This window comes from Pseudomonas chaetocerotis (assembly GCF_015712105.2).
Taxonomy (GTDB): domain Bacteria; phylum Pseudomonadota; class Gammaproteobacteria; order Pseudomonadales; family Pseudomonadaceae; genus Aquipseudomonas; species Aquipseudomonas chaetocerotis.
Map to the genome: position 1 here is coordinate 57,672 of NZ_JACFYX020000013.1, position 93,537 is coordinate 151,208.

Sequence of the window (93,537 nt, forward strand, 5' to 3'; positions counted from 1 at the left end):
GCTTCGCTGCGCTGCTGCCACTCGGCGAAACGCTCGCCGTAGGTACCCTCGATCACCGCGCGTTTGATTTTCAGGGTCGGCGTCAGGAAACCGTTCTCCACTGCCCAGACCTCCTTGACCAACACCAGGCCTTGCAACCGCTCATGATGATCAAGACGGCCATTGACCTCGACGAGCAAAGCCTTGAGGCTGTTCTCCAGTTCATCACGGCTGTCGTTGGCCGCCTCCTGTCGCCCCACATCGGATAGCACGCACAGCGCAATGGGTTGCGGCAGGCCGTCGCCGACCACGCACACCTGCTCGATACGCGAGTGCTCACCGATGCGGTTTTCGATTGGCGCCGGCGCCACGTACTTGCCTTTGCTGGTCTTGAAGATTTCCTTGATGCGGCCGGTGAGACGCAGGTTGCCTTCGGCGTCCTGCTCGCCCTTGTCGCCGGTACGCAGGAAACCATCGTCAGTCAGCGTCTCGGCGGTCTTGATCGGGTCCTTGTAGTAACCCTGCATGGTCGCGCCACTGCGTACCAGGACTTCGCCATCCTCGCCGATGCGTACCTCGACGCCCGGGTTGTTCTGGCCGATCCAGCCCTGCTTGAACTTGCCCGGCAGACAGACGTGGGAATAACCACAGTTCTCGGTCATGCCATAGACCTCCTGGATCTCCATACCCAGGCGGCGATACCAGTTAAGCAGTGTTTCAGGCACCGGCGCGGCACCGGACAGCGCATAGCGAATGGCGTCCAGGCCGAGGCCTGCGAGTACCTTGCGACCGACGAAGCGACCGATGATCGGCAGCCGCAGCAGACGGTCGAGCTTCTGCGCCGGCATCTTGCTGTACACGCCCATCTGGAACTTGGTCCAGATGCGCGGCACACCGAACATCACCGTAGGTCGCGCGCGCTTGAGGTCTTCGAGGAAGGTATCCAGGCTTTCGGCAAAGAAGATCGTCTGCCCGGCATAGAGCGAAGCCAGTTCGACGAACATGCGCTCGGCCACATGGCAAAGCGGCAGGTAGGAGATCAGTCGATCGTCCTCGCCCACTCCGAACAGCTTGATGGCGTTACTGGCGGCGAAACCGAAATTGGAGAAGTTGTGCATCACGCCCTTGGGCGTGCCCGTGGTGCCGGAGGTGTAGATGATGGTGGCCAACTGGTTGGCTGCGGGCTTGGGGTCGTCTTGAATCGGCGCACTGCGTTGCAGGTCATCCCAGCTGTAATCGAAGCTGCCCTGCGGATGCAGCGGCAGGCTCACGGTCGGCAGACCCTGCGGCAGGCCCGGGGCCATCGAAGCCCAGTCATCGAGCTTGCCGACGAAGGCCAGGGCTGCTTCGGAATGCTCCAGCACCTGGTGCATGGAGTCGGCGGTGAGGTTGGGATACAGCGGTACCGATACGTGGCCCGCCATCCAGATCGCCAGATCGGCAACGATCCAGTGCGCGCAGTTCTTGGAGATGATGGCGATGCGACTGCCCTGTGGCAGCTCGCGGCTACGCAACCAACTGGCTGCACGACGCGCCTGTTCGCCCACATCGGCCCAGCTCAACTCCAGCAGCTGGCCGCCTCCCAAAGGTTGCACCATGTAGCGTTTGTTCGGGTGCCTTGCTTCACGTTCGTAAAACAGCTCGAGCGGCAAACGGATTGCATCAGCCACAGGGCTTCCTCCTTTGTTGTTTTTGTAGGAATCAACCAAGCACTTGCTTGGTTGAATATTCCATGCAGACAAAAGAGGCGCAAGTTAAGAAATGTTTCTCACCTGGACACACATGCACGTGCCAGCGCTACATCGGGCGGGACGCCTGTGACGCAACCAGCGCGCCACGGCGTGATGAATCAGCGAGGGTGGATCAGCGCCAGCAGCTCCATCAGCCCGGCAGCCGGGATATCGCCTTCCAGTTCAGCCAGGCTGGCGGTACGCATGGGCAGCGGTTCCTGCCGATGACCGTGCACCAGCAGACCACCCAGGGCGCCAATCAACGGTTGATGGCTGACCAGCAGCACCTCGGCACGCTCACGCTCATCGAGATACTTCAGGGCATCACGCGGATCGCTGTCCGGCGTCAGCCAGGCCACGGTGTTTATCTTGCCGGTGAACCCCAGCTCGCTGCGGACCAGCTCGGCCGTCTGCTGGGCACGCACGTAGGGGCTGGCGACGATGGCGGTCAAAGGCCGACCGGCGAGCTGAGCAGCGGCCTGCTGCACTTCCATGCGACCATGCGCGGTCAGCTCGCGGGCAGCATCACTGGCTGCCTGCGGCTCGGCCTCACCATGGCGCAGCAGCCATAGCCTCACAGCTTGGGCTCCTCGTCGCGCACAGGGTGCGGCGCCGGCGGGATGCTGTGCGCGGTTTCGCCCTCAGGCGCCCGCGGCGTCGGCCAGTCGGCAAACGGCCAGGGTTTCTCATCGGTATTGAAGGTGCCGAATCGACCAATCTGCGCCAGATATTGGCTGAGGCTATCGCCAAAGCCCAGCAGGCTGGCGTTCGGCGCGCCGTAGAACAGGCGGTAACCCAGTTGCAGCAGCACCACGGCGCCGAGCAGCAGCTCGGCCAGTTGCCAGACGATGACGAAGATCACCATCCACAGAATGCGCAGCAGAATCGACTCGCGCTCCAACTCCTGCTTTTCATCGCTCATGACTCACTCTCCTTGATTGGCTGCAGGGCTCAGAAACCCGCAGTGGGGATGAAATCGACGTCGGTCTTGGGTTCACCGAGCATCAGCAACTCGATGACCTGAGCCAGCGTACGCCCCTCGAAGAGGATGGCATGCAGGCCAGCGACCAGCGGCATGTACACGTCCAGTTCTTCGGCACGGGCCTTGAGTACCTTGAGCGTATTGACCCCTTCGGCGACTTCGCCAAGGCGCTGCACCGCATCCTCCAGGCTGAGGCCTTCGCCCAGGGCGAAGCCGACCTGATAGTTGCGGCTCTTGGGTGATGAACAGGTGACGATCAGGTCACCGACACCAGCGAGACCGAGGAAGGTCATCGGGTTGGCGCCGAGCTTTACCGCAAAACGGGTCATTTCCGCCAGAGCGCGGGTAATCAGCATGCTTTTGGTGTTCTCGCCCATGTCCAGCGCCGCCGCCATACCGGACATGATGGCGTAGACGTTCTTCAACGCGCCGCCGAGCTCGACGCCGAAACGGTCGGCACTGGCGTAGACGCGGAAGGTTCTGCCATGCAGAGCCTGCTGTACGCGCAGGCACAGCTCCTCGTCTTCACTGGCGATCACCGTGGCGGTCAGCGCGTGATCCGCCACTTCCTTGGCCAGATTCGGTCCGGACAGCACGCCGATACGCGCGTCGGGGGCGATCTCCTCGAGAATCTGGCTCATCAGCTTGAAGGTCTTGGCCTCGATGCCCTTGGTCGTGCTGATCAGCATCTTGCCGGCCAATTGCGCCGCAACCGGTTGCAAAGCATCGCGCAGGGCGCTTGAAGGCAATGCGACCAGCACCAGCTCGGCCTGCTGCAGCACGCCGCTCAGGTCGCTGGTTGGCTCGATACCGCCGTGCAGCTTCACGCCTTTCAGATAGCGCGGATTCTCGCCGCTCTGACGCATCTGCTCGGCCTGCTCGGGGTCACGCATCCACTGCAGGACGCGCTGGCCGTTCTCCGCCAGCAGATTGGCCAGGGCGGTACCGAAGCTGCCGCCGCCGAGTACGGCAATGGGTTGGAGCTGTGTCATAGGTCTTCCGAATGAGGCCATGCATGATGGCGGTCTGTAGGCATTATACGGAGCCGAGAGTACCCGGCCAGGGCAAAAGTTCAGTGCAGGCCATCCACAGAGAGGGGGCAAACGAGAATTACCGCAGAGTGCAGACGCCTGACGCTGGCAAAGCGCGTCGGGTCAGTTAACATGCCGGATTGACCATAATTGCCAAGGACGATTCGTGCCCACAGGCAGCCCCTTGCCCCCGCCCTGCGCCTCTCATCAGGCAGCAGCGCCGCTTTCCAGGGACGGTAGAGCCATGAACAAGCGTCGCGGCTGGAACATTCACACCCGCACCCAGTTGATCAGCGTCGGTCCTGCCCTGCTGCTGACCCTGTTGCTGACCGGCTTTCTCACCTTCACCCGCCTGCAGGATCTGCGCCTGGAGCAAGGTCATATCGGCCAGTTGATTGCCAATCAACTGGCGCCAGCCACCGAATATGGCGTGCTCAACGACAACCTCAGTACCCTGGAAAGCCTGCTGCGTGCCACCCTCAGCACCCCGGACGTGCGTTTCGCCGAAGTACGCGACCGCGACGACAACATTCTGGTGTATGTCGAACGACCCAAGGAACAAGGCCACAGCACGCCACAGGTCGAAGTATTCCAGGCACCGATTCGCCTGCAGGGCCAACCTGCACGCACGCAAGTGCTGCCACCGTTGGGCAAGGCACTCGGCGACGGCTACCTGGGCCGGGTGGTGGTGGGCATGTCCAACGACACCTTCAATACGCGCCAGCAAGAGATACTGTTCAAGGCTGGTATTCTGTCACTGGTGGCGCTACTGCTGACCTTCCTCCTCGCCAGACGCCTGGCCAGGCGTCTGGCGCAGCCGATGAGCGCCATGGGCCAAGCCCTGGAGCGTATTCAGAGCGGCGACTATCGCCCCTCGCTGATCGAGCGCGGCAATGACGAGCTGACCGACCTCGCCCGGCATATCAATAACCTCGCCTGCGCCCTCGCACAGAGCGGTCGCGAGCAGCAACAGGCGATTGCCGAATTGATCCAGGCGCGCGAGGAATCCGAGCAGGCCAACCGGGCCAAGTCTGACTTCCTGGCCATGATGAGCCACGAACTGCGCACGCCCATGAATGGCGTGCTGGGCATGCTGCAACTGCTTGAAACCACCAGCCTGAACGACGAGCAGAATGAATACGCCGCATTGGCCACCGAGTCTACCGAGCACCTGCTCAAGGTGATCAACGACATCCTCGATTTCTCGCGGATAGAACGTGGCGCCCTGGAGCTCGAAGCCATCCCCTTCAGCCTGCTGGAGCTGTTGCAAGGCTCGGTGCAGGTATTCCAGCACAGCGCTCAGCAACGTGGCCTGCAACTGCTACTGGAAACCCAGCCAGGCCTGGATCAGATGGAGATGCGCGGCGACCCCACGCGCATCCGGCAGATTCTGGTCAATCTGATCGGCAACGCACTGAAGTTCACCGAAGAAGGCCAGATTCGCGTGGAAACCCGATGGCAGAAGCTGGATGACCAGGTGCTGTGGTTCACCTGCGCCGTACGCGACAGTGGTATCGGCATCGACGACGAGCGCCTGGAACATATGTTCAATGCCTTCCAGCAAGCGGACACCTCGATTTCCCGACGCTACGGTGGCACCGGCCTCGGTCTGCCGATCGCCCGCACCCTGGCCGAACGCATGGGCGGCACCCTGCGCGCGGAAAGCCAGCTGGGCGCGGGTTCGGTGTTCACCCTGGAAATACCGCTGCCCTTTCTGGCCCGCAACGAAACCGCACAACACAGTGACAACCAGAACCTGGGCAGCGGCGACGGTCAGGCGGTATTGCTGGTGGAGGACAATCCGGTCAACCAGACGGTCATCGAGGCCATGTTGCGCAGCCTGGGCTATCAGATCAGTCTGGTCGGCGATGGTCAGCAGGCCGTACAGAACTGCTGCCGACACGATTACGCCGCTATCCTGATGGACTGCAGGCTGCCCTTGATGGACGGCTACGAGGCAACGCGGCAGATCCGCCAGTTCCAGCAATACCAACAGGTGCCGATCATCGCCCTGACCGCCAACGCCCTGCAGGGTGACCGCGAAGCCTGTCTGGAGGCGGGAATGAACGATTACCTGGCAAAACCGTTCAAACGAGCAGATTTGCAACGCATTCTGCTGCGCTGGCTGCCAGCCCGACCATAGGCGAGTGGCGCCCGTGACAAGCTGGCGTTACAAGGGGAAACTGCTGTGCCTGTGACATTCCGATGCCAGCAGAGTACAACTGTACTCAGTGCGCTGTGACTTTCACCACAACGCAACAGTCTATGACTAGGCTGCCGGCAGACGCCTATCCAGACGTCGTCGGCCAGGACGATTCGCCCAGCCTTAGAAGCGTGGGGACAATTGAGGAGCTCGCATGACAAGACAAAACGCCTACACCCGGGAAGACCTGCTCGCCTGCAGCCGCGGCGAACTGTTCGGCCCGGGGAACGCGCAACTGCCCGCCCCAAACATGCTGATGATCGATCGCATCGCTCACATCAGCGAAACCGGCGGCAAGTACGGCAAGGGCGAAATCGTCGCTGAGCTCGATATCAATCCGGACCTGTGGTTCTTCGGCTGCCACTTCGAGGGCGACCCGGTAATGCCGGGCTGCCTCGGTCTCGACGCCATGTGGCAGCTGGTCGGCTTCTACCTCGGCTGGCAAGGCAACCCGGGCCGCGGTCGTGCCCTGGGTAGTGGCGAGGTGAAGTTCTTCGGTCAGGTACTGCCGACCGCCAAGAAGGTCACCTACAACATTCACATCAAGCGCACCATCAGCCGCTCGCTGATCCTCGGCATCGCCGATGGCACCGTAGCCGTCGACGGTCGCGAAATTTATAGCGCCGAAGGCCTGCGCGTCGGCCTGTTCACCTCCACCGACAGTTTCTGAAGGACTTGCACATGCGTCGTGTAGTGATCACCGGTCTGGGCATCGTTTCCTGCCTGGGCAATGACAAAGAAGCCGTTGCCGGCAGCCTTCGCGCAGGCAAATCAGGCATCCGTTTCAACCCCTCCTACGCCGAAATGGGCCTGCGTAGTCATGTCTCCGGTTCGGTCAACCTGAACCTGGAAGAGCTGATCGACCGCAAACTGTTCCGCTTCATGGGCGACGCTGCGGCCTATGCCTATCTGTCGATGGAACAGGCGATCAAGGATTCCGGCCTCAGCGAAGAGCAGATTTCCAATCCGCGCACCGGCCTGATCGCCGGTTCCGGTGGCGCTTCCACCGTCAACCAGATGGAAGCCATCGATACCCTGCGCGAAAAAGGCGTCAAACGCATCGGCCCATACCGCGTGACCCGCACCATGGGCAGCACCGTATCGGCGTGCCTGGCGACTCCGTTCAAGATCAAGGGCGTCAACTTCTCCATCTCCTCGGCCTGCGCCACCAGCGCGCATTGCATCGGCCAGGCCATGGAGCAGATCCAGCTGGGCAAACAGGACGTGGTCTTCGCCGGTGGCGGCGAAGAAGAGCACTGGAGCCAGAGCTGCCTGTTCGACGCCATGGGCGCCCTCTCCACCCAGTACAACGAAACCCCGGAAAAGGCCTCGCGCGCCTACGACGCCAAACGTGACGGTTTCGTCATCGCCGGCGGTGGTGGCATGGTCGTGGTCGAGGAGCTGGAACACGCTCTGGCCCGCGGCGCCAAGATCTACGCGGAAATCGTCGGCTACGGCGCGACCTCCGATGGCTACGACATGGTCGCCCCGAGCGGCGAAGGCGCCATTCGCTGCATGCAGCAAGCGCTGGCCACCGTTGACACCCCGATCGACTACCTCAACACCCACGGCACCTCGACGCCGGTTGGCGACGTTGCGGAGATCAAAGGCGTGCGCGCCGTGTTCGGCGACAAGGCCCCAGCCATCAGCTCGACCAAGAGCCTGTCCGGCCATAGCCTCGGCGCTGCCGGCGTGCAGGAAGCGATCTACTGCATGCTGATGATGGAAGGCAACTTCATCGCCGCGTCGGCCAACATCGACGAACTCGACCCGGAAGTGGCCGACATGCCGATCCAGCTCAGCACCGTCGAGAACGCCAAGCTCGATACCGTGATGAGCAACAGCTTCGGTTTTGGTGGCACCAACGCCACCCTGGTGCTCAAGCGCTGGGCCGGCAAGTAACAGCTGCCGCGGTAAAGAAAACGGCGCCTTCGGGCGCCGTTTTCGTTCGTGCTGCTTTCTCCCTTCTCCCGCTGGCGGGAGGGGGAATGGGCCTCCTCAGACCTTGAAGCGCGCGACCAGGTTGTTAAGATCGATCGCCAGGCGCGACAGCTCCTGACTGGCCGCGCTGGTCTGGTTGGCACCCGCCGAACTCTGCAGCGAAAGATCGCGAATGTTGACCAGATTGCGGTCCACTTCCCTGGCTACCTGGGCCTGCTCTTCCGAAGCGCTGGCAATCACCAGGTTGCGTTCGTTGATCGAGGAAATCGCCTGGGTGATCAGCTCCAGTGCCGTACCCGCAGCCTGGGCTACTTCAAGGGTGGAACGGGCGCGACTGTTGCTGCTCTGCATCGAACCAACCGCCTGATCGGTACCACTTTGAATGGCGCCGATCATCTGTTCGATCTCCTGGGTGGATTGCTGAGTGCGATGCGCCAGCGCGCGCACCTCGTCAGCCACGACAGCGAAGCCGCGCCCCGCATCACCTGCACGCGCTGCCTCGATGGCAGCGTTGAGTGCCAGCAGGTTAGTCTGCTCGGCGATGGAGCGGATCACGTCAAGCACCTTGCTGATCTCACGAACCCGCTCGGCCAACTTCTCGACCTCACCCGCAGTGCCGTTTACATCATCGGCCAGCTGACTGATCGAGCTCACGGTCTGGCGTACCTGCTCGCGCCCCTGCAGCGCCGTAGCATTGGATTCACGTGACGCCTCGGAGGTGCTGACGGCATTGCGAGCGACCTCTTCGACTGCAGCAGTCATTTCGTTGACTGCCGTAGCGGCCTGCTCGATCTCGGTGTTCTGCTGATGCAGGCCGCGAGTCGAATCTTCGGTCACTGCATGCAGTTCTTCGGATGCCGACGCCAGCTGATTGGACGAATCAGCGATGCTCTGGATGGTGCCGCGCAGGCTCTGCTGCATGCTTTTCAGGGCGCTGAGCAAACGCGCGGGCTCATCGCTACCTTCAGCATGAATCGTCTGGGTCAGGTCACCCGATGCCACCACCTCGGCCACCCGCACAGCTTCGGTCAGCGGCGCGACGATACTGCGCGTCAACAGCATCGCCAGCACGACGGTAGCCAGAGTCGCCAGAACCATCATGGCGATGACCCAGATACGTGCCGACTCCGCCACCTGCCTGGAAGATTCGCCTGCCGCCACAGCGCTCACACGGTTCATCTCGATCAGTTTGCCGAGGCCCTGCATCATGGCATCGGCGTGTTGATTGAGCACGCCGCCAGCCACCTCGATGGCAGTATCGAAATCACCCTGGCGTAGGGACTCCACGATTCGAGTCTGCTCCTGCAAGTAAGCCGCCTCGGAGCGCTTGAACTCGTCGTAGATGCCGCGCTCCTCGGTGCTGGAAATCAGTTGTTCATAGGCCTCCTGGCTCTTGGCAAGGGATGCGCGCACGTCCTCAACCAGTCGAAGATTGGCCTGCACCTGGGCCGAATCGCGATTAAGCATCGAACGCAAGGTAATGGCACGCAACCGCAAGATATTCTTGGACACATCGCCAATGGCCAAGACGCTTGGCAGCCAATTCTCGTTGATTTCGTCGGACTGCTCGCGCATTTCACCCATCTGCATCAATGAAAAGATTCCAAGCAACACGACCAGCAAAGCGACAACCCCAAACCCCAGCGCCGCCCGTGGGGCGATAGAAAGATTACGCAGCGACATGTTTGCAACTCCTGTTACGCGCAAAAATCGGAGAACCCCCAGCCATACCTGGCAGAGAATCGAGTGAGATGGCGCTAATCCCTGATCGCATATCGGCCATGTGCTCGTGCACTTTATGAGAAAAAAGAAAATAGGCTACCGGTGCATTGCCGTGACGAATGCCAGCACGGCATGCCGGCACCATTGCCCATCGCGCCACTGCGCCTGCCAGCTGGTAGTACGCTACACGTCCTGACACCGCCTAAACCCTCCCTCAAAACGAGGACTACAGAGTGGCTCAAGCGTGTAACGTGCTACATCCTTATCGCGGTGGTCTGGTGGCCTGGCTGTCGAGCGTCCGCGACTGCAACCGCCCAGAAGTCGTCGACTAAGTCCTGAATGCCCCCTTGGTAGTAGGTGATGTCGCGACACTGCGCCGCGGGGGATCGCTGCCATCCACCCGCCACTCACGGCCCAGGCGCCAGGCATCATCGTGGCGCCTCTTGCCCTGGTGCGGGCTGAGAATCGCCAGGTTCTGCCCGTCAAACAGCGCCAGGCGTTGGTAGTTTCCGAACGGCGCACGGCCAGTATCGACGAACTGGATGCGGAGGTGCTCGACATGCCGATGCCGCCCACTACTGTCCAGAGCGCCAAGCTCGATACCGTGATGAGCATCAACTTCGGTCCTGGTGGCACCAATGCCCCTGGCCCTCAAGCGTTGGCCCCGGGCAGGTGATCTGATCCGCCAGGCTTTATGCATGCTGACGGCGCCTGTAGGCATCATTGCCGTTGATGCAGGAAAGAAAGCGACTTCGCTGCTACACTGCGTGTCCTGTCATTGGGGAGTAGCTATTCCCGGCACTGCGCCGGGGGGTTCACGTCAACAAACTTGAGGCGCATGCCTCATGGCGTGTACAGCCTCTGCATCCGTGTAGAGCGCCAGGCGAGACCTTTGGCCACACTGCGCTTGCCTGCCGGGCGAGCCGCGGTGTTGTGCCAAATGGTTCATTCGCTCGCCCGGCCGGATTCTGTTCAATGCTCCTCACACTTTTCATATTTTTCTTCTCGGCCGCGACCATCTACGTGGCATGCGAGTACTTCGTCAATGGCATCGAATGGGTTGGTAGGCGCCTGAATCTCGGTGCGACAGCCGTAGGCTCGGTACTGGCCGCATTCGGCACAGCCCTGCCGGAAAGCGCGGTCACCTTGATGGCCGTGGTTTTTGGCACTACGGCAGAACAAAAGGACATCGGTGTAGGCGCCGCCATGGGTGGCCCGCTGGTTCTTGCAACGCTCGGATACGCCGTTGTCGGCCTGGCGTTGCTGTTCAATCACCGTCGTCTGGCTCGGGACACCTACGCCGTACACGTCGATTACGCACGCTTGAGCCGCGACCAGATGGCGTTTCTCGCGGTATTCGCGCTGAAGGTCGCACTGGGGCTTGTGGCCTTCGTGATCAAGCCCTGGCTGGGTGTCGTCTTTCTCGTGGTCTATGCGCTCTACGTCTGGCGTGAGATTCACCAGAGTGATACGGCCTTCGAAGAGGAAACCATCGAGGCCCTGCGAATTCGCCCCAATCTTGCCGAGCCTTCCCTGTTCTGGGCCTTGCTGCAAGTCATGCTGGCAATGGCTGTGATCGGCGTTGCCTCACATACCTTCGTGAGTCAACTTGAAGTGCTCGGCAGCGCGCTGAACTGGCCTCCTCACCTCGTAGCGCTGCTACTGAGTCCGGTGGCAACCGAGCTGCCGGAGGTGATGAACGCGCTGATCTGGGTACGCCAGGGCAAGGAGCGTCTCGCGCTGGCGAACATTTCCGGTGCCATGATGATTCAAGCCACGCTGCCCAGTGCGCTGGGCATTTTCTTTACCCCTTGGTTGTTCGACAGCACCTTGCTGGCTTCCGGCATCATCACGATGCTGGCCATTGCCTGGCTATGCCTGCTGTTTCGACGTGGCGCCGTGGATAGCCGTACCCTTGCCGCAACCGGCGCCCTGTATGGCCTGTTCGTGCTTCTGATTGCCTGCTGGTTGATCTGACCAACGGCAGCGGTGCCTCTGAGCTGTATGCGATTTGGATGCATCGCTGAGGCATTCGCTCAGCGCCTGCGACTTGCTCCAACCCCGTTCGCTCACGTGATACAACGCGGTGGTTGCTCACGGTGCGCACCCCCAACTGCTGCAAGTGCGACACGAGCAGCGCGCGGGCGCCAGTCACGCAAGACCAAGAATAGCGTCAGCCAGGAGAGTACCGCCGACGCCGGCAACGCCCGGGACGATCCGTTGCCGGCACGTACCCAACAGCGGCGTGAGCGGTGAAGAACACCACCAGCACGCTGACTGCAACGACGCCGACCAGCATGCGCGGGTAACCGCGACCGCGCCACAGCCAAACCGGGCACAGCAACAGTTACAGCTTCATGGGATGGCGGCGTAGACCCGGCATCTCAGGTCATAGACCATGCCGACGCCGCACTGGCCGAACAGGGTCACATTGACGTCCTCCAGCTGACGGAGCAGGAGCACGCACATGTCAGTTGGAAGATCGCCAGCCGGGCCAACAGAATAACCGAAGGTAATGAAGTTGCGCGTAACCGAGCCGAGGCATCGTATGATCCTTGTAGGATGAACGAGCCGAAGTCTGCGCCGTGGGCCGTTCGTCAAAGCCGTTTGAAGACTTCGTCAACCCCGGGACTATTCGCCGATGCGCATTCTGGTCATCGAAGACAACCGAGACATCCTCGCCAACGTGCTCGACTACCTGCAGCTCAAGGGCTTCAGCGTCGACTGCGCGCAGGACGGCCTGAGTGGACTACACCTGGCCAGCAGCGGCCATTACGACCTGATCGTGCTGGACATCATGCTGCCCGGCATCGATGGCTACCAGGTGTGCAAGCGCCTGCGCGAGGACGGCCGCAACGAGGTGCCGATCCTCATGCTTACCGCCCGAGATGCGCTGGACGACCGCCTGCAGGGCCTCAACGCCGGCGCCGACGACTACCTGATCAAACCGTTCGCGCTGTCCGAGTTGGTGGCGCGGATCGAGGCGATCCTGCGCCGCAGCCGTGGCAGCCGCAAACGCCAACTGCAGGTCGCCGACCTCAGCTACGACCTCGACACCTTGCACGTCAGCCGCGCCGGTCAGCCGCTCAAGCTCAACCCTCTGGGCCTAAAGCTGCTGGCGATCCTCATGCAGCGCAGCCCGGCCGTGGTGCGGCGCGAGGCGTTGGAGGAATCCCTGTGGGGTGACGACTGCCCGGACAGCGACAGCCTGCGCAGCCACATCCACCAACTGCGCCAGGTGCTCGACAAGCCTTTCCCCACTGCCCTGCTGCACACCATTCATGGTGTAGGTTATCGCCTGGCGGAGAGAGCCGATGCTGTCTAAGCAGCCGTTCGAGCGACGTATTCTGATCGCCTTCTTGCTGATGACCACGGTGGTCAGCGGTCTGTTTTCGCTGAGCATCGTTGGAGTCGTGCATTTCATTGAAGAGCACTTGGTTTCAATGCAAATGGAGCGCGAGTTAAGCGGTGTCCTCTTACAAGATATGAAAACGGGTTCTGCTCCCAGGCTCGATAGTAGTACGCGATTCTTTTCTTCTCAGTTCCCGGAGTACGCAATACCAGATGAGTATCAACACCTTCCTGAGGGCTTCAATGAAATCGTGAGCGGGGATGACGCTTTCTATGTATTTGTAGAAGAGAGCAACGGCCATACTCATGTGCTGGTGCAAGAGCAGGATGAATTCGAAGCCCGCGAGAACGCGCTGTTCAACGTGGTGCTGGCAGGTTTTCTACTCACCGTGATCGCCGCCTGGGGCCTGGGCTTGATGATGGCACGCAAGGTCATGGCGCCGATCAGCCGCCTGGCCCAGCAGGTGCGTCATCGTGACCAGCTGCACCCACTGGCGCCCCCCATGGCGCCGGATTACCTCGACGATGAGATCGGCCAGCTGGCCTCAGCCTTCGATAGCACACTGGGCCAGGTGCGTCAGTCCCTGGAGCGCGAGCGGCTGTTCACCAGCGATGTCAGCCACGAGCTGCGCACACCTCTGATGGTCATCGCCACCTCCTGCGAGCTGCTCGCCGAAGCGCCCCTGGAACCACGCGAGAAGGAGCAGGTGGCGCGCATCGCCCGCGCCAGTGAGGAAATGCGCGAGCTGGTGCAGACCTTCCTGCAGTTGGCGCGGGACAAAAGCAACGAGGCGGCCTTCAGCGGCGACCGCACGCTCGCCAGCATCGCCCACGAGCAAGCAAACCGCTGGGGCGCCTTGATGAGGGCAAAGGGGCTGGACTTTCAATTGACCGAGGAAGGCCAGGACGACGGCCGTTACAACGCCACCTTTCTCGGCACGGTGATGGCCAACCTGTTGCGCAATGCCCTGCATTACACCGAACGCGGCAGTGTGCGCCTGATCCTCGAACAGGGCGCCTTCCGTATCGAGGACAGCGGCGCCGGCATTCCCGCCGAGCAGCACGAGCGCATCTTCCAACCCTTCGTGCGCGGCTTGCAGGCCCGCGGTGAAGGGCTTGGTCTGGGGCTGTCACTGGTCAAACGCATCTGCGCCAAACAGGGCTGGCAGGTCAGCCTGCAGAGCGAACCTGGGTATACACGTTTCCAAGTGACACTTAACCATGACGCTTGACGAAATTTTCACATCCCTTTGACGTGAACTTGATGCCTGGCTCTTTAGGGTGACGAACGTATCCACCAAGGGACATTCGTCATGCCCAAGCCCAGCCCCATCGAACTGGATTTTTCCCTCAAATACGATTTCGAGCACGCCCAGCAATACCTGAACAAGCATCAGGACGGCCTTTCCCGGCGCCTGTCGCACTGGCGCGACGTGCAGATAGCGCGCCGTGCGCTGCAGATGGCCAATGAGCCGAACCTGGTACTCGACCTGCCCTGCGGTGCCGGACGCTTCTGGCCGATGCTCTGCGAACAGCCGAATCGGGTGATCTTCGCCGCCGACAACTCGACCGACATGATCGCCATCGCGCGCGCTGCACAGGCCCCCGAGGTAGTGGCGCGGGTCAACAGCTTCCGCACCTCCGCTTTCGATATCGACCTGGGCGCCAACACGGTGGACTGCATCTTCTGTATCCGCCTGCTGCATCACATCGAGTCGGCCGAGCACCGCCTGGCCATCCTGCGCGAGTTCCATCGCGTCAGCCGCGACACGGTGATCGTTTCACTGTGGGTCGATGGCAACTACAAAGCCTGGAAACGTCGGCGCCTGGAGGCTCGTCGAGCCGCCGAAGGGCGTTCTGCACAAAACCAGAATCGCTTCATCGTCGCCCGGAGCACGGTGGAAGCGGAATTTCGCCAGGCCGGTTTCAGCATCGTCGGCCACCTGGATTTCCTGCCTGGCTACGCCATGTGGCGCACCTACGCGCTGCGCAAGGTGGCCTGACATGGGAATCCTCAACGAGCAAGCGCTGGCCGCCCTGCCCTCGACCGAGTTCGATCGCTGGTGGCACAGCCCCGGCGAATGGGTAGAACCGGCCAACCAGCGGCGCGGTGGCGAGAGCGGCGTTCGGCTATTGCAACACTGGGACAGCAGTAGCCCGTTGCTGTACTGCAAACGCCAGAGCGGACATCTCTATCGATCACTGCGCCACCCATTCGGTCGCCCAACCATCCTGCGCGAACTGCACGCCTACCGCGCCCTGGCCCACCTGGGCATTCGCACGCCGAACATCGTTTACTGCGCAGCCCGTAAACAGGCCGGGCAATGGCAGGCACTGCTGGTCACCGAAGCGTTGCCGGGCTTCGTCAGCCTGGAGCAGTGGTACAACGAACAACGTACGCCGCAACTCAACCAGATCGTGCTGCAACGCCTGGCCATGACTCTGGCGCGCCTGCACCTGGGCGGATGGCAGCACGGCTGCTGCTATGCCAAGCACCTATTCGTCAAAGTCCGTAGCGATGGTGACGTGGATATCGCCCTGCTCGATCTGGAAAAAAGCCGGCGACGTTGGCGTGTTGCCAGCGCCTCGCGACGCGATATGGGTCAGTTGGCGCGGCATCGCGGCGCCATGCCCGACACCGACCTGAGTGACCTGCACCAGGCCTACCAGCAGGCGTTGAACGATCCCTGGGACGGGTTACAACCATGAACGACGGTTCCGAGTTGGACGCGCTGTCCTTCAAGGGGCGGCGCGGCCTGGTGCGCATTCTCGATGCCACCGGCTACTCGCTGGCCGGGCTGCGCGCGGCCTATCAGGGCGAGGCGGCCTTCCGTCAGCTGGTGTGGCTGAACCTGGTGCTGCTGCCATTGGCATGCGTGCTCGATGTCAGTCGCGCGGAACGGATGCTGCTGGTGCTGGTACCCCTGCTGGCGCTGGTGGTGGAGTTGCTCAATTCCGCCATCGAGGCAGTGGTCGACCGCATCTCGCTGAACCTGCACCCGCTGTCCAAGCAGGCCAAGGACATGGGCAGCGCGGCACAGATGGTCGCACTACTGATGATCGCCCTGAGCTGGGCGATCATCCTGCTCTGATCAGCGCACCATGAAGCGCTGCTCGGCCAGTTTGCGGTCGCCCTGATAGACGATGAAATGCCACTCACCGGGCACCACTTCGTGGTGTTCGGTGAATTCGAAAGCCATCACGTCCTGAGGGGCACCGACTACCAGCTTCTGCTGTACTTCGAACTTGTCATGACGCTGACCATCCGGGGTAACCACACCCGGGGTGAGATACAGCAGCGTCAGCGGCGTATCACCCTCGCGCTTGCCGGCCAGGCTGTAGCGCATGCCGAACTTGGTACCGAGCTTGGCGGGAATCTGCTCGGTGCGCTCGATTTCCTGGTTGCTGCGAGTCAATACCCGCTCGCCTGGCTGATAGTCCTGATACTGGCTGCTGAAGATGCCGTATTCCACTGGTCCATCGACACGGACGTCAGCCTGGCTCAGACCTGCCCAGGCGAATAGACCGGCCATCATGGCCACTCGGGTGTAATGCATGGTGCGCTCCTCGTTTAGATGAGCGCGAGCCTATGACGCCCGAATGACAACCTGATGACAGCCTCGCTAAGGGACATGCCTCCCTCATCCGGCGCTACGCGCCACCTTCTCCCAGAAGGAGAAGGGCATGGGAGATCGTCACTGCGCGACGTCCACTCTAAGGATCCAGCTCGGCCTGCACCTTGCGCGGCAACACGGAGAGGAAGTTGTCACGCGCCACCTTGTGCGCCACGTCCTCTGGCAAGGCATCGAGGAAAGGGTCGAACCCCTTCATGTACTCGCCCAGGCTGCCGAAACGGCCGACCACATCCGAGCCCAGCATGAAGCGCTCCGGGTAACTGCTGATCAGATGCACCCACTGCGGATCAGGCGTGCCATTTTCGTCCAGCAGATAGGGCCGCAGCATGGTCCAGGACAGATCGATATACAGGTTCGGGTATTGGCCGAGCATGCGCTCCAAGGTCTCCAAGAGGAAGTCGAGCTTCTCCTGATGACGATGAATCTCGGCACTGGTGCCAGCATGCGCCCAGATGAAACGCACATGCGGATGATTGCGTAGCGGCGCCTCGATCTCTTCCAGATAAAGCGGATTGCGCTCGCGCTTGGAGGTGATGTTCGAATGCAGCATCACCGGCAGGTCATATTCGGCAGCCAGATGGAAAACCCGCGCAAGCGCCTCGTTGTTGGCGCGCGGTGCGCTGCCATGAATCAACGCGGTGAGATCGTCGTGACGGGTGAAGACCTCACCGATGCCCTGCCAAAGGCCGGGATCGAGCTCCAGCATGCGGCGGATATGCGCATCGGCGTTCTTGTCGTTGGGATTGAAGCCGGAAAGAAACGGATGGAAGCGTTTGCGCTGCTCGGCGGGCAGACGCTTGTAGGCGGCGGCGATGAACACGTCGGTAGCGCTGTACCAATAGGCATTGGCGTCATCACCGGCGTAATAACGCGGACGCCTGGGCTCGTCCTCATCCCATTTCTTGGCCACCGGAATGCCGGAGAACATCACATGATCGACGTTGTTTTCCGCCATCTTCTCCAGCAGTTCGTCCATGCCGGCGCTTTCCTGGAAGAAGTCTACGTAATGCAGGTGGGCGTCGCTGTACCGGTATTCGCGGGCCTGGGCGCTGCAGGCGATAGCGGCGCTGAGCGCGAGTATCCATGGCATCGTTCGAGATGTGGGCAAGGCGAGTCCTCCTGACGGTACGAGCAGCATAGACCGCCGAGCGGCCCGGCAAGTTCGGAGATCACCCCACGCCATTCGCATCAGCGCCCCCAAAAGAAGCAGGCAATCAGGGGCTGCACCAAGCGGGAACATTAATAGCTGGCTAACGGCCTGAAACAGGCATGGGTACGTCAGCCGATGATGGCACCTGGCTTGCAGTGACTCAGGCAGACCAGACAGGGGAATCATCATGTTGCAGTTGCTGCGCAAGCCAGCCCGCAAGGCCCAGGACGAGGCCGCATTGGACGCTCTGTTCCAACAGCACGACCTCACCATTCGCCTCCCGGAACATTATCAATGGATGACACGCCTGAACGACTTCAACGCAGGTCTCCAGCAACGCATTCGCGCCAGCCTCGGCGCCGCCGTCGGCATCGCCGCGCATGCGCCACAACTGGCGCGCATCGCCGCTGCCAACCAACAAAGCGGGCAGACGCTGGCACAGTCATCGGAGTTGATCGCCAGCGCCAGCGAGCAGGTCACCACCACACTGGACGCCGAACTGGTGCCCGGTGCCGGCGAAGTCGCGCGCCTGTCCGCCGAGGTTTCCGCCACCCTCAACCAATGCCAGCAAAGCGGCCAGGCAGTGTTGCGCCAGGTCGAAGTGATCGACTCCAGCGAGGCGCAACTGGCTCAGGTGATCCAGCAACTGGCCGGACAGCTCGATGAAGTGAGCAAGGTCATCGGCGTGATTGCCAGCATCTCCCAGCAGACCAACCTGCTCGCCCTGAACGCCGCAATCGAGGCCGCTCGCGCGGGTGAACATGGTCGCGGCTTCGCCGTGGTCGCCGAGGAAGTGCGGCGTCTGGCAGGCCATACCACCGATGCCACCGGCCAGGTCAGTGGCATCATCGAGCGCTTTCGCGAAGGCATGCAGCAGCTCGGCGATGCCGGCCAGCACATGAACCAGGCCGTGGCCGATGGCCGCACCGGTATTCTCGCCGTCAGCGGCGGGCTGGACAGTACTCGCCAGGCTATGGATCGCCTGGACGCTCAGGTCGGCCAGATCGCCGCAGGCACGGAGCAGATCGGCCAGGCCGTGCGCTCGATCAATGGCGATGTACAGAACATCGCCCAGGTCGCCAGTGAACTGCTCGGCAAGGCCGGCCAGGTGCTGCATCACAGCAAGGCCGTGCGCGAAGACGGTGATCGCCTGCTCGCAGGGCTCGGCGACTTTCGCCTGGAAATTCACGCAGCCGTGCGCGCCAGCGTCGAACAACTCGCCAAACGTGCCGAACTGGTCAGCGACATGACGGCGGCCGAACGACTGCTTGCCGATACGCTGGCGCGCGACAGCCGTTTCGAGCTGTTCTACCTGGTAGATAGCCGCGGCGTACAGATGTCCGAGAACATCTTCGCCGCCGATGTGGCCCACGGTGAGGATGCCAGCTGTCGCGGCCACGACTGGAGCCAGCGCCCCTGGTTCCGCGCCGTGGCCGAGCGAATGGAGAGCCATATCACCCAGGTCTACCGCTCCTCGGCGACGGACGATTTCTGCTTTACCGTTTCAGTCCCCATTGTCGATGAGCGCGGCCAACTGCTGCGTGTGCTGGGAGCAGACGTGAGGCTCTCGGCGCTGGTGTGATCGGTGCCGACTGGGCTAGGCTGGCCGCTGTCGATTCGTCACACCTCAAGGGAAGCGCCATGATCCGCATTCACAACAACAAGGGCCTGCAGCAGCAGATCGAAATCGGCTCGCACCTGCTCACCGGTGACGTCTCGCCCGAGCAGGGCGGGGATGGCGCCGGACCGGAACCGCACGATCTGTTCGACGCAGCCCTCGGTACCTGCAAGGCCATGACCCTGCTGCTCTATGCGCGCCAACGCGGCCTGCCGCTGGAAGGCATCGACGTGCATGTCGAGCGTGACGACAGCGAGGAGCGCCAGGGCAACTACCGCCTGATCGTCGATCTGGCGCTCAAGGGGCCATTGGACGAGACACAGCGCCAGCAGCTGCTGCGCGTGGCGGACAAATGCCCGATCCACAAGCTGATGACCACCACCGACATCCAGGTCGAAACTCGCCTGGCGGGAGCTCCGGCATGAGCGAGTTGCAGCTGATCCGCCCGCGCGCCGAGGACATTTCCGGCCAACCGATTCTGCGTCCCCTGCCCTCGGCACGTTTTCGCAGCATCGGCCCCTTCGTGTTCTTCGATCACATGCTGGAGCATGACTACCCGGCCGGCAAAGGCATGAACATTGCCCAGCATCCGCATATCGGCCTATCCACCCTCACCTACCTGTTCGAAGGCCAGCTGCAGCACAAGGACAGCCTGGGATCTGACCAGTTGGTGGGCCCCCGCGATGTCAGCTGGATGACTGCAGGGCGCGCCGTCGCCCATGTCGAGCGCACGCCGCCCGAGCAGCTCGGGCAGAACAAGCGAGCACACGGCCTGCAGGTCTGGCTGGCCTTGCCGGAAGCCGAGGAACAGTGCGAACCGGCTTACAGCCATCACCCAGCCGCTTCGCTACCCCGCAGCGAGACCATGGGCGTGCAGATCACCCTGATCGCCGGCAGTGGCTTCTGCCTCGAATCGCCGGTGCCGGTTCGCTCACCGACCCTTTATGCCGAGCTGCGCCTGGCCGCCGGTGCCAACCTGTTGATACCCGCCGAACACAGCGAACGAGCCCTGTACCTCATCGATGGCGAAGCGGAGCTGGATGGCGAGCCCCTGCCCCGGCATACCATGGCGGTCATCCCCGCAGGCGAAACGCCCGTTCTCAGCGCCTGCGGCGAATGCCACCTGGCCCTGATCGGCGGCGAACCCATCGGCCCACGACGGATCAACTGGAACTTCGTCGCCACTACGCCGGAGCTTATCGACCAGGCGCGCCAACGCTGGGCTGCAGGCGATTGGCCGCAGGTGCCAGGTGAAATCACTCGCATCGAATTGCCGCGCTGAGACTGCTGTTCAAACACAGGCGCTGAAAGGCGCCTGCCGTTCGCAAAGGATTGCCATCTTGCCCCTGTATCGCCCCCTCGCTGGCCTGCTGCTGTTGCCCACGTTGGCCCTGGCCGACCTACCCAGTTTCGAGCCTGAGCCCGGGCAGCATGCCCAGGTACAACAGCACGGCGAACGCTATTTTCTCCAGCAACCCGACGGCAGCCGCCTGGAACTGAGCATCCCTGAAGGCAACGACGCAGAAGCGCCGAGCTTCGCCGTCGAGGACTACGACTTCGACGGCCACCCGGATCTGGCGATCAGCGTGCCGGCCGGGATGGTCAACTCCGCCTACCACGTTTACCTCTACCGCCCGCTCCTACAACGCTTCGAGTGGTTAGAGATGGCGTCGACGCTGATGGAACGCGTCAATTGCTCATGGCTGTCGGAGCTGCAGCCCAACAATGAGGAGCGGGCGCTCTACAGTCACTGCCGCAGCGGGCCACGCTGGTACTACGACGCTTACCGCTTCGATGAGTCCGGTGCTCCCTGGCTGTACAAGACGCTGCAGGTGCGCCACGACTACGATCCGGATGCACCTGTATTTTTCCCTGTGTTCGAGAAGACACTCGACCCTCAAGGCCGGATCATCGCCAGCCGCGCGCTCGACGACGATGATCAGCCACTCACCTGGACGGTGCCCGCTCCGCGCCTTTACCTCCACGAACGACCGGAAGAAAACAGCCGGAGCAAGGCTTACCTGATCGCAGGGGACGTCTGCGAAGTCCTGGATCAACAGGGGCGCTGGCTACAGATTCGCTACGTCTCGCGCAAGGGTCCATTGGAGCGCTGGGTTTCACTCGATGATGCCTATGCCCAGGCTCAACCCTGAACCCTCACCCTGTGAATACACGGCAACACCTTCGCAGTTTTTTGTTACCTGTGCGTGATCCAGAAGCTCAGTAGCCGGGTATAAGCTGCATGCGGATTTTTCAGGCCAACGGATGACCCATGGCAGATCGCGAGTTCGATTACGAAAGTACCCTGGAAGCCTGCGCACGCGGTGACGAACGTGCCTTCCAGACGCTCTACCGGCAAGAGGCCGGGCAATTGCTCGGCCTGGCCATCAGCATGCTGGGCCGGCGGGACATTGCCGAGGACTGCCTGCACGACGCTTTCGTGCGCATCTGGCAGCACGCCGCGCGCTATCGGCGCGAACTGGGCAGCGGCCGCGCCTGGGTGCACAGCATCTTGCGCTACCGCGTGCTGAACGCCTTGCGCAGTGGCAAACGGCATGCCGAGGTGGACGATGACTTCATCGAGCGTGTACTCGACGACAGCCCGCAGGCCGAAGCACAGGCGCTGGAGCATTCCGAGCAGCGCCTGCTACGTCGCTGCTTGCAGCGTCTGGAGAAACCGCGCCGCCATCCTATTCTGCTGGCGTTCTACCGGGGTCTGACCCACGAGCAGATCGCCAGCCGCCTGAGCACACCGCTCGGCACCATCAAAGGCCGTATCCGCGCCGGCCTGCGCGCGCTGCAGGAGTGTCTGCAAGCATGATTACCCACGATCCCAAAGAGCGCCGTGCCCTGATTGGCGAGTACCTGCTCGGCTTGCTCGACGAACATGAAGCAGCCGAGGTGCGCCAATTGCTCGAAGAGGATGAAAGTGCCGCCCGCATGGCCCTGGAATGGGAACGGCACTTTCTCGAACTGAGCGACCGGCTACCGGCACATGCACCCTCCCCGGCACTCTGGGCACGTATTCGGCAGAGCCTGGGTCTACTCGACGAGCCTCGTTCGAGCCCGCTGACCGAGTGGTGGAACAGCCTGCTGACCTGGCGTATGACTGCAGCCGCGCTGGCCGTTGCCCTTTTGCTTGCCGTGCTGATGCCGCTGTTGCGCGCCCCGGATATCGCGGGTGAACGCTATACCGTGGTGCTGCAGCAGCCGGGCGAAGCGGCCAAGCCGGGTTGGGTGATCCAGGTCGGCAGCGATGGCACGCTCTCGCTCGATCCGCTGGTCGCCGATCAGGTCCCAGAAGGCCGCGCCTTGCAATTCTGGACGCTGATTGACCCAGCCGACGGCCCACGTTCGCTGGGTCTGGTCGAAGCCGGCCAGCCACTGCGTCTGCCTGCCGAGCAGATCGGCGCCGTACAGGCCGGCCAGTTGTTCGAGCTGACTCTCGAACCTGAAGGCGGCTCGCCATACAACCGACCCAGTGGTCCGGTGCTTTACATCGGTCGCGCCGTGCTGGCCAGCGCCAACTGAGTGGGTTGCCGGCCGCAAGGCCGGCAACCTTTACAGCAGCCGATTACCCTGTGAAAAATATTTTCATCCGCCGACATCCAACGCCATTCCTCGCGGGTATAGCTCACAGGTGTTTCGTCGAGGCACCTGCGAAGCCGGCCAGCCGGCTTCGTCTCGATGCTGAAACCTTTATGAGGAACAACCATGAAACGCATCACTACCCTCTGCACCGCCAGCCTGCTGACTCTGAGCGCAGGTGCCGCCAGCGCCACCGAACTGCTCGCACTGGGCGCCGATGGCAAACTGTTCAAGGTCGATGTCGCCAGCCTCAAGGTCACCGCCAGCATGGCTGTCAGCGGAGCAAGCGACCTGCGTGGTCTGGATGTGCGCCCGGCCAGCGGCCAGGTCTACCTCCTCAGCGGTACCGATCAGCTTTACACCCTGGACGCAGTCAGCGGTAAAGCCACTGCAGGCAGCAAGCTGCAAACCGCATTGCCGGGCAGCGGCCAGGCCGTGGTCGACTTCAACCCGGTGGCCGACCGCCTGCGCCTGATGAGCCCGGACGGCACCAACCTGCGGGTCAATGTCGATACCGGCGAAGCGGCTGTGGACGGCAAGCTTGCCTATGCTACCGACAGTCCCTACGCCGGCAAGCAGGCAAAAGTCGTTGCAGGCGCCTACACCAACTCCTATGCCGGCACGAAGAGCACTGCGCTGTACAACATCGACCTGGCCAGCAGCAGTCTGATGCTGCAGAACCCACCAAACGATGGCGTGCAGCAACTGGTCGGCAAGGTTGCCGATGGCCTCAAGGCGGCCGCCATGGACATCGCCAGCGATGGCATGGGTGGCAACATGGCCTATGTGCTGACCGGCAAGACCCTGCACCAACTGGATCTGGCCAGTGGCAAGCCCACCACCCTGGGCGACATCGCCGACCTGCCGGACGGCATCATCGATATCGCCGTACTGCCCGCGAAGTAAGATGAAAAAAGGCTGCGTCCATTGGGCGCAGCCTTTCATTCAACGCGTGCGCGATGCAGGCGTCACTGCTCGGCGAATACCTCATCGAACAGATCGTTCATCGCCTTGAATGCCCGCGCGGCGACCACCGGATGGTATTCGTTGCGACCCGGCACGTTGGCCTTGGGATTGGTAAACGAGTGCACGGCGCCGCCGTAGCTCACCAATTGCCAGTCAGTCTTGGCCGCCTTCATCTCGGCGACGAAGCCATCGACCTGCGCCTGCGGTACGGCGGGGTCATCGGCCCCATGCAGCACCAGTACCGGCGCCTTGATGTTCTTGGCATCCGCCGGGTTGGGCGTATCCAGATTACCGTGGAAGGATACGAAGCCTTTCAGCGGCGCCCCAGAACGGGCGAGTTCCAGCACCGTGCCGCCACCGAAGCAGAAGCCGATGGCACCCAGCTTGCTCAGATCCAGTGCCACCTCGCCGTTCTGCGCCTTGAGTACCTCGACTGCAGCATGAGCCCGCTTGCGCATCAGCGGGCGATCTGCGCGCACGGCAGTGGCCGCAGCACCCGCCTCTTCGGCATTGCCGGGACGTATGGACTTGCCGTACATGTCGGCGAGAAACACCACGTACTTGTCGCCCGCTGCACGTGCGGCCTTGGCCACTGTGTCTTCATTCACGCCCATCCAGTTGGGAACGGCAAGCAGCCCGGGGCGCGGCGTGGTGACAGAATCGTCATAGACCAGCACGCCTTCGAAGGCTTCGCCATCGATTTCGTACGCAATCGTCTTGGTCACGACCGCCGCATCGGCAAGACCGGCAAATGCGGCGCACAACAGGGGAACCAGTGTCTTCTTCTGCATGGTGAGGCCTGCTCTTGGCAATGGTAGGCGCTAACAATAGCCTCACCGTCGGCAATGACCAAATCGATAGGGGGCGTGTTTCAGACAAGAGGTTTCAAGCGGCAGGTTGTTCGGCCCAGCGTTCCTTGATCTGCAGAATCTCGGGCAGGCAAGCGATGAACAGCTCGACCAGGCGTGGATCGAAGTGGCGCCCACTCTGATCACGCAGGAAAACGACCGCATCCTCCACGGACCAGGCCTGCTTGTAGGGGCGCACGCTGGTCAGCGCATCGAACACGTCAGCGATAGCGACGATGCGGCCCTCCAGGGGAATTTCCTCACCACTCAGACCGTTCGGATAACCGCTGCCATCCCACTTCTCATGGTGCGACAGGGCAATGCGTTGCGCCGTGCGCAACAGTCCCGAGCTGTGCTCGCCGATGATCCGCGCACCGATCTCCACGTGCTGGCGCATCACCTGCCATTCCTCCTCGTCCAGCTTGCCCGGTTTGCGCAGCACCGCATCGGGAATACCGATCTTGCCGACATCGTGCATCGGCGCCGCGTTGAGCAGTTCCTCGGCCGCGCTCTCGCTGAAGCCGGCGGCCAGCGCCAGCACCTTGGAGAAATGGCTCATGCGAATGACGTGCAAGCCGGTCTCGTTGTCCTTGTACTCGGCAGCCATGCCCAACCGCTGGACGATCTGCAAGCGGGTCTGCCTGAGTTCATCGACACGCACCAGCGACAGATGAGTGCGCACCCGGGCACGTACGATGGGCGGGCTGACGGGCTTGGTGATGTAGTCCACCGCGCCAACCTCGAAACCACGCGCCTCGTCCTCGACATCGCCCAGAGCGGTCACGAAAATCACCGGAATCGTCTTCAGCTGAGGACTGCCCTTGAGCTGCTCGCATACCTGGTAGCCAGTCATGCCCGGCATCATGACATCGAGCAGGATCAGGTCGGGCCGTTCACGTTCGGCCATTTCCAGCGCGCGCCCCCCCTCCTTGGCGAACAGCAGGCGATAGTCCTCCTGCAGGATATGGCGCAGCACCTGCAGGTTGGTGGGTTCGTCATCGACCAGCAGCAACAGCGGACGCGTATCGGCAACCAGGGTCATGATGGGGTCGTTTCCTCGTCTTGCAGTTGCAGCAAAAGTTGATCGAGCACCAGCAGGGCCTGATCGAAATCGAAGTCATCCAGCGCCTGACGCATTTCGTTCAGAGCGGTGCCATAGGCTGTACCCCTGGCGGCCTGCTCCATGACGGCAAGGGTTTCATCATCCAGGCCGCCCCGCTGCAGCGCCTGTCGCAGCTGACTGGCCTGTTCACGCAGCGAGCGCAAGTCGACAGCCGAGCTTTCAACCGAAGAGACGGCCTCAGGCACCTGCGGCACCACCTCCTTGACGGTCAGAAGAGCCTGCTCAAGTTCCGCGATCAGTGCAGGTAAAGCCTGCTCGTCCTGAGCCTGAAACGCCCGCTCGACCAACTGCCCCAGGCTGGCTAGTCCGCTCATCGCCAAGTTACCGGCGGCGCCGTGCAGACGATGCGCCTGAGCCTCACCCTCGCGCCAGTCGCGCGCCTTCAGCAGTTGGGTGAGACGCGCCGCCAAATCATGCTGTTCGGCAATGAAGGTATTGATCGCCTGCGCCATGCGTAACGGCCCGCCCCACAGGCTGCTGCCACGGACCCAGTCGAACAGGCCATCGTCGGCAACCCGGGTGGCACTGACCACTGCGCTGGGTACATCGGTCAGCCCGAGCAGTCGGGCGATTTCCCAGAGCAGCGCGTTGACATCCAGTGGCTTCGAAGCAAAGCCATTCATACCCGAGTCCAGCGCTGCCTGACGATCCTGGTCGAGCACGCTGGCGGTCAGGGCAATGATCGGAATCGGCTCTCGTGCCTCGGCCGCTTCCAGCTGACGAATCCGCCGCGAGGCTTCAAGGCCGTCTACACCGGGCATTTGCACATCCATCAGGATCAGATCGAAGCGATGCTGGGTAAATGCCTGCAGTGCGCCTTCACCATCGGCGACGCCATGTACGCGATGGCCGAAATGCTCCAGGGTCAGTTGCAGCAGTTCGAGGTTCTGCGGCACGTCATCGGCCGCAAGAATGTTCAACTGCCCCAGCTCAGGCAGCACGGCACGTTGCTGCGAGGCCAGACGCTTGCCGGCACGCAGCGGCAACTCGACGCTGAAGCAACTGCCCTGCCCCTCGGTGCTTTCGACCCGCAAGCGTCCTCCCATCAACTCGACCAGTTGCCGGGAGATGGTGGTGCCGAGACCGGTACCGCCAAAGCGCCGGCTCATCGAGGCGTCAGCCTGAGCGAAAGGCTCGAAGATTTTCTCCAGGCGGTCGGCCGCGATGCCGATGCCGGTGTCCTTCACCGCCAGGCGCATGGCGCCCGGCTCACCCGTCACTTTCAGGCGAACCTCGCCGTGCAGGGTGAACTTGACCGCATTACCGAGCAGGTTGGTCAGGACCTGTTGCAAACGCAGTGGGTCACCACAGAAGAACTCGTGGGTCGTTGCCGGGTAATCCAGATGCAGCTGCAGGCCTTTGCCCTCGGCCGTCAGCCGCTGCGTCGCAAGCACCTGCTCGCACAGCTCGCGCAGAGAGAAATCCAGTTGTTCCAGTTCGATGGCACCACGGTCGAGCTTGGCCGTGTCGAGGATGTCATTGAGCAAGCCCAGCAACGAACGCGACGAATGCTGTACGGTGCTCAGATGGCGACGTTGCTCGCTGGAAAGCGGCGTTTCCAGCAGCAGATCGGTAAAACCGATGATGGCATTCATCGGCGTACGAATTTCATGGCTCATGTTGGCAAGGAAGCTGCTGCGCGCAGCAGCGGCGGCCTCGGCGCGATCACGGGCAGCCCGCAGATCCTGTTCCATGACCCGGCGCGGGGTCAGGTCGGTCGCCAACTTGACGACCTTGAACGGCTTGCCGTCGGTATCGAGGATAGGGTTGTAGCTGGCCTGAATCCAGACTTCCCGTCCTCCCTTGCCAAAGCGGTGGTATTCACCTGCACGAAAATGACCTGCACGCAGATCCATCCAGCCCTGGCGATAAGCATCGCTCGCCACCAGTTCAGGATCGCAGAACATGCCGTGGTGGCGCCCTGCCACCTCCTCCTTGGCATAACCAAACAACGCCAGTGCATTGTCATTGATGTCGAGGATCTTGCCCTCGAGGTCGAACTCGATCAAAGCCATCGCCTTGCTGATCGCAGTGACCTTGCCTTCATATTCGGCATTGCGCCGCTTGGTTTCGGTCTGGTCGAGCAATACGCCATCGATCCAGCGCGGCAAACCGTTTTCGTCGCAAACTGCGCTACCACTCTCCCAGATCCAGTGTTCCGCGCCATCGCGGTCGAACAAGCGGTATTCGACGACGTAGTTGCGGCCTTGCTCGATGGCCTGCATCACCTCGTCTGCGACTCGCTGATAGTCGTCCGGGTGATACATATCGGCAATCGAACAGCGGCGACTGATGAAATCCTCCGCACTCCAACCGGTGAGGGGCTGCACCGCATCGCTGATAAATATCATGGTCCAGTCTTGATCCAGCGTGCAGCGGAACGACACACCAGGAATGTTGCTGATCAACGAACGGTACTGCTGCTCGCTGTCACGCAGGGCCTTCTCCATGGCATGTCTCTCGCTGATATCGGCGACGAATACCACGAACAGCGGACGACTACCTGAATGGGTGATACCAACGCTGATGCGTACCGATTTCTCGTTGCCGTCACGGGTCAGACACATCAGTTCCTGCTCACCAGCCGGCATCGTCAGGCGACCTGTCCTGAGGTAATCGGCCAGTAGGACTTCGACCTGCTCAATGTAGCGAGCCGGCATCAGTGAGCGCATGTGCGTGCCCACCAGTTCTTGCGGTGCCCAGCCAAACAGACGCGAGACCGCTCGATTGGCCGAGCGCAGGGTGCCGGTGTGATCGACGGTGATGATGGCATCCAGAGCCGTATCGAAGATCGAGCGCAAATGCTGCTCGCTGGCCTTGAGTTGAAGACTCATGCGGCGGTAACGCAGCAGCGTATTGACCGCTACCACGAAGACCGTCAGAGCGACGGTCAGCAGCGTGATGGCAATGGCGATATAACCACTGTCGACCACTGCCATCGGAGCCTCGGACTCCGGCGTACCGACGAAACGCGCCGCCGCCATGCCGGTATAGTGCATGCCACTGATTGCCAGGCCCATCACCAGGGCGCTGAGCAGAAGCGCCCACAATGTCGGCAAACGCCCCTCCAGACCGAAGCGTACCCACAACGCCAGAATGGCCAGGGCGACGGCAACGACCATGGACAGGGCGAACATCCAGGGGTCATAGCGCAGCAGCGGCGCCATCTGCATCGCCGCCATACCGCTGTAGTGCATGGCTCCGATACCGGCCCCGACCAGTACACCACCTACACACAGCTGCAACAGGCTCAAGTCACGCCGCGCCAGCAGGCTCAGCGCGACCCATGAAGCAGCCAGGCTCGGCAGCATCGACAGTAGCGTGATGCCCAGATCGAATCGCACCGCCGCACACAGTTCGAAGGCGAGCATGCCGAGAAAATGCATGGACCAGATGCCGCCGCCAAGCGCGAGCGAACCGGTGAGAATGGTGATTTGCCTGGCGACCGGATGCGAACTGTCGCGCGCTTCACCGGCCAGCTGCAGCGCCATGCCGGCGGCGAATACGGCAATAGCCAGCGACAGCAGCACAAGGGAAGTGTCGTAACTACTTAGCACAAGGACACTCGGGTCCGCGCCCATCAAGAAGAACAACTCGAAAATCGACATACCACCCCAAGGCACTGCAGAAAGCCAGCCAATTGCCAGCATCTGAAACGACAGGGTCGCGCTTGTCAATTAAAGCCGATCAATCGCGCTCATAGAAAAGCCCGCCGAAGCGGGCTTGTTCCAATACCTGATCTATCAGGCAGAAAGTTCCACCAACAACTTGTTCAGACGCTGCACGTAAGCGGCAGGATCTTTCAGGCTGTCACCCGCGGCCAACGCGGCCTGATCGAAGAGAATATGCGACAGATCGGTGAAGCGGTCCTCGTCCGGCTCGGCATCCAGACGTTCGATCAGCGGGTGCGCGGGGTTGAACTCGAAGATCGGCTTGGCATCCGGAACCTTCTGCCCGCTGGCCTCGAGAATCTGGCGCATCTGCAGACCGAGATCCTGCTCACCGATGGCGAGAATCGCCGGCGAGTCGGTCAGGCGATGGGAGACGCGAACCTCGGCGACCTGCTCACCCAGGGCACCCTTGAGGCGTTCGATCAACCCCTCCTTGGCCTTGGCGACTTCTTCCTGCGCCTTCTTGTCCTCTTCCGAGTCCAGCTCACCCAGGTTCAGGTCACCACGGGCCACGTCGACGAACTGCTTGCCGTCGAACTCGGTCAGGTAGCTCATCAGCCACTCGTCGATGCGATCGGTGAGCAGCAGCACTTCGATGCCCTTCTTGCGGAAGACCTCCAGATGCGGGCTGTTCTTGATCTGCGCGTAGCTTTCGCCCGTGAGGAAGTAGATCTTGTCCTGACCTTCCTTGATGCGGCCCAGGTAGTCGGCCAGCGAAACCGATTGCTCGTCGCCTTCGCCTGCGGTGGAGGCGAAACGCAACAGACCGGCGATCTTCTCCTTGTTGGCGAAGTCTTCCGCCGGGCCTTCCTTGAGCACCTGGCCAAAGGCCTTCCAGAAGGTCTTGTAGTCGTCCGGCTTGTCCTTGGCCAGCTTCTCCAGCATGTCCAGCACACGCTTGGTCAGTGCCGACTTCATCGAGTCGATGACCGGGCCGGACTGCAGGATCTCGCGGGAGACGTTCAGTGACAGGTCATTGGAATCGACCACACCTTTGATAAAGCGCAGGTACAACGGCAGGAACTGATCGGCCTGATCCATGATGAATACGCGCTGCACGTAGAGCTTGAGGCCCTTGGGCGCTTCGCGGTGGTACAGGTCGAACGGCGCACGCCCCGGCACGTAGAGCAGAGATGTGTACTCCAGCTTGCCTTCGACCTTGTTGTGGCTCCAGCTCAGCGGGTTCTCGAAGTCATGGCCGACGTGCTTGTAGAACTCCTGGTATTCCTCGTCCTTGATCTCGGTACGCGGACGGGTCCACAGGGCGCTGGCGCGGTTGACGGTTTCCCACTCGACCTCCGCCGGTTTGTCTTCACCGTGATGTTCCTTCGGCAGTTCGATGGGCAGCGCAATGTGATCCGAGTACTTCTTGACGATGTTGCGCAGGCGCCAGCCGTCGGCGAACTCTTCTTCGCCACTCTTCAGATGCAGGACGATGCGGGTGCCGCGCTCGGCTTTCTCGATGTTCGCCACCTCGAACTCGCCCTCGCCTGCGGACGACCAGTGCACGCCTTCGCTGGCAGGGCTGCCGGCTCGGCGGCTGAACACCTCGACCTTGTCCGCGACGATAAAGGCCGAATAGAAGCCCACACCGAACTGGCCGATCAGGTGCGAATCCTTCTTCTGGTCGCCGGACAGATTCTTCAGGAAGTCGGAAGTGCCGGACTTGGCGATGGTGCCCAAGTGCGCGATGACTTCCTCGCGGCTCATGCCGATGCCGTTGTCTTCGAGGGTGACGGTCTTGGCATCCTTGTCGAAGGACAGGCGGATCTTCAGCTCGGCGCCACCTTCGAGCAGCTCCGGCTTGGCCAGCGCCTCGAAACGCAGCTTGTCAGCGGCGTCGGAAGCGTTGGAGATCAACTCGCGCAGGAAGATTTCCTTGTTCGAGTACAGGGAATGGATCATCAGGTGAAGCAGTTGCTTCACCTCGGTCTGGAAGCCCAGGGTTTCTTTTTGAGTTTCCACACTCATGGTCTGCTAACTCCATCTGTAGGACAGGAACCGCTATCGCGGCGATGACCTACAGATGGGGCCTGCTGGATGAATTTCAAGGGCTTGGAGCAGGCGCATCATCGTCTCGGGCAGGTAAAAACCACGTGCAAGCCGAATATGGTGGATTGCACCCGCCCTACGGCTCCAGCAGTTCCAGGCGACCGATTTCTTCCGGCTTGAAGCTGAAGCTGGCCTGGCCGCCACCACTGCCCATCTGCTGACTGAGGCGAATGCTGCCGTCACTATCGACACCGACGAAACGCCCCTCCACCGTGCCGCCACTGGCGCGGCTCAGGCGCATGCTGAGGTTGCGGTACTGCTCCGGGTTGCGCTGCAAACGTGCCAGGCTGAAACGCTGACGACGGTCGACCGGACGACTCAGGCGCTCCTCGACAGCAGTCGCTTCAGCTTGTTGTGCCGGTTGCTTGGCCGCAACGGAGGGCAATGCCGGGAAGCGATCACCCTCCACCACCCAGCCTTGCTCAGAGCGCTTGTGCAAACGAATTGGCAAGCGCTCGTCGCGCCCGTCGATCTGCGCATCGACCTGCAATTCCAGGGTATCGCCCTCGAAGGTGAACACCGGCAGTTTCAACTCGCGCACCTCGCGCGTAGCGAAACGTCGCTGCAGATAGTCCTGCAGGACATGGGCGATGGTGTCACGCGAGTCGTACCGGGTATCGACCTTGCCATCGACATAGCGCAGGCGATCACGATACAGCTCCACCCGGCCACTCAGGCTGGTCTTGAATCGTGGCGGCATGACCAAGTGGAAATCGCCAACCAGACGATTCGGTTCCTGCGGCAGCAGGTCCAGATGCAGGGTGTAACCGCGACTCAGGCGACGAGCCTCGGGCAGATCCTGTTCCGGCAACAGCCAGTTCAGCTCTACCTCTGGCAGGTTACCGCTATCCTGGGGCAATACGTCGATACGCACCCGACCATCGACTGGCTGCGGCAGGCGGATACTCAGTTCGCGCAGGGCGAAGAAGTCCAGGCCTTCACGTAGCACCAACACACCATCGATCAGTTCACCCTGCTGCGGGCGAAATGGCTGGCCGTTTAGCTCACCGTCCAGATTGATGGCCAGCTCTGCCGGCACCTGCACCTCGGGCTTGAGCCAGTCCAGACGGACGATCGCCGCCAAACGCTCGGCATCCTTGCTGGCCAGCAAGGTCAAGCCCACCACCAGCGGGATGATGCCAAGCCCGATGAGAGTGACCGCGCTACGGGCTCTCCGCCAGTGGCGCACGATGTAGATCAAGGTGAGCGGGGGGATCAGACTGCCCCAGCCCCACAACAGACTGGTGGCGAACGCGCGCATGACCAGCCATACCAGACCGGCCAGCATCAGCACCAGGCCACCAATTATCAGCAACGCATCCATCTACAGGGTCCTTGTCATGATTTCGCTGCGCTGCCGATCCGCCCCAATCGCCAGGCAAGTCTCAAGAACTCAGGGCTCATCGACCTTGAAGTGGGCACGGGCGGTGGCAATCGGTTCGGTCTGTTTGGTCTGCCAGGCGGTGATCGCCACGTTGGCCACCCGACGCCCCTGCCGCCAGACCTGGCACTGCGCATAGGTGTCACGATAATGGCCGGCGCGCAGGTAATCTATCGAGAAGTCGATGATTTTGGGCAAATGTGGAATGCCCATGAACATCAATAAATGAAGCATGGCTGCGTGTTCCATGAAACCGGCGATTACGCCACCATGCAACGCCGGTAGTACCGGGTTACCGATGCAGTCGCGGTTGGCAGGCAGGCGAAAGACCATGTCGTCACCCAGGCGCAGGCATTCGATACCCAGCAGCTTGGCGTAGGGGATCAGATTGATCAGCGGGTCATAATCGTTCTGCTGATGCGCACGCGCCACCAGTTGCTCCAGGCTCAGCTCGCTCATGCGTCACCGCCTTGCTGGATATTCTGCTTCAGCTCACCGCTGCCCTGCACTGCCTTGCCCATGCGCATGAAGGCACCAACCACGTGGGCAATCGGCTGCTCGGGGTCGTCCTGATAGGCATAGCCACGAGTGAAGATGATGTTGGGCGTGACCCGATAACACTCGGCGAAACCGAATACATCCTTGCCCGGCTCGGCCGGGTGCATGTAATCGATGCGCAGATCGAGTGTCGGGCAGATCTCGAATTCCGGCAGTACGCAGACTGTGGAGATACCGCAGGTGGTGTCCATCAGCGTGGTAATGGCGCCACCGTGGATCACACCAGTGTCCGGATTGCCGACAATATGCGGCGCGTACGGCAAGCGCAGCGTCAGTCCTTTGCCATCGGCCGACTCGACACTCATGCCCAGCACCTGACAATGACGCAACGCGGCCAGAAACCGCTGCGCCCGCTCCTCGATCGACTGCTCACTCATCACACTGCTGCTCTGCCGCGAAAAAAGGCTGCGCATGATAGCGCCTTGCGCCCGGACTAACACCCGTCCGGGGCTTGCTCTCAAGTCCAGGGGAACTTATTGGCATCGCCGACATTCGAAGTGACTGTGTGCTCTGGGGTCAGCCCAGCCACTTATAACTCTCACACATGGAGTGATGACCGTGAACAAACCTCTGACTTATGCCCTGCTGCTTGCCACTGCCCTGGGTCTCGCCGCCTGCGAGAAAACCCCGGAAGACAAGATGGAGTCGGCCAAGGAGTCAGTCTCCGAAGCGATGGAGAACCTGGGCGATGCAGCCAAAGACACCGGCGACGCCATCGAACAGAAGACCAACGAAGCCTTGGGTAATGAACCTACCACTGGCGAGAAAATTGAGGATGCGGCCAGCGATGCGGCCGACGCCATCGAGGATGCCGGCGACGAAGCCAAAGACGCAGTCGACGGCCAGTAACCTCCATTCAAAATCAGGAAGGCCCGCAATGCGGGCCTTCTTTCATTTCAGCGCTGGGCTGATCATCAGCAGCAGGCTACAGGCCAGGCCCACCACCCATACCAGACTGCGCTGCCAGTGCAGATCCCACCAGTAGAACAGCAGGTACAGCACGCGACTGACGACGAAGGTGATGGCCAGAATGTCGATCAGAAAGCCGTAAGTCTGCGTGGTGTGTGCCATCAGCACACCTGCCGCGAACAGTGGGAAGGCCTCGATGCTGTTCAAATGCGCCGCCAGGGCACGCGCGCCGAACCCCGTCAGACGCGCCTGCTGGGCGCGTGGGTGATGGTTGTCGTAACGACCACCGCCCTCCTTGGCCATGGCCTTGGCCACCGGGGCCTTGGCGATGAAGATCAACAAGGCGCTGATAAAGACGCACCAGAACGGCAGACTCATTCACTCTTCTCCTTGGCCACCTCGGCGGCCGGTGTTGGGGTATACACCATCACTTCCAGCACATCCGAATGGAACTCTCGGCGATACAGCACCACGACCACGCCAGCAGTCACCAGCATGAAGAACCAGGGGTTGATGAACCAGGCCAGGGTTGCCATACCGAAATAGTAAGCGCGCAAACCGAAGTTGAACTGGTTGGCGGCCATCGAGATCACCCGCGCTGTGCGCTCTGCGAAAGCCTTGCGCTCCTGCTCGGTGACATGCCGCTCCCCCACCATCGGCGCCGAGCCCACCAGCACCGCTGCGAAGTTGTACTGGCGCATGCACCAGCTGAAGGTGAAGAAGGCATAAACGAAGATGATGCCCAGGCACAGCAGCTTGATCTCGGATAGCCCACGGCTGGCCTGTTGCACGAAGGGAATGTCGGCCAGCAGCGACAGGGCACGATCGGAGGCGCCGAGCACGGTGAGGATACCAGCGAGGATAATCAGCGTGCTGGAAGCGAAGAACGAGGCGTTGCGTTCGAGGTTGCCAATCACGTTGGCGTCGGCAATGCGATTGTCGCGAAGCAGCATGCGGCGCATCCAGTCTTCACGATACAAGTGCAGGACGCTGGCCAGACAGGGCGTGGTTCGTGCCTTCAGGGAGGCATAGCGGGTGTAGCCGCCCCAGCATACAACGAACCAGAGAGCGGCCAGGAAATGAGGCAGGTACGGATAGCTGTTGAGCATGCCAACTCCTTGTAAGACTGCTGCGGATTATAGCCAGGCTGCCTGTTTTCTTGTTCGACAAAAAAGGCCGCCTCGTGGGCAGCCTTGTTTTGTTTCGAGCGCGTCTTACGCAGTGGTGGCGTTCTGACGCAGGCCCAGAATGCGGTCGATAACCACCACCAGAACCAGTGTCACCGCCACCGGCAGCAACCAGCCCAGACTCTGGCCGGCCAGAGGCAGTTGCCCGAACCAGGCTGGAACCTTGTCGGCCCAGGGGGTCGCGGCAACACCGTCGGCAACGCCGAATACCAGCGTAACGGCCATCACCGGCACGAACACCAGTGACTGGGAAACCCACAGGCGGTTGGCCAGGCTCAGGGCGACCAGCACGATAGCCAGCGGATACAGGCCCACCAGAACCGGAATCGAGAAGCTGATCAGTTGAGTCAGGCCCTGATTGGCCACCACCAGACTGAACACACCGAACAGAATCACCACGCTGCGGTAGGAAACCGGCAGCAATTTGCTGAAGAACTCGCCACAGGCCGTCAACAGGCCAACCGCGGTGGTCATACAGGCCAAAGTGATGACAACGGCCAGCAGCAGGCTGCCGGCAGTGCCGAAGGTGTGCTGCACGTAGGTGGTCAGCACCTGCACGCCATTTTGCGCATCACCCGCAATGCCTTGGCTGGTAGCGCCGAGATAGAACAGCGCCAGATACACCAGTGACAGACCGATGGCCGCGATAACGCCGGCGATTACCGAATAACGCGTGATAAGGCCGGCGTCGCTGACACCACGATCGCGAATGGCGCTGGCGATCACGATGCCGAACACCAGTGCGCCCAGGGTGTCCATGGTCAGGTAGCCCTGCAGGAAGCCCTGCACCAGCGGCGCCTCGCGGTAGCTGTCGGCTACCACGCCAATCTCGCCAGCTGGCGCGAACAGCGCAGCGCCGCCCAGCACCAGCAGTGCAGCCAGCAGTACCGGCGTGATGAACTTACCGATACGGTCCACCAGTTGACCGGGATTGAGCGAGAGGAACAGCACGGCCAGGAAATACACCAGGGTATAAATCAATAGCGGCGCACCTTCGTTACCGGTGAATGGCGCAATACCCATCTCGAAGGACACCACAGCAGTACGCGGCGTGGCGAACAGCGGGCCGATAGCCAGGTAAACCGCTACCGCGAGGATTGCACCCGCCACCTTACCCAGGGGAGCAGTGAGCAGGTCCATACCGCCGCCCACCCGGGCCAGGGCAACCACAGTCAATAGCGGCAAGCCGACACCGGTCAGCAGGAAGCCGAGTGCTGCGGGAAGCAGATTCTCCCCGGCGGCAAGACCAGCACTGGGCGGGAAGATGATATTGCCTGCGCCTAGAAACAACGCAAATGTCATGAAGCCGAGAGCCAGGAGGTCTGAGCCTTTCAAACGAGTCATAAAGGGAAATACCACAAGCAGGAAATCGAAGAGTTGCGGGGGTTTCCTTGAGGGATCGGGGAAACGTCGCCCGAGCGTTTGGCTCGAACCACTGCAGGCATCGCCAGGCGCTTGTGGCGCCACGGACACGACAAGGCGCGCATACTAACGAAAAGCGCCCGTCAGCAGCACAGTTGGCGGACGAGCTGTCGAACTGGCGTAACTGACTGTCGCATCGGCAAAAGTTATGAGAAATCTGACCGCCACACTTTCGCTTCCTACCTGGACCGCCCCTTATAGGACTCGGCAGCCCGCTCCCACTGCAAGAGAAACCGAAAAATGAAAAAGGCCGCTCGAGAGCGGCCTTTGTCGTTGAGCGCGAGGCTTACTCGGCCAGGCGCCAGGTGGTGCCGCCCTTACCGTCTTCCAGCACCACGCCCATGGCAGTGAGCTGGTCGCGGATACGGTCGGATTCCGCCCAGTTCTTGTCGGCACGGGCCTGCAGACGCGCTTCGATCAGTGCATCGACCTCAGCCGCATCGACCTTGCCGGCGGCACCGGCCTGCAGGAAAGCCTCGGGTTCGAGTTGCAGCACGCCCAGCACGCTGGCCAGTTGCTTGAGCTGAGCGGCCAGCCCGGCAGCGGCCTGCACATCGGATTCGCGCAGGCGGTTGACCTCACGAATCATCTCGAATAACACCGCGCAGGCTTCCGGCGAGTTGAAATCGTCGTCCATCGCCGCACCGAAGCGTTCGACGAAGGCCTCGCCACCGGCAGGCGCAGCATCAGGCAAACCTTTCAGGCCGTTGTAGAAACGCTCCAGGGCGCCCTTGGCTTCCTTGAGGCTCTCTTCGGAGTAATTGATCGGGCTGCGGTAGTGGCTGGACACCAGCAGGTAGCGCACCACCTCCGGGTGGTACTTCTCCAGCACCTCGCGGATGGTGAAGAAGTTGCCCAGGCTCTTGGACATTTTCTCGCCATCCACGCGCACTGCACCAGCGTGCATCCAGGCGTTGGCATACTGCTTGCCAGTGGCCGCCTCGCTCTGCGCGATCTCGTTCTCGTGGTGCGGGAATACCAGATCCGGGCCGCCTCCGTGGATGTCGAAGGTCTCACCGAGGCAGCAGGTGGACATCACCGAGCACTCGATATGCCAGCCCGGACGGCCCTTGCCCCAAGGCGAGTCCCAGCTCGGTTCGCCCGGTTTGGCCGCCTTCCACAGGACGAAGTCCAGTGGGTCTTCCTTGATTTCGTCGACCTCGATACGCGCGCCGATCTTCAGCTCGTCGATCTTGCGGCGCGACAGCTTGCCGTAGGTCTCGAACCGGGTGACGCGGTAGTACACGTCTCCATTGCCCGGCGCATAGGCGTACCCCTTGTCGATCAGGGTCTGGATCATCTGGTGCATGCCGGCGATATGGCCGGTGGCGCGCGGCTCGATGTCCGGGCGCAGCACGGACAGGCGCGCCTCGTCCTGATGCATCGCCGCGATCATGCGCTCGACCAGCACCTCGAACGATTCGCCGTTTTCGTTGGCGCGACGGATGATCTTGTCGTCGATGTCGGTGATATTGCGCACGTAGGTCACGTCATAGCCGCGCTGACGCAGCCAGCGGGTGACCACGTCGAAGGCAACCATCACGCGGGCGTGGCCGATATGGCAGAAGTCATAGACGGTCATGCCACACACGTACATGCGCACGTGATTGCCTTCCAGCGGTTTGAACGCTTCCTTGACCTTGCTCAGGGTGTTGTAGATCGACAGTGCCATTACTGCCCCCAGGAATCGCGCAGGGTCACGGTGCGGTTGAAAACCAGGGCGCCGGCGGTCGAATCCTTGTCCAGGCAGAAATAACCTTCGCGTTCGAACTGGAAGCGATCATCGGCAGTGGCCTGAGCCAGCGACGGCTCGGCGCGGCAACCGGTCAGCACCACCAGGGACTCCGGGTTGATGTTGTCGAGGAAGCTGCCGCCCTCTTCGCTCTTCTCCGGATTGGCCGAGCGGAACAAGCGATCATACAGGCGCACTTCGCACTCAACGCTCTCAGCCGCAGGCACCCAGTGGATCACGCCCTTGACCTTACGGCCTTCCGGGTTCTTGCCCAGGGTGTTCTCGTCATAGGAGCAGCGCAGCTCGACGATGTTGCCGGCGGCGTCCTTGACGGCTTCGTCGGCGCGGATCACGTAGCTGCCACGCAGGCGCACTTCACCACCAGGGATCAGGCGCTTGAAGCCGTCCGGCGGGGTTTCCTCGAAGTCGCTGGCGTCGATGTAGATCTCGCGAGAGAACGGCAACACGCGGGTGCCGATGTCCTGCTTGGGATGGCGCGCCAGCTCCAGATTCTCGACCTGGCCTTGCGGATAGTTGGTGATCACCACCTTCAGCGGCTTGAGCACGCACATGGCGCGCGCGGCGTTGGCGTCCAGATCATCGCGGATAGCGAATTCCAGCATGCCGATATCCACCAGGCCACCGGCGCGGTTGACACCAATCATGTCACAGAACGCACGGATCGACGCCGGGGTATAGCCACGGCGGCGATAGCCGGACAGCGTCGACATGCGCGGGTCATCCCAACCGTTGACGTGCTTCTCGTCCACCAGTTGCTTGAGCTTGCGCTTGCTGGTGATGGTGTAGTTCAGATTCAGCCGGGCAAATTCGTACTGGCGCGGCTGCGCCGGTACCGGCAGGTTGGCCAGGAACCACTCGTACAGCGGGCGGTGATCTTCGAACTCCAGAGTGCAGATGGAGTGGGTGATGCCTTCGATGGCGTCCGACTGGCCGTGGGTGAAGTCGTAGCTCGGGTAGATGCACCACTTGTCGCCGGTCTGGTGGTGATGGGCGTGGCGGATGCGGTAGAGGATCGGGTCACGCAGATTGATGTTCGGCGAGGCCATGTCGATCTTGGCGCGCAGCGAACGGGCACCATCCGGGAACTCACCGGCTTTCATGCGGGCGAACAGGTCGAGGTTCTCTTCCACGGAGCGCTCGCGGAACGGGCTGTTCTTGCCCGGCTCGTTCAGGCTGCCGCGGTATTCGCGCATCTCTTCGGCATTGAGATCGCAGACGAAGGCCTTGCCGGCCTTGATCAGCTCGATAGCCCAGGCGTGCAGTTGGTCGAAATAATTGGAGGCGTAGCGCTCCTCGCCGGCCCACTTGAAGCCCAGCCACTCGACGTCGGCCTTGATCGCGTCGATGTATTCCTGGTCTTCCTTGGCCGGGTTGGTATCGTCGAAACGCAGGTTGCACTGGCCGCCAAACTCTTCGGCCAGACCGAAGTTCAGGCAGATGCTCTTGGCATGGCCAATATGCAGGTAGCCGTTGGGCTCCGGCGGAAAGCGGGTCACGATCTTGGCGTGCTTGCCGCTGTCCAGATCAGCCTGGACGATGGGGCGCAGGAAGTTGGCAGCTTTTTCGACGGTAGGCTTGCTCATGGTGTCCTTAACAATACTGGCGCGGCACAGGGTAGGCCGCTTCGGGCAAAGTCCGTATCATAACCAACCTGTCAAGCCCCTGACAGGGTGCATGCCACCCTGACAAGCGCGGTTTCTCCCCGAGCCACAGGCTCGAACCTGCCTCATCACGGATACGATCATGATCAAACTGCACACCAACCACGGCGTCATCACCCTGAACCTGTTCGCCGACAAGGCCCCGGAAACCGTGGCCAACTTCGAGCAATACGTGAAGGAAGGCCATTACGACGGCACCATTTTCCACCGCGTGATCGGCAATTTCATGATCCAGGGCGGCGGTTTCGAGCCTGGCATGAAGCAGAAGCCGACCCGCGCACCGATCAAGAACGAAGCCAACAACGGCGTCGCCAACAAGGTCGGCACCGTCGCCATGGCCCGCACCATGGAGCCGCACTCGGCATCCGCGCAATTCTTCATCAACGTCGCCGACAACGGCTTCCTCAACCACAGCGCACCGACCGTACAGGGCTGGGGCTACGCAGTGTTCGGTGAAGTGGTCGAAGGCATGGACGTGGTCGAGAAGATCAAGGGCGTCGCCACCACCATGAAATCCGGCCACCAGGACGTACCCGTCGACGACGTGATCATCGAGAAGGCCGAAGTCGTAGCCGAGTAAGTCGATGATCCTGCTGATCTCCGATCTGCACCTCGAAGAGAAACGCCCGGACATCACCCGGGCGTTTCTGCATTTTCTCGCCACCCGCGCACGCCAGGCCGAGGCGCTGTACATCCTCGGTGACTTCTTCGAAGTCTGGATTGGTGACGACGGCATGACGCCCTTCCAGCACGACATCGCCCGCGCCCTGCGCGAATTGAGCGACGCAGGCACACGCATCTACCTGATGCATGGCAACCGCGACTTTCTCATCGGGCAGCGCTTCTGCCGCGAGGCGGGCTGCAGCCTGCTGAATGACCCACACAAACTGCAGATGAACGGCGAGCCCGTGCTGCTGATGCACGGTGACAGCCTGTGCACTCTGGACATCAGCTACATGAAACTACGGCGCTGGCTGCGCAATCCGCTCTCGCTGCTGATCCTGCGCAACCTGCCGCTGAGCACGCGGCAGAAGCTGGCACGCAAGCTGCGCAACGAAAGCCGCGCGCAAACGCGGATGAAAGCCAGCGAGATTGTCGACGTCACCCCGGAAGAAGTGATCAAGGTGATGGCTGCACATGGCGTGCGCACGCTGATTCATGGCCACACCCACAGGCCTGCCGTGCATGAGCTGAAAGTCAACGATCAAGCGGCACGACGTATCGTGCTGGGGGACTGGGACCGCCAGGGCTGGGCATTGCAGGTCGATGACGAGGGCTTCAAGCAGGCGCCGTTCGAACTCACGCCAATCTAACCGTAGCCCGGATGAAATCCGGGGAAGCAACCCTCAAGATCGCCCCGGATTTCATCCGGGTTACGACACTGCAGGGCTTTGCTCCCCTCTCCCGCTTGCGGGAGAGGGGCTGGGGGAGAGGGCAACGGCGTAGACTGCAACGCCCTTTCCCGCCCTTCGGGCACCCTCGGCTTTGGCGTCCTGCGTCGCTCTACCTCCTGCATCCATGTAGTCGTCTCCCATAAATGGGAGAGAGTCATCAGATGGCCGCTTCACGGCTGCTTTCTGCAGGCACGCCGCTGTGAAAACGAAACTGCTCATCCGGCGTAGTGATCAGCTCCCGCTCCACCGCGCGCACCGCCTCGATACGTGCATCCACGTCGGCCGCGTCGCCGTACAGGTAGGCGAGTTTGAGATACCCTCGGTAGTGCCGCCCTTCGCTCTCCAGCAACCCGGCGTAGAACTTGGCCAGTTCGGCATCCAGACGCGGCACCAGCGCGGCGAAGCGTTCGCATGAGCGCGCCTCGATGAACGCGCCCACCACCAGCACATCCACCAACCGCTCGACTTCACCACCACGTAGCAACGCGCGCAGACCGGCGGCGTAGCGCGAAGCGGAAACATGGCGAACCTCGATTCCACGTCCGCGGATGATCTTGCTCACCTGCTCGAAGTGCACCAGCTCCTCACGGGCCAAACGCGACATTCTCGCGGTCAATTCGGTCTTGGTCAGGTAGCGCCCCATCAGGCTCAGGGCCGTCTGCGCGGCCTTGTATTCCAGATTGCGGTGGTCGAGAAGGAGAATTTCCTGCTGGCGCAAGGCCTCATCCAGCCAGGCATCCGGCGTGGCAACGCCACCGAGAAACTCGATAATTTCCTGCAGGATCGACACAGGTTCCTCACCATTACTCGGAACATGCTTGGAATTTGACATCATATTTGAAGCGCTCTAGATGCTGGCGAGGTTGAAAATGGCGGGCCATTATACGAGTGGCAGGCCGGACGACCAGCACGCCGTTGATGCAGGTCAAGAAGCCGCGTTCAACGACGCACCTATAGTTGAATAAACGCTATTCATTTTCAGGGAGACGACCATGCAAGCGATCCGTAGCATTCTGGTGGTGATGGAACCCCAACACCCCGAAAGCCTCGCACTGAAGCGGGCAAAACTGATAGCTGGAGTCACCCAATCGCATCTGCACCTGCTGGTCTGCGACAAGAAAGGCGAGCACAGCGCCTGGCTCGAAGATCTCAGCAGCAGCCTCGGCGAAGAAGGTTTCAGCGTCTCCACTCAGCAGTCCTGGCATGACAACCCGCACCAGACCATCATTGCCGTGCAACAGGCCGAAGGCTGCGGGCTGGTGATCAAGCAACACCTGCCGGACAACCCGCTGAAAAAGGCCCTGCTCACTCCGGAGGACTGGAAACTGCTGCGCTACTGCCCAGGCCCGGTACTGATGGTCAAGACAGAGCGCCCCTGGGCTGGCGGCAACATCCTCGCCGCAGTGGACGTGGGCAACGCCGATGGCGAGCACCGCACACTGCACGCCGGAATCATCAGCCATGGCTACGATATCGCCGGCCTGGCCAAAGGCACCCTGCACGTGACTACCGCGCATCCGACACCGATGCTGTCAGCTGCCGACCCGACCTTCCAGCTCAAGGAAACCATCGAGGCGCGCTACCGCGAGCAGTGCCGCAGCTTCCAGGCCGAGTACGACATCAGTGACGAACGCCTGCATGTGCTCGAAGGCCCGGCCGACGTGGTAATTCCACAAGTTGCCCACCGGCTCGATGCCGCCGTCACAGTGATCGGCACCGTGGCACGCACCGGGCTTTCCGGCGCGCTGATCGGCAACACGGCCGAAGTCATACTCGACGCACTGGAAAGTGACGTACTGGTGCTCAAGCCGGACGAAATCATCGCCCACCTCGAAGAACTCGTCGCCCAACGCTAGGACGCAGGGTGCGCCGTGCGCACCAGCAGCTTGCCAAGGCACTGAAGCCTACTGTGCAAGACGGTGCGCACAGCGCACCCCTACGGGGCTGAAGCACCGGCAGCGATAAAAATGCCGCTCTTGAACGAGCGGCATTTTTATTCAACCTGCAAACAGCGCTACACCCTCAGCTCCAGCCCTTCGCGCAAAAACTTCGGCGCAATGTAGCGCTCGTAATGCGCCTCGGAGAGCAGGAAGAACTCACGATCGATGGCATCGCGCAGCTCAGGTAGCGCCCAGTTGCGAAACTCGGGCAGCATCACCATGCCGTAGGCTTCCAGCTGATTGATCACCCGTGCGCCCCGCGCGATCAGCTGGTAGGCCCAGCAATATGGCGACTGCTGCGGCACGAAGCGAATCTGCCGCTGCTCCAGCTGACCACGCAGACGCTGCTCATCGAACACTTCCACCTTGGCGGTCATCACCTGCACCAGCAACACTTCCAGCCGCGTCCACACCGCACGCTTCTCGTCATCGTTGTAGCTGTTCCAGTTGATCACCTCATGATGGAAGCGCTTGCAACCGCGGCACACGACATCGCCGTAAACGGTCGAACACAGCCCCACACAAGGCGTCTTGATGCGCTGATTGGACATGGCAAAACAGAATAGACAGCAGAATGGCCTGGCATCTTAGCCCTTTGTCTAATCCAGATCACCCCTGCCGACAGGCCGCCGAAAACTACCTGCGTTGGCACTACTGCGTTAAAAACGGCCTCAAAATGCTCATTTAGAACAGCTAAACTGCGCTTTCTCGGCCATTTTTGCCTTGTATTGCCTGCCTCGCCTACGCTCTCAGCAGCCTATCGATACAAGGACATCGGCTTAACTTTATCTGCGCTTTCCATTAGAATCGGCCCGCCTTTTACGGCGCCAATGTCCGTTGGAAGCTGTTTTCAAAGCGTCACGAGCACAGTCGATCCTGCAGGTACGATGGCGACGCAGCCACTTGGAGTCCCCCCGAGCGTCTGCGTCAGCCCTCATCAGAAACCGTCCTGCCGGCGTAAAACTTTGAAAGCAGCTTCTACAAGAGACTCGTGAAACCTCGGCTGATCGGCTCATAAAGTCGAAAAGCGCCTGGTCATGAGTATCTGGATCGCGTCCCGGACAACCCTTTGGGACCACTGATGAGGGTAATAACTGTGCTTGAAGCCTATCGCAAACACGTAGCAGAGCGTGCCGCTCAGGGTATCGTGCCCCAGCCGCTGAACGCCGAACAAACCGCAGGCCTGGTCGAGCTGCTGAAAAACCCGCCGGCTGGCGAAGAAGAATTCCTTGTAGACCTGATCACCAACCGCGTACCGCCAGGCGTGGACGAAGCTGCCTACGTCAAGGCCGGTTTCCTCTCTGCCGTTGCCAAGGGCGAAGCCACTTCCCCGCTGATCAGCAAGCAACGCGCTGTCGAGCTGCTGGGCACCATGCAGGGCGGCTACAACATCGCCACCATGGTCGAACTGCTGGACGATGCGGCTCTGTCCACCGTTGCCGCCGAGCAACTCAAGCACACCCTGCTGATGTTCGACGCCTTCCACGACGTCGCCGAAAAAGCCAAGGCTGGCAATGCCAACGCCAAGGCAGTCATGCAGTCCTGGGCCGATGGCGAGTGGTTCACCAACAAGCCGGCCATCGCCGAGAAGTACAGCCTGGCTGTGTTCAAGGTCCCTGGCGAAACCAACACCGATGACCTGTCGCCTGCCCCGGACGCCTGGTCGCGCCCCGATATCCCGCTGCACGCCCTGGCCATGCTGAAAATGGCTCGCGACGGCATCGTGCCGGAGCAGCAAGGCGCCATCGGCCCGCTGAAACAGATCGAAGAGATCAAGGCCAAGGGCTTCCCGGTCGCCTACGTCGGTGACGTGGTCGGTACCGGTTCGTCCCGTAAATCCGCCACCAACTCGGTGCTGTGGTTCTTCGGCGACGACATTCCTTATGTTCCGAACAAGCGTGCTGGCGGCTTCTGCTTCGGCACCAAGATCGCTCCGATCTTCTACAACACCATGGAAGACGCTGGCGCCCTGCCGATCGAGTTCGATTGCAGCAACCTGGCCATGGGTGACCTGATCGACGTCTACCCGTATGCCGGCAAAGTCTGCAAGCACGGCACCGACGAAGTCATCACCACCTTCGAACTGAAGACCCCGGTGCTGCTCGACGAAGTCCGCGCTGGCGGCCGTATTCCGCTGATCGTCGGCCGTGGCCTGACCGAGAAAGCGCGTGCCGAACTGGGCCTGGGCGCTTCCGATCTGTTCAAGAAGCCGGACCAGCCTGCTGCCAGCACCAAGGGTTTCACCCTGGCACAGAAGATGGTCGGCAAGGCCTGCGGCGTCGAAGGCGTGCGTCCGGGCACCTACTGCGAACCGAAGATGACCACCGTCGGCTCCCAGGACACCACCGGCCCGATGACCCGCGACGAGCTGAAAGACCTGGCTTGCCTGGGTTTCTCCGCCGACCTGGTCATGCAGTCGTTCTGCCACACAGCCGCCTATCCGAAGCCGATCGACGTCACCACCCACCACACCCTGCCGGATTTCATCCGCACCCGTGGCGGCGTATCCCTGCGTCCGGGCGACGGCATCATCCACAGCTGGCTGAACCGCATGCTGCTGCCTGACACCGTCGGCACCGGTGGCGACTCGCACACCCGCTTCCCAATCGGTATCAGCTTCCCGGCCGGTTCCGGCCTGGTCGCCTTCGCCGCTGCCACCGGCGTGATGCCGCTGGACATGCCGGAATCCGTTCTGGTGCGCTTCAAGGGCAAGATGCAACCGGGCATCACCCTGCGTGACCTGGTCCATGCCATCCCCTACTACGCCATCCAGAAGGGCCTGCTGACCGTCGAGAAGAAAGGCAAGAAGAACATCTTCTCCGGCCGCATCCTCGAGATCGAAGGCCTGGACAACCTGACCGTCGAGCAGGCGTTCGAGCTGTCCGACGCCTCCGCTGAGCGCTCGGCTGCCGGTTGCACCATCAAACTGCCGGAAGCGGCCATTGCCGAATACCTGCAGTCCAACATCACCCTGCTGCGCTGGATGATCAGCGAAGGCTACGGCGATGCTCGTACCCTGGAGCGTCGTGCTCAGGCGATGGAAGCCTGGCTGGCCAACCCGGTACTGATGGAAGCCGACAAGGACGCCGAGTACGCCGAAGTTATCGAAATCGACCTGGCCCAGCTCAACGAGCCGGTACTGTGCGCCCCGAACGACCCGGACGATGCGCGCCTGCTGTCCACCGTGGCTGGCGACAAGATCGACGAAGTGTTCATCGGTTCGTGCATGACCAACATTGGTCACTTCCGCGCTGCTGGCAAGCTGCTGGACAAGGTCAAGGGCGGTATCCCCACCCGTCTGTGGCTGTCGCCGCCGACCAAGATGGATGCTCACCAGTTGACCGAAGAAGGCTACTACGGCATCTACGGCAAGGCCGGCGCACGCATGGAGATGCCGGGCTGCTCGCTGTGCATGGGTAACCAGGCACGTGTGGCTGCCAACTCCACCGTGGTATCGACCTCGACCCGTAACTTCCCGAACCGTCTGGGCGACGGCGCCAACGTGTACCTGGCTTCTGCCGAACTGGCAGCGGTCGCTTCGATTCTCGGCAAGCTGCCGACTGTCGAGGAGTACATGGTCTACGCCAAGGATATCGACAGCATGGCTGGCGACATCTACCGCTACCTGAGCTTCGACCAGATCGCCGACTTCCGCGAAGCGGCAGCGAACGCCAAGATCCCGGTCGTTCAGGCCTGATCAAAGCGCCGTAGACAGAGCCCCGCCTAGTGCGGGGCTTTTTCATGCGCGCGCACAAAGATCATTTTGCCGCACCCCGCTTGCAGCCGATGCGCCACCGTCTACCGTCTGAAATGGGGAGTCCCCCGACAACCATTCAGGAGTCCATCATGAAGCCATGGATCATTGCCGCCCTGTGCCTGTTCGGCCTGGCCGGTTGCAGCAGCGAGTACATCATCACCACCACCGATGGCCAGATGCTCACCAGCGACGGCAAACCGGAACTGGACAGGGACACCGGCATGCTCGAATTCACCGATAGCGAGGGCCGCAAGCAGCAGATACCGCAAAGCAACGTGAAGCAGATGCTGGAGCGCTGAACCCATCATCCAACGCTGTACATTCTGCACACTGGCATATGACTTGCTTTCTCTCCATGCAGTGAGCCCCTCCGGCGACGGACAAGGCCCAAACGACAACGGCGTCGTATCCGAACTCAGCCCTTCAGGGCGGTGGTCGGTACGGCGCCTTTTTTGTGGGCCACCCGCACAGCCCTGCAAACCTCAACCGGCGGCTCGGAACCCAATGCGTGGATGAAGGAAGTGACATGAGCGAACAGCCTATCCCTCGCGGCGACGCCCTGGCCTGGGTCGGCGGCAGCGATGCACCGGAAAAGAGCGTGCTGAACATCGGCTTCATGGCCCTGAGCGATTCCGCCTCGGTGATAGTCGCGGCCACCCAGGGCTTTGCCGAAAAATACGGGCTGAGTCTCAAACTGCAACGCCAGGCCTCCTGGGCCGGCCTGCGCGACAGGCTACTTAGCGGCGAACTGGACGCCGCCCATAGCCTGTATGGTTTGATCTATGGGGTCCAGCTCGGCCTCGGCGGTGCAGCGGCAACCGACATGGCAGTGCTCATGGGGCTGAACCAGAACGGCCAGAGCATCAACCTGTCGCACACACTGCAAAACGCTGGCGTGACCAGTGGCGAAGCACTGCATCAACATGTGCACCAGAACAGAGCAAGACTGACCTTCGCCCAGACCTTTCCCACCGGTACCCATGCGATGTGGCTCTACTACTGGCTAGCAAGCCAGGGCGTCCACCCACTACGCGATGTCGACAGTGTCGTGGTACCGCCACCGCAGATGATCGAACACCTCGAGGCCAAGCGCATCGACGGCTTCTGCGTCGGCGAACCCTGGACCGCCAAGGCCGTCGATGAACAGCTCGGCTGCACCGTCACCACCATCCAGGCAATCTGGCCGGATCACCCCGAGAAGGTGCTTGGCTGCACCCGCGCCTTCGCCGAACAGAACCCCAACACCGCCCGCGCGCTGATCATGGCAGTGCTCGACGCCGCACGCTTCATCGACGATAGCGAAGAAAACAGACGCAGCACCGCCCTGCTGCTCAGCGGCAGCGAATACGTCAACGCGCCAGTTTCGGCGATCACTCCCCGTTTTCTCGGCCAGTATCAAGACGGTCTCGGTCACGCCTGGCAGGACGAGCATCCGCTGCGCTTTCATGCCAATGGCCTGGTCAACCAGCCTTACCTGTCCGACGCCATGTGGTTCATGACCCAGTTCCGCCGCTGGGGCTTGCTACGCAACGACCCCGACTATCTGGACGTGGCCAGCCAGGTGCAGCAACTGGCCCTGTACCGCGAGGCAGCTACAGCACTAGGGATTGCCGTGCCAGGCGAGATGCGCAGCTCCATCCTGCAGGACGGTACCCGCTGGGACGGTAGCGACCCTGCTGCATACGCGCGCAGCTTCCGCCTCCACGCCCTGGCCGACAGCCCGTCTGTCGCGCTGTAACCGCCGGGAGAGCCATCGATGCTGCGTATCCTTCTGATCAACGACACCCCGAAGAAGGTCGGCCGCCTGAAGTGCGCGCTGATCGAGGCGGGCTTCGAGGTCATCGACGAATCCGGGCTGACCATCGACCTGCCGGAGCGGGTCGAGGCCGTGCGCCCCGACGTCATCCTGATCGACACCGAGTCCCCAGGCCGCGACGTGATGGAACAGGTGGTACTGGTCAGCCGTGACCAGCCGCGCCCGATCGTCATGTTCACCGACGAACACGACCCCGGCGTCATGCGTCAGGCCATCCAGAGCGGCGTCAGCGCCTACATCGTCGAAGGCATCCATGCCCAGCGCCTGCAACCCATCCTCGACGTCGCCATGGCCCGCTTCGAAAGCGATCAGGCACTGCGTGCCCAGCTCCAGGCACGCGATGCCCAGCTGGCCGAGCGCAAGCGCATCGAACTGGCCAAAGGCCTGTTGATGAAGATGAAGAGCTGCAACGAGGAAGAGGCCTACACCCTGATGCGCCGCCAGGCCATGAGTCGCCAGCAGAAGCTGATCCAGGTGGCCGAGCAGATCATCGCGATGCACGACATGCTCGGCGATTGACTGTTGCACTACGCAGCTCGCTGACTGTGCTGGACAACGAGACAGCGACACGCTTATCTTCTCGCCTGGCCGCCACATGCGGCCAACGTCGCTCGGACGGTTCCGGGCGCTTACGTACTTCGAGGAAGTCATGGCTGATAACGCCAAGCGCCGTTTCGCGCGCATCGATCGTCTCCCCCCCTACGTCTTCAACATCACTGCCGAACTCAAGATGGCTGCGCGCCGTCGCGGCGAGGACATCATCGACTTCTCCATGGGCAACCCCGACGGTGCGACACCGCCGCACATCGTCGAGAAGCTCGTGCAGGTCGCCCAGCGGGAAGACACTCACGGCTATTCCACTTCCCGCGGCATTCCCCGCCTGCGCCGCGCCATCTCGCGCTGGTACAAGGACCGCTACGAGGTGGAGATCGATCCGGAAAGCGAAGCCATCGTCACCATCGGCTCCAAGGAAGGCCTGGCGCACCTGATGTTGGCTACCCTGGATCATGGCGACACCGTACTGGTGCCCAACCCCAGCTACCCGATTCACATCTACGGCGCAGTGATCGCCGGCGCCCAGGTGCGCTCCGTGCCGCTGGTGCCAGGCGTGGATTTCTTCGCCGAGTTGGAGCGGGCGATTCGCGAATCGATTCCCAAGCCGAAGATGATGATTCTCGGCTTTCCCTCCAACCCCACAGCACAGTGTGTGGAGCTGGACTTCTTCGAGCGCGTGGTAACCCTGGCCAAGCAATACGACGTACTGGTGATTCACGACCTGGCCTACGCCGATATCGTCTATGACGGCTGGAAAGCCCCGTCGATCATGCAGGTACCCGGCGCCAAGGACATCGCGGTGGAGTTCTTCACCCTGTCCAAGAGCTACAACATGGCCGGCTGGCGGATCGGTTTCATGGTCGGCAACCCCGAGCTGGTCAGCGCTCTGGCGCGGATCAAGAGCTACCACGACTACGGCACCTTCACCCCGCTGCAGGTGGCGGCCATCGCCGCACTGGAAGGTGACCAGCAGTGCGTACGCGACATAGCCGAACAGTACCGTCAGCGCCGTAACCTGCTGGTCAAGGGCCTGCACGAGATCGGCTGGATGGTGGAAAAACCCAAGGCCTCGATGTACATCTGGGCCAAGATTCCCGACGCCTACGCTCATCTGGGCTCGCTGGAATTCGCCAAGAAGCTGCTGGCAGAAGCCAAGGTCTGCGTCTCACCCGGCCTGGGCTTTGGCGACTATGGCGACGACCATGTGCGCTTCGCCCTGATCGAGAACCAGGACCGCAGCCGTCAGGCGCTACGCGGTATCAAGGCGATGTTCCGAGCAGACGGCCTGCTGCCGGGCAAGCCGGCCAAGACCGAGACCGAGTAAGCATTGAAGGGCGCCGTGAGGCGCCCTTTCTGCACAGGCATGGAAACCGACAAGTTCTGCGACAATTCAGGACGTTACGCACGCCAAGCGGTAGTTTCGAGCAATTGCCCGGCAGAGTGAACGCCCGTACACTGCGCGCCCCTCCCTCTGACGGTTTCCCCCAATGCTCTTCGTTTTGCGCATGCTGCTGATGGGCGTGCATTTCATCCTGGCCGGCCTGCTCGGCTTGCTGCTTGGTCTGTGCCGCCCGTTCAACCCGGACAACAGCCGCCTCTGCGCACGCCTCTATTCGCTGCCTGCCCTATGCCTGCTGCGCCTGAAGCTGAAGACCGACGTACGCCCGCTGCTGGAACACCAGCGTTCCTGCGTGATCATCGCCAACCACCAGTCCAACTTCGATCTCTACGTGCTTGGCCGCGTGGTACCGGAGCGCACCGTGAGCATCGGCAAGAAGAGCCTCAAGTGGGTGCCATTCTTCGGTCAACTCTACTGGCTGGCCGGTAACGTGCTGATCGACCGCAGCAATGCCGTCGCGGCCAAGCGCGCAATGCTGACCACCACCGAAACCCTGCGCAATCGCGACACCTCGATCTGGGTATTCCCGGAAGGTACGCGCAACCTTGGCCGAGGCCTGCTGCCGTTCAAGAAAGGCGCGTTTCAGATGGCGATCACGGCCGGCGTACCGATCATCCCGGTATGCGTGAGCAACTACAGCAAGATCATGCGCCTGAATCGCTGGAACAGCGGCCGCATCCTGATTCGCTCGCTACCGGCAATCCCCACTGCCGGTCTGAGCCTGGACGACATGCCCGCACTGATGGAGCGCTGTCAGCAGGCCATGAGCGAATGCATCAGCAGCATGGACAAGGAGCTGGCATCTGCGTGAGCCGTGACGCGGGATGCCGTTGCGAGCAGGCAACCCGCGCCAGCTATCAAATCCATCGATAGTTACTCTGCAGAGCATCCATTATTCAATCGAAATGACTTCGGCGATTCTGTGCCCACGCCAACTCCTGACCTGGAGCACAGAACATGTCCCGCCTCTCTCAAGCCGCCCGCAACGGCGCCCTTGCTGCCATCGGCCTCTACCTGATCAGCACCTCGACGGTGCTGGTGGTGAGTTACGCCACCTTGCAGCCAAGCACTCCAAGCGTTGAACAACCTGGCCCACTGCAAAGCCTGATCACTCATTTGCCCGCCCTGCTCGGCGCGCTCTCGCAGGGCTGAGTGAACGGCCATGATCAGAACTCAACGCGCTCGCCTGCTGATGCTCGCCAGCCTGTCCCTGCTGACCACACTGCTCGCACTCAGCGGTATTGGAAAAGGCTCGGCCGGCGCCGTGGCACGCAATATCGAATGCAGCCACAAACTGGCTCACCACCTAGACCTGGCCGAAAGTCTCAAGCGGCAACACAGCAGTCCACCGCCGGGCAGAAGCGAACAGCTCTCGCCTTACTTCGTGCTCACCCAGCAGGCATGAAGAAGCCCGGAAATCCGGGCTTCTTCATGAATCGAATCAGGCTCAGGCTTTGCTTTTCCTGCCCTGAGCGACAAAGCGCATCATCCACTCAGCCACTGCACTGCCCTGCTGCGAATGTTTGAGGCTGTCCACGCCCTGTTGATAGACCTGCTCACCAAGATGCTGCTGCCGTAGGTCGAGCAATGCCCGCGAGTAGTCGTGAACGAACTCCGGATGCCCCTGGAAGCAAAGCACCTGATCCTCGATGTGGTAGGCGCCAATCGGACAGAAGTCGCTGGAAGCAAGCAGCGTGGCTTTCTCCGGCAGGCGGGTGACCTGATCCTGATGACTGATCAACAGCTGCAGCTCGTCCAGAGCCGGGCTCATCCACTCGGGTTTGTTCTCCAGGCGATAGCTGTGCACGCCGACACCCCAGCCCTGCTCAGCACGCTCGGCCTTGCCGCCGAGCAAGAGCGCCAGCAGCTGATGGCCAAAACAGATGCCCAGCAGCTTGTCGCCGCGCTTGTAGCGCTCGAGCAGATAGGCCTTGAGGGTCTGAATCCAGGGATCGCTGCCAAAAGAATCGGCCTTGCTGCCAGTCACCAGATAAGCATCGAATTTCTCGCTATCGGGCGGGTAATGGCCCTCCACCACGTTATAGACACTGAACTCTGCCGTAACCGGCTGTTGAGCGAACAACTGCTCGAACATGCGGCCATACCCCTGGTACTGGTCGACCAGTTCGGGGCGGAGGATGTCAGTTTCCAGGATGCAGATACGCAGTGACATGAGGTTTCCTGTGGTGAACACGCGGGCGGGTTATTTGTGCGTTTTTCTTAACACATCATGCAGCCCAATGAAATAGCGCCATAGCCCTGGACGCCGATAGAAGTGCCACACACCACGCTCCGAGTGGAGCCGGGCCCTCGTCAAGAAAATTTTACAGCCTGCCGAACATCCCCCCACCAAGCGCCGTTAGCGCATGAGCGAGCCAAGACCTCGGGACCACCGAAACGACCTGATTGATTAAAAAATGCTCAACAGGTCACAGCACGAGAGCCCATGAACGACGAACGGTTGATCAAAAAATGAACTACAGCGCTTACCATTGCTCTCATAGTCGTGGGCCTTCCCCGGCTCGAGCAAAAACCCTGTCCATCGCTCCATCGCCCCCCCGAATCTGGAAGATTCCTTGACTGCAAGAGATTGCGTCGGTGGTTTGCTATTGCCCAGATAAAAGAGGTTTTCTGCAGTTCATGATTACCAGAAAGTGATTAGCGATCAGTAACTACACAAAAAAATCAAAGTCAGTGCCAACAAACAAGCTCTGACACGTGGCTATTTTTTATTTATTTCTTGCAGAGTCCGAGGTATCTACATGGACCTTTACACCCTTCTCATTTCCGTTCTCCAGAATAAAGAAGCAATGGAACTATTACGTCTAGGGATCATTTATATACATCTTATCGCCTGCTGCGTCGCCATTGGCCTGATACTGACCAGCGATTTCGCCATGATTAAACAGTTGCTCAAAGGTGAAGGTGCCAAACAGTGTCGCGAACATCTGGCACACCTGAAAAGCGTGGTTGGCATCTCGCTTATCGCCCTGTGGATCAGCGGTATCGCCATCATTGCGCTCGACGCTTCCAGCGCCGGTGCGCAGTACTTCATGAACCCCAAACTGCAAGCCAAGATCAGTATTGTCGTACTCTTGACCCTCAACGGCATGGTCTTGCACAACACCATACTGCCAGCGCTGCAAAAAGCCGGGTCTCTGCTCAAGCTATCAGCGAACATGCGCCACCTGGCTATTTTTACCGGCGCACTATCCGGTGTGTCCTGGTTCTATGCTGCCCTTCTCGGTGTTGGCCGCCCGCTGGCCTGGAAGTATTCACTGGCCGAACTAACAGCAGCCTATCCCCTCATGATTATCGGCGGCACCGTGGCCATGCTGGCACTCACCAACTGGTCGATGAACCGCAGCGAAAAACATCATCACAGTTGGATGCAGAATAACTACGCCTTGGCCACTCGCTGAAACAAAACCATGAACAAGGATGTTCATGCTCACCTCGTCCCGCGCCGTAACTTCCCCCTCATATAACAGTCCTCGCACAACTCAGCCAAAGATTGCCCCCTGGCCAAAGACGCCACGCAACGTCTTATCAGCATGCTCGATAGTCATCATAAATACCTTTCACTTCTGCGCCTCGTGCATGTGCCGGATGATTTCGTCATCGGGCCCCGCCCATCAGCACAGAAGGAAATCGATCATGAGCATCTACGCTGCACTCGCCAGCTTCGCCGCCGCCTCCGCCTTCCAGGCCACTGCACCGGCTCGTCCCGAGCACGCTGCAACTGCAGCCCGCGACGTTCGTCCGAGCTGAGACAACCCAGGAGAGCAGCCATGCATAGCCAACTCAGCCTGGACGCCTACGGCGTCACTTACGCCCACCTGCAAGATGGCAGCCTGCAATTCGAAACCGAAGCCGCCCTGCAGCTCGATGATGGCAGCATGCTGACCCTGCGTATGCCGACCCGTCACAGCGAGATGGTGGCGATCCACGAGGCCGTGTGCATTCGCCAGGGCTGGTGCCAGGCAGCGTGAAGTCACGATGATCTAGACTCCTTCGGGTATCTTCAACGGAAAGAGGAGCCAGTCCATGCGTACACGCAACCTGATCGCCCTGCTCGCAGGCAGTCTCCTGCTGGCCGGTAACGCCCTGGCGGACCGCCCCGGCAGTGACTGGATCAGCATCGAGGATGCCCTGAGCAGGGCACGTGCAGCTGGCTATACCGAACTGCACAAGATCGAAGCCGACAATGATGGCTACTGGGAAGGCGAAGGCCTGAAACAGGATGGCCGTCTCTACGAGTTTCGCATCGACGGCAAGAGCGGCCAGATGCTTCGCGACCAGTTGGAAGACTGACCCAAATGGAAACGGCCCTTACGGGCCGTTTCTCGTTGCGTGCTAGCTGATGCTTGGTGCGCATGGCGCACTCTACGGAGTCCGGCTGAGCGTGCAGCTTAGAAGGCCTCGCCCTTGGCGGCCTTCTCCAGCAGCAGCGCTGGCGGCAGAAAGCGCTCGCCGTACTGCTCGGCCAGGTACTGCGCACGAGCGACGAAGTCCTTCACCCCATACTGATTGATGAACTGCAGTGCACCGCCGGTCCAGGCGGCGAAGCCGATGCCGAAGATCGAGCCGATGTTGGCGTCGGCCACCGACTTCAGCACGCCCTCCTCCACGCAGCGCACGGTTTCGATGGCCTGGATGAACAGAATGCGGTCGCGCACGTCCTCCTGCGAGATTTGCGCATCGGCCTTCTCGAAACGCGCCTTGAGTTCAGGCCACAGGTGCTTCTTGCCGCCCGCCGGGTAGTCGTAGAAACCGCCTCCGGCCGCCTTGCCCGGTCGTTTGTACTCACCCAGCATGAGATCGATCACGGCAAAAGCCGGGTGCTCGGGGATGGATTTGCCTTCGGCGGCCAGATCCTTGATGGTCTGCTGGCGGATATGATTCATCAGGCTCAGCGACACTTCATCGCTGATCGCCAGCGGGCCGACTGGCATGCCGGCCTTACGCGCTTCGTTCTCGATCATCGCCGCGCTGACGCCTTCGCCCAGCATGGCCAGGCCTTCGTTGGTGAAGGTGCCGAACACCCGCGAGGTGAAGAAGCCACGGCTGTCGTTGACCACGATGGGCGTCTTCTTGATCTGCATGACGTAATCGAAGCCACGCGCCAGCGTCTCATCGCTGGTCTTCTCGCCGCGGATGATCTCCACCAGCGGCATCTTGTCCACCGGGCTGAAGAAGTGCAAGCCGATGAATTTCTCCGGTTTGGCCACGGCAGTCGCCAGGCCGGAGATCGGCAGCGTCGAGGTGTTGGTGGCGATCAGCGCATCGCTCAGCGCCGCGGCCTCGGCGGCAGCGGTGACCTTGCCCTTGAGCGCACGGTCCTCGAACACCGCTTCGATGATCAGGTCACAGCCCTCGAAGTCTGACTCGCTATCGGTGGCCTTGATCAGTGCCAGGAAGACATCGCGCTGCTCGGCACTTATATGGCCCTTGCTGACCTTCTTGCCCAGCAACTTGGCCGAGTAGGCCTTGCCCTTCTCCGCAGCTTCGACGGAAACATCCTTGAGCACCACTTCGATGCCGGCCGCTGCCGATACGTAGGCGATACCGGCGCCCATCATGCCGGCACCGAGCACGCCGACCTTCTTCGTCTGGGTTTTCGGGTAGCCCTGCGGGCGCGAGCCACCGGCATTGATCTCGTTCAGTTGGAACCAGAAGGTGCCGATCATGTTCTTCGCCACCTGACCGCAGGTCAGCTCGGTGAAGTAGCGCGCCTCGATGATCTGAGCGGTATCGAAGTCGACCTGCGCACCTTCTACGGCCGCGCACATGATCTTCTCCGGTGCCGGGAAACAGCCCTTGGTCTTGTCGCGCAGCACGCTCGGGGCGATGGCCAGCATCTGCGCCACGTTCGGTGAGCTTGGCGTACCGCCTGGGATCTTGTAGCCCTGCACGTCCCAGGGCTGCTTGGCGGTCGGGTTGGCGGCGATCCAGGCACGCGCCTTGGTCAACATGTCGTCGCGATCGCTGACCAGATCGTGGATCAGGCCGGCCTTGAGCGCTGCCTCCGGGCGTACCTTCTTGCCTTCGGCCAGGTAGGGCAGCGCTTTTTCCAGGCCGAGCAGGCGCACCATGCGTACTACACCGCCGCCGCCGGGGAGCAGGCCCAGGGTGACTTCAGGCAGGCCAAGCTGCACGTGGCTCTCGTTGAGGGCAATGCGGTGGTGGCAGGCCAAGGCGATTTCCCAACCGCCGCCCAGCGCCGCACCGTTGATGGCGGCGACCACCGGCTTGCCGAGGGTTTCCAGGCGACGCAGCTGCCCTTTGATCTTCAGGATCATCTCGTAAAAGCCCTGGGCCTCGGCCTGGGTGACCTTGATCAGCTCGTTGAGATCGCCGCCAGCAAAGAAGGTCTTCTTCGCCGAGGTGACGATCACCCCGGTGATCGAATCCTTTTCCGCTTCCAGGCGATCAACGACCTGGCCCATGGCCTCGCGGTACATCGCGTTCATGGTGTTGGCGCTCTGGCCGGGCATGTCCATGGTCAGGACGACGATATTGTCCTGGCCTTTTTCGTAACGGATGGCGTCAGTCATTTCATTCACTTCCCAATGTTCGGGGAGCGCTTCAGGGGCGTCACGAGCGACGGTCAGGCAAGGCGGAAATCATTCGGAAAGCGGAGTTTGCTGTAGCAAATGAGCATTTCCGGAGGATTTCCAACGCCGCATGGCCGAGCGCAGTAGCCCGTGATAGCTCCTTAGATACGTTCGATGATGGTCGCGATGCCCATACCGCCGCCGACGCAGAGCGTGGCCAGGCCGTAGCGCAACTGACGCTTTTCCAGTTCATCGAGCAGCGTGCCGAGGATGGCGCAACCGGTGGCACCCAGCGGGTGACCCATGGCGATGGAACCGCCATTGACGTTGACCTTGTCCTCGCTGACGCCCATGTCCTTCATGAACTTCATCACCACCGAGGCGAAGGCCTCGTTGACCTCGAACAGATCGATGTTGTCGATGGACAGCGCCGCCTTGGCCAGCGCCTTTCGCGTGGCCGGCGCCGGGCCGGTGAGCATGATGGTAGGGTCGGTGCTGGTCACGGCGGTGGCGACGATGCGCGCACGGGGCTTCAGCCCCAGCTCCTTGCCCTTGGCCTCGGAGCCGATCAGCATCAGCGCCGCGCCATCGACGATGCCGGAGCTGTTGCCCGGCGTATGCACGTGCTCAATGCGCTCGACATGGCTGTATACGCGAAGCGCGGTGGCGTCAAAGCCCATCTGCCCCATCATCTCGAAACTCGGTTTGAGCTTACCCAAACCTTCCAGAGTCGAGTCGCCGCGAATGAACTCGTCATGGTCGAGCAGCACGATGCCGTTCTGGTCGGTCACAGGCACCAGCGACCTGGCGAACGCACCATCGGCACTGGCACGCGCGGCCTTCTGCTGCGAGCGCAGGGCGAAGGCATCGACATCGGCGCGGCTGAAGCCCTCCAGGGTGGCGATCAGGTCGGCGCCGATACCCTGCGGCACGAAGTTGCTGTGAATGTTGGTTTCCGGGTCCATCACCCAGGCGCCGCCATCCGACCCCATGGGCACGCGCGACATGGACTCCACGCCACCGACCACCACCAGATCCTCGAAGCCGGAGCGCACCTTCATCGCGCCCATGTTCACCGCTTCCAGCCCCGACGCACAGAAACGGTTGAGCTGCACACCGGCGACGCAGACGTCCCAGTCCGCGACCAAGGCGGCGGTCTTGGCAATATCGGCGCCCTGGTCGCCCACCGGTGTCACGCAGCCCAGAACGATGTCGTCCACCTGGCTGGTATCCAGGTCATTGCGCGTTTGCAGGGCGTTGAGCAGGCCGGCAACCAGCTGGACGGGTTTGACGCTGTACAGCGCACCGTCTTTCTTGCCCTTGCCACGGGGCGTGCGCACCGCGTCGAAAATATATGCTTCGGTCATGGCGTCCTCGGAGACTATTACGGCGCTGGCGGAACATCATGCCCTGGCCACGCCTGTTCTTATTGAGCCTGCTTACCATAACGCCGGGACATCAGCGCTCAATGACCTAAGCGCTCAGCACCATTGACCGCTGAGCTCAGACGAACGGTCGTTTGCTCGAACTGACAACTGCAAGGGCGAGCAGGCCGTCTGCTTCAAGGTCTGCGGCATGTTCAACGACGACGCACATAGCTCGAGCTTTCTAGAAAGCCTTGGCTAGAAACCAAGTCATCTAAGTAGGTTGTGACGCCAACCCTAGAGTTATTCATGCGCGCAGCAGAAAGCGGCGCAGGGAGCCGCCGCCGGGTCATGCCGGGGTGGTGAAGCAGAACAACGCCCAGACGTGACGTAGCGACCCGCCAGGCAGTGCGGCAGGCGCCGACGCCACCCCCATAACAAAAAATTGCCGGGAGCAATTCTTGACGTCGCTGGCGACGACCCGAAGGGTTGACGTCAGGGATGGCAGGCAACAACAAAAGGCATACGGCCATGTTCAAACAGCCGAAATACCGTCAGGCTGGCGTCATCCTTTTCGCCACGGCGGTCATCCTGATCCTTCCCAATCTGACCCGTCTGGTCAGTTGAACCTCCACAGCTCCCGCCACTGTGCCGACGCCGTAGCGCGCTCAGCGCAGTGCGGGTATCCACCACGCCAATAGCAGCGGAATCAGCACGAAGGCCAGCAGCGTCGAACAGAGCACCAGACTGGCGACCTGCTCCGGTGAACGACCGGCGCGCACGGCGAACAGGTAGTTGAACACCGCCACCGGCATCGACGATTGCAGCACCAGTACGGCATGCGCCAACGGCTGCAGGCCGACAGCCCAGCCGATGATCCAGCCCAGTGCCGCACCACAGAGAATGCGCAGCAAGCCCAGCAACAGGCCATTGCCCAGATGCTGCACGCGAATACTGGCCAGCGAAACGCCCAGCGTGATCAGCATCATGGGAATGGTCATCCCACCCAACAGGTCGACAGTGTTGGCCAGCCAGCGCGGCAGTTCGAAATCGAGAAACAGCACCGGAAGCACCAGCGCCAGACTGATCATGATCGGGTTGAGCAACAAGCCCTTGAGTGAACCCTCAGCCCCGGACAGCAGCATACCGATACTGAAATGCCCCACCGACAGCACCAGGAAGAACGCCACCGCCAACGCCAGGCCGGGCTCACCGAAGGCGAAAAGCGCCATCGGCAGGCCCATGTTGCCCGAGTTCGGGAACAGGTAGGCCGGCACCAGGACTTTCCAGTCGATAGCGAACAAACGACTCAGCAACCAGCCAATCGCGCCCATGGCACAGGTCACCAGTACGCAGGCCAGCGCCATCTGCGAGAACGCGCCAAGATCCAGTTCCGCCCGGCTCAGTGTCGACAGCACCAGGCAGGGCGTGCCGATATTGAGCACCAGGCGCGCGACGAAATCGGTGGGATAGGCGTGACCGCTGCGCGTCCAGCCATATCCAATGCCCGCTGCAATCAGTACCGGGGCCAAAACAGCGAACAGCTCGGCTAACATCTACTACTCCCGTCACGTCGAGCGAGGCATCCTAGACTGCACGAAAGGCTCGGGCAATGATGCCGGGCTCATCAATTTACTCTGGAGCACGCTATGCGCCTGATTCTCTTACTCTCCGGCCTGCTCGTTCTGTTCACTGCCCAAGCAAGTGGAATCGACCAGACAGCGGCCATTTCCGCTCTGCAGCAAAGCGATAGTCTGCTGATCGATGTACGCAGCGCCGAGGAATTCGCAGAGGGCGCACTGCCTGGTGCGATCCGCATCGGCCACGAAGAAATCGCCGCGCACATCGCCAGCGTCGCCCCGGATAAAGATCGGCCGCTGGTGTTGTATTGCCGCAGCGGACGTCGCTCGGCCCTGGCCCAGCAGAGCCTGGAAGAAATGGGCTACACCCGAGTGATCAATGCCGGCGCCTATGACGAGCTGCTGCCGTTGCTGAACAACGACGAATGAAAGCCGCCCTGCTTCTGACGTTGACCATCCTGAGCAGCGTTGCGCAGGCTGCCGAGTTCGAGGTGCAGCTCAACAACGGCCAGCACACGTGGAGCAGCAGTGAACTGCTGAACCACCCGCAAGCTCGGGATATTGATATCGCCAATGACGTCAGCTACAAGCGTCCCATGCAGTACCGCGCCGTTCCAATAAGAGCATTGCTGGAGGGTGCTGCGCCCGGCGACCACCTGCAGGCCGTGGCCCAGGACGGCTTTGCCGCAGAACTACCCGCCGCGATCCTGCTGACCAAGGAAGGAGCGAAGGCCTGGCTGGCCATCGAAGATCCACAACATCCCTGGCCGCCACTGGCGCAGGGCAAACCCAGCGCTGGCCCCTTCTATCTGGTCTGGACCAATGCCGCCGCTAGCCAGATCGGTCCGGAGCAGTGGCCATTTCAGGTCGCCAGGATTCGTCAGCTGGCGCCCGTCGAGCAGCGCTTCCCTGCCCTGCTACCGGCCACGGATGCAGACTCTGAAATCCAGGCAGGCTTCGCCGCCTATCAGAAGAACTGCATGGCTTGCCATCGCCTCAATGGCGCGGGCGACTCCGAGTTCGGCCCAGACCTGAACATCCCGCACAACCCGACCGAATACTTCACAGGCGATTTTCTACGCCAGTACATCCGTGCCCCGCAGAGCCTGCGGCGCTGGCCGCAGGGGCGCATGCCGGCGTTCAATGAGCAGGTATTGCCACCTGCTGAGCTGGAACAATTGATCGCCTACCTGCGGCACATGGCCCAGCGCAAGAACGCCCTGTAACCTGCGGGCAGGGTGCGCCGTGCGCACCGGTGTTGTGGCGCGGCGTCTGCGCTGCACGCGGCGCACCCTACGTCATGACCGCCTATCGGCATCTCACTGCTGGCGCACCTGCAGCAAGGGCGCGACCTGCACCTGCGCGTGCATCTGCTCGCAACCGCCGCCACGGCGCATGCCGCGTACCGGGCAGGCATCAAGATAATCCAGGCCCACAGCCAGCTTGAGGTGACGTTCCGGGCGCGCCAGGCAGTTGGTCACGTCGAAGCTGTACCAGGCGTCGCCCACCCAGGCCTCGGCCCAGGCATGGCTGGCCAGGTGCTCGGCGTCATCGGTGTACAGGTAGCCCGACACGTAGCGCGCCGGCACGCCAAGGCTACGCGCGCAGGCGAGGAAGGCATGGGTGTGATCCTGGCAAACGCCACGCCGGCCAGCGAAAGCCTCGGCGGCACTGGTGTCTACCTCGGTGATGCCCGGCTGGTAGGCGATATGGGCATTGAGCGCATGCATCAGGTCGATCAAACCGTTGCGATCCGCACGCGCCTTGCTCTGCTGCGCGGCGAATTCGCGAATGGCATCGTCGGCCTGGGTCAGTCGGGTAAAACGCAGGAACGGCAGCGCCGACTGACGCTCATGCTCGGCCTCGCAGGTTTCGTCGATGTCCACCTGACCACGCGCGCCGATGACGATGGACTCGTGCGGCTCGTCCAGGGTCAGCACATGCAGGATGTTGCCGTAGGGATCGAGCTGAGCATGCACCGGGCGCGGCAGATCGAGCTGCCAACTGAGCACCTGCTGGCGCTCACTGTCGTGCGGGGTCAGGCGCAAGTACTGGATGCTCGCGCGCACCTGATCATCGTAATGGTAGGTGGTGTCATGGCTGATCGAGAGTCTCATGCGACCTCCAGGTAGGACGTATGGATGGTGTTGCCAAGCTGGCGCACCAGCAGGATGAAGTCGGTAAGCCAGGCGTGCAGGCCTTCGTCGAGCACTTCGTCGATACTGGTGTAGCGCAGTCGCGCATCCAGTTCGGCGGCCAGGCGCTGCGCCGGTCGACCATTCTCTCCGGGTAGACCGGCGAGCATCAGGTTGAGTTCTTCCATGCACGCACGCAGCGAGCGCGGCACGTCCGGGCGCAACAGCAGCAGTTCGGCAACCTTGCGCGTGCGTGGCGAGCCGCGATAGCTCTCGGCGAAGGCCTCGAACGAGGACAACGCGCGCAGCAACGCACTCCACTGGTAGTAGCTGCGCGCGGTGCGCTCCTCCAGCTCGTCGATCTCCTCGCCGAGCATTTCGTAGCGCGCATCGAGCAGGCGCAGGGTGTTGTCGGCCCGCTCGATGAAGGTGCCCAGGCGAATGAAGCGATAGGCCTCGCCACGCATGATGGTGCCGAAGGTGGCTCCGCGAAACAGGTGCGAACGCTCCTTGACCCACTCGCAGAAGCGGCTGATGCCGTAGCGCCCCAGGCCCTGCTCGGCAATGCCGCGCATCTCCAGCCAGCTGGCGTTGATGTTCTCCCACATGTCGGCGGTGATCCGTCCGCGCACTGCATGGGCGTTGCTGCGTGCAGCCTGCAGGCAACAGTAGATACTCCCGGGGTTGCTGGCATCGAGCGCGAAGAAGTGCAGCATGCGCTCGCCGTGCAGCGGGCCGTGACGTTCCAGGTAGTCGTCCAGGGTGCCGGTGATCAGCAGCGGCATGGCCAACTCATCAAGGCCGTCGCCACGGCCGTCCTGTGGCATCAGCGAAAGCGAGTAGCTGACGTCGAGCATGCGCGCCAGGTTCTCGGCACGTTCCAGGTAACGCGACATCCAGTACAGATCGGAGGCAGTTCTACTCAACATGATCAGTCCTCCACTACCCAGGTATCCTTGGTCCCGCCACCTTGCGACGAGTTGACCACCAGCGAGCCTTCACGCAGTGCCACGCGCGTCAGGCCACCCGGCACCAGGCGGGTTTCGCGACCGGTCAGGACGAATGGGCGCAGGTCGATATGGCGCGGTGCGATACCGCGCTCGACGAAGGTCGGGCAGGTCGACAGGCATAACGTCGGCTGGGCGATATAGGCCTCCGGCTTGGCGATCAGGCGCGCGCGAAAGCTCTCGATCTCGGCCTTGCTCGCCGCCGGGCCGACCAGCATGCCGTAGCCGCCAGAACCTTGAGTCTCCTTGACCACCAGTTCGGACAGGTTGGCCAGCACGTGGGACAGTTCCTCCGGCTTGCGGCACTGCCAGGTCGGCACGTTCTTGAGGATCGGTTCTTCGTCCAGATAGAAGCGGATCATGTCGCCGACATAGGGGTAGATCGACTTGTCGTCGGCCACGCCGGTGCCGATGGCGTTGGCCAACACCACGTTGCGCGAGCGGTAGGCCGACAGCAGCCCCGCCACGCCGAGCATCGAATCAGGATTGAAGGCCAGCGGGTCGAGGAAGGCGTCATCGAGGCGGCGATAGATCACGTCCACCTGCCGCGCACCGGCGGTGGTGCGCATGTAGACCTTGTCGTCGCGCACGAACAGGTCGGCCCCCTCTACCAGCTCCACCCCCATCTCACGGGCGAGGAAAGCGTGCTCGAAGTAGGCACTGTTGAAGCGGCCCGGCGTCAGCACCACGACCGTGGGGTTGTCCAGCGGGCTGGAACTCTTCAGCGCATCGAGCAGCAGATTGGGGTAATGATCCACCGGCGCCACGCGCTGCGCGGCGAACAACTCGGGGAACAGGCGCATCATCATCTTGCGGTCTTCGAGCATGTAGCTCACACCGCTGGGGGTGCGCAGGTTGTCTTCCAGCACGTAGTAGCTGCCGTCGCCGTCACGTACCAGGTCGACCCCGGCGATGTGCGCGTAGATGTCGCGGTGCAGGTCGAGGCCCTGCATGGCCATCTGGTAGCCCTCGTTGGCCAGCACCTGCTCGGCCGGAATGATGCCCGCCTTGATGATGCGCTGGTCGTGGTAAAGGTCGGCAAGGAACAGGTTGAGCGCCTGCACGCGCTGGATACAGCCGCGTTCGACGACGCGCCATTCGCTGGCGGGGATGGAGCGGGGAATGATGTCGAAGGGGATCAGGCGCTCGGTGCCCTGATCATCCCCGTAAAGGGTGAAGGTAATCCCGGCGCGGTGGAACAGAAGGTCGGCTTCTCGGCGGCGCTGAGCCAACAGATCGCCCGGCGTTTCTGCCAACCAGCGGGCAAATTCGCGGTAGTGCGGGCGGACAGCGCCGCTCGCGTCGTACATCTCGTCATAAAAGGTGCGGGCCATGCCGTACTCCTTGTCACCCGGACTTGCAGCATCCTCTGCAAGGCCCGAGCCAGCACAATTAATCCTTTAACTTCAAACAGATACCAACAAAACCAAAACAAAAAGCACCGTAATGGTGCGGCACAATGTTTCTGTCATGAGATGCCGCCCCATTGCGTGGCACAACAAAAATCGCTGGCCATGACAGTGCGCGGTGTAGGCAAAAAGCCTGCAGCCCTGCCCAGCAGCGACCCCGGACACTTGGCTGTCACATTGCGTGACCGACCGGTCAAGCGCAACCGCTTTTGCACCGACTATGCGAGGACCAAGCATCCGCATGAACCTGTGTAGCCCGGATAGAATCCGGGGCTGTTCGCGGCATAGACATGGATGCCATCCAGGCTACGGGAAGCAGCAAGCGGATGAAGCTCTTGCTCAGCACGCACCAAGATAGGCCGCGATCGATCCGACTGCCGTCTGCAGATGCTGCTCATGGCTGAAGCCGGATGCCTTCAATGGCTTGAGATCATGATCGGCTGCCTTCAGCCAGTGCAGCGAGATGGCCGCTGAAATCTCGTAACCCGCAACGGTCTCGCGATTGCCCAACGCGTCGCGCTCCCCCTGGATGATCAGCGTTGGCGTGCGCAGCTCAGCGAGATGGGCAACTCGTGGCTTTTCCGGCTTGCCAGCCGCGTAGAAGGGATAGCCCAGACAGATCAGCTTCGAGGCGCCCAACTCGTCCGCCAGCAGACTGGCCATGCGCCCACCCATGGACTTGCCGCCAATGGCCACAGGCCCTGCGACCCGTTGGCGCACCTGGGTATGTACTTCGCGCCATTGCTGCAGCAGTTGCGCCTGCGGATTGGGCGGTCGTTTGCGCCCGTCTGCCCGCCGCTGGGCCATGTAGGCGAACTCGAAGCGCACCACGCGTACGCCGCGTGACACCAGGCCTTGCGCCATGTGTTGCATGAACGCGCTGTCCATCGGCGCACCGGCGCCATGGGCAAGGATCAAGGTAGCCAATGCCGCCTGCGGCGGTTCGTCCCACAACCACGGTAGTCCCAGCTCACATTGACCGGCGTCAATAAACCCAGATGACCCTTTGCTCATGCTTGCCTCGCGTCGATATCCGTGGTGTTCGTGGCCTGCTCATGCCTAGGGGTGCCACGGGTATCGGACGCTCTGCCATAACCGTGGATGGAAGCCCAGACATGAACACAACAACCCGTTCCGCCTATAACTACAGGGTGGTTCGCCAGTTCGCCATTATGACGGTGGTTTGGGGCATCGTCGGCATGGGACTCGGCGTATTCATCGCTGCCCAGCTGGCCTGGCCCGAACTGAACTTGAACCTACCGTGGACCAGCTTCGGCCGTCTGCGCCCGCTACACACCAATGCGGTGATCTTCGCCTTCGGCGGATGCGCCCTGTTCGCCACCAGCTTTTACTCGGTACAGCGCACCTGTCAGACCACGCTGTTCGCACCCAAACTGGCTGCCTTCACCTTCTGGGGCTGGCAACTGGTGATCCTGCTCGCTGCCATCAGCCTCCCCCTGGGCTGGACCAGTTCCAAGGAATATGCCGAACTGGAGTGGCCGATCGACATTCTGATCACCATCGTCTGGGTCGCTTACGCCATCGTGTTCTTCGGCACGGTGATGCAGCGCAAGGTCAGTCACATCTACGTAGGCAACTGGTTCTTCGGTGGATTCATTCTTACCGTGGCCATCCTGCACATCGTCAATAACCTGGAGATTCCGGTCACCCTGACCAAGTCCTATTCGCTGTATGCGGGTGCCACCGACGCCATGGTGCAGTGGTGGTATGGCCACAACGCCGTGGGCTTCTTCCTGACCGCCGGCTTCCTGGGGATGATGTATTACTTCGTGCCCAAGCAGGCCGGCCGCCCGGTCTACTCCTACCGCCTGTCCATCGTCCACTTCTGGGCGCTGATCGCGGTGTACATCTGGGCTGGCCCGCACCACCTGCACTACACCGCACTGCCGGACTGGGCCCAGAGCCTCGGCATGGTGATGTCGTTGATCCTCCTGGCACCCTCCTGGGGCGGCATGATCAACGGCATGATGACCCTCTCGGGTGCCTGGCACAAACTGCGTACCGACCCGATCCTGCGCTTTCTGGTGGTGTCCCTGGCCTTCTACGGCATGAGCACCTTCGAAGGCCCGATGATGGCCATCAAGACCGTCAACGCCCTGTCCCACTACACCGACTGGACCATCGGCCACGTGCACGCTGGCGCCCTCGGCTGGGTCGCCATGGTATCGATCGGCTCGCTCTACCACCTGATCCCCAAGGTGTTCGGTCGCGAGCAGATGCACAGCCTGGCCCTGATCAACAGCCACTTCTGGCTGGCCACCATCGGCACCGTGCTGTACATCGCCTCGATGTGGGTCAACGGCATCACTCAGGGCCTGATGTGGCGCGCAGTCAACGAAGACGGCACCCTCACCTACTCCTTCGTCGAAGCGCTGGAAGCCAGCCATGTCGGCTTCGTGGTGCGGGTGATCGGCGGCGCGATCTTCTTCGCCGGCATGCTGCTGATGGCCTGGAACGTCTGGCTGACCGTACGTAGCGCCAAGTCAACCGAGATGGAAGCCGCTGCGCAGTTCTCGGTAGAAGGAGCCCACTGATGAAACACGAGATTCTCGAGAAGAACATCGGCCTGATGGCGCTGGTGATGATCCTTGCGGTCAGCGTTGGTGGCCTGACGCAGATCGTCCCGCTGTTCTTCCAGGACGTCACCAACGAGCCGGTCGATGGCCTCAAACCCTACACCGCACTGCAACTGGAAGGCCGCGACATCTACATCCGTGAAGGCTGCGTCGGCTGCCACTCGCAGATGATCCGTCCGTTCCGCGCCGAGACCGAGCGCTACGGCCACTACTCCGTCGCTGGCGAGAGCGTCTGGGATCACCCCTTCCTCTGGGGTTCCAAGCGCACCGGTCCGGACCTGGCCCGTGTTGGTGCCCGCTACTCGGACGAGTGGCATCGTGCGCACCTGTACAACCCGCGCAACGTCGTGCCGGAGTCGATCATGCCCGCCTACCCCTGGCTGGTGGAGCAGAGCCTCGATGGCAAGGACACTGCCAAGAAGATGAGCGTTATGCGCACTCTGGGCGTGCCCTACAGCGAAGAAGACATCGCCGCTGCCAGCGACGCGGTCAAGGGCAAGAGCGAGATGGATGCTCTGGTCGCCTACCTGCAGGTGCTTGGCACCGCCGTGAAGAACAAGAGGTGAGCGCCATGTTCGAGCTAATCGATATCGGCACCCTGCGCGGCCTAGGCACCGCGCTGGTACTGATCGCCTTCACCGCCGTCACCCTCTGGGCCTACAGCGGCAAACGCCGCGACGCCTTCGCCGAAGCGGCCAACCTGCCCTTCGCTGATGAGCCCAAGCCCGCCGTTTCGAGGACCCAAGCATGACCACCTTCTGGAGCTGGTACATCACCCTGCTGACCGTGGGCTCGCTGGTCGCGCTGTTCTGGCTGATCTTCGCCACCCGCAAGAGCGAAGTGCACAAGAACCCGACCGAGCAGACCATGGGACACTCCTTCGATGGCATCGAGGAGTATGACAACCCACTGCCCAAGTGGTGGTTCATGCTGTTCCTCGGCACACTGGTGTTTTCCGTTGGTTACCTGCTGCTTTACCCGGGCCTGGGCAACTTCAAGGGCCTGCTGCCGGGCTACGAGGATGGCTGGACCCAGGTCAACCAGTGGCAGCGCGAAATGGATCGTGCCGACGAGCTGTACGGCCCGATCTTCGCCAAGTACGCCGCCATGCCCATCGAGGAAGTCGCCAAGGACGAGCGTGCACTGAAGATGGGTGGACGTCTGTTCGCCTCCAACTGCTCGGTCTGCCATGGCTCCGACGCCAAAGGTAGCTATGGCTTCCCCAACCTGGCCGACAGCAACTGGCGCTGGGGCGGCGAGCCGGAGACCATCAAGACCACGATCCTGCATGGCCGCATGGGCGTAATGCCGGCACAAGGCCCGATGATCGGCGAAGATGGCGTACGCAATGTCGCCGCCTACGTCCTCACCGAGCTGGGCGGTCGCGAGTTGCCGGCAGATGCGCAGGCCGACGTCGCCGCCGGCAAGCAGATCTTCACCACGCTCTGCTCCGCCTGCCACACCCAGGCCGGTACCGGTATGGCCGTGATGGGTGCGCCGGACCTGACTCAGCCCAGTGCTTTCATCTACGGCAGCAGCTTCGCCCAACTGCAGCAGACCATTCGTTATGGTCGCAGCGGCAACATGCCTGCCCAGGGTGACTTCCTCGGCAATGACAAGGCTCACCTGCTGGCCGCCTACGTGCTCAAGCTGAGCCAGGGCGAAAACAAGTAACCCCTCCACTTTACCGGCGACCGAATCACGGTCGCCGGCCCCTCCTTATAAATATGCGACCCAGTGTCGCACCTGCCGACCAATAGCCCTGCAATCTACTTGATCTGGGCTAAGCTGCCTTTCAGTCGCCATTTGCCACAACTCTAAGGCGATCCTTTCTTAGCGCTGCGCAAACTGGTTGCGCCAAAAGCCGCCAGAGCTGTTTCCGAGGCCGTCGTGAACGGCTCGCGAAAGGCTCTGAAACCCTATTCGCGTCGGCACGTTACGTTGCAATGGCTACTTGCTTTCTACATACTTGCCGCCGATTTTTGCCCCATAAAACTCCATTAACCGTGGAACCCCTAGCATGAGCACAGCAATCAGTCAGACTGCTTATAACTATAAGGTGGTCCGCCAGTTCGCCATTATGACGGTGATCTGGGGGGTCATTGGCATGGGTCTAGGCGTGTTCATCGCCGCACAACTCGTGTGGCCGGAACTCAACCTAAACCTGCCGTGGACAAGCTTCGGCCGTCTGCGCCCACTGCACACCAACGCGGTGATCTTCGCCTTTGGCGGATGCGCACTGTTTGCGACTTCGTATTACGTGGTCCAGCGCACCTGCCAGACGCGCCTGATCTCCGACGGTCTGGCTGCCTTCACCTTCTGGGGCTGGCAGGCGGTCATCGTCCTGGCGGTGATCACCCTGCCGATGGGCTACACCAGCTCCAAGGAATACGCCGAGCTCGAGTGGCCGGTCGACGTCCTCCTGGGCATCGTCTGGATCACCTATCTGTTGGTGTTCTTCGGCACCATCGTCAAGCGCAAGACCAAGCACATTTATGTGGGCAACTGGTTCTTCGGTGCGTTCATCCTCGTGACCGCGATGCTGCACATCGTCAACAGCGCCGCCATGCCGGTAAGCCTGTTCAAGTCGTACTCGGCCTATGCCGGCGCGACCGACGCGATGATCCAGTGGTGGTACGGCCACAACGCCGTGGGCTTCTTCCTGACCACCGGCTTCCTGGGCATGATGTACTACTTCGTGCCCAAGCAGGCCGAGCGTCCGATCTATTCGTATCGCCTGTCCATCGTGCACTTCTGGGCGCTGATCACCCTGTACATCTGGGCCGGCCCGCACCACCTGCACTACACCGCCCTGCCGGACTGGGCACAGTCCCTGGGTATGGCCATGTCGGTCATCCTGCTGGCACCAAGCTGGGGCGGCATGATCAACGGCATGATGAGCCTGTCCGGCGCCTGGCATAAGCTGCGCACCGACCCGATCCTGCGCTTTCTGGTGGTGTCTCTGGCCTTCTACGGCATGAGCACCTTCGAAGGCCCGATGATGGCCATCAAGACCGTCAACGCCCTGTCCCACTACACCGACTGGACCATCGGCCACGTGCACGCTGGCGCCCTCGGCTGGGTAGCGATGATCTCCATCGGCTCGCTGTATCACCTGATCCCGAAAGTCTTCGGTCGCGAGCAGATGCACAGCATCGCCCTGATCAACACCCACTTCTGGCTGGCCACCATCGGTACCGTGCTGTACATCGCCTCGATGTGGGTCAACGGCATCACCCAGGGCCTGATGTGGCGCGCAGTCAACGAGGACGGCACCCTCACCTACTCCTTCGTCGAAGCGCTGGAGGCCAGCCATGCGGGCTATGTCGTACGCATGATCGGCGGCGCCTTCTTCGTCGCAGGCATGCTGCTGATGGCCTACAACACCTTCCGCACCGTGCGTGCCGCCAAGCCGGCTGAATACGAAGCGGCTGCGCAGATTCCCGCCGGAGTAGCTCACTGATGAAACACGAAATCATCGAGAAGAATATCGGCCTGATGGCGCTGCTGATGGTGATTGCCGTCAGCATCGGCGGCCTGACCCAGATCGTCCCACTGTTCTTCCAGGACGTCACCAATGAGCCGGTGGAAGGCCTCAAGCCCTACACCGCGATGCAACTGGAAGGTCGCGATATCTACATCCGTGAAGGCTGCGTTGGCTGCCACTCGCAGATGATCCGTCCGTTCCGCGCCGAGACCGAGCGTTACGGCCACTACTCCGTCGCTGGTGAAAGCGTCTGGGATCACCCGTTCCTGTGGGGCTCCAAGCGCACCGGCCCGGACCTGGCTCGCGTCGGCGGCCGCTACTCGGACGAGTGGCATCGCGCCCACCTGTATAACCCGCGCAACGTCGTGCCTGAGTCGAAGATGCCCGCTTACCCGTGGCTGGTGGAGAACAAGCTCGACGGTCGCGACACCGCCAAGAAGATGGAAGTCATGCGTGGCTTCGGCATTCCCTACACCGACGAAGATATCGCCGGTGCTCGTGATGCCGTGAAAGGCAATACCGAGATGGACGCGCTGATCGCGTACCTGCAGGTTCTCGGCACTTCCATCAAGAACAAACGGTAAGACGCTATGGACATCGGGATGATTCGCGGCATCGGTACGGCGGTGGTCTTCATCGCCTTCATCGGCGTGGTGCTCTGGGCCTACAGCAGCAAACGCAAATCGAGCTTCGACGAAGCAGCCAACCTGCCCTTCGCCGACGATCCCAAGCCCGAGTCCAAGCGCGATCAAGACTCTTCCAGGAGCAATAACCAATGACCACGTTCTGGAGTTGGTACGTAACCATTCTGTCTCTGGGCACCATCTTCGCCCTGACCTGGCTGATCTTCGGCACCCGCAAGGGCCAGCGCCAGGAAACCACCGAAGAAACCGTCGGCCACAGCTTCGACGGCATCGAGGAGTATGACAACCCGCTGCCGAAGTGGTGGTTCATGCTGTTCGTCGCCACCATCATCTTCGCCCTCGGCTACCTGGCCCTGTACCCAGGCCTGGGTAACTTCAAGGGCCTGCTGCCCGGCTACGACTACGTCGACAGCGAAAAGGAAACGCCTTTCGCTGCTGGCGTGCAGATCGCTGACGGTTCCATGCGTCACTCCGGCTGGACCGGTGTACACCAGTGGGAAAAGGAAATGGCGCGTGCCGATGAGCAATACGGCCCGCTGTTCGCCAAGTACGCTGCCATGCCGATCGAGGAAGTGGCCAAGGACGCGCAAGCCCTGAAAATGGGTGGCCGCCTGTTCGCCTCCAACTGCTCCGTGTGCCACGGTTCTGACGCCAAGGGCAGCTACGGCTTCCCCAACCTGACAGACAACGAATGGCGCTGGGGCGGCGAGCCGGAAACCATCAAGACCACCCTGCTCAAGGGTCGTCAGGGCATGATGCCTGCACAGGGTCCGGTTATCGGTGAAGACGGCGTGCGCAACGTCGCCGCCTACGTACTCACCGAACTCGGCGGCCGCAAGCTGCCGGAAGGCGTAGAAGCCGATATTGAAGCCGGCAAGCAGGTTTTCGCCACCGTCTGCTCGGCCTGCCACACTCCGGCTGGTACCGGTATGCACGCCCTCGGCGCGCCAAACCTGACCAACCCGGCAGCGTTCATCTATGGCAGCAGCTACGCACAACTGCAGCAGAGCATCCGCTACGGTCGTCACGGCAACATGCCGGCTCAGGAAGAATTCCTCGGCAATGACAAGGTGCACCTGCTGGCTGCCTACGTGTACAGCCTGTCGCACAAGGCACAAGAGCAGTAAGCACAAACGACTCTTTTGACAAGGGTCAATGAACGCCCGGGTCGCGACCGCTGGTCGCACCCGGGCGTTGTCTTTCAGGCGTACCATATAGCTACCGTGAATTGACCCTGACCGGCACGTATCGGCCCGGGCTGCCAACCAACCGCCGTGGTATGCATTGATGAGCGAACAGATTCCCGTACAGGACGTCACCCCTCCCTCTGCCAAGAATGCCAGCGTCGATCTCTACGCCAGCCGCGAGAAGATCTATACCCGCGCGTTCACTGGCCTGTTTCGTAATCTGCGACTCGCTGGCGGCGCCCTGCTCTTCCTGCTGTTCTTCGGCACCGTCTGGCTGAGTTGGAACGGCCGCCAAGCGGTCTGGTGGAACCTCCCCGAACGCAAATTCCATATTTTCGGCGCCAGCTACTGGCCGCAGGATTTCATGCTGCTGTCCTGGCTGCTGATCATCTGCGCCTTCGGCCTGTTCTTCATAACCGTTTTCGCCGGTCGCGTCTGGTGCGGCTACACCTGTCCGCAGAGCGTGTTCACCTGGGTATTCATGTGGGCGGAGAAGGTCACCGAAGGTGACCGCAACCAGCGCATGAAGCTGGACAAGCAACCCCTGAGCGGCAAGAAACTGGGACGCAAGCTGGCCAAGCACGGCATCTGGGTGGGCGTGTCGCTGCTGACCGCCATCACCTTCGTCGGCTACTTCACGCCTATTCGCGAACTGGTCATCGAGATCTTCACCGGTGAAGCCAGCGGCTGGGCCTATTTCTGGATCGGCTTCTTCACCCTCGCCACCTACGGCAACGCCGGCTACCTGCGCGAGCAGGTGTGCATCTACATGTGCCCCTATGCGCGCTTCCAGAGCGTGATGTTCGACCAGGACACCCTGATCGTCTCCTACGACCCGCGCCGTGGCGAATCACGCGGCCCTCGCAAGAAGGACGCTGATTACAAGGCGCAGGGCCTCGGCGACTGCATCGATTGCAAGATGTGCGTCCAGGTCTGCCCTACCGGCATCGACATCCGCGATGGCCTGCAGATCGAATGCATCGGCTGCGCCGCCTGCATCGATGCCTGCGACGACATCATGGACAAGATGAACTATCCCAAGGGACTGATCAGCTACACCACTGAACATAACCTGTCCGGGCGCAAGACCCACCTGCTGCGCCCACGCCTGATCGGATACGCTGTCGCGCTGGTCGCCATGATCGGCCTGTTCGCCTGGGCAGTGGCCAATCGCCCGCTGGTGGAGCTGGATGTGCTCAAGGACCGCGTGCTGTTCCGTGAGAACGAGCGCGGCCATATCGAGAACGTCTATACCCTCAAGATCATGAACAAGGCGCAGCGCGACATGACCTACGTGATCAGCGCCGACGGCCTCGACGGCCTGGTCTACGAAGGCAAGCGCGAAGTGCGGGCCCTGGCTGGCGAGGTGTATTCCTTCCCGGTCGAGCTGTCCATCGCACCGGAGAAGCTGCCGTCGAGCGCCAACAATATCGTCTTCCACGTACAATCCGCGGATGACCCCAGTATCAAGAACGACGCCGACAGCCGCTTCATCGGCCCAAGTGTCCGCTGACAATGGAAAACGCATGACCGAGCAAACCCCATCGCCAGTCAAACCCTGGTACAAGCAGTTCTGGCCCTGGTTCATCCTGTTCCTGCTGGGCTACTCGGTGGTGCAGGGCCTGACCCTGCTCACCATCGCCACCAAGAACCCGCCAGGGCTGATCTCCGACGACTATTACGATGTCGGCAAGGGCATCAACCAGTCGCTGGAGCGCGAGAAATTGGCCGAGCGCCTGCAATTGCATGGCGAGCTGGTGCTGGACAACACCACAGGCGTCGCCACGCTGTCGCTGGAAGGCAACAGCAAGCCGCAGCAGATCGTTCTCAACCTGATCTCGCCGACCCAGCCGGAGCGCGACCGCCGCGTGATCCTGCAACCGGCGGCTGACGGTCAGTACCGTGGACAGATGGTCGACGAGGTCAGCGGTCGTCGCTTCGTCGAACTGCTCGGCCAGGAAGGTAGCCAGAACTGGCGCCTTTTCGAGGAAGAGAACATCACCGGTGGCCAGACCATCATGATCGGTGACAATCCCTCCTACTGACCCAGCCAATGCCCGCCCCTATTCCCTGCTATCACTGTGGCCTGCCGGTTCCCGCCGGCAGCCAGTTTCGTGCCGAGGTGCTCGGCCAGACCCGTGAAATGTGCTGCCCCGGCTGCCAGGCCGTGGCCGAAGCCATCGTCGCTGGCGGCCTGGAGCATTACTACAGCCATCGCAGCGAGAACGCGGCCAACCCACAGGCACTGCCCGCCGCCCTGCCGGACGAACTGGCGCTGTATGACCGCAGCGATGTACAGCAGCCCTTCGTCCAGCACGAGGGCGAACTGAGCGAAACCCAGTTGCTGATCGAAGGCATCAGCTGCGCCGCCTGCGGCTGGCTGATCGAGAAGCACCTGCGCGGCGTAGCGGGTGTGGCCGAAGCGCACCTGAACCTGTCCAACCACCGCCTGCAGGTGCGCTGGCAGGACAGCCAGATCGCCCTGAGCAAGCTGCTTGCCGAACTGCGCCGCATCGGTTACGCCGCCCACCCCTGGCGCGCCGACGAGGCCGCCGAGCGCATGGCCGCAGAGAACCGCCGGCGCATGCGCGAGCTGGGCGTGGCCGGACTGCTGTGGATGCAGGTGATGATGGCGACCATGGCCACCTGGCCGGAATTCAACATCGACCTGTCACCAGAGCTGGACAAGATCCTGCGCTGGACCAGCCTGTTCCTCACCACGCCCATCGTCTTCTATTGCTGCGGCCAGTTCTTCCGCGGCGCCCTGCGCGACTTGCGCACCCGCCACCTGACCATGGACGTCTCGGTCTCGCTGGCCATCGGCGGTGCCTACGTCGCCGGTATCTGGTCGACCGTCACCGGCCAGGGCGAGCTGTATTTCGACGCAGTCGGCATGTTCGCGCTGTTTCTGCTCGCCGGGCGCTACCTCGAGCGCCGTGCGCGAGAACGCACAGCCGCCGCTACCGCGCAACTGGTCAAGCTGTTGCCGGCCTCCTGCCTGCGCCTGGATGCAGATGGCCAGAGCCAGCGCATCCTGCTCAGCGAATTACGAGAAGGTGAGCAGGTGCTGGTCCAGCCCGGCTCGCTGATTCCCGCCGACGGGCGCATCCTCGTCGGCCAATCCAGTGTCGATGAATCGCTGCTTACCGGCGAGTACCTGCCACTGCCGCGCGGTATCGGCGACAGCGTCATCGCCGGCACGCTGAATGTCGAAGGTCCGTTGACCGTCGAGGTGCAGGCACTCGGTGATGCCACTCGCCTGTCCGCCATCGTGCGCCTGCTGGACCGAGCACAGAGCGAAAAACCGCGCCTGGCAGAAATCGCCGACCGCGTTTCGCAATGGTTCCTGCTGTTTATCCTGGTAGCTGCCGCCGTGGTCGGCCTTGCCTGGTGGCAGATCGACTCCAGCCGCGCCTTCTGGGTCGTGCTCGCCCTGCTCGTGGCCACCTGCCCCTGCGCCCTGGCCCTGGCCACACCGACCGCCCTGACCACCGCCACCGGCACCCTGCACAAGCTGGGCATGCTGCTGACCCGTGGTCATGTGCTCGAAGGCCTCAACCAGATCGACACCCTGGTGCTGGACAAGACCGGCACGCTGACTGAAGGCCGCCTGACGCTCAAGGCGATCCATCCGCTGCGTGATCTCGACGAGGGCACGTGCCTGGCCCTGGCCGCCGCACTGGAGAACCGCTCGGAACACCCCATCGCTCGCGCGTTCAGCCAGGCACCTCGCGCTGCGCAATCCGTCGATAGTCATCCGGGACAGGGCCTGCAGGGCCTGGTCGATGACCGCCTGCTGCGCATTGGCGAGGCCAGCTTCGTCTGCGCCCTGAGCGGTCAGGTCGTACCACCGATTGCCAGCGAGCACGGCCAATGGCTGCTGCTGGGCGATGAACAGGGGCCGCTGGCCTGGTTTGTCCTCGACGACCGCCTGCGTGACGATGCCCCGCAACTGATCGCCGCCGCCCGCGCCCGAGGCTGGCATATCCATCTGCTCTCTGGCGACAGCTCGCCGATGGTGGGCGAAGTCGCGCGCCAACTGGGCATCGAGGATGCCCGTGGTGGCCTGACCCCGGATGCCAAGCTAGCCGTGCTCAAGCAGTTGCACGGCGAAGGGCGTCGCGTGCTGATGCTCGGCGATGGCGTCAACGACGTACCGGTATTGGCCGCTGCCGATATCAGCGTGGCCATGGGTTCGGCGTCCGACCTGGCGAAAACCAGCGCCGACGCCGTGTTGCTGTCGAACCGTCTGAGCAGCCTGATCGATGGCCTGAAACTGGCCAAGCGCACGCGCCGCATCATCATCGAGAACCTTGCCTGGGCGACGCTGTACAATGGTCTGGTACTGCCCTTCGCCGCTCTGGGCTGGATCACACCGATCTGGGCAGCCGTGGGCATGTCCCTGAGCTCGCTGCTGGTGGTGCTCAACGCCCTGCGCCTCAGCAGCACCCCGAACACGTAGGAGCGAACGCTGCTCGCGAAGAAGCGGTTCTCGGGCAGAGCTCACTCCTACTCAGATGCCACCATGGAGACCGCATGTCCGCCCTCTATATCCTGATCCCCGTTGCCATCGGCCTGGTCGGCTTCGCCATCTGGCTGTTCTTCTGGGCGGTGGACAGCGGTCAGTACGACGATCTCGACGGCCCAGCGCACAGCATTCTGTTCGACGATGAAGATCCGCTGCATAAGGCTGGCGTCGAGCAGGCCGAAGAACACGGCAAGCAGGACAAACCTGATGCTTGAGCTGGCACCACTGCTGGTGTCTGCACTGATTCTCGGCCTGCTCGGCGGCGGCCATTGCCTCGGCATGTGCGGCGGCTTGATGGGCGCGCTGACTCTGGCGATTCCGCCCGAGCAACGCGGCCGGCGTCTGCAACTGCTGCTGGCTTACAACCTCGGGCGCATTCTCAGCTACAGCCTTGCAGGCTTGCTCCTGGGCCTGGCCGGCTGGGCCATTGCCGGCAGCAAAGCCGAAGTGGCGATGCGCACAATGGCTGCCTTGCTGCTGATTGCCATGGGTCTTTATCTGGCCGGCTGGTGGAGCGGGCTGACACGTATCGAAGCACTGGGCCGCGGCCTGTGGCGGTATATCCAGCCGCTGACACGGCGCGTGATGCCGGTCAGCAGCCTGCCGCGCGCCCTGGTTCTAGGTGGATTGTGGGGCTGGCTACCGTGCGGGCTGGTCTACAGCACCCTGCTGTGGGCGTCCAGCCAGGGCAACGCAGTCAACAGCGCCCTGCTGATGCTGGCGTTCGGCTTGGGCACCTGGCCGGTGCTGCTGACCACCGGGCTGGCTGCCGAGCGCATCACCACCCTGCTGCGCAAGCGCGGCGTGCGCTTGGCTGGCGGCCTGCTGGTCATTCTGTTCGGCATCTGGACCCTGCCCGGCCCCCACCAGCACTGGCTGATGGGGCACTAGAGCAGCGGCAAGCATAAGCACGAGCAGACGTAGCCCGGATGTAATCCGGGAGCAAGATATCCAACATCCCCGGTTTGCATCCGGACTACGCAGCAACAACCCCTGCGGCGCTCAACGCGCCTTTGATTCAGGTCAAGGCCACCGCCCAGGCGCATCCCTAGACTGGCCGCACAGCCTGTCCAGGATTATTTCCCATGCTCGAAGCCATCCAGTGGGATGCCGACCTGATCCGCCGCTACGATCTCGCCGGCCCGCGCTATACCTCTTACCCGACCGCCGTACAGTTTCACGACGATATCGGCCCGTTCGATCTGCTGCATGCGCTGCGCGACAGCCGCAAGGCACAGCGCCCGCTGTCGCTCTACGTGCACGTGCCGTTCTGCGCGCACATCTGCTACTACTGCGCCTGCAACAAGGTCATCACCAAGGACCGCGGCCGTGCCCTGCCCTATCTGGAAAAACTCGAGCGGGAAATCGAGATCATCAGCCGCCACATCGATCGCAACCAGCCAATCGAACAGCTGCATTTCGGTGGTGGCACGCCGACCTTCCTCAGTCACGACGAGCTGCGGCGGCTGATGCAGCACTTGCGCCAGCACTTCAACCTGCTTGATGACGACTCCGGCGATTACAGCATCGAGATCGACCCACGCGAGGCCGACTGGTCGACCATGGGCCTGCTGCGTGAACTGGGTTTCAATCGCGTCAGCATCGGCGTGCAGGATCTCGACCCCGAGGTGCAGCGCGCGGTCAACCGCCTGCAGACCCTGGAAGAAACCCGCGCCATCGTCGAGGCAGCGCGTACCCTACAGTTCCGCTCGGTGAACATCGACCTGATCTACGGCCTGCCCAAGCAGACGCCAGAGCGCTTCGCCCGCACCGTGGCCGAGGTCATCGCCCTGCAACCGGATCGCCTGTCGCTGTTCAACTACGCGCACCTGCCGGAACGTTTCATGCCGCAACGCCGCATCAGCTCCGACGACCTGCCGAGCCCAGCAGGCAAGCTGGCCATGCTGCAGAGCAGCATCGAACAACTGACACGCGCCGGGTATCGTTACATCGGCATGGACCACTTCGCCCTGCCCGACGACGAATTGGCCATCGCCCAGGAAGAAGGCACGTTGCAGCGTAACTTCCAGGGCTATACCACCCACGGCCACTGCGATCTGATCGGCCTGGGCGTTTCTGCCATCAGCCAGATCGGCGATCTGTACAGCCAGAACGACAGCGATATCGCCGCCTATCAGCAGACCCTGGGCAACGGCCAGCTGGCGACGCGCCGCGGCTTGCACTGCAATGCTGACGACCGTCTGCGCCGAGCCGTCATTCAGCAGCTGATCTGCCACTTCGAGCTGCGTTTCGCTGACATCGAACAGGCCCATGCCGTGGTGTTCCGCGACTACTTCGCGGCACTTTGGCCTGAACTTCAGCAACTCGACCGCGACGGTTTGATCGAGCTGGGTGCAGAAGAGATTCAGGTGCGCCCGGCCGGGCGCCTGCTGGTGCGCTCGCTGTGTATGCTGTTCGACCGATATCTCAACGATCAGGTACGCCAGCGTTTCTCCCGGGTGATCTGAACACGAGCAGCCAGCGCCGGTGACGAACTCCGTCACCGGCTGCCGGATCAACCCATCGCCAGCATGGCAGCAGTTTGCATCTGCTCACTCGACAGGTCGTTCTCGCGCATCAGCTTGATCAGGTTGGCATTGGCCGCGGTCAATGCACTATTGAGCGACGCCAGCTCGGTTTGCAGCCCTTCAAGCTGCTGGCGCTTTGTTTCCGCATCGAGGCTCTGATCGCTCATGATCGCCTCGACCTGCGCCTGCTTCTCGACGATCTGCGCACGCAACTCGCGGATCATCTTGAGCAGGTCCTTGATCGCTTTGGGTAGATCGCTGTTATCGATGTCCTCGTTCTTGTCGGACTTGGCCGACATGCTCTTGCCTAACTCGGACAGACTCACACGGAGCCCCTCGCGCACTTCCTCGGGAGTCCGCTCGACTGCGATAAATTGTCGCTGAACACCCTGGGCAAGATTACTCAGCGGCCCACTTGATGGTATGCGCATCGCGCTGCTCCCTGCGTTGGACTATGGTTCTACAGTCTGAATCGGCACCCTGTGGCTAAACTTGAGCGCTCGGTCAGCCCTTATATGACTGGCCGCCACCCAAGCCCTGCGGTACCCTTACGGACATTGCGTGTATATCTGGGAAGCCCGACGATGTCCGAGAGCATCAAGCTGCACAAGCAGCATCAAGCCCATTGCAAGGATTGCAGCCTGGCTGCCTTGTGCCTGCCCATTTCGTTGAACATGGAGGACATGGACGCGCTCGACGACATCGTCAAACGCGGCCGCCCGCTGAAGAAGGGCGAATTCCTGTTCCGCCAGGGTGATACCTTCGGCTCCGTGTTCGCCGTACGCTCCGGGGCGCTGAAGACCTTCAGCCTGAGCGATGGCGGTGAGGAGCAGATCACCGGCTTCCACCTGCCCAGCGAGCTGGTCGGCCTGTCTGGCGTCGACGGCGAGCGCTATCCGGTTTCCGCGCAGGCGCTGGAAACCACTTCGGTTTGCGAAATTCCCTTCGAACGTCTCGACGACCTGGCCCTGCAGCTACCACAGCTGCGCCGCCAGCTGATGCGTATCATGAGCCGTGAAATCCGCGACGATCAGCAGATGATGCTGTTGCTGTCGAAGAAAACCGCCGACGAACGCATCGCCACCTTCCTGGTCAATCTCTCCGCCCGCTTCCGCGCACGCGGCTTCTCGGCCAACCAGTTCCGTCTGGCCATGTCGCGCAACGAAATTGGTAACTATTTGGGCCTTGCGGTAGAGACGGTGTCTCGCGTATTTACCCGCTTCCAACAGAACAAGCTGCTCGAAGCCGAAGGCAAGGAAGTACACATTCTCGACCCGATCGAGCTGTGTGCTCTGGCTGGCGGTAATCTCGACGTTTGAGTTCGCAAGGTATTCGCGGGCTCAACGCATTAGGACCCACGATGATCTTCGACGAATTCAGCATCAAGACCCTGATCCGCCCGGTACCGGACTTCCCCAAGCCGGGCGTCATCTTTCGCGACATCACCCCACTGTTCCAGTCGCCGCGCGCCCTGCGCATGGTCGCAGACAGTTTCATCCAGCGTTACGTGGAAGCCGAGTTCAGCCATATCGGTGCCATGGACGCGCGCGGCTTCCTGATCGGCTCGATCATCGCCTACGAACTCAACAAACCTCTGGTGCTGTTTCGCAAGCAGGGCAAACTGCCGGCCGACGTGCTCAGTGAGGGCTACCAGACCGAATATGGCGAAGCCTTCCTCGAAGTGCACAGCGACAGTCTCTGTGAAGGCGATTCAGTGCTGATCTTCGATGACCTGATCGCCACCGGCGGCACCCTGATCGCTGCTGCCAACCTGGTGCGACGCATGCGCGCAGCGGTCTTCGAGGCCGCCGCGATCATCGACCTGCCTGAGCTGGGCGGCTCGCAGAAACTGCAGGACGCCGGCATCCCCACCTTCACGCTGACGGCCTTCGCGCTCGACAATCATTGAGCCGAAGCACCTGCCACCCGGAAGTGGGTTGTTGATTAAGCCGGGCAATGCCCGGCATCACCGATTACCTTGACCAGACTCCCATGCACGAACTCGAACTGAATCCATCCAGCGATTGGCGCCAGCGCCTGGGCGCAGTCATCGACGGCACGCCCGTACAACGCCTGATCACCCTGCTGATCATCATCAATGCCGTCATTCTCGGCCTGCAGACCTCACCGTCGATCATGGCCGACTGGGGCGCGCCACTGCTGATCCTCGATACCTTCATCCTCGCCTGCTTCGTCATCGAGTTGGCGCTGCGCTTCGTCGCGCGCGGCATCGGCCTGCTGCGCGATCCCTGGGCCGTATTCGATTGCCTGGTGGTCGGCATTGCCCTGGTACCGGCCAGCGGCCCCTTCGCCGTTCTGCGTGCCTTGCGCGTGCTACGGGTACTGCGACTGGTGTCGATCAATCCGAGCATGCGCAAGGTAGTGCAGGCACTGCTCGCTTCACTGCCTGGCATGGGTAGCATCGTCATGCTGATGGGGTTGGTGTTCTACGTCGCCGCGGTAATGGCCACCCAGCTGTTCGGTGAAAGCTTCCCCGAATGGTTCGGTAACATCGGCGCCAGCCTGTATACCCTGTTCCAGGTGATGACCCTGGAAAGCTGGTCGATGGGCATCGTGCGCCCGGTGATGGAAGAATATCCGCTGGCTTGGCTGTTCTTCGTGCCCTATATCCTCGTCGCGACATTCATGATGCTCAACCTGTTCATCGCCGTTATCGTCAACGCGATGCAGAGCACCCACGAGCCAGATGCCGAGGAGCAAGCCACAGTAGCTCGCGCACAGGCGATTCTCGACGAGCTGCGCGCACTGCGCAGCGAAGTGGCCGAGCTGCGCCGTAACACGCCGTAAGCCCCGCCGTCAGCGCAATCCGCCGTTTCTGGCGCTGCGGGTTGCGCACTCTTCCCCCTGATATCTGCCCATCAGACCCGTCTTAAGTTGGCGGCGCTCAGCCCCCGCACGCCCGATAGTTAAATCGTTCAATGACACAGTTGGTCTGTCGAGATTAACCACCTTCGGCACCGAGTGCTGCCAGCCCAAGCCGCACAACAATCGGGAGCACCAACGCCCCAGAAGAGGACTCGAACGATGAGCGCCAGTACTCCACTCCCCCAGACCAAATCCAGCTTTCCGGTGCGTCGCATGGACTTCAGTTTCAGCGATACACCGAAATACTGGTTCTACGACGACCCGTTCATGAGCCATTTCATGAACAACCTGTCGTCGCTGTTCCCCTACGGTGAGAAGTTCTTCGTCGACAGCGTGCGCGCCGTACGCGACCAGGTCAGCGAGCCGCAGCTGAAAAAAGACATAAGCGCCTTCATCGGTCAGGAGGCCATGCACTCCAAGGAGCATGCGGCCTATAACGACTACGCCAACGAGCACGATATCGACCTGGAGCGCCTCGAGCTGCGCATCAAGGTATTGCTCGAATGGACGACCCGCTTCAGCACCAAGAAGCAACGCCTGGCAGCGACCTGCGCCCTTGAGCACTTCACCGCGACCATGGCCGAGCAGTTACTCAACCGTGAGGACCTCACCACCCAGATGAACGACCCGAAGCTCTATCAACTGTGGATGTGGCACGCCATCGAGGAAAACGAGCACAAGGCCGTGTGCTACGACGTCTACCAGAAGGTCTACGGCGGCTACTTCACCCGTACGCTGGTGATGATGCTGACCACCCTGATGTTCCTCGGCGTGATCGGCTGGTTCCAGATTCACCTGCTGCGCAAGGACGGGCAACTGTTCAACTGGCGCAGTTGGGGCTTCGGCCTGAAGAAGCTGTTCGGCCCGCGTAATGGCTTCTTCACCAGGCTGCTCGGTCCGTATCTGGACTACTACCGCCCAGGCTTCCACCCCAGGGATCACGACACCGACACGCTGGAAAATCGCTGGCGCGAGCGCCTCGGTTTCAGCAGCTGAAGCCTCTTGACGTACGGATGTAGACACCAACAAGAACGACAAGCAGGAGTTCGGTCATGAATGCGCCCGTGTCACCCCCTAGCGCTGTCCGCCGATGCAAGATCGCCATCCTCGGCAGCGGCTTCTCCGGCCTCGGTATGGCCATTCGTCTCAAGCAACAGGGCGAGCAGGACTTCCTGCTGTTCGAAAAGGAAGCAGGTGTCGGCGGCACCTGGCGCGTCAACAGCTACCCGGGCTGCGGCTGCGACGTGCAATCGCATCTATATTCCTTCTCCTTCGAGCCCAACCCGAACTGGACGCGAATGTTCGCCAGGCAGCCGGAAATCAAGGCGTACCTGGAAGGTTGCTGGGAGAAGTACCGCCTGCAGGACAAGACCCTGCTGGACACAGAAGTGAGGCAGATGCGCTGGGATGAGCACGCCGAGCTATGGCATCTGCAGGACCGCGCCGGCAACCAGTACAGCGCGCAATTCGTGGTCTCCGGCATGGGCGCCCTGTCGACGCCCTCGATTCCCAAGCTCAAGGGTCTGGAGCATTTCACTGGCGAGATCTTCCACTCGCAACAGTGGAACCACAACTATGACCTGACCGGCAAGCGCGTGGCGGTAATCGGCACTGGCGCATCGGCCATCCAGTTCGTGCCGCAGATCCAGAAGCAGGTCGCGCGGCTCGATCTTTACCAGCGCACCGCGCCGTGGATCATGCCCAAGCCCGATCGTGCCATCCGCGATGGCGAGCGCATGCGCTTCAAGCGCTTCCCGCTGGCGCAGAAGCTCTGGCGCGGCGCGCTGTACGGCATTCTCGAAAGCCGGGTGATCGCCTTCGCCTTCGCCCCGCGCCTGCTGCGCATGGCCCAGGGTATCGCCAAGCTGTATATCAAGAAGCAGATCAAGGACCCGCTGCTGCGCGCCAAGGTCACCCCGGACTACACCATGGGCTGCAAGCGCGTTCTGATCTCCAACGATTACTACCCGGCGCTGACTCAGGCCAACGTCGAGGTGATCACCGACGGTATCGCCGAAATCCTGCCCAGCGGCGTGCGCAGCGTCGACGGCCAGGAGCGCGAAGTCGATGCCATCATCTTCGGCACCGGCTTCACCCCGAGCGACCCGCTACCACGCGACACGGTGTTCGGCCGTGGAGATGTAGACCTGCTCGACACCTGGCCCGAGGGCCCGGAAGCCTACAAGGGCACCATGACTGCCGGCTTTCCCAATCTGTTCTTCCTCATGGGCCCGAACACCGGCCTGGGCCACAACTCCATGGTTTACATGATCGAGTCGCAGATCACCTATGTGCTCGGCGCCCTCAGGCAACTCGAAGAGGGCCAACTGCAGAGTCTGGAGCCCAAGCGCGAGGCGCAGGACGCCTTCAACCGCAAGATCCAGGGCACCCTCGGCAGCACCGTATGGAATGCCGGCGGCTGCATGAGCTGGTACCTGCATCCGGTCAGCGGGCGCAACTGCACGGTATGGCCAGGTTTCACCTGGCGCTATCGCATGCTGACCCGCCACTTCGATCCGCATGCCTACCACTTCAGCCGCCAGCACGCCGCTCACCCGGCGCAGAGCAGTGCCATCACCCTCGATGCGCAGGAGGTCAACGCATGAAATCCTTCGAGAACAAAGTAGCCGCCATCACCGGCGCCAGCTCAGGTATCGGCCGTGCCCTCGCCTGTCACCTGGCGCGCCAGGGTTGCCACCTGGCGCTGTCCGACATCAACGTCGAGGGCCTCAAGGAAACCGCCGAACAGGCGCGCAAGCTCGGCGTCAGCGTCAGCCAGCAGCAGGTCGACGTTGCCGACCGTGCTGCCGTCGAGGCCTGGGCCGAGCAGATCGTCAGCGAGTTCGGCCGAGTCAACGCCATCTTCAACAATGCCGGCGTGGCTCAGGGCGGCACCGTGGAAGGCAACGCCTACGCCGATTACGAATGGATCATGAGCATCAACTTCTGGGGCGTAGTCAACGGTACCAAAGCCTTTCTGCCGTACCTCAAGGCGGCGGGCCAGGGCCATGTGGTCAACGTGTCCAGCGTCTTCGGCCTGTTCTCCCAGCCCGGCATGAGCGCCTACAACGCCAGCAAGTTCGCCGTGCGCGGCTTTACCGAGTCGCTTCGTCAGGAACTGGACATGGCCGCCTGCGGCGTTTCCGCCAGTTGCGTGCACCCCGGCGGCATCCGCACCAACATCGCCAAGACCGCGCGGATGAACGACAGCCTGGCCAAGGTCACCGGTCAGGCCGCCGAACAGGCACGTCAGCAATTCAACGACCAGCTGCTACGCACCACGCCGGAGCAGGCGGCCAGGGTCATCGTAAATGGAGTGCTGGTCAACAAACGGCGCATTCTGATCGGTGCCGATGCCCATGCCCTGGACTGGATGCAACGCAGCATGCCGGCGCTGTACCAACGCCTGGTCACTCTGTCGATGCGCCTGGCTGCCCGCTTCGCGCCCAAAACACGGGGCACGGACGGGGTGCGCGAGATATCCTAGGGCGCACCGATGCTGGCTGCATGCCCTTGGTACGCACGATGCCCAGGGCTTCGAGAATCAGGGTGAGCGCCTACGACAACGCGAGAAAAGTGGCACGTTTGTCGGCCAACATTCGGTTCGCCAGCATTTGCGCTAAGGTCTGGAGGCAGACGCATCACTCATCCACGCGGCGCCGCCACCGGCTCCCAGCTGGAACCTCGGTGTAGCGTCGACACCGAGGGCGGCACCTTGAACCACGAGGTGGCCTCATGAGCGCGCTTACCTGCACCCACCGCGACCACACCATCCACGCCCGTGTCATGGAACACCCCGGCCTGCCGACACCCTGGGCCGGCGGTTGCCAGATTACCGATCCTGACGGCAACACCAGCAAACGCCAGACCTTGCCGGTGGATTACGCCTTCATGGATGACCTGAGCAAGGCCCAGCACGCATCCATCGCTCATGGCAAATGGCTGGTAGACCAGAAGCTGGATCACGGCCGCAGCTGGCATTGAGGCCAACTCAGGCGTAGGGTGCGCCGTGCGCACCGATGGTCCGCACTGGCTACTTTTGCAATGTGCAGGGGCGGTGCGCGTGACGCACCCTACGAGTCGTAGCCCGGATGGAATCCGGGAGAGATCGGAAATGGTCCCCGGATTGCTTCCGGGCTACGAACGGTCGCGCAACGGATCGAGCAGCGGCTTGAGGCCGTTGTGATCGATCTCCTGCATCAGCGCGAGCAGTTGGCCCAGCTCGCCCTTGGGAAAGCCCGTGCGGGCGAACCAGTTGAGGTAGTGCCCCGGCAGATCGGCGATCAGTCGATCCTTGTACTTGCCGTAAGGCATGCGGCGAGTCACCAGGAGTTTCAGCGCTTCGGGATTCATCGGTTGCTCGAATGGCCGGAAAATGATCCGGCCATTGTGCCAGGCATCAGGCCCTGGGCGAAAAGCACCTAGCCACGAAGTGCTTCGCGAACGAAGTCCAGGCGATCCTGACCGAAGAGCATCTCGCCGCCGACAAAGCAGGTTGGCGCGCCAAATACGCCGCGCTTGACCGCCTCCTCGGTAGTCGCCTTGAGCGCGTCCTTCACTGCCGGTTCGGCGATCTGCGCCTGCAGAACGGCCGCATCGAAACCAGCGGCAACCAGCACGCCTGCCACCTTGGCCGGATCCCCCATGTTCACCCCGTCGACCCAGATCGCCCGGAACAGCGCCTGCAAGGCATCGTCGAAACGCTCCGGCTGATACGATTGCACCGCCACCAGCAAGCGCATCGGCGTCAGGGTATTGATCGGAAAATGCGGATTGAAGCGCATCGGCACGCCGTAACGCTCGGCAAAGCGCGCCAGGTCGCGAATCATGTAACGGCCCTTGGCTGGAATCATCGCCGGTGAGGCGTTGCCAGTGGCCTGGAACACGCCGCCGAGCAGCATGGGTCGATACACCAGTTCAGCGTCTGCGTCGCGACACAGACCAGGCAGCTGGGTATAGGCCAGGTAGGACGCCGGACTGCCCAGGTCGAAGAAGAACTCTACTGTCTTGCTCATCCGTTTCACTCGCTCGTTATTGTGATTATGGGCTCAACGCAGATTACCAGCGCTCCATCCACGGCCGCAGGTCCAGCTCGAACGTCCAGGCGTCGCGCGGCTGTGCATGCAAAAACCAATAGCTGTCGGCAATGTGCACGGGATCGAGGATGCCATCCTGATCCTTCTTGGCGTAGAGCTCGGGAAAGCTGTCGCGGATGAAGGCGGTATCGATGGCACCATCGACCACCACATGGGCGACATGGACATTCAACGGCCCCAGCTCACGCGCCATGCTCTGCGCCAGCGCCCGGATACCGTGCTTGGCCCCGGCGAAAGCGGCAAATCCGGCGGCGCCGCGCAGACCCGCAGTCGCGCCGGTAAACAGGATGGTGCCACGGCCACGGGCGACCATTCGCCTGGCCACCGCCTGACTGGTGAGAAAGCCTGAGAAGCAGGCCATTTCCCAGATCTTGAAGTACTTGCGTGCGGTTTCATCGAGGATGCTGCAAGGCACATTGGCGCCGATATTGAACACCATCACCTCGATCGGCCCGATGTCACGCTCGATGCTCTCGACCAGTTCAGCCACCTGCTCCTCGCGCCGTGCATCGGAAGCAAAACCGTGCGCCTCACCGCCTTCGCCGCGAATTTCCTCCAACAGCGGCTGCAGCTTGTCCAGGCTGCGCCGGGTGACGCAGGCGACATACCCCTCACGGGCAAAACGCCGGGCGATGGCGCCGCCGGTGGCATCACCGGCGCCAATGATCAACGCGACCTTCTTGTTCTCGTGCATGGCCTTCTCCATTAACTAACGGTCGTTAGCTGAACGAACGTTATGCTATGCTCTCGGGCAGGTCAACCCAGCATAGAACGGAGTCATCCATGCGCTATTGCGCCGAACACAAGGCCGAAACCCGCGAGCGTCTGCTCGCCAGCAGCGGCGCTATTGCCAAGCAGCAAGGTTTTGCCGTGACCGGCGTGGACGCGCTGATGAAGACCATTGGTCTAACCGGCGCAGCCTTCTACAGCCATTTCCCGAGCAAGGATGACCTGTTCGTCGAGCTGATCGAACGCGAGCTGCGCAACAGCCTGAGCCGACTTGGCGGCGAACCGGGTGACGCCGGGCGTGACAAGCTGCAACGCTGCCTGACAGCCTATCTCAGCCTGGCGCATGTCGAGCAGCCGGACAAAGGCTGTGTACTACCGACCCTGGGTGCGGAGATCGCCCGTGCCGATGAGCGCGTCCGGCTGCGTACCGAGCAGCAGATCCTGCAGTTGCAGAGCACCTGGGCCGAGATCATCGGTGACCCGCAACTGGCCTGGACGATTCTCGCGCAATGCCTGGGCAGCCTGCTGCTGGCGCGCATGATGGCCAGCCAGGAATCGCGTCAGCAGGTGCTCGGCGCCAGCCTGGACATGCTCGAACATACATTGAAGCCTGTCAGCTGAGCGCGGATGCCGTTAACCTATACGGGTTCTTTCTGCCAGGATTGATCCATGTCGCACACCCCTTCCCCGCTGGTTGGTGAAACCCCGCTGCACGCTGCCGAAGTGCGCATCCTCGGCTGCCTGATCGAAAAGCAGCTGACCACGCCGGAAACCTATCCGCTGACGCTCAATGCCGTGCAACTGGCCTGCAACCAGAAAACCAGTCGCGAACCCTTGATGAACCTGGAAACCGGTGAAATCGGGCGCTACTTGCGCAGCCTGGAAGGTCGCAAGCTGGTGCACCTGGTGATGGGTAGCCGTGCCGACCGCTGGGAACAGCGTTGCGACAAGCAGCTGGAGTTGGTCAAACCACAGACTGTACTGCTCGGCCTGCTGCTGTTGCGCGGCCCGCAGACGCTCAATGAGCTGCTCACGCGCAGCAATCGCATGCACGATTTCGACGATGTCGCGGAGGTCCAGCATCAGCTGGAGCGTCTGATCGGTCGAGGTCTGGCGCTACTGCTGCCGCGCCAGAGTGGTCAGCGCGAGGATCGCTACATGCATCTGCTGGGCGAATCTGCAGATCTGGAAAGCCTGCTGGCCAGCCGCCCTGCTGCTCGCGGGGAAGCTGCGGCACCTAGTGAAGATAGACTGGTCGAACTCGATGCGCGCATCGCCGCCCTCGAAGAACGTCTGGCGCGCCTGGAAGGCGCGCAATAACCCAAGGAGCTCATGCATTGAATTTCAAAACTCGTCTCTGCTTCATCCTAGGCGCCACCCTGCTTGCAGCCGGTTGCAGCAGCACCACTGAGAAACCGGCCCCCGCAGCCGCGCCGAACGGCCCTGCGCCGGACAGCTGCACCTCGTCCGCTGTCGAACATTTCAAAGGCCAGACCGCGACACCCGAACTGCTCGAACAGGCACGCCAGCAAGCTGGAGCGAGCACCGCTCGCATTCTCACGCCAAACAGCGTGGTGACCTTGGAATACAATGGTCAGCGCCTTAACCTCAACGTTGACGATCAGCGAGTGATCACCCGCGTATCCTGCGGCTGATGTCACCGGTGGTGCGGGTTGCCCCGCATCACTGCCACCCCCTTTGCACAGGCCAATGCCATGACTTCCCAAGTGGAACCCTGCGCCGAGCTGATGCTGGACAACCAGCTGTGCTTCGCCCTCTATTCCACCTCGCTGATGATGACCAAGACCTACAAGCCCCTGCTGCAGGCGCTCGGTCTCACCTATCCGCAGTATCTGGCCATGCTGGTGCTGTGGGAAAACGAGGGCATCACCGTCAGTGAGATCAGCGCGCGCATGCTGACCGACCCCGGCTCGCTGACGCCTCTACTCAAGCGCCTGGAAAGCGAAGGCCTGCTGCAACGCCAGCGCAGCAGTCAGGACGAGCGCGTGGTGCAGCTGTACCTGACCGACAAAGGTCGCGCCCTGCACGAACAAGCCAAAGCATTGCCTGCCTGCATCCTCAAGGCTTCTGCGTTGAACATGGAACAGCTGGGCAAGCTGCGTGGGGACCTGATCGAACTGCGTAGCCACCTGCAAGACGCCCTCTGACCCCAGGCGATGCCAGCCATCGCCTGCTCTCGCTATCCACTGCTAGGCGAAACCCTGTTCACGCCGCGCTCAACGGCCTCCCTCGCCTATTCACACCTCCCTCACTGGCTCATCCTGAGCCTCGATTCGCTCTGAATCTGGCCAATCACCTACAACATCTGCTGCAAAGCATGGCCGCAACCCCTGCCGCGCCTACTTATTCCTGAAAAATAAACGCTTATAACCAAATCTTCCATCAATTTATCTTGCGCACTAATGTTTTGCGCAATATAGTTCGCTCCATGGAAACGGTTGGCGCACAAAAGATTAGCAAACCAATCCATCCCTACCCCACCGACAAGGATCAATGCCATGACTATCGAAAACGTTCTGTACCGCGCAACTGCTGAAGCCTTTGGTGGCCGTGAAGGCCGCGCTGTCTCCTCCGACGGCATCCTCGACATCGCCCTGTCCACCCCGAAAGAACTCGGCGGCGCCGGCGGTAATGGCACCAACCCGGAGCAACTGTTCGCTGCCGGCTATTCCGCCTGTTTCCTCGGCGCCCTGAAATTCGTCGCCGCCCGTGACAAGCTGAGCATCCCGGCTGACACCTTCATCGAAGGCACCGTCGGCATCGGCGCCATCCCCACCGGCTTCGGCATCGAAGTGGAACTGCGCATCAGCCTGCCCGGCCTGGCCCAAGAAGCCGCACAAACCCTGGTGGATCGCGCGCACATCGTCTGCCCGTACTCCAACGCCACCCGCGGCAACATCGACGTCACCCTGACCATCGTCTGACAGCTGGCAGCCAGCGCTCGTGGCCATCGCCCGAGCGCGGCACCCAAGAGGAGAACCACCATGAAAGCCCGCACCCTGTTCGCCACCGCCCTGACCGCTCTCGCACTCAGCGCGTCGCTCACCAGCCTCGCCCACAGTGCCGAGGCCACGCCCTACCGCTACGGCCAGAACCTGGATATCGCCAAGGTGATTTCCATCGACGCGCCCAACAGCCCACAGTGCGAAGTGGTCACGGCAACGATGACCTACCGCAACAGCGCGGGTGACGTGGAAGTTCTCAGCTACGAACAACTCTCCAGCGTTTGCACCAACCAGAACTGACAACCAGCAGCCCAACTGATCGACAGGAGCTTGACCATGAACATTTCTCGCACTCTGACTGCCGGGCTGCTCGCCTTGGCCATCAACAGCAGCTTCGCCGCTGGCGGCCCCGGCGTGGAACGCAATACCCAGGGTTTCCTCGATGCCCTGGCAGCCGGTGGCGGTCAGCCGCTGGAAACCCTCTCGCCGAAAGACGCCCGCGCCGTACTGGTGGGTGCTCAGGCCAGTGTCAAGGTGGACCTGTCCGGCATCGTCGTGGACACCAAGGTGATCCAGGTGAATGGCCAGTCGCTCACCCTCAAGGTGGTGCGCCCCGAAGGTGCTCGCGGCATTCTGCCGGGCTTCATGTTCTTCCACGGCGGTGGCTGGGTACTGGGTGATTATCCGACCCACGAACGCCTGATCCGTGACTTGGTAGTAGGTTCTGGCGCAGCCGCGATATACGTCGACTACACGCCGTCGCCGGAAGCCAAGTACCCGACCGCGATCAACCAGGCCTATGCCGCCACGAAGTGGGTCGCCGATAACGGCAGCCAGATCGGTGTCGACGGCTCGCGCCTGGCCGTAGCCGGTAACAGCGTTGGCGGCAACATGGCCGCCGTGGTGGCCATCAAGGCCAAGGAAGCCGGTACGCCGAAACTGCGCGCTCAGGTGTTGCTGTGGCCGGTGACCGACGCCAACTTCAACAACGGTTCCTACAACCAGTTCGCCGAAGGCCACTTCCTGACCCGCGGCATGATGGAATGGTTCTGGGACAACTACACCACCGACCCGAAGCAGCGTAACGAGATCCATGCCTCGCCACTGCGTGCCAGCCTGGAGCAGCTCAAAGGCCTGCCACCAGCACTGGTGCAGACCGCCGAAATGGACGTGCTGCGTGACGAAGGCGAAGCCTACGCTCGCCGCCTGAACGCCGCCGGTGTGCCGGTGACCGCTGTGCGCTACAACGGCATGATCCACGACTACGGCCTGCTCAATGTGGTGTCCGAAGTACCGGCGGTACGCTCCGCCATGGATCAGGCGGCGCAAACGCTGAAAAACAGCCTCAAATAAGCGGCTGAAAAAAGAAACCCCGCCACCGTCGCCGGTCGCGGGGTTTTGCTTTTGTAAAAGCGGCTGGGCGGCATTGCGCTCTAGCCGCAAGTGTTTCCTGTCGCGGCTAAAGCCCCTCCCACGGTACAGCGGGCTTACACAGCGCTGCGCACCTGCTCCCAG

95 protein-coding genes, 2 pseudogenes and 1 riboswitch (1 of these 98 cut by a window edge) are annotated in these 93,537 nt (G+C 61.8%); of the genes and pseudogenes, 63 read left to right on the top strand and 34 right to left on the bottom strand.

The window, feature by feature from the left end:
- The 4 genes from H3221_RS20815 to H3221_RS20830 all read right to left on the bottom strand — a co-directional run.
- Nucleotides 1-1,649, bottom strand: the 5' portion of a protein-coding gene (locus H3221_RS20815) for an AMP-binding protein (protein WP_196476032.1). 19 nt of this gene lie to the left of the window's left edge; only the first 1,649 of its 1,668 coding nucleotides appear in the window; the start codon lies at nucleotides 1,647-1,649; its stop codon lies beyond the left edge, outside the window.
- Nucleotides 1,650-1,828: 179 nt separating this feature from the next.
- Complete coding sequence (gene sixA / locus H3221_RS20820) at nucleotides 1,829-2,287, bottom strand: phosphohistidine phosphatase SixA (protein ID WP_196476033.1); 459 nt, start codon at nucleotides 2,285-2,287, stop codon at nucleotides 1,829-1,831.
- Nucleotides 2,284-2,631: a DUF4389 domain-containing protein gene (locus H3221_RS20825; protein ID WP_147809721.1), complete on the bottom strand. Its 348-nt coding sequence runs from the start codon at nucleotides 2,629-2,631 to the stop codon at nucleotides 2,284-2,286. Before H3221_RS20825 ends, sixA begins: the two co-directional genes overlap by 4 nt.
- 29 nt (nucleotides 2,632-2,660) lie before the next feature.
- Nucleotides 2,661-3,683: an NAD(P)H-dependent glycerol-3-phosphate dehydrogenase gene (locus tag H3221_RS20830; RefSeq protein WP_196476034.1), complete on the bottom strand. Its 1,023-nt coding sequence runs from the start codon at nucleotides 3,681-3,683 to the stop codon at nucleotides 2,661-2,663.
- A gap of 283 nt (nucleotides 3,684-3,966) precedes the next feature.
- Here H3221_RS20830 and H3221_RS20835 point away from each other — a divergent pair, with 283 nt between their 5' ends.
- The 3 genes from H3221_RS20835 (at nucleotide 3,967) to fabB (ending at nucleotide 7,827) form a co-directional block, all read left to right on the top strand.
- Nucleotides 3,967-5,865, top strand: a complete 1,899-nt coding sequence (locus H3221_RS20835) for an ATP-binding protein (RefSeq protein WP_196476035.1) — start codon at nucleotides 3,967-3,969, stop codon at nucleotides 5,863-5,865.
- A 214-nt stretch (nucleotides 5,866-6,079) separates the two neighbouring features.
- Nucleotides 6,080-6,595, top strand: coding sequence for a 3-hydroxyacyl-[acyl-carrier-protein] dehydratase FabA (fabA, locus tag H3221_RS20840; protein WP_003240795.1), 516 nt, complete (start codon nucleotides 6,080-6,082; stop codon nucleotides 6,593-6,595).
- An 11-nt stretch (nucleotides 6,596-6,606) separates the two neighbouring features.
- Nucleotides 6,607-7,827: a beta-ketoacyl-ACP synthase I gene (gene fabB, locus H3221_RS20845; protein ID WP_017677145.1), complete on the top strand. Its 1,221-nt coding sequence runs from the start codon at nucleotides 6,607-6,609 to the stop codon at nucleotides 7,825-7,827.
- A gap of 96 nt (nucleotides 7,828-7,923) precedes the next feature.
- Here fabB and H3221_RS26015 read toward each other — a convergent pair whose 3' ends face one another.
- Together H3221_RS26015 and H3221_RS25955 are read right to left on the bottom strand one after the other, a co-directional pair.
- Nucleotides 7,924-9,549 carry a methyl-accepting chemotaxis protein gene (locus tag H3221_RS26015; protein ID WP_196476036.1) on the bottom strand — a complete coding sequence of 542 codons (1,626 nt, stop codon included), beginning with the start codon at nucleotides 9,547-9,549 and terminating at the stop codon, nucleotides 7,924-7,926.
- A gap of 383 nt (nucleotides 9,550-9,932) precedes the next feature.
- Nucleotides 9,933-10,114 (bottom strand): annotated as a pseudogene (locus tag H3221_RS25955) (LTA synthase family protein); the annotation flags it as partial.
- A gap of 242 nt (nucleotides 10,115-10,356) precedes the next feature.
- A riboswitch (yybP-ykoY riboswitch) is annotated at nucleotides 10,357-10,513 on the top strand.
- A 50-nt stretch (nucleotides 10,514-10,563) separates the two neighbouring features.
- Between H3221_RS25955 and H3221_RS20860 the strand changes: the two are divergent.
- The 6 genes from H3221_RS20860 (at nucleotide 10,564) to H3221_RS20885 (ending at nucleotide 16,031) form a co-directional block, all read left to right on the top strand.
- Entirely contained in the window at nucleotides 10,564-11,565 is a 1,002-nt protein-coding gene (locus H3221_RS20860; protein WP_196476038.1) for a sodium:calcium antiporter, read from the top strand.
- Between the two features lie 664 nt (nucleotides 11,566-12,229).
- Nucleotides 12,230-12,913 carry a response regulator transcription factor gene (locus H3221_RS20865; protein ID WP_196476039.1) on the top strand — a complete coding sequence of 228 codons (684 nt, stop codon included), beginning with the start codon at nucleotides 12,230-12,232 and terminating at the stop codon, nucleotides 12,911-12,913.
- Nucleotides 12,903-14,171, top strand: coding sequence for a sensor histidine kinase (locus H3221_RS20870; protein WP_196476040.1), 1,269 nt, complete (start codon nucleotides 12,903-12,905; stop codon nucleotides 14,169-14,171). The genes H3221_RS20865 and H3221_RS20870 overlap by 11 nt, the downstream gene beginning before the upstream one ends.
- Before the next feature lie 81 nt (nucleotides 14,172-14,252).
- Nucleotides 14,253-14,942, top strand: coding sequence for a class I SAM-dependent methyltransferase (locus H3221_RS20875; RefSeq protein ID WP_196476041.1), 690 nt, complete (start codon nucleotides 14,253-14,255; stop codon nucleotides 14,940-14,942).
- 1 nt (nucleotide 14,943) lies between these two features.
- Nucleotides 14,944-15,648: a lipopolysaccharide kinase InaA family protein gene (locus tag H3221_RS20880; protein ID WP_196476042.1), complete on the top strand. Its 705-nt coding sequence runs from the start codon at nucleotides 14,944-14,946 to the stop codon at nucleotides 15,646-15,648.
- Nucleotides 15,645-16,031, top strand: coding sequence for a diacylglycerol kinase (locus H3221_RS20885; RefSeq protein WP_196476043.1), 387 nt, complete (start codon nucleotides 15,645-15,647; stop codon nucleotides 16,029-16,031). The genes H3221_RS20880 and H3221_RS20885 overlap by 4 nt, the downstream gene beginning before the upstream one ends.
- Here H3221_RS20885 and H3221_RS20890 read toward each other — a convergent pair whose 3' ends face one another.
- Together H3221_RS20890 and H3221_RS20895 are read right to left on the bottom strand one after the other, a co-directional pair.
- Nucleotides 16,032-16,496, bottom strand: a complete 465-nt coding sequence (locus H3221_RS20890; protein WP_196476044.1) for a DUF3859 domain-containing protein — start codon at nucleotides 16,494-16,496, stop codon at nucleotides 16,032-16,034.
- Between the two features lie 157 nt (nucleotides 16,497-16,653).
- Complete coding sequence (locus H3221_RS20895) at nucleotides 16,654-17,664, bottom strand: amidohydrolase family protein (protein ID WP_196476097.1); 1,011 nt, start codon at nucleotides 17,662-17,664, stop codon at nucleotides 16,654-16,656.
- Nucleotides 17,665-18,391: 727 nt separating this feature from the next.
- Here H3221_RS20895 and H3221_RS26020 point away from each other — a divergent pair.
- From H3221_RS26020 to H3221_RS20930, 8 genes and pseudogenes are all read left to right on the top strand, one after another.
- A pseudogene (locus H3221_RS26020) lies at nucleotides 18,392-18,742 on the top strand (methyl-accepting chemotaxis protein); the annotation flags it as partial.
- A gap of 318 nt (nucleotides 18,743-19,060) precedes the next feature.
- Nucleotides 19,061-19,306 carry a PDC sensor domain-containing protein gene (locus tag H3221_RS25965; protein ID WP_397428110.1) on the top strand — a complete coding sequence of 82 codons (246 nt, stop codon included), beginning with the start codon at nucleotides 19,061-19,063 and terminating at the stop codon, nucleotides 19,304-19,306.
- A 59-nt stretch (nucleotides 19,307-19,365) separates the two neighbouring features.
- Nucleotides 19,366-19,767 carry an OsmC family protein gene (locus H3221_RS20905; protein ID WP_160018205.1) on the top strand — a complete coding sequence of 134 codons (402 nt, stop codon included), beginning with the start codon at nucleotides 19,366-19,368 and terminating at the stop codon, nucleotides 19,765-19,767.
- Nucleotides 19,764-20,624, top strand: coding sequence for a pirin family protein (locus H3221_RS20910; protein WP_196476046.1), 861 nt, complete (start codon nucleotides 19,764-19,766; stop codon nucleotides 20,622-20,624). The genes H3221_RS20905 and H3221_RS20910 overlap by 4 nt, the downstream gene beginning before the upstream one ends.
- Nucleotides 20,625-20,682: 58 nt before the next feature.
- A complete protein-coding gene (locus H3221_RS20915; protein WP_196476047.1) occupies nucleotides 20,683-21,495 on the top strand; it encodes an FG-GAP repeat protein in 813 nt (270 codons plus the stop codon).
- A gap of 119 nt (nucleotides 21,496-21,614) precedes the next feature.
- Complete coding sequence (locus tag H3221_RS20920) at nucleotides 21,615-22,163, top strand: sigma-70 family RNA polymerase sigma factor (protein ID WP_196476048.1); 549 nt, start codon at nucleotides 21,615-21,617, stop codon at nucleotides 22,161-22,163.
- Entirely contained in the window at nucleotides 22,160-22,873 is a 714-nt protein-coding gene (locus tag H3221_RS20925) for an anti-sigma factor (RefSeq protein WP_196476049.1), read from the top strand. Before H3221_RS20920 ends, H3221_RS20925 begins: the two co-directional genes overlap by 4 nt.
- Before the next feature lie 183 nt (nucleotides 22,874-23,056).
- Nucleotides 23,057-23,836, top strand: coding sequence for a DUF4394 domain-containing protein (locus H3221_RS20930; protein WP_196476050.1), 780 nt, complete (start codon nucleotides 23,057-23,059; stop codon nucleotides 23,834-23,836).
- Nucleotides 23,837-23,898: 62 nt separating this feature from the next.
- Here the strand turns inward: H3221_RS20930 and H3221_RS20935 are convergent, their stop codons facing one another.
- From H3221_RS20935 to H3221_RS20965, 7 genes are all read right to left on the bottom strand, one after another.
- Nucleotides 23,899-24,687 (bottom strand): dienelactone hydrolase family protein, encoded by a 789-nt coding sequence (locus tag H3221_RS20935; protein ID WP_196476051.1) that lies wholly within the window; start codon nucleotides 24,685-24,687, stop codon nucleotides 23,899-23,901.
- A 94-nt stretch (nucleotides 24,688-24,781) separates the two neighbouring features.
- Nucleotides 24,782-25,786, bottom strand: coding sequence for a response regulator (locus H3221_RS20940; protein WP_196476052.1), 1,005 nt, complete (start codon nucleotides 25,784-25,786; stop codon nucleotides 24,782-24,784).
- Nucleotides 25,783-29,424: a PAS domain S-box protein gene (locus H3221_RS20945; protein ID WP_224490716.1), complete on the bottom strand. Its 3,642-nt coding sequence runs from the start codon at nucleotides 29,422-29,424 to the stop codon at nucleotides 25,783-25,785. The genes H3221_RS20940 and H3221_RS20945 overlap by 4 nt, the downstream gene beginning before the upstream one ends.
- A 186-nt stretch (nucleotides 29,425-29,610) precedes the next feature.
- Entirely contained in the window at nucleotides 29,611-31,509 is a 1,899-nt protein-coding gene (gene htpG, locus H3221_RS20950; RefSeq protein ID WP_160018214.1) for a molecular chaperone HtpG, read from the bottom strand.
- Nucleotides 31,510-31,666: 157 nt separating this feature from the next.
- Nucleotides 31,667-32,914, bottom strand: a complete 1,248-nt coding sequence (locus H3221_RS20955; protein WP_196476054.1) for an MFS transporter — start codon at nucleotides 32,912-32,914, stop codon at nucleotides 31,667-31,669.
- Nucleotides 32,915-32,983: 69 nt separating this feature from the next.
- Entirely contained in the window at nucleotides 32,984-33,430 is a 447-nt protein-coding gene (locus H3221_RS20960) for a PaaI family thioesterase (protein ID WP_021489256.1), read from the bottom strand.
- Nucleotides 33,427-33,906: a PaaI family thioesterase gene (locus H3221_RS20965; RefSeq protein WP_196476098.1), complete on the bottom strand. Its 480-nt coding sequence runs from the start codon at nucleotides 33,904-33,906 to the stop codon at nucleotides 33,427-33,429. Before H3221_RS20965 ends, H3221_RS20960 begins: the two co-directional genes overlap by 4 nt.
- Nucleotides 33,907-34,081: 175 nt before the next feature.
- On the opposite strand from H3221_RS20965, the gene H3221_RS20970 reads away from it, so the two are divergent.
- The gene (locus H3221_RS20970) at nucleotides 34,082-34,378 is read left to right on the top strand and encodes a hypothetical protein (RefSeq protein WP_003460576.1); all 297 of its coding nucleotides are present in this window, start codon (nucleotides 34,082-34,084) and stop codon (nucleotides 34,376-34,378) included.
- Nucleotides 34,379-34,420: 42 nt separating this feature from the next.
- On the opposite strand, the gene H3221_RS20975 is transcribed toward H3221_RS20970, so the two are convergent.
- From H3221_RS20975 to H3221_RS20995, 5 genes are all read right to left on the bottom strand, one after another.
- Entirely contained in the window at nucleotides 34,421-34,816 is a 396-nt protein-coding gene (locus H3221_RS20975) for an MAPEG family protein (protein ID WP_196476055.1), read from the bottom strand.
- Nucleotides 34,813-35,547 carry a DUF599 domain-containing protein gene (locus H3221_RS20980; protein ID WP_074914762.1) on the bottom strand — a complete coding sequence of 245 codons (735 nt, stop codon included), beginning with the start codon at nucleotides 35,545-35,547 and terminating at the stop codon, nucleotides 34,813-34,815. Before H3221_RS20980 ends, H3221_RS20975 begins: the two co-directional genes overlap by 4 nt.
- Before the next feature lie 105 nt (nucleotides 35,548-35,652).
- A complete protein-coding gene (gene brnQ, locus H3221_RS20985) occupies nucleotides 35,653-36,969 on the bottom strand; it encodes a branched-chain amino acid transport system II carrier protein (protein WP_196476056.1) in 1,317 nt (438 codons plus the stop codon).
- Nucleotides 36,970-37,333: 364 nt separating this feature from the next.
- Entirely contained in the window at nucleotides 37,334-38,719 is a 1,386-nt protein-coding gene (gene cysS / locus H3221_RS20990; RefSeq protein WP_074914758.1) for a cysteine--tRNA ligase, read from the bottom strand.
- Nucleotides 38,719-40,383, bottom strand: a complete 1,665-nt coding sequence (locus H3221_RS20995; RefSeq protein ID WP_196476057.1) for a glutamine--tRNA ligase/YqeY domain fusion protein — start codon at nucleotides 40,381-40,383, stop codon at nucleotides 38,719-38,721. Before H3221_RS20995 ends, cysS begins: the two co-directional genes overlap by 1 nt.
- A gap of 160 nt (nucleotides 40,384-40,543) precedes the next feature.
- On the opposite strand from H3221_RS20995, the gene H3221_RS21000 reads away from it, so the two are divergent.
- Nucleotides 40,544-41,041, top strand: a complete 498-nt coding sequence (locus tag H3221_RS21000; RefSeq protein ID WP_074678802.1) for a peptidylprolyl isomerase — start codon at nucleotides 40,544-40,546, stop codon at nucleotides 41,039-41,041.
- Between the two features lie 4 nt (nucleotides 41,042-41,045).
- Nucleotides 41,046-41,774 (top strand): UDP-2,3-diacylglucosamine diphosphatase, encoded by a 729-nt coding sequence (lpxH, locus tag H3221_RS21005; RefSeq protein WP_196476058.1) that lies wholly within the window; start codon nucleotides 41,046-41,048, stop codon nucleotides 41,772-41,774.
- Nucleotides 41,775-42,012: 238 nt separating this feature from the next.
- On the opposite strand, the gene miaE is transcribed toward lpxH, so the two are convergent.
- Nucleotides 42,013-42,690, bottom strand: a complete 678-nt coding sequence (gene miaE, locus H3221_RS21010; protein WP_196476059.1) for a tRNA-(ms[2]io[6]A)-hydroxylase — start codon at nucleotides 42,688-42,690, stop codon at nucleotides 42,013-42,015.
- A gap of 157 nt (nucleotides 42,691-42,847) precedes the next feature.
- Here miaE and H3221_RS21015 point away from each other — a divergent pair, with 157 nt between their 5' ends.
- Nucleotides 42,848-43,711: a universal stress protein gene (locus H3221_RS21015; RefSeq protein ID WP_196476060.1), complete on the top strand. Its 864-nt coding sequence runs from the start codon at nucleotides 42,848-42,850 to the stop codon at nucleotides 43,709-43,711.
- Nucleotides 43,712-43,869: 158 nt separating this feature from the next.
- Here the strand turns inward: H3221_RS21015 and H3221_RS21020 are convergent, their stop codons facing one another.
- Nucleotides 43,870-44,346, bottom strand: a complete 477-nt coding sequence (locus H3221_RS21020) for a DUF1289 domain-containing protein (protein ID WP_160018225.1) — start codon at nucleotides 44,344-44,346, stop codon at nucleotides 43,870-43,872.
- 545 nt (nucleotides 44,347-44,891) lie between these two features.
- Between H3221_RS21020 and acnB the strand changes: the two genes are divergently transcribed.
- The 8 genes from acnB (at nucleotide 44,892) to H3221_RS21060 (ending at nucleotide 52,727) form a co-directional block, all read left to right on the top strand.
- The gene (gene acnB / locus H3221_RS21025) at nucleotides 44,892-47,492 is read left to right on the top strand and encodes a bifunctional aconitate hydratase 2/2-methylisocitrate dehydratase (RefSeq protein ID WP_196476099.1); all 2,601 of its coding nucleotides are present in this window, start codon (nucleotides 44,892-44,894) and stop codon (nucleotides 47,490-47,492) included.
- A 149-nt stretch (nucleotides 47,493-47,641) separates the two neighbouring features.
- Nucleotides 47,642-47,851, top strand: a complete 210-nt coding sequence (locus H3221_RS21030; RefSeq protein WP_122109788.1) for a YgdI/YgdR family lipoprotein — start codon at nucleotides 47,642-47,644, stop codon at nucleotides 47,849-47,851.
- A gap of 227 nt (nucleotides 47,852-48,078) precedes the next feature.
- Nucleotides 48,079-49,290: a CmpA/NrtA family ABC transporter substrate-binding protein gene (locus H3221_RS21035; protein WP_196476061.1), complete on the top strand. Its 1,212-nt coding sequence runs from the start codon at nucleotides 48,079-48,081 to the stop codon at nucleotides 49,288-49,290.
- Between the two features lie 18 nt (nucleotides 49,291-49,308).
- Nucleotides 49,309-49,887 (top strand): ANTAR domain-containing response regulator, encoded by a 579-nt coding sequence (locus H3221_RS21040; protein WP_196476062.1) that lies wholly within the window; start codon nucleotides 49,309-49,311, stop codon nucleotides 49,885-49,887.
- A 130-nt stretch (nucleotides 49,888-50,017) separates the two neighbouring features.
- On the top strand, nucleotides 50,018-51,247 hold the full coding sequence (alaC, locus tag H3221_RS21045) for an alanine transaminase (protein ID WP_072424171.1): 1,230 nt from the start codon (nucleotides 50,018-50,020) through the stop codon (nucleotides 51,245-51,247).
- Nucleotides 51,248-51,410: 163 nt separating this feature from the next.
- Complete coding sequence (locus tag H3221_RS21050) at nucleotides 51,411-52,133, top strand: 1-acylglycerol-3-phosphate O-acyltransferase (protein ID WP_196476063.1); 723 nt, start codon at nucleotides 51,411-51,413, stop codon at nucleotides 52,131-52,133.
- Nucleotides 52,134-52,279: 146 nt separating this feature from the next.
- Nucleotides 52,280-52,474 (top strand): hypothetical protein, encoded by a 195-nt coding sequence (locus H3221_RS21055; protein WP_196476064.1) that lies wholly within the window; start codon nucleotides 52,280-52,282, stop codon nucleotides 52,472-52,474.
- 10 nt (nucleotides 52,475-52,484) lie between these two features.
- Nucleotides 52,485-52,727: a hypothetical protein gene (locus tag H3221_RS21060; RefSeq protein ID WP_196476065.1), complete on the top strand. Its 243-nt coding sequence runs from the start codon at nucleotides 52,485-52,487 to the stop codon at nucleotides 52,725-52,727.
- Between the two features lie 42 nt (nucleotides 52,728-52,769).
- Here the strand turns inward: H3221_RS21060 and H3221_RS21065 are convergent, their stop codons facing one another.
- A complete protein-coding gene (locus tag H3221_RS21065; protein ID WP_196476066.1) occupies nucleotides 52,770-53,495 on the bottom strand; it encodes an amidotransferase in 726 nt (241 codons plus the stop codon).
- 589 nt (nucleotides 53,496-54,084) lie between these two features.
- Here H3221_RS21065 and H3221_RS21070 point away from each other — a divergent pair.
- The 4 genes from H3221_RS21070 to H3221_RS21080 all read left to right on the top strand — a co-directional run bounded on the left by H3221_RS21070 (nucleotide 54,085) and on the right by H3221_RS21080 (nucleotide 55,636).
- The gene (locus tag H3221_RS21070; RefSeq protein ID WP_196476067.1) at nucleotides 54,085-54,744 is read left to right on the top strand and encodes a hypothetical protein; all 660 of its coding nucleotides are present in this window, start codon (nucleotides 54,085-54,087) and stop codon (nucleotides 54,742-54,744) included.
- Nucleotides 54,745-54,979: 235 nt separating this feature from the next.
- The gene (locus tag H3221_RS25700; RefSeq protein WP_318011466.1) at nucleotides 54,980-55,093 is read left to right on the top strand and encodes a PA2485 family small membrane protein; all 114 of its coding nucleotides are present in this window, start codon (nucleotides 54,980-54,982) and stop codon (nucleotides 55,091-55,093) included.
- A gap of 20 nt (nucleotides 55,094-55,113) precedes the next feature.
- Nucleotides 55,114-55,314 carry a type III secretion system co-regulatory protein PtrC gene (gene ptrC / locus H3221_RS21075; protein WP_196476068.1) on the top strand — a complete coding sequence of 67 codons (201 nt, stop codon included), beginning with the start codon at nucleotides 55,114-55,116 and terminating at the stop codon, nucleotides 55,312-55,314.
- Nucleotides 55,315-55,369: 55 nt separating this feature from the next.
- On the top strand, nucleotides 55,370-55,636 hold the full coding sequence (locus tag H3221_RS21080) for a PepSY domain-containing protein (protein ID WP_196476069.1): 267 nt from the start codon (nucleotides 55,370-55,372) through the stop codon (nucleotides 55,634-55,636).
- Nucleotides 55,637-55,734: 98 nt separating this feature from the next.
- Here the strand turns inward: H3221_RS21080 and H3221_RS21085 are convergent, their stop codons facing one another.
- The 3 genes from H3221_RS21085 to H3221_RS21095 all read right to left on the bottom strand — a co-directional run bounded on the left by H3221_RS21085 (nucleotide 55,735) and on the right by H3221_RS21095 (nucleotide 60,799).
- The gene (locus H3221_RS21085; RefSeq protein ID WP_196476070.1) at nucleotides 55,735-57,879 is read right to left on the bottom strand and encodes a 3-hydroxyacyl-CoA dehydrogenase NAD-binding domain-containing protein; all 2,145 of its coding nucleotides are present in this window, start codon (nucleotides 57,877-57,879) and stop codon (nucleotides 55,735-55,737) included.
- Between the two features lie 161 nt (nucleotides 57,880-58,040).
- Nucleotides 58,041-59,246, bottom strand: coding sequence for an acetyl-CoA C-acetyltransferase (locus tag H3221_RS21090; RefSeq protein ID WP_196476071.1), 1,206 nt, complete (start codon nucleotides 59,244-59,246; stop codon nucleotides 58,041-58,043).
- A 665-nt stretch (nucleotides 59,247-59,911) separates the two neighbouring features.
- Nucleotides 59,912-60,799, bottom strand: coding sequence for an AEC family transporter (locus H3221_RS21095; protein WP_192985071.1), 888 nt, complete (start codon nucleotides 60,797-60,799; stop codon nucleotides 59,912-59,914).
- A gap of 93 nt (nucleotides 60,800-60,892) precedes the next feature.
- On the opposite strand from H3221_RS21095, the gene H3221_RS21100 reads away from it, so the two are divergent.
- Together H3221_RS21100 and H3221_RS21105 are read left to right on the top strand one after the other, a co-directional pair.
- Nucleotides 60,893-61,252, top strand: a complete 360-nt coding sequence (locus H3221_RS21100; RefSeq protein ID WP_196476072.1) for a rhodanese-like domain-containing protein — start codon at nucleotides 60,893-60,895, stop codon at nucleotides 61,250-61,252.
- The gene (locus H3221_RS21105; protein WP_196476073.1) at nucleotides 61,249-62,049 is read left to right on the top strand and encodes a c-type cytochrome; all 801 of its coding nucleotides are present in this window, start codon (nucleotides 61,249-61,251) and stop codon (nucleotides 62,047-62,049) included. The genes H3221_RS21100 and H3221_RS21105 overlap by 4 nt, the downstream gene beginning before the upstream one ends.
- Before the next feature lie 93 nt (nucleotides 62,050-62,142).
- Here H3221_RS21105 and H3221_RS21110 read toward each other — a convergent pair whose 3' ends face one another.
- The 4 genes from H3221_RS21110 to H3221_RS21125 all read right to left on the bottom strand — a co-directional run bounded on the left by H3221_RS21110 (nucleotide 62,143) and on the right by H3221_RS21125 (nucleotide 66,388).
- The gene (locus H3221_RS21110; protein ID WP_196476074.1) at nucleotides 62,143-62,940 is read right to left on the bottom strand and encodes a transglutaminase family protein; all 798 of its coding nucleotides are present in this window, start codon (nucleotides 62,938-62,940) and stop codon (nucleotides 62,143-62,145) included.
- A complete protein-coding gene (locus H3221_RS21115) occupies nucleotides 62,937-63,887 on the bottom strand; it encodes an alpha-E domain-containing protein (protein ID WP_036999933.1) in 951 nt (316 codons plus the stop codon). The genes H3221_RS21110 and H3221_RS21115 overlap by 4 nt, the downstream gene beginning before the upstream one ends.
- A gap of 2 nt (nucleotides 63,888-63,889) precedes the next feature.
- Nucleotides 63,890-65,299: a circularly permuted type 2 ATP-grasp protein gene (locus H3221_RS21120; protein WP_196476075.1), complete on the bottom strand. Its 1,410-nt coding sequence runs from the start codon at nucleotides 65,297-65,299 to the stop codon at nucleotides 63,890-63,892.
- A gap of 414 nt (nucleotides 65,300-65,713) precedes the next feature.
- The gene (locus H3221_RS21125; protein ID WP_224490717.1) at nucleotides 65,714-66,388 is read right to left on the bottom strand and encodes an alpha/beta family hydrolase; all 675 of its coding nucleotides are present in this window, start codon (nucleotides 66,386-66,388) and stop codon (nucleotides 65,714-65,716) included.
- Nucleotides 66,389-66,489: 101 nt separating this feature from the next.
- Here H3221_RS21125 and ccoN (H3221_RS21130) point away from each other — a divergent pair, with 101 nt between their 5' ends.
- The 14 genes from ccoN (H3221_RS21130) (at nucleotide 66,490) to hemN (ending at nucleotide 80,285) form a co-directional block, all read left to right on the top strand.
- Complete coding sequence (gene ccoN, locus H3221_RS21130) at nucleotides 66,490-67,929, top strand: cytochrome-c oxidase, cbb3-type subunit I (protein ID WP_196476077.1); 1,440 nt, start codon at nucleotides 66,490-66,492, stop codon at nucleotides 67,927-67,929.
- A complete protein-coding gene (ccoO, locus tag H3221_RS21135; RefSeq protein WP_196476078.1) occupies nucleotides 67,929-68,537 on the top strand; it encodes a cytochrome-c oxidase, cbb3-type subunit II in 609 nt (202 codons plus the stop codon). The genes ccoN (H3221_RS21130) and ccoO (H3221_RS21135) overlap by 1 nt, the downstream gene beginning before the upstream one ends.
- Before the next feature lie 5 nt (nucleotides 68,538-68,542).
- Nucleotides 68,543-68,722, top strand: coding sequence for a CcoQ/FixQ family Cbb3-type cytochrome c oxidase assembly chaperone (locus tag H3221_RS21140; RefSeq protein WP_017677201.1), 180 nt, complete (start codon nucleotides 68,543-68,545; stop codon nucleotides 68,720-68,722).
- Nucleotides 68,719-69,645 carry a cytochrome-c oxidase, cbb3-type subunit III gene (gene ccoP / locus H3221_RS21145; RefSeq protein WP_196476079.1) on the top strand — a complete coding sequence of 309 codons (927 nt, stop codon included), beginning with the start codon at nucleotides 68,719-68,721 and terminating at the stop codon, nucleotides 69,643-69,645. The genes H3221_RS21140 and ccoP (H3221_RS21145) overlap by 4 nt, the downstream gene beginning before the upstream one ends.
- Nucleotides 69,646-69,991: 346 nt before the next feature.
- A complete protein-coding gene (gene ccoN / locus H3221_RS21150) occupies nucleotides 69,992-71,434 on the top strand; it encodes a cytochrome-c oxidase, cbb3-type subunit I (RefSeq protein WP_017677203.1) in 1,443 nt (480 codons plus the stop codon).
- Nucleotides 71,434-72,042, top strand: a complete 609-nt coding sequence (ccoO, locus tag H3221_RS21155; RefSeq protein WP_017677204.1) for a cytochrome-c oxidase, cbb3-type subunit II — start codon at nucleotides 71,434-71,436, stop codon at nucleotides 72,040-72,042. The genes ccoN (H3221_RS21150) and ccoO (H3221_RS21155) overlap by 1 nt, the downstream gene beginning before the upstream one ends.
- A 6-nt stretch (nucleotides 72,043-72,048) precedes the next feature.
- A complete protein-coding gene (locus tag H3221_RS21160) occupies nucleotides 72,049-72,237 on the top strand; it encodes a CcoQ/FixQ family Cbb3-type cytochrome c oxidase assembly chaperone (protein WP_017677205.1) in 189 nt (62 codons plus the stop codon).
- Nucleotides 72,234-73,229 carry a cytochrome-c oxidase, cbb3-type subunit III gene (gene ccoP / locus H3221_RS21165; RefSeq protein ID WP_196476080.1) on the top strand — a complete coding sequence of 332 codons (996 nt, stop codon included), beginning with the start codon at nucleotides 72,234-72,236 and terminating at the stop codon, nucleotides 73,227-73,229. The genes H3221_RS21160 and ccoP (H3221_RS21165) overlap by 4 nt, the downstream gene beginning before the upstream one ends.
- A gap of 160 nt (nucleotides 73,230-73,389) precedes the next feature.
- Nucleotides 73,390-74,802 (top strand): cytochrome c oxidase accessory protein CcoG, encoded by a 1,413-nt coding sequence (gene ccoG, locus H3221_RS21170; protein WP_192985058.1) that lies wholly within the window; start codon nucleotides 73,390-73,392, stop codon nucleotides 74,800-74,802.
- Nucleotides 74,803-74,815: 13 nt separating this feature from the next.
- Complete coding sequence (locus H3221_RS21175; RefSeq protein ID WP_196476081.1) at nucleotides 74,816-75,334, top strand: FixH family protein; 519 nt, start codon at nucleotides 74,816-74,818, stop codon at nucleotides 75,332-75,334.
- 8 nt (nucleotides 75,335-75,342) lie between these two features.
- A complete protein-coding gene (locus tag H3221_RS21180) occupies nucleotides 75,343-77,751 on the top strand; it encodes a heavy metal translocating P-type ATPase (protein WP_196476082.1) in 2,409 nt (802 codons plus the stop codon).
- Nucleotides 77,752-77,825: 74 nt separating this feature from the next.
- On the top strand, nucleotides 77,826-78,032 hold the full coding sequence (gene ccoS, locus H3221_RS21185; protein ID WP_196476083.1) for a cbb3-type cytochrome oxidase assembly protein CcoS: 207 nt from the start codon (nucleotides 77,826-77,828) through the stop codon (nucleotides 78,030-78,032).
- Nucleotides 78,025-78,708 (top strand): sulfite exporter TauE/SafE family protein, encoded by a 684-nt coding sequence (locus H3221_RS21190; RefSeq protein WP_196476084.1) that lies wholly within the window; start codon nucleotides 78,025-78,027, stop codon nucleotides 78,706-78,708. Before ccoS ends, H3221_RS21190 begins: the two co-directional genes overlap by 8 nt.
- Nucleotides 78,709-78,902: 194 nt before the next feature.
- Nucleotides 78,903-80,285 carry an oxygen-independent coproporphyrinogen III oxidase gene (gene hemN / locus H3221_RS21195; protein WP_196476085.1) on the top strand — a complete coding sequence of 461 codons (1,383 nt, stop codon included), beginning with the start codon at nucleotides 78,903-78,905 and terminating at the stop codon, nucleotides 80,283-80,285.
- Nucleotides 80,286-80,332: 47 nt separating this feature from the next.
- On the opposite strand, the gene H3221_RS21200 is transcribed toward hemN, so the two are convergent.
- Entirely contained in the window at nucleotides 80,333-80,776 is a 444-nt protein-coding gene (locus H3221_RS21200; protein WP_196476086.1) for a hypothetical protein, read from the bottom strand.
- A 153-nt stretch (nucleotides 80,777-80,929) separates the two neighbouring features.
- Here H3221_RS21200 and fnr point away from each other — a divergent pair, with 153 nt between their 5' ends.
- From fnr to H3221_RS21235, 7 genes are all read left to right on the top strand, one after another.
- A complete protein-coding gene (fnr, locus tag H3221_RS21205; RefSeq protein ID WP_061239107.1) occupies nucleotides 80,930-81,664 on the top strand; it encodes a fumarate/nitrate reduction transcriptional regulator Fnr in 735 nt (244 codons plus the stop codon).
- Nucleotides 81,665-81,705: 41 nt separating this feature from the next.
- Nucleotides 81,706-82,254, top strand: coding sequence for an adenine phosphoribosyltransferase (locus H3221_RS21210; protein WP_196476087.1), 549 nt, complete (start codon nucleotides 81,706-81,708; stop codon nucleotides 82,252-82,254).
- Between the two features lie 83 nt (nucleotides 82,255-82,337).
- The gene (locus H3221_RS21215; RefSeq protein ID WP_196476088.1) at nucleotides 82,338-83,153 is read left to right on the top strand and encodes an ion transporter; all 816 of its coding nucleotides are present in this window, start codon (nucleotides 82,338-82,340) and stop codon (nucleotides 83,151-83,153) included.
- Between the two features lie 237 nt (nucleotides 83,154-83,390).
- Nucleotides 83,391-84,227: a metal-dependent hydrolase gene (locus H3221_RS21220; RefSeq protein WP_196476089.1), complete on the top strand. Its 837-nt coding sequence runs from the start codon at nucleotides 83,391-83,393 to the stop codon at nucleotides 84,225-84,227.
- Between the two features lie 56 nt (nucleotides 84,228-84,283).
- Complete coding sequence (locus H3221_RS21225; RefSeq protein ID WP_196476090.1) at nucleotides 84,284-85,837, top strand: flavin-containing monooxygenase; 1,554 nt, start codon at nucleotides 84,284-84,286, stop codon at nucleotides 85,835-85,837.
- On the top strand, nucleotides 85,834-86,718 hold the full coding sequence (locus tag H3221_RS21230; protein WP_196476091.1) for an SDR family NAD(P)-dependent oxidoreductase: 885 nt from the start codon (nucleotides 85,834-85,836) through the stop codon (nucleotides 86,716-86,718). The genes H3221_RS21225 and H3221_RS21230 overlap by 4 nt, the downstream gene beginning before the upstream one ends.
- 248 nt (nucleotides 86,719-86,966) lie before the next feature.
- Entirely contained in the window at nucleotides 86,967-87,215 is a 249-nt protein-coding gene (locus H3221_RS21235) for a hypothetical protein (RefSeq protein ID WP_196476092.1), read from the top strand.
- Between the two features lie 153 nt (nucleotides 87,216-87,368).
- Here the strand turns inward: H3221_RS21235 and H3221_RS21240 are convergent, their stop codons facing one another.
- From H3221_RS21240 to H3221_RS21250, 3 genes are all read right to left on the bottom strand, one after another.
- Nucleotides 87,369-87,584, bottom strand: coding sequence for a DUF3820 family protein (locus H3221_RS21240; protein ID WP_003243834.1), 216 nt, complete (start codon nucleotides 87,582-87,584; stop codon nucleotides 87,369-87,371).
- 68 nt (nucleotides 87,585-87,652) lie between these two features.
- On the bottom strand, nucleotides 87,653-88,246 hold the full coding sequence (locus tag H3221_RS21245) for a 2-hydroxychromene-2-carboxylate isomerase (RefSeq protein WP_196476093.1): 594 nt from the start codon (nucleotides 88,244-88,246) through the stop codon (nucleotides 87,653-87,655).
- 43 nt (nucleotides 88,247-88,289) lie between these two features.
- Nucleotides 88,290-89,021, bottom strand: coding sequence for an SDR family oxidoreductase (locus H3221_RS21250; protein ID WP_196476094.1), 732 nt, complete (start codon nucleotides 89,019-89,021; stop codon nucleotides 88,290-88,292).
- An 89-nt stretch (nucleotides 89,022-89,110) separates the two neighbouring features.
- On the opposite strand from H3221_RS21250, the gene H3221_RS21255 reads away from it, so the two are divergent.
- The 7 genes from H3221_RS21255 to H3221_RS21285 all read left to right on the top strand — a co-directional run bounded on the left by H3221_RS21255 (nucleotide 89,111) and on the right by H3221_RS21285 (nucleotide 93,375).
- Entirely contained in the window at nucleotides 89,111-89,677 is a 567-nt protein-coding gene (locus H3221_RS21255; protein ID WP_192985036.1) for a TetR/AcrR family transcriptional regulator, read from the top strand.
- 48 nt (nucleotides 89,678-89,725) lie between these two features.
- Nucleotides 89,726-90,376, top strand: a complete 651-nt coding sequence (locus tag H3221_RS21260) for a YceH family protein (protein ID WP_196476095.1) — start codon at nucleotides 89,726-89,728, stop codon at nucleotides 90,374-90,376.
- 17 nt (nucleotides 90,377-90,393) lie between these two features.
- Nucleotides 90,394-90,711 carry an I78 family peptidase inhibitor gene (locus tag H3221_RS21265; protein ID WP_196476096.1) on the top strand — a complete coding sequence of 106 codons (318 nt, stop codon included), beginning with the start codon at nucleotides 90,394-90,396 and terminating at the stop codon, nucleotides 90,709-90,711.
- Between the two features lie 60 nt (nucleotides 90,712-90,771).
- Nucleotides 90,772-91,224 (top strand): MarR family winged helix-turn-helix transcriptional regulator, encoded by a 453-nt coding sequence (locus tag H3221_RS21270; RefSeq protein WP_160018292.1) that lies wholly within the window; start codon nucleotides 90,772-90,774, stop codon nucleotides 91,222-91,224.
- A gap of 351 nt (nucleotides 91,225-91,575) precedes the next feature.
- Complete coding sequence (locus tag H3221_RS21275) at nucleotides 91,576-92,001, top strand: organic hydroperoxide resistance protein (RefSeq protein ID WP_224490719.1); 426 nt, start codon at nucleotides 91,576-91,578, stop codon at nucleotides 91,999-92,001.
- 60 nt (nucleotides 92,002-92,061) lie between these two features.
- On the top strand, nucleotides 92,062-92,322 hold the full coding sequence (locus H3221_RS21280; protein ID WP_224490721.1) for a DUF2790 domain-containing protein: 261 nt from the start codon (nucleotides 92,062-92,064) through the stop codon (nucleotides 92,320-92,322).
- A 36-nt stretch (nucleotides 92,323-92,358) separates the two neighbouring features.
- Nucleotides 92,359-93,375, top strand: a complete 1,017-nt coding sequence (locus H3221_RS21285) for an alpha/beta hydrolase (protein WP_196477233.1) — start codon at nucleotides 92,359-92,361, stop codon at nucleotides 93,373-93,375.
- Nucleotides 93,376-93,537 lie beyond the last annotated feature (162 nt).

What these genes read in the sequence shown, in the direction of transcription:
- H3221_RS21050 (WP_196476063.1), top strand. Translation starts at nt 51,411, where the DNA reads ATGCTCTTCGTTTTGCGCATGCTGCTGATGGGCGTGCATTTCATCCTG.
- H3221_RS20865 (WP_196476039.1), top strand. Translation starts at nt 12,230, where the DNA reads ATGCGCATTCTGGTCATCGAAGACAACCGAGACATCCTCGCCAACGTG.
- H3221_RS21200 (WP_196476086.1), bottom strand. Translation starts at nt 80,776, where the DNA reads ATGCGCATACCATCAAGTGGGCCGCTGAGTAATCTTGCCCAGGGTGTT.
- H3221_RS26015 (WP_196476036.1), bottom strand. Translation starts at nt 9,549, where the DNA reads ATGTCGCTGCGTAATCTTTCTATCGCCCCACGGGCGGCGCTGGGGTTT.
- H3221_RS21015 (WP_196476060.1), top strand. Translation starts at nt 42,848, where the DNA reads ATGCAAGCGATCCGTAGCATTCTGGTGGTGATGGAACCCCAACACCCC.
- ccoS (WP_196476083.1), top strand. Translation starts at nt 77,826, where the DNA reads ATGTCCGCCCTCTATATCCTGATCCCCGTTGCCATCGGCCTGGTCGGC.
- H3221_RS20875 (WP_196476041.1), top strand. Translation starts at nt 14,253, where the DNA reads ATGCCCAAGCCCAGCCCCATCGAACTGGATTTTTCCCTCAAATACGAT.
- H3221_RS21260 (WP_196476095.1), top strand. Translation starts at nt 89,726, where the DNA reads ATGTCGCACACCCCTTCCCCGCTGGTTGGTGAAACCCCGCTGCACGCT.
- H3221_RS21065 (WP_196476066.1), bottom strand. Translation starts at nt 53,495, where the DNA reads ATGTCACTGCGTATCTGCATCCTGGAAACTGACATCCTCCGCCCCGAA.
- H3221_RS20885 (WP_196476043.1), top strand. Translation starts at nt 15,645, where the DNA reads ATGAACGACGGTTCCGAGTTGGACGCGCTGTCCTTCAAGGGGCGGCGC.
- H3221_RS21095 (WP_192985071.1), bottom strand. Translation starts at nt 60,799, where the DNA reads ATGTTAGCCGAGCTGTTCGCTGTTTTGGCCCCGGTACTGATTGCAGCG.
- alaC (WP_072424171.1), top strand. Translation starts at nt 50,018, where the DNA reads ATGGCTGATAACGCCAAGCGCCGTTTCGCGCGCATCGATCGTCTCCCC.
- H3221_RS21215 (WP_196476088.1), top strand. Translation starts at nt 82,338, where the DNA reads ATGCACGAACTCGAACTGAATCCATCCAGCGATTGGCGCCAGCGCCTG.
- H3221_RS21210 (WP_196476087.1), top strand. Translation starts at nt 81,706, where the DNA reads ATGATCTTCGACGAATTCAGCATCAAGACCCTGATCCGCCCGGTACCG.
- H3221_RS21270 (WP_160018292.1), top strand. Translation starts at nt 90,772, where the DNA reads ATGACTTCCCAAGTGGAACCCTGCGCCGAGCTGATGCTGGACAACCAG.
- H3221_RS21275 (WP_224490719.1), top strand. Translation starts at nt 91,576, where the DNA reads ATGACTATCGAAAACGTTCTGTACCGCGCAACTGCTGAAGCCTTTGGT.
- ccoP (WP_196476079.1), top strand. Translation starts at nt 68,719, where the DNA reads ATGACCACCTTCTGGAGCTGGTACATCACCCTGCTGACCGTGGGCTCG.
- H3221_RS21285 (WP_196477233.1), top strand. Translation starts at nt 92,359, where the DNA reads ATGAACATTTCTCGCACTCTGACTGCCGGGCTGCTCGCCTTGGCCATC.
- H3221_RS20965 (WP_196476098.1), bottom strand. Translation starts at nt 33,906, where the DNA reads ATGAGTGAGCAGTCGATCGAGGAGCGGGCGCAGCGGTTTCTGGCCGCG.
- ccoN (WP_017677203.1), top strand. Translation starts at nt 69,992, where the DNA reads ATGAGCACAGCAATCAGTCAGACTGCTTATAACTATAAGGTGGTCCGC.
- H3221_RS20925 (WP_196476049.1), top strand. Translation starts at nt 22,160, where the DNA reads ATGATTACCCACGATCCCAAAGAGCGCCGTGCCCTGATTGGCGAGTAC.
- H3221_RS21125 (WP_224490717.1), bottom strand. Translation starts at nt 66,388, where the DNA reads ATGAGCAAAGGGTCATCTGGGTTTATTGACGCCGGTCAATGTGAGCTG.
- H3221_RS21085 (WP_196476070.1), bottom strand. Translation starts at nt 57,879, where the DNA reads ATGACTGACGCCATCCGTTACGAAAAAGGCCAGGACAATATCGTCGTC.
- H3221_RS21250 (WP_196476094.1), bottom strand. Translation starts at nt 89,021, where the DNA reads ATGCACGAGAACAAGAAGGTCGCGTTGATCATTGGCGCCGGTGATGCC.
- H3221_RS21235 (WP_196476092.1), top strand. Translation starts at nt 86,967, where the DNA reads ATGAGCGCGCTTACCTGCACCCACCGCGACCACACCATCCACGCCCGT.
- fabB (WP_017677145.1), top strand. Translation starts at nt 6,607, where the DNA reads ATGCGTCGTGTAGTGATCACCGGTCTGGGCATCGTTTCCTGCCTGGGC.
- ccoO (WP_196476078.1), top strand. Translation starts at nt 67,929, where the DNA reads ATGAAACACGAGATTCTCGAGAAGAACATCGGCCTGATGGCGCTGGTG.
- H3221_RS21280 (WP_224490721.1), top strand. Translation starts at nt 92,062, where the DNA reads ATGAAAGCCCGCACCCTGTTCGCCACCGCCCTGACCGCTCTCGCACTC.
- H3221_RS20880 (WP_196476042.1), top strand. Translation starts at nt 14,944, where the DNA reads ATGGGAATCCTCAACGAGCAAGCGCTGGCCGCCCTGCCCTCGACCGAG.
- brnQ (WP_196476056.1), bottom strand. Translation starts at nt 36,969, where the DNA reads ATGACTCGTTTGAAAGGCTCAGACCTCCTGGCTCTCGGCTTCATGACA.
- H3221_RS25965 (WP_397428110.1), top strand. Translation starts at nt 19,061, where the DNA reads ATGTCCGAGAACATCTTCGCCGCCGATGTGGCCCACGGTGAGGATGCC.
- H3221_RS20940 (WP_196476052.1), bottom strand. Translation starts at nt 25,786, where the DNA reads ATGACCCTGGTTGCCGATACGCGTCCGCTGTTGCTGCTGGTCGATGAC.
- H3221_RS21120 (WP_196476075.1), bottom strand. Translation starts at nt 65,299, where the DNA reads ATGGCCCGCACCTTTTATGACGAGATGTACGACGCGAGCGGCGCTGTC.
- H3221_RS20980 (WP_074914762.1), bottom strand. Translation starts at nt 35,547, where the DNA reads ATGCTCAACAGCTATCCGTACCTGCCTCATTTCCTGGCCGCTCTCTGG.
- ccoO (WP_017677204.1), top strand. Translation starts at nt 71,434, where the DNA reads ATGAAACACGAAATCATCGAGAAGAATATCGGCCTGATGGCGCTGCTG.
- fabA (WP_003240795.1), top strand. Translation starts at nt 6,080, where the DNA reads ATGACAAGACAAAACGCCTACACCCGGGAAGACCTGCTCGCCTGCAGC.
- H3221_RS20825 (WP_147809721.1), bottom strand. Translation starts at nt 2,631, where the DNA reads ATGAGCGATGAAAAGCAGGAGTTGGAGCGCGAGTCGATTCTGCTGCGC.
- H3221_RS21115 (WP_036999933.1), bottom strand. Translation starts at nt 63,887, where the DNA reads ATGTTGAGTAGAACTGCCTCCGATCTGTACTGGATGTCGCGTTACCTG.
- fnr (WP_061239107.1), top strand. Translation starts at nt 80,930, where the DNA reads ATGTCCGAGAGCATCAAGCTGCACAAGCAGCATCAAGCCCATTGCAAG.
- H3221_RS21090 (WP_196476071.1), bottom strand. Translation starts at nt 59,246, where the DNA reads ATGACCGAAGCATATATTTTCGACGCGGTGCGCACGCCCCGTGGCAAG.
- H3221_RS20995 (WP_196476057.1), bottom strand. Translation starts at nt 40,383, where the DNA reads ATGAGCAAGCCTACCGTCGAAAAAGCTGCCAACTTCCTGCGCCCCATC.
- H3221_RS20955 (WP_196476054.1), bottom strand. Translation starts at nt 32,914, where the DNA reads ATGGATGCGTTGCTGATAATTGGTGGCCTGGTGCTGATGCTGGCCGGT.
- H3221_RS21230 (WP_196476091.1), top strand. Translation starts at nt 85,834, where the DNA reads ATGAAATCCTTCGAGAACAAAGTAGCCGCCATCACCGGCGCCAGCTCA.
- H3221_RS20860 (WP_196476038.1), top strand. Translation starts at nt 10,564, where the DNA reads ATGCTCCTCACACTTTTCATATTTTTCTTCTCGGCCGCGACCATCTAC.
- H3221_RS20910 (WP_196476046.1), top strand. Translation starts at nt 19,764, where the DNA reads ATGAGCGAGTTGCAGCTGATCCGCCCGCGCGCCGAGGACATTTCCGGC.
- H3221_RS21100 (WP_196476072.1), top strand. Translation starts at nt 60,893, where the DNA reads ATGCGCCTGATTCTCTTACTCTCCGGCCTGCTCGTTCTGTTCACTGCC.
- H3221_RS21190 (WP_196476084.1), top strand. Translation starts at nt 78,025, where the DNA reads ATGCTTGAGCTGGCACCACTGCTGGTGTCTGCACTGATTCTCGGCCTG.
- H3221_RS21110 (WP_196476074.1), bottom strand. Translation starts at nt 62,940, where the DNA reads ATGAGACTCTCGATCAGCCATGACACCACCTACCATTACGATGATCAG.
- ccoG (WP_192985058.1), top strand. Translation starts at nt 73,390, where the DNA reads ATGAGCGAACAGATTCCCGTACAGGACGTCACCCCTCCCTCTGCCAAG.
- hemN (WP_196476085.1), top strand. Translation starts at nt 78,903, where the DNA reads ATGCTCGAAGCCATCCAGTGGGATGCCGACCTGATCCGCCGCTACGAT.
- H3221_RS20920 (WP_196476048.1), top strand. Translation starts at nt 21,615, where the DNA reads ATGGCAGATCGCGAGTTCGATTACGAAAGTACCCTGGAAGCCTGCGCA.
- H3221_RS20830 (WP_196476034.1), bottom strand. Translation starts at nt 3,683, where the DNA reads ATGACACAGCTCCAACCCATTGCCGTACTCGGCGGCGGCAGCTTCGGT.
- H3221_RS20930 (WP_196476050.1), top strand. Translation starts at nt 23,057, where the DNA reads ATGAAACGCATCACTACCCTCTGCACCGCCAGCCTGCTGACTCTGAGC.
- H3221_RS21105 (WP_196476073.1), top strand. Translation starts at nt 61,249, where the DNA reads ATGAAAGCCGCCCTGCTTCTGACGTTGACCATCCTGAGCAGCGTTGCG.
- H3221_RS21255 (WP_192985036.1), top strand. Translation starts at nt 89,111, where the DNA reads ATGCGCTATTGCGCCGAACACAAGGCCGAAACCCGCGAGCGTCTGCTC.
- H3221_RS20905 (WP_160018205.1), top strand. Translation starts at nt 19,366, where the DNA reads ATGATCCGCATTCACAACAACAAGGGCCTGCAGCAGCAGATCGAAATC.
- H3221_RS21000 (WP_074678802.1), top strand. Translation starts at nt 40,544, where the DNA reads ATGATCAAACTGCACACCAACCACGGCGTCATCACCCTGAACCTGTTC.
- H3221_RS21070 (WP_196476067.1), top strand. Translation starts at nt 54,085, where the DNA reads ATGGACCTTTACACCCTTCTCATTTCCGTTCTCCAGAATAAAGAAGCA.
- H3221_RS20935 (WP_196476051.1), bottom strand. Translation starts at nt 24,687, where the DNA reads ATGCAGAAGAAGACACTGGTTCCCCTGTTGTGCGCCGCATTTGCCGGT.
- H3221_RS21245 (WP_196476093.1), bottom strand. Translation starts at nt 88,246, where the DNA reads ATGAGCAAGACAGTAGAGTTCTTCTTCGACCTGGGCAGTCCGGCGTCC.
- H3221_RS21060 (WP_196476065.1), top strand. Translation starts at nt 52,485, where the DNA reads ATGATCAGAACTCAACGCGCTCGCCTGCTGATGCTCGCCAGCCTGTCC.
- ccoN (WP_196476077.1), top strand. Translation starts at nt 66,490, where the DNA reads ATGAACACAACAACCCGTTCCGCCTATAACTACAGGGTGGTTCGCCAG.
- H3221_RS20975 (WP_196476055.1), bottom strand. Translation starts at nt 34,816, where the DNA reads ATGAGTCTGCCGTTCTGGTGCGTCTTTATCAGCGCCTTGTTGATCTTC.
- H3221_RS21140 (WP_017677201.1), top strand. Translation starts at nt 68,543, where the DNA reads ATGTTCGAGCTAATCGATATCGGCACCCTGCGCGGCCTAGGCACCGCG.
- H3221_RS20970 (WP_003460576.1), top strand. Translation starts at nt 34,082, where the DNA reads ATGACCGTGAACAAACCTCTGACTTATGCCCTGCTGCTTGCCACTGCC.
- cysS (WP_074914758.1), bottom strand. Translation starts at nt 38,719, where the DNA reads ATGGCACTGTCGATCTACAACACCCTGAGCAAGGTCAAGGAAGCGTTC.
- H3221_RS20895 (WP_196476097.1), bottom strand. Translation starts at nt 17,664, where the DNA reads ATGCCATGGATACTCGCGCTCAGCGCCGCTATCGCCTGCAGCGCCCAG.
- H3221_RS21080 (WP_196476069.1), top strand. Translation starts at nt 55,370, where the DNA reads ATGCGTACACGCAACCTGATCGCCCTGCTCGCAGGCAGTCTCCTGCTG.
- ptrC (WP_196476068.1), top strand. Translation starts at nt 55,114, where the DNA reads ATGCATAGCCAACTCAGCCTGGACGCCTACGGCGTCACTTACGCCCAC.
- H3221_RS21220 (WP_196476089.1), top strand. Translation starts at nt 83,391, where the DNA reads ATGAGCGCCAGTACTCCACTCCCCCAGACCAAATCCAGCTTTCCGGTG.
- H3221_RS21180 (WP_196476082.1), top strand. Translation starts at nt 75,343, where the DNA reads ATGCCCGCCCCTATTCCCTGCTATCACTGTGGCCTGCCGGTTCCCGCC.
- miaE (WP_196476059.1), bottom strand. Translation starts at nt 42,690, where the DNA reads ATGATGTCAAATTCCAAGCATGTTCCGAGTAATGGTGAGGAACCTGTG.
- H3221_RS21040 (WP_196476062.1), top strand. Translation starts at nt 49,309, where the DNA reads ATGCTGCGTATCCTTCTGATCAACGACACCCCGAAGAAGGTCGGCCGC.
- H3221_RS21030 (WP_122109788.1), top strand. Translation starts at nt 47,642, where the DNA reads ATGAAGCCATGGATCATTGCCGCCCTGTGCCTGTTCGGCCTGGCCGGT.
- H3221_RS20890 (WP_196476044.1), bottom strand. Translation starts at nt 16,496, where the DNA reads ATGCATTACACCCGAGTGGCCATGATGGCCGGTCTATTCGCCTGGGCA.
- H3221_RS21160 (WP_017677205.1), top strand. Translation starts at nt 72,049, where the DNA reads ATGGACATCGGGATGATTCGCGGCATCGGTACGGCGGTGGTCTTCATC.
- ccoP (WP_196476080.1), top strand. Translation starts at nt 72,234, where the DNA reads ATGACCACGTTCTGGAGTTGGTACGTAACCATTCTGTCTCTGGGCACC.
- H3221_RS21055 (WP_196476064.1), top strand. Translation starts at nt 52,280, where the DNA reads ATGTCCCGCCTCTCTCAAGCCGCCCGCAACGGCGCCCTTGCTGCCATC.
- H3221_RS20960 (WP_021489256.1), bottom strand. Translation starts at nt 33,430, where the DNA reads ATGAGCGAGCTGAGCCTGGAGCAACTGGTGGCGCGTGCGCATCAGCAG.
- H3221_RS21225 (WP_196476090.1), top strand. Translation starts at nt 84,284, where the DNA reads ATGAATGCGCCCGTGTCACCCCCTAGCGCTGTCCGCCGATGCAAGATC.
- htpG (WP_160018214.1), bottom strand. Translation starts at nt 31,509, where the DNA reads ATGAGTGTGGAAACTCAAAAAGAAACCCTGGGCTTCCAGACCGAGGTG.
- H3221_RS21020 (WP_160018225.1), bottom strand. Translation starts at nt 44,346, where the DNA reads ATGTCCAATCAGCGCATCAAGACGCCTTGTGTGGGGCTGTGTTCGACC.
- lpxH (WP_196476058.1), top strand. Translation starts at nt 41,046, where the DNA reads ATGATCCTGCTGATCTCCGATCTGCACCTCGAAGAGAAACGCCCGGAC.
- H3221_RS20835 (WP_196476035.1), top strand. Translation starts at nt 3,967, where the DNA reads ATGAACAAGCGTCGCGGCTGGAACATTCACACCCGCACCCAGTTGATC.
- H3221_RS21175 (WP_196476081.1), top strand. Translation starts at nt 74,816, where the DNA reads ATGACCGAGCAAACCCCATCGCCAGTCAAACCCTGGTACAAGCAGTTC.
- H3221_RS21240 (WP_003243834.1), bottom strand. Translation starts at nt 87,584, where the DNA reads ATGAATCCCGAAGCGCTGAAACTCCTGGTGACTCGCCGCATGCCTTAC.
- H3221_RS20870 (WP_196476040.1), top strand. Translation starts at nt 12,903, where the DNA reads ATGCTGTCTAAGCAGCCGTTCGAGCGACGTATTCTGATCGCCTTCTTG.
- H3221_RS25700 (WP_318011466.1), top strand. Translation starts at nt 54,980, where the DNA reads ATGAGCATCTACGCTGCACTCGCCAGCTTCGCCGCCGCCTCCGCCTTC.
- H3221_RS21035 (WP_196476061.1), top strand. Translation starts at nt 48,079, where the DNA reads ATGAGCGAACAGCCTATCCCTCGCGGCGACGCCCTGGCCTGGGTCGGC.